The organism is Streptomyces sp. NPDC046862 (genome assembly GCF_040704615.1).
Lineage (GTDB): Bacteria > Actinomycetota > Actinomycetes > Streptomycetales > Streptomycetaceae > Streptomyces.
Map to the genome: position 1 here is coordinate 230,686 of NZ_JBEYXP010000003.1, position 111,157 is coordinate 341,842.

Annotated in this window: 96 protein-coding genes and 2 pseudogenes (1 of these 98 cut by a window edge); 58 read left to right on the top strand and 40 right to left on the bottom strand. The window is 70.9% G+C overall.

Features of this window, described 5'->3' with window-relative positions:
- The 3 genes from AB0959_RS04535 to AB0959_RS04545 all read left to right on the top strand — a co-directional run.
- Window positions 1-5: the 3' portion of a DUF4142 domain-containing protein gene (locus AB0959_RS04535; protein WP_366824773.1), read on the top strand. 700 nt of this gene lie to the left of the window's left edge; only the last 5 of its 705 coding nucleotides appear in the window; its start codon lies off the left edge, out of view; its stop codon occupies window positions 3-5.
- A 389-nt stretch (window positions 6-394) separates the two neighbouring features.
- Complete coding sequence (locus AB0959_RS04540) at window positions 395-883, top strand: Asp23/Gls24 family envelope stress response protein (RefSeq protein WP_366824774.1); 489 nt, start codon at window positions 395-397, stop codon at window positions 881-883.
- 217 nt (window positions 884-1,100) lie between these two features.
- Complete coding sequence (locus tag AB0959_RS04545) at window positions 1,101-2,486, top strand: FAD-binding oxidoreductase (protein WP_366824775.1); 1,386 nt, start codon at window positions 1,101-1,103, stop codon at window positions 2,484-2,486.
- A gap of 31 nt (window positions 2,487-2,517) precedes the next feature.
- Here the strand turns inward: AB0959_RS04545 and AB0959_RS04550 are convergent, their stop codons facing one another.
- Window positions 2,518-5,946 (bottom strand): hypothetical protein, encoded by a 3,429-nt coding sequence (locus tag AB0959_RS04550; protein WP_366824776.1) that lies wholly within the window; start codon window positions 5,944-5,946, stop codon window positions 2,518-2,520.
- A 157-nt stretch (window positions 5,947-6,103) separates the two neighbouring features.
- A complete protein-coding gene (locus AB0959_RS04555) occupies window positions 6,104-7,126 on the bottom strand; it encodes a LacI family DNA-binding transcriptional regulator (RefSeq protein ID WP_366824777.1) in 1,023 nt (340 codons plus the stop codon).
- Window positions 7,127-7,417: 291 nt separating this feature from the next.
- Between AB0959_RS04555 and AB0959_RS04560 the strand changes: the two genes are divergently transcribed.
- The 9 genes from AB0959_RS04560 to AB0959_RS04600 all read left to right on the top strand — a co-directional run bounded on the left by AB0959_RS04560 (window position 7,418) and on the right by AB0959_RS04600 (window position 19,312).
- Window positions 7,418-10,708: a discoidin domain-containing protein gene (locus AB0959_RS04560; RefSeq protein ID WP_366824778.1), complete on the top strand. Its 3,291-nt coding sequence runs from the start codon at window positions 7,418-7,420 to the stop codon at window positions 10,706-10,708.
- Window positions 10,705-12,201 carry a family 43 glycosylhydrolase gene (locus AB0959_RS04565; RefSeq protein ID WP_366824779.1) on the top strand — a complete coding sequence of 499 codons (1,497 nt, stop codon included), beginning with the start codon at window positions 10,705-10,707 and terminating at the stop codon, window positions 12,199-12,201. The genes AB0959_RS04560 and AB0959_RS04565 overlap by 4 nt, the downstream gene beginning before the upstream one ends.
- 173 nt (window positions 12,202-12,374) lie before the next feature.
- A complete protein-coding gene (ltnD, locus tag AB0959_RS04570; RefSeq protein ID WP_366824780.1) occupies window positions 12,375-13,292 on the top strand; it encodes an L-threonate dehydrogenase in 918 nt (305 codons plus the stop codon).
- A 1-nt stretch (window position 13,293) separates the two neighbouring features.
- Entirely contained in the window at window positions 13,294-14,574 is a 1,281-nt protein-coding gene (gene otnK / locus AB0959_RS04575) for a 3-oxo-tetronate kinase (RefSeq protein WP_366824781.1), read from the top strand.
- Window positions 14,571-15,263, top strand: coding sequence for an aldolase (locus AB0959_RS04580; protein ID WP_366824783.1), 693 nt, complete (start codon window positions 14,571-14,573; stop codon window positions 15,261-15,263). Before otnK ends, AB0959_RS04580 begins: the two co-directional genes overlap by 4 nt.
- Before the next feature lie 51 nt (window positions 15,264-15,314).
- A complete protein-coding gene (locus AB0959_RS04585) occupies window positions 15,315-16,622 on the top strand; it encodes an MFS transporter (RefSeq protein WP_366824784.1) in 1,308 nt (435 codons plus the stop codon).
- Between the two features lie 59 nt (window positions 16,623-16,681).
- Window positions 16,682-17,515 (top strand): 2-oxo-tetronate isomerase, encoded by an 834-nt coding sequence (gene otnI / locus AB0959_RS04590; RefSeq protein WP_366824785.1) that lies wholly within the window; start codon window positions 16,682-16,684, stop codon window positions 17,513-17,515.
- A complete protein-coding gene (gene denD, locus AB0959_RS04595; RefSeq protein WP_366824786.1) occupies window positions 17,512-18,534 on the top strand; it encodes a D-erythronate dehydrogenase in 1,023 nt (340 codons plus the stop codon). Before otnI ends, denD begins: the two co-directional genes overlap by 4 nt.
- 25 nt (window positions 18,535-18,559) lie before the next feature.
- Window positions 18,560-19,312, top strand: coding sequence for a FadR/GntR family transcriptional regulator (locus tag AB0959_RS04600; protein ID WP_366824787.1), 753 nt, complete (start codon window positions 18,560-18,562; stop codon window positions 19,310-19,312).
- Between the two features lie 8 nt (window positions 19,313-19,320).
- On the opposite strand, the gene glpK is transcribed toward AB0959_RS04600, so the two are convergent.
- Both glpK and AB0959_RS04610 read right to left on the bottom strand, forming a co-directional pair.
- Window positions 19,321-20,835: a glycerol kinase GlpK gene (gene glpK / locus AB0959_RS04605; RefSeq protein ID WP_366824788.1), complete on the bottom strand. Its 1,515-nt coding sequence runs from the start codon at window positions 20,833-20,835 to the stop codon at window positions 19,321-19,323.
- Window positions 20,836-20,875: 40 nt separating this feature from the next.
- A complete protein-coding gene (locus AB0959_RS04610; protein WP_366824789.1) occupies window positions 20,876-21,643 on the bottom strand; it encodes an IclR family transcriptional regulator in 768 nt (255 codons plus the stop codon).
- 195 nt (window positions 21,644-21,838) lie between these two features.
- Between AB0959_RS04610 and AB0959_RS04615 the strand changes: the two genes are divergently transcribed.
- The gene (locus AB0959_RS04615; RefSeq protein WP_366824790.1) at window positions 21,839-22,267 is read left to right on the top strand and encodes an ATP-binding protein; all 429 of its coding nucleotides are present in this window, start codon (window positions 21,839-21,841) and stop codon (window positions 22,265-22,267) included.
- 161 nt (window positions 22,268-22,428) lie between these two features.
- Here AB0959_RS04615 and AB0959_RS04620 read toward each other — a convergent pair whose 3' ends face one another.
- Window positions 22,429-25,836 carry a S8 family serine peptidase gene (locus tag AB0959_RS04620; RefSeq protein WP_366824791.1) on the bottom strand — a complete coding sequence of 1,136 codons (3,408 nt, stop codon included), beginning with the start codon at window positions 25,834-25,836 and terminating at the stop codon, window positions 22,429-22,431.
- Window positions 25,837-26,098: 262 nt separating this feature from the next.
- On the opposite strand from AB0959_RS04620, the gene AB0959_RS04625 reads away from it, so the two are divergent.
- Window positions 26,099-26,725, top strand: a complete 627-nt coding sequence (locus AB0959_RS04625) for a hypothetical protein (RefSeq protein ID WP_366824792.1) — start codon at window positions 26,099-26,101, stop codon at window positions 26,723-26,725.
- A gap of 65 nt (window positions 26,726-26,790) precedes the next feature.
- Here AB0959_RS04625 and AB0959_RS04630 read toward each other — a convergent pair whose 3' ends face one another.
- Entirely contained in the window at window positions 26,791-27,918 is a 1,128-nt protein-coding gene (locus AB0959_RS04630; protein ID WP_366824793.1) for a PQQ-dependent sugar dehydrogenase, read from the bottom strand.
- Between the two features lie 347 nt (window positions 27,919-28,265).
- Between AB0959_RS04630 and pqqA the strand changes: the two genes are divergently transcribed.
- From pqqA to pqqE, 5 genes are read left to right on the top strand one after another with little or no spacing between them, the layout of a single operon-like run.
- Entirely contained in the window at window positions 28,266-28,403 is a 138-nt protein-coding gene (gene pqqA, locus AB0959_RS04635) for a pyrroloquinoline quinone precursor peptide PqqA (protein WP_366824794.1), read from the top strand.
- A gap of 9 nt (window positions 28,404-28,412) precedes the next feature.
- Complete coding sequence (pqqB, locus tag AB0959_RS04640) at window positions 28,413-29,330, top strand: pyrroloquinoline quinone biosynthesis protein PqqB (protein ID WP_366824795.1); 918 nt, start codon at window positions 28,413-28,415, stop codon at window positions 29,328-29,330.
- Window positions 29,327-30,055: a pyrroloquinoline-quinone synthase PqqC gene (gene pqqC / locus AB0959_RS04645; protein ID WP_366824796.1), complete on the top strand. Its 729-nt coding sequence runs from the start codon at window positions 29,327-29,329 to the stop codon at window positions 30,053-30,055. The genes pqqB and pqqC overlap by 4 nt, the downstream gene beginning before the upstream one ends.
- A 56-nt stretch (window positions 30,056-30,111) precedes the next feature.
- Window positions 30,112-30,384, top strand: a complete 273-nt coding sequence (pqqD, locus tag AB0959_RS04650) for a pyrroloquinoline quinone biosynthesis peptide chaperone PqqD (protein WP_366824899.1) — start codon at window positions 30,112-30,114, stop codon at window positions 30,382-30,384.
- A complete protein-coding gene (pqqE, locus tag AB0959_RS04655; protein WP_366824797.1) occupies window positions 30,381-31,571 on the top strand; it encodes a pyrroloquinoline quinone biosynthesis protein PqqE in 1,191 nt (396 codons plus the stop codon). Before pqqD ends, pqqE begins: the two co-directional genes overlap by 4 nt.
- Before the next feature lie 60 nt (window positions 31,572-31,631).
- On the opposite strand, the gene AB0959_RS04660 is transcribed toward pqqE, so the two are convergent.
- Window positions 31,632-32,336, bottom strand: coding sequence for an FCD domain-containing protein (locus tag AB0959_RS04660; protein ID WP_366824798.1), 705 nt, complete (start codon window positions 32,334-32,336; stop codon window positions 31,632-31,634).
- Window positions 32,337-32,599: 263 nt separating this feature from the next.
- Between AB0959_RS04660 and AB0959_RS04665 the strand changes: the two genes are divergently transcribed.
- Genes AB0959_RS04665 through AB0959_RS04685 form a run of 5 tightly spaced genes read left to right on the top strand, consistent with a single transcriptional unit; the run spans window position 32,600 to window position 38,664 of the window.
- Window positions 32,600-33,868, top strand: a complete 1,269-nt coding sequence (locus tag AB0959_RS04665) for an aminotransferase class V-fold PLP-dependent enzyme (RefSeq protein WP_366824800.1) — start codon at window positions 32,600-32,602, stop codon at window positions 33,866-33,868.
- A gap of 47 nt (window positions 33,869-33,915) precedes the next feature.
- Window positions 33,916-35,214 (top strand): sugar ABC transporter substrate-binding protein, encoded by a 1,299-nt coding sequence (locus tag AB0959_RS04670; protein ID WP_366824801.1) that lies wholly within the window; start codon window positions 33,916-33,918, stop codon window positions 35,212-35,214.
- Window positions 35,211-36,200, top strand: a complete 990-nt coding sequence (locus tag AB0959_RS04675) for a sugar ABC transporter permease (protein WP_366824802.1) — start codon at window positions 35,211-35,213, stop codon at window positions 36,198-36,200. Before AB0959_RS04670 ends, AB0959_RS04675 begins: the two co-directional genes overlap by 4 nt.
- On the top strand, window positions 36,197-37,033 hold the full coding sequence (locus AB0959_RS04680) for a carbohydrate ABC transporter permease (protein WP_366824803.1): 837 nt from the start codon (window positions 36,197-36,199) through the stop codon (window positions 37,031-37,033). The genes AB0959_RS04675 and AB0959_RS04680 overlap by 4 nt, the downstream gene beginning before the upstream one ends.
- A gap of 5 nt (window positions 37,034-37,038) precedes the next feature.
- Window positions 37,039-38,664, top strand: a complete 1,626-nt coding sequence (locus AB0959_RS04685) for a hypothetical protein (RefSeq protein WP_366824804.1) — start codon at window positions 37,039-37,041, stop codon at window positions 38,662-38,664.
- A 19-nt stretch (window positions 38,665-38,683) separates the two neighbouring features.
- On the opposite strand, the gene AB0959_RS04690 is transcribed toward AB0959_RS04685, so the two are convergent.
- Both AB0959_RS04690 and AB0959_RS04695 read right to left on the bottom strand, forming a co-directional pair.
- Window positions 38,684-40,177, bottom strand: coding sequence for an alpha/beta hydrolase (locus AB0959_RS04690; RefSeq protein ID WP_366824805.1), 1,494 nt, complete (start codon window positions 40,175-40,177; stop codon window positions 38,684-38,686).
- 84 nt (window positions 40,178-40,261) lie between these two features.
- Window positions 40,262-41,017 carry a class I SAM-dependent methyltransferase gene (locus AB0959_RS04695; RefSeq protein ID WP_366824806.1) on the bottom strand — a complete coding sequence of 252 codons (756 nt, stop codon included), beginning with the start codon at window positions 41,015-41,017 and terminating at the stop codon, window positions 40,262-40,264.
- Between the two features lie 237 nt (window positions 41,018-41,254).
- Between AB0959_RS04695 and AB0959_RS04700 the strand changes: the two genes are divergently transcribed.
- Window positions 41,255-43,324 carry a discoidin domain-containing protein gene (locus tag AB0959_RS04700; RefSeq protein ID WP_366824900.1) on the top strand — a complete coding sequence of 690 codons (2,070 nt, stop codon included), beginning with the start codon at window positions 41,255-41,257 and terminating at the stop codon, window positions 43,322-43,324.
- Between the two features lie 28 nt (window positions 43,325-43,352).
- Window positions 43,353-43,949 carry a TetR/AcrR family transcriptional regulator gene (locus AB0959_RS04705; protein WP_366824807.1) on the top strand — a complete coding sequence of 199 codons (597 nt, stop codon included), beginning with the start codon at window positions 43,353-43,355 and terminating at the stop codon, window positions 43,947-43,949.
- A gap of 31 nt (window positions 43,950-43,980) precedes the next feature.
- Here the strand turns inward: AB0959_RS04705 and AB0959_RS04710 are convergent, their stop codons facing one another.
- From AB0959_RS04710 to AB0959_RS04740, 7 genes are all read right to left on the bottom strand, one after another.
- Window positions 43,981-44,589, bottom strand: a complete 609-nt coding sequence (locus tag AB0959_RS04710; protein ID WP_366824808.1) for an ATP/GTP-binding protein — start codon at window positions 44,587-44,589, stop codon at window positions 43,981-43,983.
- On the bottom strand, window positions 44,576-44,932 hold the full coding sequence (locus AB0959_RS04715) for a DUF742 domain-containing protein (RefSeq protein ID WP_366824809.1): 357 nt from the start codon (window positions 44,930-44,932) through the stop codon (window positions 44,576-44,578). The genes AB0959_RS04710 and AB0959_RS04715 overlap by 14 nt, the downstream gene beginning before the upstream one ends.
- A gap of 1 nt (window position 44,933) precedes the next feature.
- On the bottom strand, window positions 44,934-45,365 hold the full coding sequence (locus AB0959_RS04720) for a roadblock/LC7 domain-containing protein (protein ID WP_366824810.1): 432 nt from the start codon (window positions 45,363-45,365) through the stop codon (window positions 44,934-44,936).
- A 14-nt stretch (window positions 45,366-45,379) separates the two neighbouring features.
- Complete coding sequence (locus AB0959_RS04725) at window positions 45,380-47,896, bottom strand: nitrate- and nitrite sensing domain-containing protein (protein WP_366824811.1); 2,517 nt, start codon at window positions 47,894-47,896, stop codon at window positions 45,380-45,382.
- A gap of 218 nt (window positions 47,897-48,114) precedes the next feature.
- Window positions 48,115-49,143, bottom strand: coding sequence for a substrate-binding domain-containing protein (locus tag AB0959_RS04730; protein ID WP_366824812.1), 1,029 nt, complete (start codon window positions 49,141-49,143; stop codon window positions 48,115-48,117).
- Between the two features lie 433 nt (window positions 49,144-49,576).
- On the bottom strand, window positions 49,577-51,691 hold the full coding sequence (locus AB0959_RS04735) for a 3-hydroxybutyrate oligomer hydrolase family protein (RefSeq protein WP_366824813.1): 2,115 nt from the start codon (window positions 51,689-51,691) through the stop codon (window positions 49,577-49,579).
- 14 nt (window positions 51,692-51,705) lie between these two features.
- Window positions 51,706-53,040, bottom strand: coding sequence for a citrate:proton symporter (locus AB0959_RS04740; RefSeq protein ID WP_366824814.1), 1,335 nt, complete (start codon window positions 53,038-53,040; stop codon window positions 51,706-51,708).
- A gap of 165 nt (window positions 53,041-53,205) precedes the next feature.
- On the opposite strand from AB0959_RS04740, the gene AB0959_RS04745 reads away from it, so the two are divergent.
- From AB0959_RS04745 to AB0959_RS04780, 8 genes are all read left to right on the top strand, one after another.
- On the top strand, window positions 53,206-54,135 hold the full coding sequence (locus AB0959_RS04745; RefSeq protein WP_366824815.1) for a LysR family transcriptional regulator: 930 nt from the start codon (window positions 53,206-53,208) through the stop codon (window positions 54,133-54,135).
- 141 nt (window positions 54,136-54,276) lie between these two features.
- Window positions 54,277-55,500 (top strand): CoA transferase, encoded by a 1,224-nt coding sequence (locus AB0959_RS04750; RefSeq protein ID WP_366824816.1) that lies wholly within the window; start codon window positions 54,277-54,279, stop codon window positions 55,498-55,500.
- Entirely contained in the window at window positions 55,490-56,425 is a 936-nt protein-coding gene (locus AB0959_RS04755) for a CoA ester lyase (RefSeq protein ID WP_366824817.1), read from the top strand. Before AB0959_RS04750 ends, AB0959_RS04755 begins: the two co-directional genes overlap by 11 nt.
- Before the next feature lie 353 nt (window positions 56,426-56,778).
- Window positions 56,779-58,119: a sugar ABC transporter substrate-binding protein gene (locus AB0959_RS04760; protein WP_366824818.1), complete on the top strand. Its 1,341-nt coding sequence runs from the start codon at window positions 56,779-56,781 to the stop codon at window positions 58,117-58,119.
- Window positions 58,116-59,063 (top strand): sugar ABC transporter permease, encoded by a 948-nt coding sequence (locus AB0959_RS04765; RefSeq protein WP_366824819.1) that lies wholly within the window; start codon window positions 58,116-58,118, stop codon window positions 59,061-59,063. Before AB0959_RS04760 ends, AB0959_RS04765 begins: the two co-directional genes overlap by 4 nt.
- Complete coding sequence (locus tag AB0959_RS04770; protein ID WP_366824820.1) at window positions 59,060-59,995, top strand: carbohydrate ABC transporter permease; 936 nt, start codon at window positions 59,060-59,062, stop codon at window positions 59,993-59,995. The genes AB0959_RS04765 and AB0959_RS04770 overlap by 4 nt, the downstream gene beginning before the upstream one ends.
- 55 nt (window positions 59,996-60,050) lie before the next feature.
- The gene (locus AB0959_RS04775; protein ID WP_366824821.1) at window positions 60,051-60,959 is read left to right on the top strand and encodes a 5-dehydro-4-deoxyglucarate dehydratase; all 909 of its coding nucleotides are present in this window, start codon (window positions 60,051-60,053) and stop codon (window positions 60,957-60,959) included.
- A complete protein-coding gene (locus AB0959_RS04780) occupies window positions 60,956-62,251 on the top strand; it encodes a glucarate dehydratase family protein (RefSeq protein ID WP_366824822.1) in 1,296 nt (431 codons plus the stop codon). Before AB0959_RS04775 ends, AB0959_RS04780 begins: the two co-directional genes overlap by 4 nt.
- Here the strand turns inward: AB0959_RS04780 and AB0959_RS04785 are convergent.
- From AB0959_RS04785 to AB0959_RS04825, 9 genes are all read right to left on the bottom strand, one after another.
- Window positions 62,232-63,401: an esterase-like activity of phytase family protein gene (locus AB0959_RS04785; RefSeq protein WP_366824823.1), complete on the bottom strand. Its 1,170-nt coding sequence runs from the start codon at window positions 63,399-63,401 to the stop codon at window positions 62,232-62,234. The genes AB0959_RS04780 and AB0959_RS04785 overlap by 20 nt on opposite strands.
- An 85-nt stretch (window positions 63,402-63,486) precedes the next feature.
- On the bottom strand, window positions 63,487-64,422 hold the full coding sequence (locus tag AB0959_RS04790) for an ABC transporter permease (protein WP_366824824.1): 936 nt from the start codon (window positions 64,420-64,422) through the stop codon (window positions 63,487-63,489).
- Window positions 64,419-65,534 (bottom strand): ABC transporter permease, encoded by a 1,116-nt coding sequence (locus tag AB0959_RS04795; protein ID WP_366824825.1) that lies wholly within the window; start codon window positions 65,532-65,534, stop codon window positions 64,419-64,421. Before AB0959_RS04795 ends, AB0959_RS04790 begins: the two co-directional genes overlap by 4 nt.
- A complete protein-coding gene (locus AB0959_RS04800) occupies window positions 65,531-67,120 on the bottom strand; it encodes an ABC transporter ATP-binding protein (RefSeq protein WP_366824826.1) in 1,590 nt (529 codons plus the stop codon). Before AB0959_RS04800 ends, AB0959_RS04795 begins: the two co-directional genes overlap by 4 nt.
- Window positions 67,121-67,139: 19 nt before the next feature.
- On the bottom strand, window positions 67,140-68,234 hold the full coding sequence (locus AB0959_RS04805; RefSeq protein WP_366824827.1) for a BMP family ABC transporter substrate-binding protein: 1,095 nt from the start codon (window positions 68,232-68,234) through the stop codon (window positions 67,140-67,142).
- A 117-nt stretch (window positions 68,235-68,351) separates the two neighbouring features.
- On the bottom strand, window positions 68,352-69,182 hold the full coding sequence (gene deoD / locus AB0959_RS04810; protein WP_366824828.1) for a purine-nucleoside phosphorylase: 831 nt from the start codon (window positions 69,180-69,182) through the stop codon (window positions 68,352-68,354).
- Window positions 69,179-69,931, bottom strand: a complete 753-nt coding sequence (locus AB0959_RS04815; protein ID WP_366824829.1) for a glutamine amidotransferase — start codon at window positions 69,929-69,931, stop codon at window positions 69,179-69,181. Before AB0959_RS04815 ends, deoD begins: the two co-directional genes overlap by 4 nt.
- A gap of 108 nt (window positions 69,932-70,039) precedes the next feature.
- Window positions 70,040-71,095, bottom strand: coding sequence for a LacI family DNA-binding transcriptional regulator (locus tag AB0959_RS04820; RefSeq protein WP_366824830.1), 1,056 nt, complete (start codon window positions 71,093-71,095; stop codon window positions 70,040-70,042).
- Complete coding sequence (locus AB0959_RS04825) at window positions 71,085-72,482, bottom strand: amidohydrolase (RefSeq protein WP_366824831.1); 1,398 nt, start codon at window positions 72,480-72,482, stop codon at window positions 71,085-71,087. Before AB0959_RS04825 ends, AB0959_RS04820 begins: the two co-directional genes overlap by 11 nt.
- Before the next feature lie 209 nt (window positions 72,483-72,691).
- On the opposite strand from AB0959_RS04825, the gene AB0959_RS04830 reads away from it, so the two are divergent.
- Together AB0959_RS04830 and AB0959_RS04835 are read left to right on the top strand one after the other, a co-directional pair.
- A complete protein-coding gene (locus AB0959_RS04830; RefSeq protein ID WP_366824901.1) occupies window positions 72,692-73,024 on the top strand; it encodes a DUF779 domain-containing protein in 333 nt (110 codons plus the stop codon).
- 133 nt (window positions 73,025-73,157) lie between these two features.
- The gene (locus tag AB0959_RS04835) at window positions 73,158-74,330 is read left to right on the top strand and encodes a phosphodiester glycosidase family protein (protein WP_366824902.1); all 1,173 of its coding nucleotides are present in this window, start codon (window positions 73,158-73,160) and stop codon (window positions 74,328-74,330) included.
- Between the two features lie 36 nt (window positions 74,331-74,366).
- On the opposite strand, the gene AB0959_RS04840 is transcribed toward AB0959_RS04835, so the two are convergent.
- From AB0959_RS04840 to AB0959_RS04865, 6 genes are all read right to left on the bottom strand, one after another.
- Window positions 74,367-74,561, bottom strand: coding sequence for a hypothetical protein (locus AB0959_RS04840; RefSeq protein ID WP_366824832.1), 195 nt, complete (start codon window positions 74,559-74,561; stop codon window positions 74,367-74,369).
- Window positions 74,562-74,680: 119 nt separating this feature from the next.
- Window positions 74,681-75,544, bottom strand: coding sequence for a phosphatidylinositol-specific phospholipase C/glycerophosphodiester phosphodiesterase family protein (locus AB0959_RS04845; RefSeq protein WP_366824833.1), 864 nt, complete (start codon window positions 75,542-75,544; stop codon window positions 74,681-74,683).
- A 185-nt stretch (window positions 75,545-75,729) separates the two neighbouring features.
- A complete protein-coding gene (locus AB0959_RS04850; RefSeq protein WP_366824834.1) occupies window positions 75,730-76,869 on the bottom strand; it encodes an acyl-CoA dehydrogenase family protein in 1,140 nt (379 codons plus the stop codon).
- Window positions 76,866-78,083, bottom strand: coding sequence for an acyl-CoA dehydrogenase family protein (locus AB0959_RS04855; protein WP_366824835.1), 1,218 nt, complete (start codon window positions 78,081-78,083; stop codon window positions 76,866-76,868). Before AB0959_RS04855 ends, AB0959_RS04850 begins: the two co-directional genes overlap by 4 nt.
- Window positions 78,080-79,057, bottom strand: a complete 978-nt coding sequence (locus tag AB0959_RS04860; RefSeq protein ID WP_366824836.1) for an NADPH:quinone oxidoreductase family protein — start codon at window positions 79,055-79,057, stop codon at window positions 78,080-78,082. The genes AB0959_RS04855 and AB0959_RS04860 overlap by 4 nt, the downstream gene beginning before the upstream one ends.
- A gap of 116 nt (window positions 79,058-79,173) precedes the next feature.
- Window positions 79,174-79,770, bottom strand: a complete 597-nt coding sequence (locus AB0959_RS04865) for an XRE family transcriptional regulator (protein WP_366824837.1) — start codon at window positions 79,768-79,770, stop codon at window positions 79,174-79,176.
- Between the two features lie 77 nt (window positions 79,771-79,847).
- Here AB0959_RS04865 and AB0959_RS04870 point away from each other — a divergent pair, with 77 nt between their 5' ends.
- From AB0959_RS04870 to AB0959_RS04890, 5 genes are all read left to right on the top strand, one after another.
- Window positions 79,848-80,810, top strand: coding sequence for an NAD(P)/FAD-dependent oxidoreductase (locus AB0959_RS04870; RefSeq protein WP_366824838.1), 963 nt, complete (start codon window positions 79,848-79,850; stop codon window positions 80,808-80,810).
- Between the two features lie 66 nt (window positions 80,811-80,876).
- Window positions 80,877-82,415 (top strand): ATP-dependent DNA ligase, encoded by a 1,539-nt coding sequence (locus tag AB0959_RS04875; RefSeq protein ID WP_366824839.1) that lies wholly within the window; start codon window positions 80,877-80,879, stop codon window positions 82,413-82,415.
- Window positions 82,412-82,888 carry an NUDIX domain-containing protein gene (locus AB0959_RS04880; protein WP_366824840.1) on the top strand — a complete coding sequence of 159 codons (477 nt, stop codon included), beginning with the start codon at window positions 82,412-82,414 and terminating at the stop codon, window positions 82,886-82,888. The genes AB0959_RS04875 and AB0959_RS04880 overlap by 4 nt, the downstream gene beginning before the upstream one ends.
- A 66-nt stretch (window positions 82,889-82,954) precedes the next feature.
- On the top strand, window positions 82,955-84,340 hold the full coding sequence (locus AB0959_RS04885; protein ID WP_366824841.1) for an NADP-dependent succinic semialdehyde dehydrogenase: 1,386 nt from the start codon (window positions 82,955-82,957) through the stop codon (window positions 84,338-84,340).
- Window positions 84,341-84,365: 25 nt separating this feature from the next.
- Window positions 84,366-84,605 carry a DUF6213 family protein gene (locus AB0959_RS04890; RefSeq protein WP_366824842.1) on the top strand — a complete coding sequence of 80 codons (240 nt, stop codon included), beginning with the start codon at window positions 84,366-84,368 and terminating at the stop codon, window positions 84,603-84,605.
- 8 nt (window positions 84,606-84,613) lie between these two features.
- Here the strand turns inward: AB0959_RS04890 and AB0959_RS04895 are convergent, their stop codons facing one another.
- Both AB0959_RS04895 and AB0959_RS04900 read right to left on the bottom strand, forming a co-directional pair.
- Complete coding sequence (locus AB0959_RS04895; RefSeq protein WP_366824843.1) at window positions 84,614-85,285, bottom strand: transcriptional regulator; 672 nt, start codon at window positions 85,283-85,285, stop codon at window positions 84,614-84,616.
- Window positions 85,286-85,351: 66 nt separating this feature from the next.
- The gene (locus AB0959_RS04900; protein ID WP_366824844.1) at window positions 85,352-86,578 is read right to left on the bottom strand and encodes an acyl-CoA dehydrogenase family protein; all 1,227 of its coding nucleotides are present in this window, start codon (window positions 86,576-86,578) and stop codon (window positions 85,352-85,354) included.
- A gap of 171 nt (window positions 86,579-86,749) precedes the next feature.
- Here AB0959_RS04900 and AB0959_RS04905 point away from each other — a divergent pair, with 171 nt between their 5' ends.
- The gene (locus AB0959_RS04905) at window positions 86,750-87,391 is read left to right on the top strand and encodes a TetR family transcriptional regulator (protein ID WP_366824845.1); all 642 of its coding nucleotides are present in this window, start codon (window positions 86,750-86,752) and stop codon (window positions 87,389-87,391) included.
- 364 nt (window positions 87,392-87,755) lie between these two features.
- Here AB0959_RS04905 and def read toward each other — a convergent pair whose 3' ends face one another.
- Window positions 87,756-88,295 (bottom strand): peptide deformylase, encoded by a 540-nt coding sequence (gene def, locus AB0959_RS04910; protein ID WP_366824846.1) that lies wholly within the window; start codon window positions 88,293-88,295, stop codon window positions 87,756-87,758.
- A gap of 147 nt (window positions 88,296-88,442) precedes the next feature.
- Here def and AB0959_RS04915 point away from each other — a divergent pair, with 147 nt between their 5' ends.
- The 7 genes from AB0959_RS04915 to AB0959_RS04945 all read left to right on the top strand — a co-directional run bounded on the left by AB0959_RS04915 (window position 88,443) and on the right by AB0959_RS04945 (window position 96,690).
- Window positions 88,443-89,681, top strand: coding sequence for a MurT ligase domain-containing protein (locus AB0959_RS04915; protein WP_366824847.1), 1,239 nt, complete (start codon window positions 88,443-88,445; stop codon window positions 89,679-89,681).
- A gap of 32 nt (window positions 89,682-89,713) precedes the next feature.
- Window positions 89,714-90,442, top strand: a complete 729-nt coding sequence (locus AB0959_RS04920; RefSeq protein ID WP_366824848.1) for a glutamine amidotransferase — start codon at window positions 89,714-89,716, stop codon at window positions 90,440-90,442.
- Window positions 90,443-90,710: 268 nt separating this feature from the next.
- On the top strand, window positions 90,711-91,736 hold the full coding sequence (locus tag AB0959_RS04925; protein ID WP_366824849.1) for a 6-phosphofructokinase: 1,026 nt from the start codon (window positions 90,711-90,713) through the stop codon (window positions 91,734-91,736).
- Between the two features lie 176 nt (window positions 91,737-91,912).
- Window positions 91,913-92,857 carry a cytochrome c oxidase assembly protein gene (locus tag AB0959_RS04930; protein ID WP_366824850.1) on the top strand — a complete coding sequence of 315 codons (945 nt, stop codon included), beginning with the start codon at window positions 91,913-91,915 and terminating at the stop codon, window positions 92,855-92,857.
- Between the two features lie 189 nt (window positions 92,858-93,046).
- Window positions 93,047-94,471, top strand: coding sequence for a DUF6777 domain-containing protein (locus AB0959_RS04935; RefSeq protein ID WP_366824851.1), 1,425 nt, complete (start codon window positions 93,047-93,049; stop codon window positions 94,469-94,471).
- A gap of 49 nt (window positions 94,472-94,520) precedes the next feature.
- Window positions 94,521-96,518 carry a protein kinase gene (locus tag AB0959_RS04940; RefSeq protein ID WP_366824852.1) on the top strand — a complete coding sequence of 666 codons (1,998 nt, stop codon included), beginning with the start codon at window positions 94,521-94,523 and terminating at the stop codon, window positions 96,516-96,518.
- A gap of 13 nt (window positions 96,519-96,531) precedes the next feature.
- Complete coding sequence (locus AB0959_RS04945; protein ID WP_366824854.1) at window positions 96,532-96,690, top strand: hypothetical protein; 159 nt, start codon at window positions 96,532-96,534, stop codon at window positions 96,688-96,690.
- Between the two features lie 19 nt (window positions 96,691-96,709).
- Here the strand turns inward: AB0959_RS04945 and AB0959_RS04950 are convergent, their stop codons facing one another.
- From AB0959_RS04950 to AB0959_RS04965, 4 genes are read right to left on the bottom strand one after another with little or no spacing between them, the layout of a single operon-like run.
- Window positions 96,710-97,927 (bottom strand): histidine kinase, encoded by a 1,218-nt coding sequence (locus AB0959_RS04950; protein WP_366824903.1) that lies wholly within the window; start codon window positions 97,925-97,927, stop codon window positions 96,710-96,712.
- Between the two features lies 1 nt (window position 97,928).
- Window positions 97,929-99,707: a cation acetate symporter gene (locus tag AB0959_RS04955; protein WP_366824855.1), complete on the bottom strand. Its 1,779-nt coding sequence runs from the start codon at window positions 99,705-99,707 to the stop codon at window positions 97,929-97,931.
- Window positions 99,708-99,746: 39 nt separating this feature from the next.
- The gene (locus tag AB0959_RS04960; protein WP_366824856.1) at window positions 99,747-100,106 is read right to left on the bottom strand and encodes a hypothetical protein; all 360 of its coding nucleotides are present in this window, start codon (window positions 100,104-100,106) and stop codon (window positions 99,747-99,749) included.
- 13 nt (window positions 100,107-100,119) lie between these two features.
- Complete coding sequence (locus tag AB0959_RS04965; protein ID WP_366824857.1) at window positions 100,120-100,875, bottom strand: LytTR family DNA-binding domain-containing protein; 756 nt, start codon at window positions 100,873-100,875, stop codon at window positions 100,120-100,122.
- Window positions 100,876-100,964: 89 nt separating this feature from the next.
- On the opposite strand from AB0959_RS04965, the gene AB0959_RS04970 reads away from it, so the two are divergent.
- The 3 genes from AB0959_RS04970 to rocD all read left to right on the top strand — a co-directional run bounded on the left by AB0959_RS04970 (window position 100,965) and on the right by rocD (window position 103,735).
- The gene (locus AB0959_RS04970) at window positions 100,965-101,462 is read left to right on the top strand and encodes an Lrp/AsnC family transcriptional regulator (protein WP_366824858.1); all 498 of its coding nucleotides are present in this window, start codon (window positions 100,965-100,967) and stop codon (window positions 101,460-101,462) included.
- Between the two features lie 153 nt (window positions 101,463-101,615).
- Entirely contained in the window at window positions 101,616-102,446 is an 831-nt protein-coding gene (gene ddaH, locus AB0959_RS04975; protein ID WP_366824859.1) for a dimethylargininase, read from the top strand.
- Window positions 102,443-103,735 (top strand): ornithine--oxo-acid transaminase, encoded by a 1,293-nt coding sequence (rocD, locus tag AB0959_RS04980; RefSeq protein ID WP_366824860.1) that lies wholly within the window; start codon window positions 102,443-102,445, stop codon window positions 103,733-103,735. The genes ddaH and rocD overlap by 4 nt, the downstream gene beginning before the upstream one ends.
- 108 nt (window positions 103,736-103,843) lie before the next feature.
- On the opposite strand, the gene AB0959_RS04985 is transcribed toward rocD, so the two are convergent.
- The gene (locus tag AB0959_RS04985; protein ID WP_366824861.1) at window positions 103,844-104,350 is read right to left on the bottom strand and encodes a MarR family transcriptional regulator; all 507 of its coding nucleotides are present in this window, start codon (window positions 104,348-104,350) and stop codon (window positions 103,844-103,846) included.
- Between the two features lie 475 nt (window positions 104,351-104,825).
- On the opposite strand from AB0959_RS04985, the pseudogene AB0959_RS04990 reads away from it, so the two are divergent.
- Window positions 104,826-105,380 (top strand): annotated as a pseudogene (locus AB0959_RS04990) (SDR family oxidoreductase); the annotation flags it as partial.
- A gap of 58 nt (window positions 105,381-105,438) precedes the next feature.
- Here the strand turns inward: AB0959_RS04990 and AB0959_RS04995 are convergent.
- Window positions 105,439-105,852, bottom strand: coding sequence for a DUF6069 family protein (locus tag AB0959_RS04995; RefSeq protein ID WP_366824862.1), 414 nt, complete (start codon window positions 105,850-105,852; stop codon window positions 105,439-105,441).
- A gap of 387 nt (window positions 105,853-106,239) precedes the next feature.
- Here AB0959_RS04995 and AB0959_RS05000 point away from each other — a divergent pair.
- From AB0959_RS05000 to AB0959_RS05020, 5 genes and pseudogenes are all read left to right on the top strand, one after another.
- Window positions 106,240-106,539 (top strand): annotated as a pseudogene (locus AB0959_RS05000) (PfkB family carbohydrate kinase); the annotation flags it as partial.
- A 147-nt stretch (window positions 106,540-106,686) separates the two neighbouring features.
- Complete coding sequence (locus tag AB0959_RS05005; protein ID WP_366824863.1) at window positions 106,687-107,637, top strand: TIM barrel protein; 951 nt, start codon at window positions 106,687-106,689, stop codon at window positions 107,635-107,637.
- A 9-nt stretch (window positions 107,638-107,646) separates the two neighbouring features.
- Entirely contained in the window at window positions 107,647-109,080 is a 1,434-nt protein-coding gene (locus AB0959_RS05010; protein ID WP_366824864.1) for a sugar porter family MFS transporter, read from the top strand.
- Window positions 109,081-109,157: 77 nt separating this feature from the next.
- Complete coding sequence (locus AB0959_RS05015) at window positions 109,158-110,174, top strand: Gfo/Idh/MocA family oxidoreductase (RefSeq protein WP_366824865.1); 1,017 nt, start codon at window positions 109,158-109,160, stop codon at window positions 110,172-110,174.
- Window positions 110,171-111,037, top strand: a complete 867-nt coding sequence (locus AB0959_RS05020) for a sugar phosphate isomerase/epimerase (RefSeq protein WP_366824866.1) — start codon at window positions 110,171-110,173, stop codon at window positions 111,035-111,037. Before AB0959_RS05015 ends, AB0959_RS05020 begins: the two co-directional genes overlap by 4 nt.
- The last annotated feature ends 120 nt before the right edge of the window (window positions 111,038-111,157 follow it).

The following is a 111,157-nucleotide window of genomic DNA, read 5'->3' on the forward strand; positions in this document are numbered from 1 at the left end:
AGTAAGGGCTCCCAGCGGCCGACCGTTCAGATCGGACCCCCCAAGGGATCAGCCGCCGTCTCACCGGCGCGCTGGAACCACCGCCACTCTATTTTGCACTGTGCAATAATCGGGTTCGGGGGAAGCCGAGCTGACGGTCGGCCGCTGCCTGGCGCCCAGGAGTGACACCGGCACGGTTACGCGGCAAGGGCGGCACGCCGACCGTCAGCGAGTCTCCACCCATCACCCCGCCCCGGCGATCATCACCATCGCGGATCGGCAGCACTCATCCACCGGCGCACACCGGTCACCAGACCCCGACTGCCCGATATGCGCCTTTTACCCTTTACTTCTCATTGAGCTAGGTTGGTGGAGAGAGGCTTGTGAACTTGCCCAAGATCGCGAGGTGACTGCCATGTCGGAGACCAGGGATCGCGCCGCCAACACGCCGACGAGATCGCGGGACGGTAAGGGAACGACACTCCAGGGCCGCAAGGGGACCGACGTTCCTCCGGGGATGCGCGGAGACGTCACTGTCGCGGACAGGGTCGTAGCGAAGATCGCCGGCATGGCCGCCCGTGAGATCCCCGAGATCCACAACCTCGGCGGAGGGATGGCCAGGGCGTTCGGAGCGGTGCGCGACCGTGTGCCTGGTAGCGGCGGCGACGTCACCCAAGGGGTGAGCGTGGAGGTCGGAGAGCGTCAGACGGCGGTGGACCTGGACGTCGTGGTCGAGTACGGCGCCTCCATCGCCGACATCACCAGGGACGCGCGCGCCAATGTCGTCAACGCCGTGGAACGCATGACCGGCCTGGAAGTCGTGGAGGTGAACATCGCGGTCGACGATGTGCACCTGCCGGACGAGGAAGAGGAATCCGGGCAGGGCGAGCGGCGCGTTGCCTGATCGGGGCGCGTGTTGACGATCGCGTGTTGACAAGCATCGGATCGACCTGGGCCAGCGGGTGGCGCACAGCGCACACCCGGTGGCCCAGGTGCGCGTAACGGGCGCGCATAACACCCGGACATCCACTCCATCAGGATCGACGCGTACGGCCCTCTCAGACGCGTACGGCCCGCTCGCGGGACCACGTGGCGTCTTCGCCGGGCCCCAGGAGATCGCCATGGAAAGTGCAACGCTGGAAGCGATGCGGACCGAGCTGCGCGGGCCCGTCATCAGTGAGCAGGACACCGAGTACACCGAGGCCCGCAAGATCTACAACGCGATGATCGACAAACATCCCGCCGCCCTCGTGCCGTGCAGGGACGCCGGCGATGTCATCAGCGCGCTCGGCTTCATTCGCGACAACGGTCTGGAACTCGCCGTCCGGGGCGGCGGACACAGCGGCCCCGGCCTCTGCCTGGTGGACGGAGGCGTCACCATCGACCTGTCGCCGATGCGCTGGGTGCGTGTCGACCCCGTGGCACGGACCGCCGAGGTCGGGGGCGGCAGCCACATCAGCGACCTCGACCACGCCACTCATGCCTTCGGACTGGCCACACCCACCGGCATCATCTCGATGACGGGTGTCGGGGGTCTGACCCTCGGCGGCGGCCACGGTTACCTCACCCGCAAGTACGGCCTGACGGTGGACAACCTGCTGGCAGCCGACGTCGTGCTGGCCGACGGCAGCTTCGTCACCGCGAGCGAGACCGAACATCCGGACCTGTTCTGGGCCCTGCGGGGCGGCGGCGGCAACTTCGGCATCGTGACCTCCTTCACCTACCGGCTCCACCCGGTGGACACCGTGGGGGTCGGGATCACCGTGTGGCCGGTCGAGCGGACCCGCGAGGTGCTGACGTGGTACCGCGACTTCCTCCCTCGGACCCCCGAGGACGTCTACGGCTTCTTCATGCTCTTCACCGTCCCGCCCGGCCCGCCGTTCCCCGAAGAGCTCCACGGGCGGAAGGCATGCGGCATGGTGTGGTGTCACACGGGTGACCTGGGCCGCCTCGAGCAGGATCTCGCGGTCGCACACGAGCCCGGGCCGCCGGACTTCCACTTCACGACGCCGATGCCCTACCCCGCCCTGCAGGGCCTGTTCGACGAAGTGATCCCCACCGGGTACCAGTGGTACTGGCGCGGCGACTTCTTCGACCGCATCGACGACGCCGCCATGGACGTGCACCTCCAGTACGGCCGGAACCTCCCCACCCCGCTCTCGCTGATGCACCTCTACCCGGTCGACGGGGCGGTCCACCGGGTGGGCCGCGACGACACCGCGTGGAGCTACCGGGACGCCATGTGGTCCGGCGTGTTCGCCGGTGTCGACCCCGACCCGGCCAACGCCGCGCCCATCAAGCAGTGGTGCGTCGACTACTGGGAGGACATGCACCCCTACTCCATGGGCGGCTCCTACGTGAACTTCATGGGTGAGGGTGAGGGACAGGAGCGCGTCCGGGCCACCTATGGGGACCACTACGACCGGCTCGCACAGATCAAGCGGACGTACGACCCGCACAACCTGTTCCACGTCAACCAGAACATCAGCCCGGCCCGACAGCGTTGACGCCGGGGCACCCTCAGCCGGTCGAAGCAGCTCACTCCGACTCGGTCATCGTCTTGTACGCCTCGTGGCGCACATCGGGATGCGGGTGTCCGCGCAGCAGGCGCAGCAGCGAGCGCCACTCCTCGGGCCAGCCGAGGTGGATGCCCGCTCTCGTCACGAGACCGGTCGCCAGCAGGCCCGTGGTGGAACCGCCGTGCCGGGCCAGCCGCTCGGCCTCGGTCAGCATGGTCCCGGTGTACCGGGGCATTGCGCGGTGCGCCCAGGACGTCTGCAGCCGGCCAGTGGTGTGCAGCGTGACGGTCACCCCGGCTTCCTCCAGGGTGTCCACCAGGTCTCGCAGGCGTTCCGCGAGCGTGGCCGGCTCCGCGGTGGGGTCGACCAGCCGGGCCAGCAGGTCGGCGCGTTCGGCCACCAGCAGCGGTTCGGGCGCCAGTTGCCGGGCGACCGCTTCGAGTACGTCGGGGCGCGCGTCCTGGTGGGAGCTCAGGGTCAGCAGGGCCCGCAGGCGTTGCAGCGCCGGCAGGTCCCGGTCCTGCAGCGCGTCGCAGCCGCCGTCGGGCCGGTGCATCGCGTCCAGCAACTCGGCCACCGCCCCGTGGAACACACTGCCCGGTGCGGCGCCGCCCAGCGGATGCGGCAGCTCGGAGACGGCCAGGTCACACAGCACCCACGCCGCGAACCGCCAGTGCGCGCGGCTGTCGAGGTCGCAGGCGGTACGCGACAGCCGGACAGCCAGGTCGGGGGCGCAACGCGACCACACGCCCACGGCTCGCAAGGGGCCGTAGCTCGCGAAGCCGTCGACCGAGCCCAGGAAGCTGTCGTACGCCTCGCCGACCACAGCCGCGTACCGGCGGCGGTGGGCGTCGGCCAGCTCCCAGGGGGTGACCTCCAAGAGTGCCTCCAGTACGGGCGGCGCGTCGTCGCGGGCGGCGTCGTGGAGGAGGGGCCAGGCCTCGGGCACGCCGAGCAGCGGTGGCAGCGCACGGACGACGGCGGCTCGCACGTCCGGGTGGTGGTCGGGTGCGTGGAAGGCGCCCGCCAGCAGGGACACCGCCTGCCGCGGCGGCAGAAAGCGGGCCGCGAGCCGTGCGGCCTCCTTGCGGGAGGTCACCTTCGCGGCCGGCTCACCGGTCAGCAACGCACCCAGGGCGACGGCGAGTCGGGACGGGGCGGCGAAGCGTGCGGCACGTGACGCCGCGTACACCGCGACCCGGGCCCGATCGCTGCCCTCCTCCTTCAGCAGCACCGGCAGGGTGTCCTGGGGCCGGTCGGTCCAGGGCAGCGCGCCGAGCGCCGCCTCGGCGACGAGCACCTCCGCGTCGTCCTTGTGCTTCAGCGCCAGGGCGTACCCGAGCTCCGGGACGGCGGCTGCCTCCCGGATCAGGGCGGCCCGGTCGTCGAGCGGAAGCGTGTCGTCCGCGGCTGCCTGCCCGGCGAGTCGTGCCGCGGCGCGCTGCTGGCGGGGCAGCCAACGGGCGCTGTCACGGAGGTCCGGCAGCGGGCGCCGGGCGCCGGGTACCAGGAAGCGGCCGTACGGCGGGGAGTCGTCGAGGAGAGCGTCCAGCAGATCCGTGCGCCGTCGGGTCAGTACCCGCCGCACGGGTGGGAGGAGCACCGCCGACGGTTCGAGCTCGACGATCCTGGCGACCCGTTCGTCGCGGGTCGCCGGTGCGGCCAGCCACAGCTCGGCTGCCGCCTGGAACGTCGCATCGTCGCCGCGTTCCAGGGCCGTGGCCAGTCTGTCCTGCAGCTCGGGCATCCGGCGGGCGCGCGGTCCCAGCGCGCCGGCCAGCCCCAGCAGCAGCCGGAAGTCGGCCCGCCCGGCCCCGGCGTCGAGCCATGGGCGGAGGGCCTCGAACACCTGGTGTTCCTGGCCCCGGCGCAGGGCGCGATGCAGGGGGCCGAAGTCGGGTACGCCGACCCGGGCCGTGATCCGCTCCAGGGCGCGCAACGCCCAGGACCGCAGGGGTGTTTGGTCGTCCGTGGCATGTTCGACGTCCGTGGCGTGTTCGATGTCCGTGGCGTGTTCGACGAGCACACGCACGGCGAGCGTGCACAGCGCCGCCAGGCTGTCGGCCGATGCGTCCCGTGCCTCCAGGGCGTCGGCGGCGATCCGGTCCAGCGGCGCGGCGTCGTCGGGACCGAACAGCCGCGGATGCACTCCGGCGAGCGCGTCGAGCGCCGCGGCGCGTACCGGGTCCTGGTCGTTGCGCAGGCGCCCGGCCGTGGCCAGCAGCTCCGTGATCGCCTCGCGGCCGCCGTCCCGGGCGGCGCACGCCACGAGCAGCGGCCAGGCCAGGGCCCGGTCGTCGGCGTCGGGTCTGCGGACGGCGGCGAGCAGTTCGGAACGCGCCTCGTCGAGCGGGCCGTGGGCGAGGGTGTCCAGGTCCTCCCACCAGTTCCAGGTCTCACCGGTGAACGCGGCCGCCGCGCGCCGTACTTCGGCCCAGCGGCGCTCGCGGGGCAACAGGTGGAGAACGCCCAGAGCCGGCTCGTCGCGGGCGCTGTCCCTGGTGACGGTGTCCAGGAACTCCGGGCGCCGACCGGGGGCCATGGCCGCGAGCAGTGCGGCGAAGTGGCCGGGGCGGTGCAGCCAGTGACGGCCCAGTGCGGGCAGCGACTCGGGCGCGGCTCGTACCAGTCTGCGCATGACTCCCGGCGGCGGTACCGGCTCGTGGCGCGCTTCCTGGCGGCCGGGGGAGGTGATCCAGCGGACCAGACGCTCGGCGTCGGCGGTGACCAGGGGGCCGAGTCCGCTGGTCAGCGCGGGCGGAAGGCTGTGGGGGCCATGGCGCTCCAGCAGGGTCAGTACCCGCTCGGGGCGCAGCGACGCGAGTGCCGCGACCGTCGTGGCGTTCAGGCGCCACCACTCCTCGCCCGGCTCTCCGCCGGCCCGGTCGGCCAGGGTGGTCTCGGCGTGGTCCAGCACCGGGTCGGGGTGTCGGGTCGCGAGCCTCGTCCAGTTGTCGACGGCGTGGGCGAGGCCGGGCAGTTCCCGGGAGACGAAGGGGGTGGAGCAGGCCGGCAGCAGCCGCGCGGCCTCGGCGTCGCCCCATTCCGTGCGGAGCCGCACCAGCAGCCGCTCCGCGAGTGCGGTACGGCCGCCGGAGGCGAGCAGGCGCGCCAGCCGCTGTCGCAACGCGGCCGGTGCGTCGTCGTACGCCGCCTCCACCGCCAGGTCCGGTACGGGCAGGACGCGTGCGGCGCGCAGCGCGTACCCGGCGACGACGGGGTCGGGGTCGGCCAGCCGCTCCGCGAGGAACCCGGCCTGCCCTCCGACGAGCGCCGCCAGCGCCGCGAGCCGCCGCTCGTACGGCCCGCGTGCGTCCAGGTCGTCGAGGAGCGGAGCGAGGTGACCGTCGTCCGCCAGTCGGCGGGCGGTCCTCGCGGTCAGGGCGAGGCGTGCGGGGAACGGCAGCGGTTCAAGTGCGGAGAGCAGGTGCTCCGCGGTGGTCGGCATCCGGCGATTGTGCCCGGGAGGATCCGCGGGTGCGATCGATTATTTGTGCGGACCGCGCGTCGGCAACTGCCGTGACGAAAGGCATCACTGACGCGTCGTCACCGAGAACGCCGTGCAGAGGGCATCGCCACTGAGTACGTCACCACTGAGGGCACCGTCACTGAGGCATCGTCGAGTCACGGATCGTCAGGCTGCAGGGCATCCGGTGCACTCCCGAGGCGGCCCGGCCGTCGATGGCGGCGAACAGATGCTGGGCGGCCGTGCGGCCGAGGACTTCGAGGTTCATGTCGACGGTGGTCAGCGGTGGCCTGGTCTCGGCGGACAGGACCTCCCAGTTGTCGTATCCGACGACCGCCACGTCGTCGGGCACCCGGCGGCCTCGCTCACGGACCGCCTCGACGAAGCCCGCGGCGATCTGATCGCTTCCGCAGAACACGGCGTCGGTCTCCGGGTCGCCGGCGAGCACGATCTCGGCCGCCTGCCGCCCCCAGCGCCGCGACCACGCGCCGAAGAGAGCCTGGCCGCCGCAGAGGCCGAGTCCCGCTTCCTCCAGGGCCTCGACGGTGCCGACCGCCCTGTCCTGGGCGGCCCGGTAGTGGGTGGGCCCGGTGATGTGGGCGATGCGCCGTCTGCCGACGGTCAGCAGGTGCTGGACCGCGAGGCGGGCCCCGCCCACGTCGTCGGGCACGAACGAGACGTCCTGCGGGTCGTCGGAGGGCGCGTAGGCGTAGACGACGGGCACGGGCAGGTCGAGGCTGATGGACGGTCGTGGATCGGTGCTCTCGCCGACCACGATGATCCCGTCGACGCGTCGGGCCAGCAGGGTGCGGAGGTAGTGCCGCTCCCGGATGGCGTCCCCGCGGGCGTCGCAGAGCAGGACGGCCATCTCCCCCGCGCCGAAGGCGTCTTCCGCGCCGAGCAGCACGGGGATGCCGAAACGGCCGACGCTGTCGCTGGTGAGCAGCCCGACGGTGCGGGTCTGACCCGAGATCAGGCTCTGGGCGAGCGCGTTCGGCTGGTAGCCGAGTTCCTCGGCCGCCCGCAGGACGCGCTGCAGGGTCTCGGCGCGGACCTGGCTCCGGCCGTTGAGCGCCTTGGACGCGGTCGCGATCGACACCCCCGCGTGTGTGGCCACGTCGGTGATCGTGGTCGCGCGTCGTCGCCGGGAGTCCATCGTCATCGCCGCGGGAAGTCCATCGTCACGAAAACCTTTTCTGCCAGGGACACCGATTCGTCTCAGGCGCTGCCTGCCCTGCTGCGCCTCGACTCCACCTCACCGTAGGCCGGAAAGCCCTTGCCTCGTAAGGGGCTGCGAGGGCCGGTGAGGGCCAGTGAGGGCCTGTTAAGAGATGCGGCGTGCCCTCGTGTCTATTGACAGTGCTGAAGCCCGCCTCTACGTTGCGAAAACCTTTCAGGTCAGCCTCATTAGCTCATGCATGTCAGGGACACGACATAGCAAGGGGAGCCTTCGATGAGAAGACCGCACCTCCTCCTGGTACGACGCCGGCGCACGAGGTGCCTCCTCGTCGCCCTGGTGCTCAGCGCCTGTTCCCTCGTCACCGCGACCCCGGCGGCCGCCGCGCAGACCATCGGTTTCCCCACCTTCAGCGGCCCCGCGATCCCGGCTCCGCCCGCCGCGTACACACCGGGCGACATGATGCGGACCATCTACGACGCGGAGAGTTCGGGAACCGACTTCTGGATGGACCGCCTGCTGGCCCGCTCCGGCAACGACCCCGCCGGTTCCTGGCTGATGAGCCGGGGCCGGGCGCTCTTCATGAAGGAACACGATCCCTCCAAGCTCGGGTTCGGCGGCAAGGTCGCCTACTGGGAGAGCATCAACGACAGCAGCGCCTACACGGTCGCGATCAGCCCGGGCACCTTCACGGAGCAGGTCTCCCAGCGCTGGCAGGCGCCCAGCCACTGGAAGAGCGTGCACACCAGCGGCTCGGTCACGGTCAGCCAGACGAAGTTCATCACGGACAACAACGTCGCGGTGACCAACCTGTCGATCAAGAACAACGGGTCCGGTTCCACCACGCTCCAGTTACGGGCGACCTCCCCGTACGCCACCACGGGCACCGGCAGCGAGCTGACCGGTCAGGTGAACGCGTACAACAACCTCACCACCATCCGCCCTCGCCTGACCGGCGACGGATTCACCGTCTCCAGCGGCGGACTCAACCGGTCCGTGACGATCGCGGCCGGCGCCACGGTGACCGCCAAGGTGGTGATGGGCTTCGTCACGGACGAGATCCCGGAGTCGCTGACCGAGTACAACGCCTACGCGGGCTACTCGAACGCCACCGCCTTCGCCACCCACGTGCGGGCCTACAACCGGTGGTGGGCGCAGAACGTGCCCTACATCGACGTGCCCGAGCCGGCCATCAAGAAGAGCATCTACTACCGCTGGTGGCTGATGCGCTTCAACAACCTCGACGCCGACATCCCCGGGCAGACCTTCCAGTTCCCGACGTCCACCGAGGGCGTCCTCGGCTACAACAACGCGATCGCGCTCACCCAGCCCATGCACATCGACGACCTCAAGTACCTGCGCAACCCGGCCTACGCGTACGGGGACTGGCTGAGCGTCGGCCAGACCTCCAAGGGCGGCCGGTTCCTCGACAACCCGGGTGACCCGGAGAACTGGTCCAACAGCTACACGCAGTACATCGCCGAGGCGGCCTGGAAGAGCTACCAGATCCACGGCGGCCAGCCGGGCATCGCCGCCAACCTGGCCCGCTACGCGGAGGGCGACGTCAAGGGCCAACTCGCTTATTACGACCACGACAACAACAAGCTCATCGAGTACGACTGGGGCGCCCTGACCGGCAACGACGCCGACGCGGTCTCCTTCCACTGGAAGCCCGGCAACATGGACCGCGCCGAGTCCGCCTACCAGTACAGCGGCGCCCTCGCCGCCGCGCAGGCCTACGAGGCGACCGGCAACACGGCCAAGGCCACCGAGATGCGCACGCTCGCGAACCAGATCAAGGACGCGATCGTCAACGTGCTCTGGAACCCGAACCGGCAGTTGTTCGAGCACCGGCTGAAGTCGACCAACGAGTGGGTGCCCTGGAAGGAGATCAACAACTACTACCCGTTCTCGGTCGGAGCCGTCCCCAACACCGCGACGTACAAGCAGGCCCTGCGCCTGTACGACGACCCGGCCCAGTACCCGGTGTTCCCCTTCTACACGGCCAACCAGGCCGACAAGAAGGCGGCGGCCGACGCCGGGAACCCGGGCTCCAACAACTTCTCCACCATCAACTCCACCGTCCAGTTCCGGCTCTACTCCTCGGTGCTGCGCAACTACCCCAACTCCTGGATGAGCGCGACCGACTACAAGAAGCTCCTGTACTGGAACGCCTGGGCACAGTACATCGGCGGCAACACCCAGTGGCCCGACGCCAACGAGTTCTGGGCCGACTGGAACGGCAGCAGCATCAACTACCGTTCCTGGATCCACCACAACATCCTCGGCAGCAGCAACTGGACCGTGATCGAGGACGTCGCCGGGCTGCGGCCCCGCAACGACGCGAAGGTCGAGCTCTCCCCCATCGACATCGGCTGGAGTCACTTCACCGTCAACAACCTCCGCTACCGGGGCGCCGACCTGACCATCGTCTGGGACGACCCGGCCGACGGCGTGGTGCGCTACCCCGGCGTCCCGGAAGGGTACTCGATCTACGTCAACGGCACCCGGGCCGCCACCGTCAACTCGCTGGTGCCCTTCACCTGGGACCCCGCCACCGGTGACGTCACCACGAACGGTACGGTCACCCACCACACGGCCATCGCCGGGCTGAAGGCACCCAACCAGGTCGTCCAGGACAGTCCCCAGATGGTCGACATGCTCGCCAAGGCGGGCGTCGACCTGACCGCCGACCTCACCAACCTCGCCTCCGGGGCGACCGTGTCCGCGTCCCACACCGGATCCGGCAGCGCCGTCTCCGGCGCCGTCGACGGATACCCCACCAACGAACCCTTCTGGGGCGCCGGAGGCTCCGCCAACAGCCAGGACTGGTACGAGCTGAACTTCGGCACCACCCGCACGCTCAACGAGGTGCGCCTGTACTTCAAGGACAGCCGGCCGGCCAGTTCCACCTACCGGGCGCCGGCCACGTACACCATCCAGTACCACAACGGCAGTTCATGGGTGGACGCACTCAGCCAGACGAAGAGTCCGGCCGCGCCACGTGCCAACTACAACCTGGTGCGGTTCCCCGCGATCAGCGCCCAGCGCGTCAGGGTCCTGGCCACCAACGCCTCCGGAGCCAAGACGGGCCTCACCGAGGTCAAGGTGTACAACCGGGGCGGCGCCCAGCCACCGGCCAACCTGGCGACGTCCGCGACGGCCTCCGCCTCGTACACCTCCTCCTGGGAGAGCGTCACCGCCGTCAACGACGGGATCGACCCGCCGTCGTCGAACGACACCGTGAACCCGCGCTGGGGCACCTGGCCGGAGACCGGGCAGCAGTGGGCCGAGCTGACGTGGCCGTCGGCGAAGACCGTCGACAAGGCGGACGTCTACTTCTTCGACGACGACCAGGGCATCGACATGCCCGCCTCGTGGAAGCTGCAGTACTGGAACGGCAGCGCCTACGTCGACGTGCCCGGTGCGAGTGGCTACCCGCTGGCCAAGAACCAGTACAACACCGTCACGTTCAGCGCGACGAACACCACGCGCCTGCGTGTGCTTCTCACCAGCAACGGCACCAACTCCGTCGGCCTCCTCGAAGCAAAGGTGTACGGCCCGTGACTCGTTCCAGATGCCTGTCCGCGATGCTCGGCGTCCTCACCATGGTGGTCGCCTTCCTGGCGGCGCCGCCCCCCGCTGCCGCCGCCGTCACGTTCACCTCGACGGGGGTGAACCAGAACGGCGGCAACTGCCTTGACCTGCCTGGCGGTTCGTCGGCCGACGGAACGCAGCTGCGTGCGTTCTCGTGCGGTTCCGGAGCCAACCAGAACTTCGGCTTCGCTCCTGTCTCCGGGGCGAGCGACACGTACACGATCACCACTCAGTCCGGTCGGTGTGTCGACGTGTACGGGGCGTCCGCGGCGGACGACGCGGTCGTCATCCAGTGGCCCTGCCACGGCGGGACGAACCAGCAGTGGCGACTCACGCCGGTGTCGGTGAGCGGAACGGACAAGACCTTCAACCTGGTCTCCGTCAGCTCCGGCAAGTGCGTGACGCCGAGCGGCGGTTCGTCGGCCTCGAACACCAACCTGGTGCAGCTGCCGTGCGGTACCGCGAACGGCAGGGTCTGGCGGCTGCCCGGCTTCACCGGCGGCGGCACGGGGGCGAAGACCTTCACCAACCCGCTCTCCCAGCGCGGGCCCGACCCCTGGCTCACGTACTACGACGGGTACTACTACCTCGCCACCACGACCTGGAACTCGACGATCACCATGCGCAAGGCGAGCACACTGGCGGGGCTCGCCACGGCCACCGACCAGGTGATCTTCAATCTCACCCGGCCCAACGGGGCGGGCACGATGTGGGCTCCGGAGTTCCACCTGCTCGACGGTCCCAACGGCAAGCGCTGGTACTTCTACTACACGGCCGGGCGCGAGCCGTACGACCTGGGTACGCAGCGGATCCATGTGCTGGAGAGCGCCGGGCTGGACCCGATGGGCCCGTACAGCTTCAAGGCCGACCTGCTCGACCCGACCCAGGACAACACCTGGGAGCTGGACCCGAGCATCCTCCAACTGAACGGCAAGCTCTACCTGTTGGGCACCTACTACAACGGCTCGCAGCCCATGTTCATCCGGCCGCTGTCGAACCCGTGGACCGCGAGCGGAACCCGCCGGGTACTGTCCACCCCGACCTACAGCTGGGAGACGGTGGGCGGCGCGGTCAACGAGGGCGCCGAGGTCCTCCAGCGGGGCGGCAAGACGTTCATCATCTACTCCGCCAGCCACTGTTCCACGCCCGACTACAAGCTGGGGATGCTCACCTACAACGGTGGCGACCCGCTGAGCTCCTCCTCCTGGGTCAAGTCACCGAACCCGGTCTTCCAGAGGTCCAACGCCAACGGCGTGTACGGGCCCGGCCACAACGGCTTCTTCAAGTCGCCGGACGGTACCGAGGACTGGATGGTCTACCACGCCAACAGCTCCGCGAGCGGCGGCTGTGACATGAACCGGTCCACCAGAGCGCAGAAGTTCACCTGGAACGCCGACGGCACACCGAACTTCGGCACACCGGTGGCTCTCGGTGTCTCGCTGCCGTCTCCGTCCGGGGAGTAGCGGGGGTAGCGGGAGTAGCGGGGGTAGCGGGGAGTAGAGCAGACGTGGGCGGGGCATCGGCGCGACGCCCCGCCCACGCCGATGTGACGCACATCACAGCACACCTTTCCACATCCTCAGGTCATCATATGACCTGATCTCCACGACGCCAGCAGGGCAGGACGAGGATGGGCATGAACGATCAGGACAGGACCGCACGGCCGCGTGTGGGTGTGGTGGGACTGGGAGCCATGGGTCTCGGCATGGCCCGCAGCCTGCGGAACGCGGGCTATGACGTGGGGGTCCACGACCTGCGGCCGGAGGTGGCCGCCGACTTCGCGCGGGAGGGCGGGAGGGCCTTCGCCTCCTGCGGAGAGCTGGCGGCCACGGTCGACGTCCTGGTCGGCGTGGTGGTCAACGCGGCGCAGGTCGAGTCCGTGCTGTTCGGCGCCGACGGGGCAGCCGACCGGCTCCGTGAGGGCGCCGTCTTCGTGATGTGCTCCACGGTCGACCCCCACTGGTCCGCCGCGTGCGAGGAACGCCTGGCCGAGAAGGGTGTGCGCTACCTCGACGCCCCCATCTCCGGTGGCGCCGTGCGTGCCGCAACCGGCGAGCTCACCATGATGACGTCGGGCTCCGCCGCGGCGTACTCACTCGCCGACCCGGTGCTCGACGCCATGAGCGGCACCGTCTACCGCCTGGGAGACCGGGCCGGACTCGGCTCGAAGGTCAAGATCGTGAACCAGCTGCTCGCGGGGGTGCACATCGCCGCGGCCGCCGAGGCGATGGCCCTCGGCATCAAGGCCGGGGTTCCCGCCGAGGCGCTCTACGAGGTCATCACGCACAGCGCCGGGAACTCATGGATGTTCGAGAACCGCATGGCCCACGTGCTCGCCGGTGACTACACGCCGCTGTCCGCGGTCGACATCTTCGTCAAGGACCTCGGGCTCGTGCTGGACTCCGCCAGGCCGGAGCGCTTCCCGCTGCCGCTCGCCGCCACCGCGCACCAGATGTTCCTCCAGGCGTCGGCGTCCGGACTGGGGGCCGAGGACGACAGCGCGGTCATCAAGATCTTCCCGGGGGTCGACCTGCCCAAGCCGGTGGAGGCCTGACATGACCATCCGACTCGGGTGCGTCGCCGACGACTTCACCGGCGCCACGGATCTCGCCAACAACCTGGTACGCGCGGGCATGCGCGTGGTCCAGCTGATCGACGTACCGCCGGCCGGGGCAGAGCGGGACATGGACGCGGATGCGGTGGTCATCGCCCTCAAATCACGTACTGCCCCGGCCGCCGACGCCGTCGAGGCGTCCCTCCAGGCACTCGCCTGGCTGCGCTCCATGGGCGCCGAGCAGATCTACTTCAAGTACTGCTCGACCTTCGACTCGACACCGGCGGGCAACATCGGTCCGGTCACCGACGCGCTGATGGACGCGTTGGGCACCGACTTCACGGTGGCGACGCCCGCGTTCCCCGACAACGGGCGCACGGTCTTCAAGGGCCATCTCTTCGTCGGCGACGTGCTGCTCAGCGACAGCGGCATGCGCCACCACCCGCTCACCCCGATGACCGACTCGAACCTCGTCAACGTCCTCGGCGCGCAGACCGCGCGACCGGTCGGTCTGATCGACCACACGGTCGTCGCCGGCGGCGCGGAGGCGATCAGGGCCCGCATCGCGTCCCTGCGCGAGGACGGCGTCGGGATGGCCGTCGTCGACGCGGTCTCCAACGACGACCTCGTGCGCCTGGGTGCGGCGGTCCGGGAACTCCCCCTGGTGACCGCCGGTTCGGGCCTGGCGATCGGCCTGCCCGCGAACTGGGGGTTCAAGCCGTCCCGCGCCGCCGCCCAGCTGCCGCCGCCCGGGGGCCACCGGGCCGTCGTCTCGGGATCGGTCTCCGTCGCCACCAACCGTCAGGTTCTTGAGTTCCTGCGCGGTGGCCGACCCGCCTTCAGCGTGGACCCGTTGCGTGTCGCGGCAGGAGAGGACGTGGTCGGCCAGGCCCTGGCCTTCTCCGAGTCGCATCTCGCCGACGGTCCGGTCCTCATCTACTCCACCGAGTCGCCCGACACCGTCCGGACCGTCCAGGGCCGCCTCGGCGCCGCCGAGGCCGGTGAGCTCGTGGAGCGGACGCTCGCCCGCATCGCGCGGGGGCTCGTGGACCGTGGCGTGCGGCAACTCGTCGTGGCGGGCGGCGAGACCTCGGGGGCGGTCGTCCAGGCGCTCGGCGTCACCGGGCTCCGGATCGGACCGCAGATCGACCCCGGTGTGCCGTGGTGCGCCGCGGCCCTGCCCGGCGGAGACACGCTCCACATCACGCTCAAGTCCGGCAACTTCGGCGGACCCGACTTCTTCACCGCCGCGTTCGCCCTCCTGGACGAGGAGACCTCATGACCCGGGACACCACCACTGAGGAACCCCATGGCGAGGCCGTCGACGAGGCACGTCGCGAGATCGTCCGCGTGGGCACGAGTCTGTTCGCCCGGGGCTACGTCCACGCCAGCGCCGGCAACATCAGCGCCAAGGTCGGCGACTCCCATCTGATCACGCCCACCGACGCCGCCCTGGGGTTCCTCGAACCCGACCGCCTCGCGCTGGTCGACGCCGGTGGCGAGCAGATCGCGGGCGACCGCGCCAGCAAGACCCTCACGCTCCACCGGCGTATCTACGCGGCCGACCCCGCCGCACGATTCGTCGTCCACACCCACTCCACGCACCTCGTCGGGCTCACCCTGGCCGGCGTGTGGAGCGAGGACGACGTGCTCCCGCCCATCACGCCGTACTACGTGATGAAGGTCGGGCACGTCCCGCTCATCCCCTACCACCGGCCCGGCGACCCGCGCGTGGCCGACCTGGTGACCGCCCGCATCGCCGAACACGCGGCGAGCCGTACGCCGATCAGGGCCGTGCTGCTCGACCGGCTGGGCCCCGTGGTGTGGGGCCCCGACGCGGCCACCGCTCTCGCCGTCCTCGAAGAACTCGAGGAGACGGCACGTCTCTGGCTCCTGACAGACCGTCGCCCCGAGCCGCTCCCCTCCCCCGCGCTCGACGAACTGAGGTCGGTGTTCGGCGCCGCGTGGTGACCCGCTCCCCACCCGTCAGAGAAGTCCCCAGAGCCGCACAGAAGGATCGCCATGCCCATGCCCGTTACGGCGTCCGACGTCCCCGCCCTCGACCAGGAGAACGCCGTCTTCCGCAAGGTCGTACGACGTATCGTCCCCTTCCTCATCCTCTGTTACGTCGTCTCGTACCTCGACCGCGTCAACGTCGGCTTCGCGAAGCTGCAGATGTCCGACGACCTCGGGTTCAGCGAGGCGGCGTACGGCCTCGGCGCCGGTCTGTTCTTCATCGGCTACTTCCTCTTCGAGGTCCCCTCGAACCTGATGCTGCAGCGCGTCGGGGCCCGCGCCTGGATCGCCCGGATCATGATCAGCTGGGGTCTGGTCTCGGCGTCGTTCGTGTTCGTCACCAACGAGGCGATGTTCTACGTCCTCAGGTTCCTCCTCGGTGCCGCGGAGGCGGGGTTCTACCCGGGCGTGATCCTGTACTGCACCTACTGGTTCCCGTCCCACCGCCGTGCCCGGGTGATCGCGATGTTCATGTCCGCGATTCCGGTGGCCGGCATCTTCGGCAACCCGCTCTCCGGCTGGATCATGGACACGTTCCAGGGGGTGCGCGGCTGGGAGGGCTGGCAGTGGATGTTCCTGCTGGAGGCGATACCCGCCCTCGTCATCGGTGTGGTCACCCTGTTCTACCTCGACAACAGCGTGCGCGCCGCGAAGTGGCTCACCGACGAGGAGAAGGCCGTCGTCGAACGGGCGATCGCCGAGGACTCCGCCCACCAGACCGTGCACGGCCGGGTCTGGGACGCCTTCCGTGAGCCCAAGGTGTGGCTGATGTGCCTCATCTACTTCTGCTTCGTCATGGGGCAGTACGCCCTGACCTTCTGGATGCCCACGTTCGTCGAGTCCACCGGCATCGAGGGCAACCTCGCGATCGGGGTGCTCAGTGCCGTGCCGTTCCTGGCCGCGCTCGTCGCGATGAACCTCTTCGGGCGGTCGGCGGACAGGCGCCGTGAGCGCCGCTGGCACCTGATCGTGCCCAGCCTCATGGGCGCCGTCGGCTTCTCCCTGGCGGCGGGCTGGACCGGCTCGACCGTGCTGTCCCTGACCGCGCTCTCCTTCGCCGCGGCGGGCGTGCTGACGTGCGCGCCGCTGTTCTGGTCGCTTCCCACCGCGTTCCTCGGGGGCACCGCCGCGGCGGTCGGTCTCGCGGCGATCAACTCGGTGGGCAACCTCGCCGGCTTCGTCGGCCCCTACATGATCGGCGCGCTCAAGGACTCCACCGGCTCGACCTCGATCCCGATGTACGTCCTCGCGCTCAGCCTCGTCGTGGGCGCCGCCGCCGTGCTCACCACCGACAAGAATGTCGTCAACCGCTGACCGAACCGCCCAGTCCACCGACACAGTCCACTGACCGGGAACATCCTTCAGGAGCCAGCATGCCGAGGTTCGCCGCGAACCTGTCCATGATGTACACCGAGCACGACTTCCTCGACCGCTTCGCGGCGGCCTCGGCGGACGGCTTCTCGGCCGTCGAGTACCTCTTCCCCTACGCGTACGACGCCACCGAGCTCCGCCGCCGGCTCGACGACCACGGCCTGAGGCAGGTGCTCTTCAACGCGCCTCCCGGACTGTGGGACTCCGGGGAGCGCGGGATCGCGGCGCTGCCCGGCCGTGAGGCGGAGGTGCGCTCCGGGATCGCCCGGGCCCTGGAGTACGCGGCCGTGCTGGACTGCCCGCGCGTGCATGTGATGGCCGGGCTCGTATCGCCGGACGCGAGCCCGAAGGAGCGTGCCGAGCACCGCGACACCTACCTGGCCAACCTCGCCCGGGCCGCCGAGCAGGCCGCCGCGGCGGGCGTCGACATCCTCATCGAGCCGATCAACGGCCGCGACATGCCGGGCTACTTCGTGAACCGGCAGGCGGAGGCGCACGACGTCGTGCGGGAGGTGGGCGCCGCGAACCTCAAGGTGCAGCTCGACCTCTACCACTGCCAGATCGTCGAGGGCGACCTGACCACGACCCTGCGCCGTGACCTGCCGACCGGGCGGGTCGGGCATCTCCAGATCGCGGGGGTGCCCGACCGTCACGAGCCCGACCTGGGTGAGCTCAACGTGGGCCATCTGTTCGGCGTCGTCGACGAGTTGGGCTTCGACGGCTGGATCGGCTGCGAGTACCGCCCCCGTGCCGGTACGAGCGAGGGGCTCGGCTGGCTGAACGACTACCGAGGAAACGACCACCGAGGGAACGACCACCGAGGAGACAACGCATGAGGATCGTCATCACGGGTGGCTTCGGCTTCCTGGGACGACAGGTCGCCGGCGCACTGCTCAGGACGCGGACGTTCCGTGGTGCGCCGATCGACCGCCTGGTGCTCGCCGACCGGATCGTGCCGGCCGACGCGCGGGCGGTGGCCGACCCGCTCGTGGAGGTCGTGCGGGGCGACCTGGTCGACCGGCTCGACGAGCTGTTCGCGGAGCCGGTGGACGTACTGATCCATCTCGCCGCCGCGGTCTCGGCCGAGTGCGAGGCCGACTTCGACCTCGGTATGAGCGCCAACCTGGACACCACCCGCGCGCTCCTCGAAGCGGCCCGGGCCCAGTCGGCGGCCGGTGGACCGATGCCACGCGTGGTGTTCTCCAGCAGCGTGGCGGTCTACGGTTCCGACCCGGCGCTCCCGCTGCCGCCCGTGGTCAGCGAGTCGACGCTGCCCACGCCGCGATCGAGTTACGGGATCCAGAAACTGGTCTGCGAGCAGCTGATCGCGGACTACACCCGCCGTGGTTTCGTGGACGGGCGCGTCGCCCGCCTGATGACGGTGTCGGTGCGGCCTGGCAGGCCGAACGCGGCCGCCTCCGGCTTCCTGTCCGGCATCGTCCGCGAGCCGCTCGCGGGCCTGCCGGCCCTCTGCCCCGTGCGTCCCGACCTGCGGGTGGCCCTGGCCTCGCCACGACGAACGGTCGCAGGGATCCTGCGCGTCGCGGAAGCCGAGCGCGGCGCCGGGAAGGGGCGGCTCGACGGCGGACTGCCGGTCAACCTTCCGGCCCTCACGGTCTCGGTCGCCGAGATGCTCTCCACGCTGCGGCAGGTGGCCGGCGACAGCGTCGCCGACCTGGTGACGATCACGCCCGATCCCGGCGTCGAGGCCATCGTGGGCTCCTGGCCCTCCGTCTTCGACAACACGCGCGCCGCCGCGCTCGGCCTGGAGCCCGATCCGAGCTTCGCATCGGTGGTACGGGAGTACATCGACGACCACCCCGACGCCGTCCTGGCCGGCACACCAGGCCTCTAGGAAGCAGGTCTATAGACTGACAACCATGTTTTCCAAGGTGAGCGGTCCCGTCCGGCTCGCGGACCAGGTCGCCGCGCTGCTCTCGGAGGAGATCGAGTCGGGGCGGCTGGCCGAGGGCGACCAACTGCCCACCGAGGTGGCGCTGGTCAAGCAGCTGGGTGTCAGCCGCACGGTGGTCCGCGAGGCCCTGTCGCGGCTCCGCAACGCGGGGCTGGTCGAACCGCGCCAGGGTCTCGGCGTGTTCGTCCTGCCACGCCGCACCCGCCCGCTCGACCTGGAGGCCGAGGCCGCCGACACCAAGGCCAAGGTGCTGCAGATCGTGGAGGTCCGCCGCGGCATGGAGGGCGAGGCGGCCTATCTCGCCGCCACCCGCGCCACACCCCACGACCTGACCCATATGCGTCAGGCCCTGGACACGATCGACTCGGCGGTCGGGTCCGGCGGCGACGGCGTGGACGAGGATCTCGCCTTCCACCGGTCCATCGCCGAGTCGACCGGGAACACGGTGATGGTCGCGACGGTGCGCTATCTGGGCGAGGTGCTGCGCGGGGGCATCCGGGTCACGCGGGCGAACGAGGCACGACGGGACGACTTCATCGAGGCGGTCCGGCAGGAGCACCACGCCATCCTGGCCGCCATCGAAGCGGGGGACGCCGAGGAGGCCCGCGCCGCCGCTCGCCGTCATCTGCGGCATGCGGCCTCCCGGCTCCAGGACGCGGACGACGGGTTCTGGACGCGGACCGAGGACGTCGACGTGGACCTCGACGCCGCCCCCTGATCCTTGGCTCAGGGGGGTTTCGGTGAGGTGACCCACCCCAGTGACCTCTCGACGGCTCGCTGCCAGTTGTCGTACTCCGACTCCCGCCGCCCGGGGTCCATGTCGGGCAGCCACTGGGCGGCCCGGTGCCAGTTGCGGCGCAGGACCTCCAGGTCGGGCCAGTAGCCGGCAGCGAGCCCGGCGGCGTAGGCGGCTCCCAGGGAGACCGTCTCGGCGACCATGGGCCGCACCACGGGCACGTCGAGCACGTCGGCCACGAACTGCATGAGCAGGTTGTCCGCCGTCATGCCGCCGTCCACCTTGAGCTGCCTCAGCGGGACCGAGGAGTCGGCGTTCATGGCGTCGACGACCTCGCGCGTCTGCCAGCCGGTGGCCTCCAGGACGGCCCGGGCCAGATGCCCCTTGGTGATGTAGGAGGTGAGGCCGACGACGACACCGCGTGCGTCGCTGCGCCAGCGGGGCGCGAACAGTCCGGAGAAGGCGGGGACGATGTAGCAGCCGCCGTTGTCCTCGACGGTCAGCGCGAGGGTCTCGATCTCCGGCGCGCTGCTGATCAGTCCCAGACGGTCACGGAACCACTGGACCAGCGAGCCCGTGACGGCTATAGAACCCTCCAGGGCGTAGACCGGGGGCTGGTCCCCGATCTTGTACCCGACGGTCGTGAGGAGGCCGTGCCGGGAGGGCACGGCGTCGGTGCCGGTGTTGAGGAGCAGGAAGCTGCCGGTGCCGTACGTGCACTTCGCCTCGCCCGGGGAGAAGCAGGTCTGGCCGAACAGAGCGGCCTGCTGGTCGCCGAGGGCTGCCGTGATGCGCACACCGGGGACGACCGAGCGGGCCTCGCCGTACCGCTCGGCGGACGACCGGATCCCGGGCAGCATGGCGCGGGGCACCCCGAAGAACGACAGGAGCTCCTCGTCCCAGGTGAGCGTACGGATGTTCATCAGCATGGTGCGGCTCGCGTTGGTGACGTCGGTGATGTGCAGGCCGCCGTCCACGCCCCCGGTGAGGTTCCAGATCAGCCAGCTCTCCATCGTGCCGAACAGCACCTCACCGTCCCTGGCACGCTGTTCCAGCCCGTTGACATGGTCGAACAGCCAGCGGATCCGCAGCGCCGAGAAGTAGGTCGAGGGGGGAATGCCGCACCGTTCGAGGAAGAACTCCTCTCCGGGGCGCTTCTTGAGTTCCTCGACGAGCGGTGCCGTGCGGGTGTCCTGCCAGACGATCGCCCGTCCCAGCGGTACGCCCGTCCGCCGGTCCCAGAGCACCGTCGTCTCGCGCTGGTTTGCGAGACCCACGCCTGCCACGTCGTCCACTCCGGCACCGGCGTCGGACAGGGCCTCGGGCACGATGCGCCGCAGGTTGCGCCAGATCTCGACGGCGTCGTGCTCGACCCATCCGGGCCTGGGGAAGTGCTGCTGGTGCGCCCGCTGGACGACGGACACCATCCGCCCGTGGTGGTCGAACAGGATGCATCGGGTGGAGTTGGTGCCCTGGTCGATGGACAGTACGTACCGTTCAACCATGATCGGGTCTGCCTTCCGAGGTGTCGGGGAGGCGGTGGGACTACCAGCGAGTCGCTCCCAGGTCTCTGGAGATCGCCCGCGCGGCCTCGCGGAGCAAGGTGATCAGATGGGGCCGGGGCCGGCCCTGGCCGTGGCAGACCCTCTCGATCGGGCCGGACAGTCCGATGGCGCCCACCACGAGGCCGCCGTGTCCCCGGATGGGCGCGGCGACGGCGGCCTCCCCCATGCTCATCTCCTGGACCTCGGCGGCCCATCCGACGTCGCGGATCTCGGCGAGTGCCCGGTTCAGCTGCTCCGGGGTGGCCAGGGTGTGCCGCGTGTAGGCCTCCAGCCCGGACTCCAGGGCCGAATCGAGGGGCGCGGTCCCGAAGGCCAGCAGGATCTTGCCGAGCGAGGAGGCGTGGAGCGGCAGCAGCGAGCCGACGTCCAGGGTCTGCAGGGTGTCGTCGGGGCGGAACACGTGGTGGACGACGAGGACCCTGCCCTCCAGGGGTGTGCCCAGGCGGACGGCCTCCCCGCTGCGGGCGGCGAGGGCGTCGGCCCAGTTGATGGAGCGCGACCTCAGCTCGTTGACGTCGAGGTAGCTGGTTCCGAGGTGCAGCAGGGCGGCCCCGAGCTGGTACTTTCCGGTCGCGGCGTCCTGTTCCACGAAGTCCACGTGCTGGAGTGTGCGCAGAATGCCGTGGGTGGTGCCCTTCGCGAGTCCGAGTGAGGCCGCCACCTCGCCGAGTCCGAGCCGACGCGGTCCCCCGGCGAGCAGACGCAGGATCGCCGCCGCCCGTTCGATCGACTGGACCGGTCCGGCCATGAGGCGAGCCTATTACCGCCATGGCGGTAACGCGTGACGGACAGGTGGGGCCGGGGCCGAGGGAGGAACGCGACGTTCGGCAATGGCGACCGACGTTCATTGACCCGGCCCCGCGGTGCTGCCTAGCGTGCGATGTGGCCCGGCACAGCGCGCTGAGGCCCGCGACCGGCGGACAGCGCTCACCCGGAGGAGGGCATGATGGCGGTACAGCTCAATACGAGGCTGGGGGACAGGGTCGAGCACGTCTGTACCCTGCCGCCCGCCCCTGGGGCCGTCTCGGCCGTGCGCCGGCGGGCCGGAGCGGTGCTCGCCCACTGGAACGTGTGCCCGCAGATCGTCGAGGACTCGCTCCTGGTGGTCTCGGAGCTGCTGACCAACGCAATCGTCCACGCCCTGCCCCCGGCGGTACTGCGGCTGGCCTGGGCACGGAGCGAAGGGCTCGGCACCCTGCGCGTCGAGGTCACCGACGCGGGACCCGTCCGCCCGAGGGGGCAGGCGCCGGAGGGGATCGACCCGGACGAGCACGGCCGGGGCGAGGAGATCGTCCACGCACTGGCCACCCGGCACGGCATTCACGTCCACGCCGGCGGGGTGACCCGCTGGGCCGACCTCGTCACGGCATGAGCGTGCGCCGGGCACGCGGCGCGGACAAGGACCAGGACTAGAGACCAGGGCCAGGGCCAGGGCACCAAGAGGGGACAGCTCTTCACCGCCGGGAGGCGCGGGACCCCGCTTGCCCACCCCGACAGTCAGGGGGCGGACAAGCGGGCTGTGCGGTCTGGTGCTCAGCGCAGGCGATAGGCGCGCGTCACCGTGTACTCGGCGGTGTTGCCGTCCGTGTCGGTCAGCTTCGCCCGCAGGGTGGCGAAGCCGTCGCCGCGTGGGTTCAGCACCTCGGCCCGCCAGCGGGCGGGATTTTTGGTCCTGCGTACGTCCACGTCGGTCCAGGTGGCGCCGTCGTCGTACGACACCTCGACCGTGAGGCCGCGCACCCGGGACTCGGGCGCGCCGGGTTGCCGTTGCAGGACGACGGGCAGGAGCATCCGGTGACCGGCCCGCGCCGAGTTGTCCAGGCGCAGCTCGGGCGTGAACCGGATGGCCGTCACCGGTAGCGAGGTCCAGTCGTCGCCGCTGGTGTGAGCCGACCGGAAGGTCCACGCCGCCCGAACGGATGTCGAGGTGGTGTACCCCTGACCGCCGCGGTCCACGGAGGTCTCCAGGCGGTAGGAGTCCTCCGCTGCGGGCACGGGGCCCTGCGCGTCGTAGAACGGGTAGGGCACGTCGGCGAGCAGCCTGCCGTCGCGGTAGAGCCGGGTGTGGCCGGAGTCACCGAGGGAGAAACCCGTGTGGCCCGGATCCTGGTCGGCGAACGGCGGCGTGTGGAACATCAGCGTGTCCCCTCGGCGCCGCACACTGGCGTAGGTCCGTGACCGCTGGTCGGCGAAGCTCGGGCCGAGCGGGCCGTTGCCCCAGCGGAGCTCGTCCTTGCCGCCCGCCTTCAGGGTCAGGGGCGCTCCCCACTGCTGGAACTCGCTCTGACCCAGCGAGTTGAGCCGGTTGAAGACCAGGTGCCACTCGACCCCGCGCGCCGAGTAGTACACGGTGCGCCTGCCGGTCGCGCGGAACTTGATGTTGGGGCTCGCGGCGCTGCCTCCCTCGGGCGGGAACGCGTAGGTCCACAGGGCGCCCGTGTGCTCGTCGGCCCGGTCGTTGTGGAAGACGTGCGTGACCTTCGTCAGGTCGCCGCGCCCGGCCCGCGCGCGGAAGTCGGTGAGGAAGCGGCCGCGCACCACCCAGGCCAGCTCGTAGTCGTACGGGGTGTCGGTGAAGGTGCCGTCGGCTGCCTGTCGCGCCCAGGAACTGCGCACCACGGAGGTGAGGGTGCCGGCGTCCGCGGGCAGGGGACCCGCGTCCCTGCCCAGGTCCGCGGTCTGGAGCCGTGCGAAGGAGCCCGCCGACACCAGGGACGAGACGCTCGCGCCCGAAGGGGCGGTCCGCACGGTGCCGACACTGGCCAGGGCGCTGGTCGCCCCCTTGCGGGGGGAGGCCACGGTGACGGGGGTTCCCTTGCGGGCGTCGAGCACGACCGTGTCCGCGCCGGTGACCCTGCTCAGGGGCTGGACCACCATGGTGTGGTCGTAACTCCCGTCCGCGGCGGCGGTCGCCACGTGGACGTCCAGGTGGTAGCGGCCGGGGCGCACGTCGATCGTCCCGGTGCCGCTCGGGACGTAGAGGTTGCGCCCCTCACCGCGGTCGATGTCGAGGAGCGTCACGAAGCTGCCGGCGGCGGGAGCACCATTACGGTCCAGGACCTTGACGGTCAGCGGGTGGGACTCGTGTGCCCTGGTGACCGCGAAGACGCTGCGCACGGTCGTGTCGGCCGCCTGGGCGAGGACGGCACCCGAGAAGAGACCGGTGGCGCTGTCCACGCGGGTGTCGGCGGTGAGTACGGCCTCGGCCCGGCCTCCGGCGGGGACGGTGAGCCGGGCCGGGCTGACCGTGAACAGGCCGTCGGGCGCCGCCTCGCCGTCCGGTCCCGTGGCGGTCGCGGTGAGGTCGAGGGTGACGTCCGAGGTACCGGAGTTGCGGTAGGTCAGGGTCCTGGTGAGCGGCTGGTCGTCGTCGTGCGGCCAGGACGTGGTGCCCAGCGACAGGCTCGGCGGGGTGACGGTGACGCCCTGGCCGACGGCGCGGCCCACGTCCACGCGGCCGGCGCCCTGGGCGTACGGGCTCACGGTGGGATGGGGTTTCGCCGAACCCATCAGCGCGTCCTTGAGGCGTTCCCCGGTCCAGTCGGGGTGCTGCTGGGCGAGGAGCGCGGCGGCGCCCGCGACGTGCGGGGTGGCCATGGAGGTGCCGGACAGCGACGCGTACGCCTTGTCGCCGTCAAGGGGTTCGAGGTCGCTGTCCTTGGAGCGCGCGGCCACGATCGCCGAGCCGGGCGCGGTGATGTCCGGCTTGATCGCCCCGTCCCCGACGCGCGGCCCGCGGCTGGAGAAGTCCGCGAGTGCGTCGTCGGCGTCGACCGCGCCGACGGCGAGTGCGGCGTCGGCGCTGGCGGGGGTGCCGACGTCCTGCTCTCGGCCGGTGTTGCCCGCGGCGACGGCGAAGAGCGTCCCGTACGTGGCGCTGAGCGTGTTGACGGCCTCCTCCAGCGGGTCGATGCCCGGGGAGTCGGTGCCGCCCAGGCTCATGTTGACCACGCGGGCGCGCGGGGCGGCCCATTCCATGCCGGCCAGGATGGCCGACTCCTCGCAGTCGCGGTCCACGCAGACCTTGCCGACGAGGAGGGAGGCGCCGGGGGCGACGCCGGTGTACCTGCCGCCGGAGGCGGCACCGTCGCCCGCGATGATCGACGCCACGTGGGTGCCGTGACCGACGAGGTCGGTGGTGTCGGGCGCGGTGGTGAAGTTCTCCTTCTCGGCGACGCGTGGCGCGACGTCCTGGTGGGTGTCGTCGATGCCGGTGTCGAGGACGGCGACCTTGACGCCGGTGCCGGTGTACCCGGCCTGCCAGGCGGTGGGGGCGCCGATCTGCGGCACGCTGACGTCGTCGCTGACCCTCAGCTTCGCGTCCAGCCAGACGCGGGAGACACCGGTGGTGAGCCGCCGCTCGCCGCTGTCCGCGGCGCGCTCGGTCAGCTGTGACCAGAGCGGGGCGGCGGCGCCTCGGGCGGGCCGTACGGCTGCCATGCGCAGCCCGGGGACGGTACGGGTCAGGTGGGCTCCCGCCTTGCGCACGTCGTCCCGTAATCGCTGCGAACTGCCTTGCCGGGCCCGGTACTTGACGATGAGTGGTGCGCCCTGAGCGCTGTCGTAGCCGGCCTCGGCCAGCGCGGTCACGTCGAACAGACGGCGGTCGAGGGCGCCCGAGGCGACGAGGGCGAGGGCGTCGTCGGGGACGACGTACTGGTGCCCGGAGTCCTCGTAGCGCGTGAAGGCGAGGCGGTCGCGGCCCTCGCCCGGGGTGACGGAGACGGTGTCACCGGCGAGGGCGACCTGGTCGCCGGTCAGCAGGGTGACGGTGCGGGAGGTCGTGGCGGCGCGGGACGGGTCGGTGCCGGACTTCCACGAGGAGCCATTGGCAGGGGCGGCGGGTGCGGATGCTGCTGCGGACGGGGCCGGTCCGGGTTGCACGCTCAGGGCGAGCGTGAGCAGGACAAGGCAACCCGCCGCGCGTCTTCTGCGGGGCAAGCATTCCTCCTGGTGGGGCCGGAGCGAACTCACATTTTTGTCGTGCGCATGAAAAGTACCAACGGTAACTCCCGTGCCGCCACAGCGCCTTCACGAGCGAGGCGAGCGGGTGTGGGCGCGTACGGGCGCCTGTTGCGGCGTGGTGACACAGGGGACGCAGCTGTGACACGGGCGGGCACAACGGGTGCGGGGGGTGGCGGGTCGTAGAAGGCGTGAGTGTGACCGACCGTCACACACGACCGATGACCACCATGGGGGAATCATGAACATCCGTGCTCGAGGTACCCGACGTGCCGTGGCCGCCGCGGCTGCCGTGGCGGCCGGAGTCGCCGTCGCCGTGTCCGCCGTCCCGGCGTCCGCCGCGTCGGCTTCCGACACCTCTCGATGGCTGGAACCGGGTGAGCTGCCGCCGCACCCGACGTCGCCCTGGTACGCCGGTCCCGTCACGGCCACGCAGCCCAACCCGCTGCCGGCCTGCGGGGGCGCCCCGCTGCCGTCGATCGCGAGCCACCGCAGGTACTGGACCGAGTACGACACCAACGCCCTGCAGGTGACGGTGGAGGAGAGCACCGTGCAACGCGCCAAGGACTTCGCCGCCCTGCTGCGCAAGGACCTCGCCGGCTGCGCGGAGAAGCTGATGCAGAGCGACCCCGAGGTCACCGCTACCGAGAAGTACTACGGCAAGCTGAACGTGGAGGAGGGCGCGTACGTCTACGGGATCCACACCACGCACGCCTGGGTGGGGACGTCCGACATCAGCCTGTACTCGGTCGGCCGGGACGGCAGGACCGTGACACTCGTCAGGTGGGCACAGATGGGCAACTTCCAGCACGCCCAGGTCGACGACTTCAAGAACACCACCGTCACGGCCGTGAACAAGCTCAACTGAGCAGCTGATCAACGCCGGCGCTGCGGCCAGGCACCATGCCCGCAGCGCCGGCACCAGTTGGGCCGCTACCCCAGGTCGACCTGGAACACCTTGTCCGCGCCGTCCGGCTCGCCCCCGTTGTTGTCGGCGTTGGTGGTGGACAGCCACAGGGCGTTCTTGCCGGGGAGCTGTTCCACCGTGCGGAGCCGGCCGTACTGGCTGGTGTAGTACGCGACGGGGGTGCCCGCGCTGGTGCCGCTGACCGGGATGCGCCACAGCCGCTCGCCGCGCAGTGCCGCCATGTAGAGGGCGCCGTCGGCGTAGGCGACCGCGCTCGGGGAGGCCTCGCTGACGGTCCACTGGCGTTTGGGGCTGGTCATGCCGGAGGTCGAGCAACTGCCCTCACAGACCGGCCAGCCGTAGTTCTTTCCGGACTCGATCAGATTGAGTTCGTCGTACTTGCTGTTGCCGAACTCGGCCTCCCACAGCCTGCCTTGAGCGTCCCAGGTGATGCCCTGGGGATTGCGGTGGCCCAGGGAGTAGACGAGGGTGCCGAACGGGTTGCCGGGCGCGGCCTTGCCGTCCGTCGTCATCCGCAGGATCTTGCCGTTGAGGGAGTTCTTGTCCTGGGCGAGGTCACTGTTCTGCGCGTCGCCCGTGGTGGCGTAGAGGTAACCGTCCGGGCCGAACTTCACGCGTCCGCCGTTGTGGTACTTGTTCTTGGCGATGCCGGTCACGAGGACCTTGTAGCCGCTGAGCGAGGAACCGTCGTACGTCATGCGGACGATGCGGTTGTCGTTCGCCGCCGAGTGCATGAGGTAGACGTAGTGGTCGCTGTTCCAGTTCGGCGAGACGGCTATGCCGAGGAGGCCGCCCTCGCCGTTGGTGGTCACGACGTTGGGCACCGTGCCGACCTGGGTCCTGGTGCCGGACTGGGTGAGCTTGAAGACCTTGAACGAGTCCCGTTCGGTGAGGAGCGCCGACCCGTCGGGCAGCCAGCTCAGGCCCCAGGGCACGGTCCAGCCGGACGAGACGGTGCGGATGGCCGAGGGGACGGAGTCGATGCCGCTGCCGGTTCCTCTCTCGCCGCGTGCCGTGGCGTTTCCGGTGCCGGCCGCCGCGCCGAGCAGACCGGCGGCCAGCGCCACAGCGGTCGCCGCCGCGGTCAGGGCAGGGGACAGACGTCTTGCGGTGTTGTGGGGATGACTTGCCATGCGAACGGCTCCTCGTGTGGGGGAACAGGCGCCTTGACGGGTAGTTGACGAGACGTCAGCTGACCGAGAAGGTAGGAGGTGTGCGACGACGGGTCAAGGAGAGATAGAGCCAAAGGTCCGTACCACCCATGCGATCCGAGAGACCATCACCACTTCATCAGGCGCTTTGCCGACACGTTCGGCGACATGTCCGGCGACGGTGGATCCTGGCTCGCCATTTCACACCCGGATAGATCGGAGCACCTTCTGGCTGCCCCATTGACCCGTCAGGCCTCGCTCGCGATGCTGCAACAGAGCGCGAGTCGACCAGGAGCGCCTGTCCCCCACACAGAAAGGCAGCTCTGCTCATGACCGAATCCGTACAGCAGGCAGTGGAACACCAGGCCCAGGCCGGCGACGAGGAGTCGCCGGTGTGGCAGACCCCCGACTACGTGGTCGTCGATACCGCACTGGAAGTCACCGCCTACGCCCTGAGCAACCGTTAGCCCGCCGCCGTGCTGCTGCAGGTGCTCGGCACCGCGGCGGGCGGCGGAGTTCCCCAGTGGAACTGCGCGTGCCCCGGCTGCTCCGGGGCACGCGCCCACCCGCACTGGCGCCGCCGCCACGCCTCGCTCGCCGTACAGGCGTCCCAGGACCGCTGGTACCTCGTCAACGCCACCCCGGACATCGGGGACCAGATCGAGGACTGCCCGGCACTCCACCCCGGCCCCGGATCGCGGCGCACGCCGATCGCCGGGCTGGTCCTGACCGACGCGGAACTCGACCACACCCTCGGCATCGCCCGGCTGCGCGAAGCCGGTGCCGGCGGCCTGGAGCTGCTCTCCACGGGCCCCGTGCGCGAGGCGTTGCTCACCCGGCTGCGGCTGGAAGCCGTCATCGGGCCGTACACCCCGCTCAGCTGGCGCGAGCTGCCCCGCGAGCGCCCCGAACCCCTCACCGCGGACTCGGCGGACTCGGCGGTCTCGATCAGCGCGATACCCGTCTCGGGCAAACGCCCACGGTACGCGGCGGACTCACCGGGTTCCGGCGAGGATCCCTGGGTCGTCGCCCTGCGCCTGACGGACCGCGCCACCGGAACCACCGCGATCTACGCCCCGGCACTGGCGGCCTGGCCGGAGGCCCTGCGGTCGGCCGTCGCGGAGGCCGACTGCGTGATCGTCGACGGTACGTTCTGGGACGACGAGGAGCCTCGGCGCACGGGCATCTCCACCCGCACCGCGACCGGCATGGGGCATCTCCCGATCGACGGACCGGGCGGCACCGCGGAGCTCCTGGAACCGCTGAACGCCCGCTGCCTCTACACCCACCTGAACAACACCAACCCCCTCGTCGACCCCGGCGCGCCGCAGCACAAGCGGCTGGCCGACCGGGGTATCGAGGTGGCCGCCGACGGAATGGTGATCGATCTGTGAGCACCGGCACGGAAACCCCCACGGCATCGGCAACGGCAACCGCCACGGCCTTCGAGGACCGGCTGAGGGCCGTGGCCCGGGACCGCTACCACGACCGCCACCCCTTCAACGTACGGATGCACCAGGGCGAGCTGACCCCGGACGAACTGCGCCGCTGGATCCTCAACCGCTTCCACTACCAGCGCCACATCCCCGTCAAGGACGCTTTCGTCCTCGCCAAGCTGGAGACCCCGCGGCTGCGCCGCATGTGGCTGCGGCGGATCGAGGAGCACGACGGCCGGGCCGAGGGCGAGGGCGGCATCGAGCGGTGGCTGAGACTGGGTGAGGCCGCGGGACTCGACCGTGCCCGGCTGCTGTCCGGCGAGGAGGTGCTGCCCGGCGTACGGCTGGCGGTGGACGGATACGTCAACTTCTGCCGGCTCCGCTCCCCGCTGGAAGCCGTCGCCGCGTCCCTCACCGAGCTGTCCGCCCCGGGCATCATGCGCACCCGTATCGCCGCCTTCGAACGCCACTACCGCTGGATCGACGCCGACGGGCTCGCGTACTTCCGTTCCCGCGAGAGCCAGGGCCGCCAGGACAGCGGGGAGGCACTGGGTCTCGTCCTGGAGTGGGCGCGCATCGAGGCCGAACAGGAGCGTGCCGTGGCGGCCCTCGCCTTCAAGTGCGACGTGCTGTGGTCGCTGCTCGACGCGATCGACCGCTACGACGGAAAGGAGCGGCTGTGAGCGGGCGGGCGGTGAGCGGGCGTGCGGTGAGCGGGCGTGCGGTGAACGAGCCGGCCGTGAACGAGCCGATCGCCGCAGAATGGCGGCCGGCCCTGGCCCGCTCGGTCGTGCTCCGTCACGACCGGGTGCGCGGGGCGGACCTGCTGGTGCTGCCCGAACGCGTGGTGGTCCTCAGCGGACGGGCGGTGGAGGTCCTCCGGCTGTGCGACGGCCACCGGCGGGTCGGCGAGATCGTCGACGAGCTGGCGGCCCGCTTCCCCGGCGCGCCCGTGGCGGACGAGGTACCCCGGTTCCTCGGCCGCGTACGCGAGGAGGGCTGGCTGCGATGACGAGCCCACCGAACCCACCGAGCCCGTCCGCGCCCTGGGCCCTGCTGGCCGAACTCACCCACGGCTGCCCACTCCACTGTCCCTACTGCTCCAACCCGCTCGAACTCGCCGGGCGTTCCCGTGAACTCTCCACCGAGGAGTGGGAGGACGTGCTGCGGCAGGCCGCGGAGCTCGGCGTCGTCCATACTCATCTCTCCGGTGGTGAGCCCCTGCTCCGCCGCGATCTCGCGGCCATCGTCGCGGCGGCCGAGTCGGCCGGGATCTACACCCAGCTGGTCACCAGCGGGAGCGGGCTGAGCGCGTCGAGACTGTCGGCGCTCGTGTCCGCCGGGCTGCGCAGCGTCCAGTTGTCGGTGCAGCACGCGGATCCGGCGGCGTCCGACCGGATCGCCGGGAGGCGGTCCTTCGCGGCGAAGGAGCGGGCCGCCGCTGTCGTACGTGACGCGGAGCTGCCGCTGGGCCTCAATGTCGTCCTGCACCGCGACAACCTCGACGCCGTCGACGCCATCGTGGACCTCGGCGTGGCGTGGGGCGCCGAGCGGATCGAGCTGGCCAACGTCCAGTTCTACGGGTGGGCCCTGCGCAACCGCACCACCCTGCTGCCCACGCGCGACCAGCTTTCGCGCGCCCGGGAGGTGGTCGAGCGCCGGCGGAGGCAACTGGCGGGCACCACCGAACTGGTGTGGGTGGTTCCGGACTACTTCGACGGCGTGCCGAAGCCCTGCATGGGCGGCTGGGGGGCGGTGTCGCTGACCGTCGCCCCCGACGGCGGCGTCCTGCCGTGCCCCGCGGCGGGGACTCTGCCGGACCTGGAGACACCGAACGTACGCGACCGGTCCCTGGAGTGGATCTGGCACAGTTCACCGGCCTTCAACCTGTATCGCGGCACCGAGTGGATGAGCGGGCCGTGCACGGGCTGCCCCCGTCGCGAGACGGACTTCGGCGGCTGTCGCTGTCAGGCCCACGCGCTCACCGGGGACGCCGCCCGCACCGACCCCGCGTGCGCGCTGTCCCCGGACCACGCCCTCGTACGCGCCCTGGCGGAGACCCCGCCTCCCGACGAGCCCTCGTCCGCCGGCGCTCCGCGTTACGTCTATCGCGGCCTCCGAACGGCACGCCGCGAACCAACCACGGACGGAACGGACCAGCCACTGAACGAGCCAGGGACCGCACGGACCAGGAACTGAACGGGCCAGGAACTGAACGGACCGGCCGTGCCCGTCACGTGGCGCCCGCCCCACGCACCGTCAGTCCGTGTCGTCGTCCTCCTCCTCCACGGGAGGCGTGAAGGCGCGCAGCCACCGCTCGGTCTGGGCGACATGGGCCTGGGCCGCGCCGGCCGCGGCGACGGGGTCGTGGTCGGCTATGGCGGTGGCCAGCACCCGGTGGTCCTCGTCGCTCTTGCGGCGCAGTTCGGGGCCCTCGGGGAGGGTGAAGACCTGGTACTTGCGGGAGCGGGCGCGGAACACCGACAGCAGTGAGGCCAGGGTGGGGTTGCCGCCGATCCGGGCGATCTCCGAGTGGAACCGGTGGTCGAGTTCGGAGGCCTTGGTGGGATCGCCGGTGGCCTCCATGGCCTCGATGAGCGAGAAGAGCGTCCCCACCTCCTCCGGGGTGCAGCGGGCCGCGGCCTGGGCGGCGACATGGGCCTCCAGCACCCGCCGGATCTCGTAGACCTCCAGCAGGCCGGACAGCGGCAGGAGTTCCAGGGTCAGCGAGAGGCTGCCGATGACGTCCTCCGGCCTGAGCTGGGAGACGTACGTGCCGGAGCCGTGCCGCGGCTCGATCACTCCCAGGGCGGCGAGCATCCGCACGGCCTCGCGCAACGAGCCTCGCGACACGCCGAGTTCCTCGCAGAGGTCGCCCTCGGGCGGGATGCGTTCCCCCGCGGCGAGGCGACCCGTGGCGATCATGTGCCGTAGGCCGTGGAACGCCTTGTCGACTGCGGACATCGATCTCCTCCCCTGGCGGGCCCGTGGCACGGCCAGGACCCTTCCCGGTGCACTGTACCGAGGTCCGGTCATCAGATGTCTCCCCCGTATCGAACGCGAGTCATCTGATGACTTTTCCTTGCAGGGCTCTTGTAGGCCTGAAAACGACGTGCCAGCATCCAAGTCATCATACGTCTCCCGGCGCAGGATCTGATGTCCGACTGATGTCCTGACTGATGTCCTGATACGCGCCGGGGCGCCCCGTGCGGCAGAAGTGGAGTCTTGTGAGCGAGACCGAGGTCACCACCGCGCCCAGCCCCCTGCTGCTGGCGAACGGACGGCCCGCCGACCGGGCCTGGTCCCTGGACCCCGCCCTGCGGCACCTGAACCACGGTTCGTTCGGGGCGGTCCCCCTGGTGGCACAGGAGCGGCAGAACCAGCTGCGCGCGGAGATGGAACGCTCCCCCGTGGTGTGGTTCCCGGCGCTGCCGCCACGGCTCGCCGCCACCCGGGTCGACCTCGCGGCCTTCCTCGGGGCCGCCCCCGACGATCTCGCCCTGGTGCCGAACGCGAGCGCCGGCGCCAGCGTCGTGTACGCCTCCCTCACCCGCCGTCGCGGCGGGGAGATCCTCGTCACCGACCACGGATACGGGGCCGTGACCATGGGCGCCGAGCGCCTGGCCCGGCGCTGGGGCGGCCGGGTCCGTACGGCCGAGGTACCGCTGGACGCGGACGAGCGGCAGGCGTACGAGGCCGTGATCGCCGAGGTGAGCGACGCCACCGACCTCGTCGTCGTCGACCAGATCACCTCACCCACGGCGCGCCTGATGCCGGTCGAGCTGATCGGCGCGGAGCTGCGCCGGCGTGGCATCCCGTTCCTCGTGGACGCCGCTCACGCCCCCGGTCTCCTCGACGCCCCGCTCGCCGGTGCGACGGGCGGCACGTGCGACTTCTGGGTCGGCAACCTCCACAAGTGGGGCTGCGCACCGCGCGGCACCGCGGCGCTGGTCGCCGGCGGCCCCTGGCGGGATCAGCTCTATCCGCTGATCGACTCGTGGGGCGCCCCCGATCCGTACCCCGACCGCTTCGACCAGCAGGGCACGCTGGACGCCACCTCCTATCTGGCGGCGCCGACGGCACTCGACTTCATCGAGCGCGCCTGGGGCTGGGACACCGCCCGCCGCTACATGGACGACCTGGCCGGCTACGCCGAGCACGTCATCGGCGCCGCGTTCGCCGAGAAGACCGATGCCGGCGAGATGACCGATGGCGGCGGCCGGGTGGACGTCGGCATGCCCGTGCCCGGCATGCGGCTGGTGCGGCTGCCCCCGGGCCTCGGGGCCACCCGCGTCGAGGCCGACGCGCTGCGCGACCGGGTGGCCCTGGAGCTGGGCGTGGAGGCGGCCTTCACCAGCTTCGGCGGCGTCGGCTATCTGCGGGTGTCCGCCCACGTCTACAACACCGCCGCCGACTATGAGTACTTCGCCGAGGCCTGCGTCCCCGTCCTCGGCGACTGGGCCCGCGCGGCCCGCGAGCAGCACGGCACGCCGTAGCCGCTCACCACAGCACGCCCCTCCCCTCCACCGAAGAGGTCAGCACGATGAGAAGAAGGACGGCAGCCCTCGCCACAGCAGCCGCGCTGGTCCTGACCGGCTGTTCCACCATGAGTCCCGGCGGCAGTGCCGGCGGCGCGGTCACCCTGACCATGGTCGAAAGCCTCACCAACCCCGCTCGCACCGATCTGCTCAAGGGCCTGATAGGCGACTTCGAGAAGCAGAACCCCAAGATAAAGGTCAATCTGATCTCGCCGCCCACCGAGCAGGCCGACCAGAAGATCCAGCAGATGCTCCAGTCCGGCACCGGCGTGGACACCCTGGAGGTACGCGACACCACCGTCGGCCCCTGGTCGAACAACGGCTGGCTCTACGACATGAAGAAGGACCTGACGGGCTGGAAGGGCTGGCAGGCCATGACGGAGAACGCCGTCAAGGCCTCGAAGGACGCCGACGGCAAGACCTACTTCATCCCGTACGGCTTCTACGGGCTGAGCCTCTTCTACCGCACCGACCTGATCAAGAAGGCCGGCTTCAGCGAGCCCCCGGCCACCTGGGAGGACCTGCTGAAGCAGGCCACCGCCATCCAGGACCCGGCCAAGCGCCAGTACGGCTACGCCTTCCGGGGCGGGGCCAACGCCAACGGCAACGCCTCCGCGATCATCGAGGCCTACGTCGCCGACGACGTCGACCCCGCCAACGGGTTCAAGCTCAAGGACGGGAAGACGATCTTCTCCGCTCCGGGGGCACTCGACGCGATGGAGACCTACCTCAAGCTGTTCAAGAAGGCCTCGCCCAAGTCGTCGGTCTCCTGGGGCTATCCGGAGATGGTCGAGGGCTTCTCCAACGGCTCCACGGCCTTCCTGCTCCAGGACCCCGAGGTGATCGCCACGGTCTCGGAGTCCAAGTCGATCACGAAGAGCCAGTGGAACACCGCCCCGCTGGTGGCCGGTCCCTCCGGCAAGACCGTGCAGCCGCTGGCCACCGCCGGGTGGGGCGTCGCCAAGGGCAGCAAGCACAAGGCCGAGGCGGTCAAGCTGGTCGAGTTCCTGTCCCAGGGCGAGGCGTCCACGAACTTCACCAAGAAGAACAGCCTGGTGCCGATCCTCAAGTCGGCGACCGAGGACCCCTTCTACAAGACGGGCCCCTGGTCCAGCTACGTCACCATGACGCAGCACCCGGAGAAGTACCTCGTCGTCACCCAGCCGCGCGGTGTCTCCTGGTGGACCGAGTGGCAGCAGAAGGCAGACGCCGACGTGCAGAAGATGATCCTCGGCAAGCTGACGCCCAAGGAGCTGCTGGCCGACTGGGACGGGTACTGGACGGCGAAGTGGAAGCAGGCATGACCGCCTCGTCCACCACGACGACGCGACCGGAGCCGGGGCGCCCTTCCCGCAAGGGGGGTGCCCCGCCCGGCCACGGGGGCGGAACGGGCCGCCGCAGGCGGGAGTTCACCACCCGGCGCGGGTTGCTCATCGCCGCCTTCATGGCGCCGGCCGCGGTCTTCGTGGCGGTCTTCACCTACTACCCCATGATCGCGGGAAGCCAGATGGCGTTCCGCAACTGGAAGCTGACCGACCTGACCGACACCTCCTGGGTGGGCTTCAAGAACTTCCGCGAGGTGTTCGCCGATCCGGCCTGGGGCACGGTGCTGGCCAACACCGCTCTGTGGGTGGTGGGTTCGATCGTCCCGCAGCTGGTGATCGGCTTCGCGCTCGCCCTGTGGCTGCGCCGGCACTTCCGGTTCCGCGGCCTCTACCAGGCGCTGATCTTCTTCCCCTGGGCGATCTCCGGGTTCCTCATCGGCATCCTGTTCCGCTGGATGTTCAACAGCGAGTTCGGTGTCGTCAACGACCTGCTGCAGAAGGCCGGGCTGATCGACCAGCCGATCGCCTGGCTCGCCGATCCGGACAAGGCGATGATCGCCGTGCTCGTCGCCAACACCTGGTACGGCGTCACCTTCTTCGCGATCATGATCCTGGCCGCGTTGCAGTCCATCCCCGACGAGCTGTACGAGGCGGCGGCGCTGGACGGCGCGGGCAAGGTGCGCACGCTGTTGCAGATCACCATCCCGTACATCCGCACCACGCTCGCCCTCACCGTGCTGCTGCGGGTCATCTGGATCTTCAACTTCCCCGATCTGATCTTCGGGATGACCGGCGGCGGCCCCAACAACGAGACACAGATCGTGACCACCTGGATGATCCGGATCACTCAGCAGGGCGACTACGGCCAGGCCTCGGCCCTCGGCCTCCTGGTGGTCGCCGGGCTGCTGCTGTTCGCCACGTTCTTCCTGCTGGCCACGCGCGAGAAGCGAGGGGTGAGGTCGTGATCGGCAAGGAGAGCGCGGCCGGACGGGCCGCGCGGTTCACCTTCCTGGGGATGTGGCTGGTCTTCACGGTCTTCCCGCTGTACTGGATCGCCGTCACCTCGCTGAAGGCACCGGGCGACATCTTCCGCTTCCCGATCGCCTACTGGCCCGAGCACTTCTCGCTGGAGAACTACACCGACCTGTTCTCCAAGGCCGACTTCGGTGTCTACCTCACCAACAGCCTCCTCGTCTCGACCGTCGCGGGCGCGGTGGCCACGGCGATCTCGATGCTGTCGGCGTACGTACTGGCGCGGTTCGAGTTCCGTACCAAGTCCGCGCTGCTGATGGCCGCGCTGGTCACCCAGATGATCCCCTCGTTCATCGCGCTGGGGCCGCTGTACCTGCTCATGACCGACCTCCGGCTGGTCGACAACCGCCTCGGGCTCATGCTCGTCTACATCGCCGTGTGCATCCCGTTCTGCACGGTGATGCTGCGCGGCTTCTTCGAGAACATCCCCGACGCGCTGGAGGAGGCCGCGATGATCGACGGACTGTCGCGGTTCGGGGCGCTGTTCCGCGTGCTGTTGCCGGTGATGCGTCCTGGGATCGTGGCCGCGTTCATCTTCAACTTCGTCAACTGCTGGAACGAGCTGTTCCTTTCGGTGACGCTGATGAACAGCGACGCCAACAAGACCGTCCCCACGGCCCTGAACGGATTCATCTCCAGCTTCAACATCGACTGGGGCTCGATGTCCGCGGCGGCCGTGCTCACCATCCTGCCCACGATGGTCCTGTTCGCCTTCGCCAGCCGGCACATCGTCCAGGGACTCACCTCCGGTGCGGTGAAAGGCTGAAGCGGATGCACGAGACCGATGTCGCCCTTCCCGACTCCGTCCATGTGATCGCCGGGGCGGACGACCGTCCTCGCACCGCCACGCCCTCGGGCAGCGGTCGCTGGACCACACCCGACACCGAGGTGACACTCCGTCAACAGCCGGACGGCGCACTGTCGGTGACCCTCGCGGCCCCCGGACCCCAAGGCCTGTCGAAGGTGGCGCTGCGCTGGCGTCACCACCCCGGGGGCGGGCGGCCCACCCTGGTGCTCGGCGACGCCTGGGAGCGCTCGTACGGCGACCTGCAGTGGCGCGGCATCCAGCCGGAGCGGCCGCTGCCCTGGTACTGGCTGGGCACCGACCCCGCCACCGGCACCACCGCCGGTCTCGGCGTACGCACCCGGGCCGGCGCCCTGTGCTGCTGGACGGTGGACGAGGACGGCACCACCCTGTGGCTGGACGTGCGCTCCGGCGGGCTGCCGGTGCTGCCGGGTGAGCGCGAGCTGGACGCCGCCACGGTGGTCGGCGTGGCGGCCGACGGTACCGTCACCCCGTACACGGCGCTGCAGGACCTGTGCTCCGCCATGTCCCCCGACCCTCTGCTGCCCACGCGACCGGTGGTCGGCTGCAACAACTGGTACTACGCCTACGGCAGGGACTTCGGCCCTGAGGCCGTGCTGCGCGACGCCGACACCATCGCCGAGTACGCCGGCGACCATCCGGTGCGGCCCTTCTGCGTCGTCGACGACGGCTGGACGGAGGGCGGCGGCAGCGCGCCGGGCGGACCGTGGGACACCGGTCTGCCGGGGGTGTTCGACGACATGGCGGGCCTGGCCGCCGGTATCGCGGACCGGGGAGCCCGGCCGGGGCTGTGGTTCCGGCCGCTGCTGTCCCGCACCGAGGTCAAGGGGATGCGTACGGACGTCGGCCGCCCCGGCCGGGTACCGCTCGATCCCTCACTGGACGACACGCTGGCCGCCGTCGCCGACGACGTCTCCCGCTTCCGCGCCTGGGGCTTCGAGCTGATCAAGCACGACTTCAGCACGTACGACGTCTTCGGCCGCTTCCACCCGGACACGCCCCACGAGATGGCCGGCCCCGACTGGCGGCTGGCCGACCGTACCCGTACCACCGCCGAGGTGCTGGTGGCCCTCTACCGTTCCGTCGCCGAGGCCGCCGGCGACGCGCTGGTGATCGGCTGCAACACCGTCGGGCACCTGGCGGCCGGCCTGGTGGAGGTGCAGCGCACGGGTGACGACACCTCGGGGCGGCACTGGGAGCGGACCCGCCGTATGGGGATCAACACCCTCGCCTTCCGGCTGGCCCAGCACAACCGCTTCTACGCGCTGGACGCCGACTGCGTACCGTGCACGCCGGTGACGGAGTGGACGCTGAACCGTCAGTTCCTCGACCTGGTGGCCCGATCGGGAACCGCGCTGTTCGTCTCCGTCGACCCCGCCGCCCGCACCGCGCGGGCCGACGCCGACCTCACCGCGGCCGTCCGGCTCGCCCTGGACGGCGGGGCTCCGGGCGGCGTGGAACCGCTGGACTGGCTCTCCACCACGGCCCCTCGCCGCTGGCGGACCGGTGAAGGGGAGCTCACCTACTCCTGGTCGCAGCCCTGGGGGGCGTGGCCGCCACTTCCTGGCTGAACTCGCCAGTCGCGACTCGTCACTCGCAGACGATGTCGCGCGCCGGTCGCTCCCCCGTCGCCAGGAAGTGGGACACCGTCCGGTCGCCGCAGGCGTTGCCGTTGCCGAGGTAGGCGTCGTGGCCGGTGGAATTCACGGTCACCATGACGGCGCGCCGGCCGAGGGCCGCGCGCATTTTGAGGGCGCCGCTGAGCGGGGTGGCCACGTCCCGCCGGTTCTGGACGAGGAGAACGGTGGAGGGGCCGCGGTCGGTGATCCGTACGGCGGGCTCCTTGGGCGTCCACGGCCAGGCGGCGCACGTCATCGCGTTCCTCGGCATCCCGGCGGTCAGCGGGTACTTGGCGCGGCTCTCGGCGACGCCCTTCTCGTACACGCCTGCCGACCTGGGCCAGGCTGCGTCGTTGCAGATGGTGGCGGCGCCGACCGCGGTGGCGTTCTGCAGGACCGGCTCGGGCGGCCCCTGAGGCGCGGGCGGCACCGTGTCCTTCTGGGCGGCCAGGATCAGCTTGGCCAGGGTGGGGTAGTCGTCGGGGTCATAGAGGGAGTCCAGCATGGTCTGACGGAGCACGTTTCCGTTGAGCTCCTCCGGGTTGGCCCCGGGCCAGGGGATGGGCTTGCGGTCGAGGCGTGCGGCGAGACGGAGGAAGACGCGGCGCACCTCAGCCGGGGTCTTGGCCACTCGGTCGCGGTTGCCCGGCTCGGATGCCCACTTGGCGAACTCGGGGAAGTTGTCCTCGACTCCCACCTCGAACGCTTCGAGCCAGGCCCGCTGCACCCGGACGTGGTCGGGGTTGCCGTTGCTGTCCAGCACGAAGCGGTCGGTGCGGTGCGGGAACAGCTCGTTGTACACGGCGCCGACATAGGTGCCGTACGAGACTCCCCAGGCGGAGATCTTCTTCTCGCCGAGGGCCGCCCGGACTCGGTCGAGGTCGCGGGCTTCGTTGGCGGTGCTGATGTGCTGTACCAGCTCGCCGCCGTTGCGTGCGCACGCCTCCGACACGCGCCGCGCGGTGGCCATGGTCTCCGTGACAGAACCGTCGGAGGCGGGCCAGGGAAGGAGTTTCGTCCGGGCGAGGTCACCTCGTTCCAGGTCGCAGCTGGCCGGAGTGGACCGGCCGTACCCCCGGGGGTCGAAGCCGATCAGGTCATAGGCGTCCCGTACCTCCTGCGGCAGCTTCTGCCCCTTGTCGGAGGGCTGGTCGAGGCTGCCGCCGCCGGGCCCGCCAGGGATCAGGAACAGCGCACCGCGGCGCTTCTGCGGGTTCTCGGCCGGGATCCGGGAGAAGGCCACGGTGATCTTCTTGCCGTGCGGGGCGGCGTAGTCCATCGGCACCTCGACGGTCGCGCACTCCTGCCGCGGATCGAGCCCTGTCCCCTCGCACTTCGTCCAGTCGAGGGGCGGCGCCTTGGGGGCGGCGGCCGTCGAAGGGGACGCCGCGGTGAGAGGTAAGGCGAGGCTCAGGACGGCGGTGGAGGCGGCCAGCAGGGCGGTGTTTCGCTTGGTTCTCGTCATGGGGACGAGCTTCGCCCGTCCCATCCGTCACTGACATCCGACCAACTGGCCTCTGTACACGGGGGTTTACCCCCCAGGGTTCCCCTACTCCGCCGACTCCGCGACCTTCTCCCAGACCGAGACGTGCCGGCGGCTCTCGCCCGTGAACGGCTCGCGCCGCCACCCCTCCCACCGGTCGCGCAGCCGCATCCCGGCGAGCCGCGCCATCAGGTCCAGTTCGGCCGGCCAGACGTACCGGAACGGGAGGGACCAGTACGAGGGGCGTCCGTCGACGATCGTGATGTGGTGCGAGCTCATCGCCTGCGTGGCGACGTCGTACGTGTCGAATCCCAGCCGGGTGGGGCTGATCGTGAACGGGACGGCGCTCTGTCCCGGCGGCAGCCTGCGCAGGTCCGGCACGCCGACCTCGATGACGAAGCGGCCGCCGGGTCTCAGGTGGGCGGCCGCGTTGCGGAAGCAGTCGACCTGGGCGTCCTGGGTCGTCAGGTTGTTGATCGTGTTGAAGACGAGGTACGCGACCGCGAACGTGCCCGGCACGCGCGTCGTCGCGAAGTCTCCGATCGTGACGTCGATCGCCTCGCCGCCGGGCTTGGAGCGCAGTTGGGACACCATCGCCCGGGACATGTCGATGCCGTGCACCGGAATCCCGCGACGGCTCAGCGGCAGCGCGATCCGGCCGGTGCCGATGCCCAGTTCGAGCGCCTGTCCGTCGTCGGCGAGTTCGGCGAGCAGGTCCACCGCCGGTTCCACCGCCTCGGGCCGGAACATGTCCGCCGACGACTCGTCGTACGTCGCCGCGATGTCTTCTCCGAAGTAGCCGTCCTCATCGAGCTCGGTCATGCCGGGGACCGTAGCGTCCGCGAAGCGGTCCGCGCACGCCGTTTTCCGGCCGCCGGAACGGTCATACGGTCATCAGGTCAAGTGTCCCGGACTCTTGACTCAGTACCCGCCAGTAGCGATTCTCGTCACATCGCTTGTGCGAGTCATGACAACCACGTCGCGGGCTGGTAGCGCCCCGTCCCGGACGGTCTGGCTCACCACCGCGCCACCCGCCGACCGAGGACGTGACCAATGACCATGGTTCGCCGCCCCCACCCCCGGAGCCCGCACCGCAAACGCAGGCGTCTCGCGCTGCTGTCCCTGCTCGTCGTCGTGCTGTCCATGACGCTGGGCCCGACGCCGAGTTCGGCGGCCGGCACCGACTGGTGGACACCGAGCGCACGGCCCTCGCCGGACTCGCAGATCAACGTCACCGGTGAGCCCTTCAAGGGGACGAACGCGGCGGGCGAGGTGCGCGGGTTCGTCGACGCGCACAACCACATCATGGCCAACGAGGGGTTCGGAGGCCGGCTCATCTGCGGCAGGCCGTTCTCGGAGTCGGGCGTCGCGGACGCGCTCAAGGACTGTCCGGAGCACTACCCGGACGGTTCGCTCGCGATCTTCGACTACATCACCAAGGGCGGTGACGGCAAGCACGACCCGGTCGGCTGGCCGACGTTCAAGGACTGGCCCGCGTACGACTCGATGACCCACCAGCAGAACTACTACGCGTGGATCGAGCGCGCCTGGCGCGGCGGTCAGCGGGTGCTCGTCAACGACCTCGTCACCAACGGCGTGATCTGCTCGGTCTACTTCTTCAAGGACCGGAGTTGTGACGAGATGACGTCCATCCGGCTCCAGGCCAAGCTGACGTACGACATGCAGGACTACATCGACAAGATGTACGGCGGCACGGGCAAGGGCTGGTTCCGCATCGTCACCGACAGCGCGCAGGCCCGTGAGGTCGTCAAGCAGGGCAAGCTCGCCGTCGTCCTCGGTGTCGAGACCTCCGAACCGTTCGGCTGCAAGCAGGTCCTGGACATCGCGCAGTGCGACAAGGAGGACATCGACAAGGGGCTGGACGAGCTGTACGACCTGGGCGTGCGCAGCATGTTCCTGTGCCACAAGTTCGACAACGCCCTGTGCGGGGTGCGCTTCGACGAGGGCGGCCTCGGCACGGCCATCAACGTCGGCCAGTTCCTGTCGACCGGCACGTTCTGGAAGACGGAGAAGTGCACTGGCCCGCAGCACGACAACCCCATCGGCGGTGCGTCGTCCGACGCCGAGAAGGACCTGCCGGCGGGCACCGAGGTGCCGGAGTACGACGAGAACGCCCAGTGCAACGTCAGAGGGCTCACCGGCCTCGGTGAGTACGCCGTGCGCGGCATGATGAAACGCAAGATGATGCTCGAGGTCGACCACATGAGCGTCAAGGCCACCGGCCGGGCGCTCGACATCTTCGAGGCCGAGCAGTACCCCGGCGTCATCTCGTCGCACAGCTGGATGGACCTCAACTGGACCGAGCGGGTCTACTCCCTCGGCGGTTTCGTCGCCCAGTACATGCACGGCTCGGAGGAGTTCGCCAAGGAGGCGAAGCGCACGGACGCGCTGCGCGACAAGTACAAGGTGGGCTACGGCTACGGCACCGACATGAACGGCGTCGGCGGCTGGCCCGCGCCCCGCGGCGCGGACACCTCGAACCCGGTGAAGTACCCCTTCACCAGCGTCGACGGCGGCTCCGTCATCGACAAGCAGACCACGGGTCAGCGCACTTGGAACCTCAACACCGACGGCGCCGCCCACTACGGGCTGGTCCCGGACTGGATCGAGGACATCCGGCTCGTCGGCGGCCAGGACGTCGTGAACGACCTGTTCCGGGGCGCCGAGTCCTACCTCGACACCTGGGGCGCGTCCGAGAGCCACAAGGCGGGCGTCAACCTCGCCAAGGGCCGTTCGGCGACGGCCAGTTCGTCGGAGTCCAACCCGTTCACCAGCTACGCGCCCGGCCGGGCAGTGGACGGCGACACCGGTACCCGCTGGGCCAGCGACTGGAGCGACGACCAGTGGCTGCGGATCGACCTCGGGTCCACGCAGACCGTCAGGCGCGTCACGCTCGACTGGGAGAAGGCGTACGGGAAGTCGTACCGCGTCGAGCTGTCCACCGATGGCACGAACTGGAAGACCGCCTGGTCCACGACCTCCGGTGACGGCGGCCTGGACACGGCACAGTTCGGCGCGACCCCGGCCCGTTACGTCCGCGTCCACGGGCTGGACCGCGGCACCGACTGGGGGTACTCGCTGGGCGAGGTGGGCATATACAGCGGCTGACGACGCTACGAACACGAAGGGCACGCACATGGCACGGATGCCGTCGGCCGAGCGGCGCCGGCAGCTGACCGGGGCGGCGATCAGGGCGATGACCCGGGACGGCGTGGCCAGGACGACGACCCGGTCCATCGCCGCCGAGGCCGGCGTGTCCTTGAGCGTCTTCCACTACTGCTTCGACTCCAAGCAGGCCCTGGTCGAGTCCGTGATCAGGGCGATCACCGACGACTACGTCACGGTCGTGAAGGAGGCGATCAAGCCCAGGGCCACGCTCCAGGAGACCGTACGGGCCGGCTTCCAGGCCTACTGGGACCATGTCTCCGCCCGTCCCGGCGAGCACATGCTGACGTACGAGCTGACGCAGTACGCCCTGCGCGAGCCGGGTTTCGAGCATCTCGCGCGCCGGCAGTACGAGCTGTACCGCGACACCTACGCCGAGCTCATCGGGCAGCTCCAGAAGGACATGGGCTTCGAGCTCGGCGTGCCCGTCGCCGTACTCGCGCGCTATCTGGCCGCGATGACGGACGGGCTGACGCTGAACTACCTCGTGCTCGGCGACGACACGTCGGCGGCGGACGTGCTGGACATGATCGCCGAACACGTCGCCGGGCTCGTCGTCACCCCGTAGTCGTCACGCCGTGGCCGTCGCCCCATGGTCGTCACCCCGTAGGGGCGGTGCGGCCGTTGGCGTGGGTCGTGGTGGCGATCAGCTGGTCGATCAGCGCGATCAGCACGTCCCGGCACGATCCGCGCTCGCGGGCGTCGCACAGCAGCACCTGCGCGTTCTCCGGCAGCGCGAGGGACTCCCTGATCTCCTCGGGCGCGTAGGGGTGCTCTCCGTAGAAGCCGTTGACGCCGACGACGAACGGGATCTTGCGGCGCTCGAAGAAGTCGATGGCGGCGAAGCTGGACTCCGGCCGGCGCACGTCGACGAGGACCACCGCGCCGAGGGCGCCGATGGCGAGGTCGTTCCACATGAACCAGAAGCGCTGCTGCCCGGGCGTACCGAACAGGTACAGCACGAGTTCCTGGCTGATGGTGATACGGCCGAAGTCCAGGGCCACCGTGGTGGCCTTCTTCTCCTCGATGCCGTTGAGGTCGTCGACGCCGAGGCCCGCCGTGGTCAGGGGTTCCTCGGTGCGCAGCGGGACGATCTCGCTGACCGATCCGACCATGGTCGTCTTGCCGACGCCGAAGCCCCCGGCGATCAGGATCTTGACCGTGTCGGGTGCCGCGACCTTCTGGACGGTGGCGTCAGAGCCGGTCAAGGCCTTCCCTCACTTTCTGCAGCAGTTCCAGGTCCAAGGTGCGCGATACGGGACGCGGCGGCTGGACGACGATCCGTTCCGCCTGCAGCAGGTCGCAGAGCATGATGCTGACCACGCTCACGGGGAGGTCGAGCAGCGTGGCGAGCTCCGCCACCACGATCGGCTCCGCGCACAGCCGCAGGATCCGTGTGTGCTCGGGCTGCAGCCGGGGCCCGCCGTCGGACGGCGGGGGCGCCGCGATCACCATCGTGATGAGGGTGAAGTCGCCTCGGTCGGGCTGGGTCCGGCCGCCGGTCAGGGTGAACGGCCGGACCAGTCGGCCGGCCGTATCGCCTCCGTTCACCTCACTCGCCGCTGTCCGCCGTGACGACGACGCCGGCCCGCGGAGCGGCACTGAGGTGCTCGCCGATCTTCTTCACCAGCATGTTCATCTGGTACGCCACCACGCCGACGTCCGCGCCCTGGTTGGTCAGCACCGCGAGGCTGGCGCCCGGGCCCGCGTTGGTGAGGATCAGATAGGAGTTGCCCATCTCGATGAGCAACTGGCGCACCGGACCGCCCCGGAAGTCCATGCTGACGCCCTTGCTGAGGCTCATCAGGCCGGACGCGGTGGCCGCGAGCCGCTCGGCGTCGTCCCGTACGAACGCCGTGGACTTGCTGACGACGAGTCCGTCCTCGGAGAGCACGACAGCGTGGTTCACCTCGGCGACCCGTTCCACCAGTCCGGTGAGCAGCTGGTCGAGCTGGCTGTGCGTGGCGGGGATGGGGCGTGTCATTTCTGTGTCCTTCATCAGCGGTCGGCGGGCGAGGTGGAGGCGATGGGCCCTGAGGCGGTGACCTTGTCGTCGGTGACTTTGTCGCCGGTGACCTTGTCGTCGGTGTCCTCGGGTGCGGTGTCTTCCTTCTCTTCCTTCCGGTCGTGCTCGGTCTCCGCACCGTCGTCACGGGCCTGCAGGGTGCCGCGTTGGAAGCCGGCCAGGGAAGAGGCCGCGCGCTCCGCGGTGAAGTCGTCGAAGCCGAAGGAGTCGTCGTCCTGGTCGAGTGGGGTGTCCTCCCGCAACTCGGCGGCCAGGCTGGTCTGCGGTACCCGGCGGGGCAGCGGGGTGAGACCGTCGCGCCGGGTGACGCCCGGGGCCGGCTTGGGCGTGCGGGGCGTGGGCCGTGCGGTGGCCGCGGCCGGGGTGGCGCCGTTGGTCCCCGCGTGGGCCGCGGCGGGCCGCGTCTCGCTCCCGCGTTCGTGGCTCTCTTCGCTGTCGCCTGAGGTGCCGTCGGAGGACGGTCCGTCCGCGACGCGCACAGGCGCCTTGACCGGCCCCGCGGGCCGGGCGTCCGTGGTCGCGGAGCCCTCGGTGTCCACGACGGGCTCGTCGGCGGGATCACTCACCACGATGTCGCGCGGGATCAGCACGATCGCCGTGGTGCCGCCGTACGGCGAGGAGCGCAGCGTGACGGCGATGCCGTGCCGTGTGGCGAGACGGGCGACCACGAACATGCCGAGCCGGAGGTCGTCGGCCAGCGCGACCACGTCGAACTGCGGAGCCACCGCCAGCTGTTCGTTGAACGCGGCGTAGTCCTCCTCCGACATGCCGAGGCCGCGGTCCTCGATCTCCACGGCGAGCCCCTTGGCCACCATCGCGGCCCGCACATGCACCGGGCTGGGGGCGGGCGAGTAGGCGGTCGCGTTGTCGATGAGCTCGGCCAGCAGGTGGATGACGTCCGCGACCGCGGGCGGGGCGACGGACACCTCCTCCTCGGTGTGCACCTCCACGCGCTGGTACTGGGCGACCTCGCCGACGGAGCTGCGCAGGATGTCGATCAGCGCGACCGGTCGGGTCCAGGTACGGCCGGGCCGCTCACCGCTGATGATGACGAGGTTCTCCTCGTAGCGGCGCAACTGGCTGGCGGTGGAGTCGAGTTCGTACAGGCCCTGGAGGATGTTCGGGTCCTGGTGCTCGCGCTCCAGCTTGTCGAGCTTGCTGAGCTGGAGGTTGACCAGGTTCTGGCTCTGCCGGGCGATGCCCAGGATGACCTTCTGGAAGCCGCGGCGCGTGTCGGCGAGTTCCACCGCGGTGTGCACGGCGGTGCGCTGCGCGGTGTTGAACGCCTTGGCGACCTGGCCGAGTTCGTCCCTGCCGTAGTCGAGCGGCGGGGTGGCGGAGTCCACGTCGACCGTCTCGCCCCGGTCGAGGCGCTCGACCACGTCGGGCAGACGTTCCTGCGCCAGGCTGAGCGTGGCCTCGCGCAGACCGCGCAGACGCCGGGACAGGGAGCCGGTGATGCGCCACGACATCAAGGCGCACACCAGCAGGGCGACGAGTCCGCCGGCGCTCAGGATGCCGGCCTTGACCAGGAGCGAGCGGGATTCGTCACCGCTGCGATCCAGAAGAGAGCGGGTCTGCTGCTGGATCAGCTTCGTGTACTCGACCGACATGGTGTCGAACCCGGCGGTCCAGCGCTTCTGCATCTCGTCGGGCAGCATCGTCCTGCGCTGGTCGGCGCTGCCGGTCGTCCGGGCCGTGAGGACCTGGTCCTCCATGGACTCCTGGGCCTGCCACGCGGAGCTCTGCAGGATCTGCTCGGTCTGGGTCTTCAGGCTGCCGTTCAGGGAGGGGACGATCTGGTCCTCGAGGAGCCAGCGCCGGGCGCTGACCAGTTCCGAGAACTTGACGCGCGCCTCCTCGTCCAGGTACCCGGACCGCCACGCGAGGGTGAGCAGCGCGTCCTCCTGGGAGACCATCTCCCCCGCCTGTTCCAGCGCGACGAGGGGGTCGGCCTGTGAGGTCAGGTCGCCGTCGTCGACCTGGGAGAGCTCGTGGAAGGCGGTGATCTGGGTCTCGATGATGGAGGTGAACTGGTCCAGCGTCTGCTGCGGGGTGATGTCGACGGGCTTGTCCACCTGGTCCCGGTAGTACTCCAGGCTGGCCGCGGCGCCGATGACGGAGTCCAGCCGGTCGCTGATGCGGGAGGGGGCGTCGTGGATCGCGTCCGTCTGGCGGACCAGTTTCTGGATCGCCGCGTCCGTCTCCTCGCGCTGCGCGTCGAGGGCGGTCCGGTCGCCGTGGGGGTTCGCGAGCCACGCGGCCGACAACCGCCGCTCTCCCTGGAGGGCGAGCGTCGCGTCGGTGCCCATGGCGCCGGTCGACTTGCTCAACCCGGTCTGCTCGCGCAGTCGCAAACCCTCGGAGAACATCTGAATCGTCGTCACGCTCCACATGGCGGCGAGGGTGACGCTGGGGATGAGGGCGAGGAGGATCAGCGAGAGACGTATGGAGCCGAGACGGCGCCGGGCACCTGTCCGTGAGGGCATCGTCGTCCTTGGGCGATTGACGTGTTCGGGGATGATCGGGGTGATCGGGGTGATCCGGGGAGAGCGGTAGGAGAGGGAGAGGGCTCAGGGGGACGCGTGCGGTGGGTGGCCGCGTGTCCGATTACGCACAGGGGATGGCCAGGATGCTATCCGTACAAGTGATCGTACGCATCGTGAGGGACCCAACCTTGTCGCCCCCGTTACCTGGCGGAACAGGATCAACGGGTCCCGTTCGCCGCGAACTTCGCGATCTTCTCGACGTTCTGCTTCGTGACGAACGCTGGGCCGGTGAGTACCGGGGCCTCGCCGCCGCCGCTGATGTTGCCGTTGGACTTGTAGAGCCAGATCGCGTCGACCGCGAGGTAGCCCTGCAGATAGGGCTGCTGATCGACCGCGAACTGCACCTTGCCGTCCTGGACGGCGTTCACGATGTCGTTGTTGAGGTCGAACGTGGCGATCTTCGCCTTGCTGCCGGCCTGCTTCACCGAGTCGACCGCGGCCAGCGCGAACTGGGCGCCGTTGAGGACGATCTCGTCGATTCCGGGGTCCTGCCTGAGCTTCCCGGCGATGACGGAGGTGACCGCCTTCATGTCCGTGCCGTCGAGGTAGAGGTTCTCGGTCTGCCCGGCGAAGGTCTTCCGCACTCCGGCGCAGCGGGCCTCCAGGGCCACGTTGCCGCGCTCGTGGACGACGCACAGGGCGTGCTGAGCCTTCAGTGTGTCCAGCTTGTCGCCGAGGGCGCGCCCCGCGACGCTCTCGTCTTGGCCGAAATACTCCAGCAGGCCCTGCGACTGCCAGGCGTTGATACCGGAGTTGAGGCCGACCACGGGTATGCCGGCCGCCCTGGCCCGGGCGACGGCGGCCTTCATGGCGTCCGGCCTGGCGAGGGTCACCGCTATGCCGTCGACCCGGTCGCTGATCGCGTCGCGCACCAGCCCGGCCTGCCCCGCCGGGTCGGCGTCGCTGGCGTACGTCAGCTCGATGTTGCCCTTGGCGGCCGCTGCCTCCGCCCCCTTCCTCACGAGCTCCCAGAACTGGTCTCCCTCGGCCCCGTGGGTGATCATCGCCACCTTGATCCGGCCCGTGCCCGCCTTGCCCGTCGTGCCGGCGGCGTCGGCGGCGTCGGCGTCCGTCCCGCCGGAACCGGAGCAGCCGGCCGCGAGGAGGGAGACGACGGCCACGGCGGACGCAAGGGTCGTGGCGCGGACAAGTCTGGATGGAGCGTGGGGTCCGGGGGGCGTGTTCATGAGGGTGCGGCACCTCGCTGTGCACAGGAGCGGGGGGGTAGGGAGCGCTGAGCCGACGCACGCACTGCGTGACACGCGTCGGCTTTCAGACTTTCGCTGGCCGTGAGCCAACCGTGTGTGACACCCGGTAGTCAAGTGACCAACCAACTCAGACGACGTACCCCGGCCAGCGGCCCTGGCCTCGTGGGATTCCCCCTGGCACGTGCCACTTTCGCCTTCCGTGACATTCCCGGCGCGGGGTGCTGCGATGGTTCGTTCCTCACCCCCGCCGCCCCTACCCGTCCCATCCCCAGGAGCTCCGCCCCTTCGACCCCGGCCAAGGGGGCTGCGCCCCCTGGAACCTCCCGCCCTTTCGGGGCTCCGCCCCTGACCCCGTTTCGGGGGCCGGCCCCCGGACCCCCGCTCCTCAAACGCCGGAGGGGCTAGATCTCCATCACCCCCTGTCCGGAATCCCCACCGTTCCGCCGCTCACCCTGATCCGGTCCCCGGCCGACGGAGTGGCCGCGAGGGGCGGGACGTTGGCCGCTGTCAGGGCCGGAGCACGGCCGGGCTCGCCGCCCCTGGGGGTGGTGCGCACGACCTGGCTGGGCGGCAGGGGCGTGCCGTCGCGCAGCCGTTGCCACATCAGGTCCAGGGACTGCTGGTAGTACAACCCGAGGGGGACGTACCGGTTGTCGTAACCGGGTGCGGTCGAGTCGGCGTGGTGGGCGTGGGTGACCTCCACATAGCTCACCGTTCCGTGGCCGTTCCCGGCGCGGGAGTTGAGTCCCAGGTACGGGCGGGAGCTGTGGTTGACGGGGACGCGGGCGTCGTCGCGGCCGTGGACGATCAACGTGGGCTTGCCGTGCAGGTCGCCGGTGCGGCGGGTGGCGTCCAGTCCTTCGGCGACCCGGCGCGCCCACTCCCGCTCCTCGCGCGGGGCGTTCGCACGCGGGAAGGCCAGGCGGAGGACGCAGCGCTCGCCGCGCAGGTTGTACTCGTGCGCGCCGTCCGGGCCGAGGGACCTGGCGTCGGCGACGGGACCGCCCGGCGAGTTCTCGTCGATCAGCACGCCGGGAGCCGGGGCCCGGCCCGGGCTGGTGGCGAACGCGGCGGCGAGTTCTGCCCTGTCGTACGGGACGGGACGGCCCGATGAGTCGGTGCGGGCCCATCCGTACCCGCACAGCGAGTCGGTGACCGAGGCGCGGGCGAAGCTCATGGCGTACGAGACGGGGGTCTGCGGATCGTAGTGGGCCACCTGCAGGTAGGACGATTGCGGTGGGAAACCGATGCGGACGAGCGCCTGCTGAGCGAGCCGGGGCAACCCGGCCTCGCCCACCCGGGCGGCGTCGCGACGCGTGATCAGGCGGGGATCGTCGCCGACCAGCGCGGTGCAGCGGCGCCGTGCGGCGGCCTGGTCGAGGTTCCCGTACCCGGGAGCCGTCGGCTCCGTGAGGGCGGCGCACGGCTGGAGCAGCGACGCGACGGAGGCGTACTGGAGCAGGGGCAGGCCCGCCGCGGGTACGAGCCGTGAACCCTCACGCACCTCGACACCCTTCAGCGGGGCGAGGTTCATCTGCGGCTCGGAGGCGACGACCGCGTCGACGAGGCCGCGCCGGTCGTCCTCGCCCGCGGCGATCGCGGCGCCGCCGCCGTTGGAGATCCCGGTGGTGAGGACGGTGGTGGTGGCCGGGGTGTAGCCGGCCGCCGGTGCTCCGCGACCGTGGTCGCGGTTCAGCAGGGCGAGCGTCAGTTCCACGGAGCGCAGCACGTCACGGCCCCAGCCGGCCTGCGGGTCGGTGCCGCTGTGCGCCATCTTGTACGCCACCCGGTAGGGGCGCCCGGCGTCGAACCGCTCCCGTTCCTCGTCACCGATCCGCGCGTCGAAGGCGGCTCGCCCGCCGACGTCCGCCCGGGGCCCGGTCGTGCCGTCGTACGCCATCACGGTCCCGGAGTGCAGGTCGTCGAAGGCGGGCCCCATGCCCTTGTCGGTGTAGGCGACCGCGCAGCGCCGGTGCAGGGCCCACGCCCCGGCCGTACCCACCATGTTGTAGACGCCGCCCAGTCCGGACGCGGGCGCGGCGACCACGCACGGGCGGGACCGGTCGAAGTCGTCCGGCACCTGGACGACGAAGTTCACGCTGCCCGCGCCCCGGTCCGCCACCGCGCGGTACTCGGTGCCCGCGACCTTGCCGTCCCCGGGCACGGGCCGCCCCCGGTCGACGTTCGCGCCGTACAGCCGCCCGAGGCCGCCGCTGTCCCCCGCCGACAGTCCGGCGGAGGACCACAGGGCGCGGCGGCGCAGTTCGGCGGGGGTGGGGTTGTCGGGGTCGGCGAAGCCGGGAGGTGTGGTGTCACGGAGCCCCGCGAAGCCGAGGCCGCCGGTGAGGAGGTCGTCAGTACGGCCGTCGTACCGTACCGATTTCAACTCCGTTACGTACGACGGCAGTTGAGAGGAAGGCGGGCGTTGGGCGCTCGGGGCTGCGGCCGCGGCCGGCGGGGCCGGGGCGATCGGGGCGGCGGTGACCGCCAGGGCGCAGGCGAGCAGCAGCGGGAGTCGGCGGGGCATGGGCGGGATCCTCCTCACAGCGGCAGCGCACCCGTGGCGAGTGCCACCGCCGTCATCACGAGCGTCGTGCCGAACGCCCAGCGGAAGATGAAGCGCTGGTGTTCGCCGAGTTGTACGCCGGTCATGCCGACGAGGATGAACGTGGCCGCGGTGAGCGGGCTGAGCGGGAAGCCGGTGGTCATCTGGCCGAGGACGGCGGCGCGGGCGATCTCGGCGCTGTCGGTGCCGAAGGCGCCGGCGGTTCCGGCGAGCACGGGCAGGATGCCGAAGTAGTAGGCGTCGGGAGTGAAGACGAGGCTGAGCGGCATGCCGGTGACGGCGACGAGGACCGGCAGGTGCCCGCCGAGCCCGTCGGGGATGACGTCGACCATCGCCTCTGCCATCTCACCGATCATCCCGGTGCCACTGAGGACGCCGGTGAACACGCCCGCCGCGAAGATCATGGCGGTGACGAGGACGACGCTCTTGCTGTGCTTCTCCAGCAGGGTCTGTTGGTCCTCCCAGCGCGGGTGGTTGACGAACAGCGCGATGACGAAGGCCAGCACGAACAGCACGGGCAGCGGCATGGTTTCGAGGACCAGCAGGACCAGCAGGGTGAGGGTCAGTACCAGGTTGAAGACCATCAGCGCGGGGTGCCGCGGGGCCGTCACACGCGGTGTCCCGGGACCGTCACCCACCGGCTCGGGAACGTCGCCCACAGGCTCGGGGACCTCCGCACGCTCCTCGGGCCGCAGTCCGCCGAGCCGGCGGCGCTCCCGCCGCCCGATGAGGTACGCGGCGAACAGCACCCAGGCGATGCCGGCGCCCAGGGCGGGCAGCAGGGGCGTGATGATGTCGGACGTGTCGAGCTTCAGAGCCGCGGCCGCGCGTGCCGTCGGACCGCCCCACGGCACCAGGTTCATCAGGCCGGCGCCGAGGCAGACGATGCCGGCGAGCACCAGGCGGCTCATCCCGAGGCGCCGGTAGACGGGCAGCAGGGCCGAGACGGTGATGAGGAAGGTCGAGGCGCCGTCCCCGTCGAGCGCGACGCAGATGGTGAGCACGGCTGTGCCGACCGCGATGCGGACCGGATCTCCCTGGGCCGCCTTGAGGATGGCGCGGATCAGGGGTTCGAAGAGCCCTGCGTCGATCATCAGGCTGAAGTAGAGGACCGCGAAGGCGATCATGATGCCGGTGGGCGCGACCTGGGTCAGTCCCTCCAACGCCATCGGCCCGATCTCGCCGGCGTGTCCGCTCACCAGCGCGGCGACCACCGGCAGGAGCACCAGGGCCACCAGGACCGACACCCGTTTCGTCATGGTCAGGAGCAGAAAACCGCCGATGGTGCAGAACCCCAGTGCCGCCAGCATGATCCGCCCACTTCCTCGTCGTCCGGCCGTTGTTGCCGAGTCCGGCCGGTGTTGCCGACGAGTTTCGGAGCGCTGAAAGATCCGCGTCCAGCATTGAACACAGATCTGTCCATGCGTTTCACGCATCAGTTCCCTGGGGCGGCCGACGCGCCTACGCTCCCCGCCATGGACGTCACCCTGCGCCAACTCGCCGCCTACGCCGCCGTGGCCCGGGCCGTGAGCTTCACCGCGGCCGCCGCCGAGATGCACGTGTCCCAGTCCTCGCTCAGCAGGGCGGTGGCCGACCTGGAACGCACCCTCGGCATGCGGCTGCTGGAGCGCGACACCCGCAACGTGCAGCTCACTCCGGCGGGCGCGGAGGCGCTCCGCGTGGCCGACCAGATCCTCGCCACCCACCGCGCCGGGCTCGCCCAACTCGGCCGGTACGTGGCGGGCGAACGGGGCACGGTGGCGCTGGCCACGCTGCCCTCCCCCGCCGCCGTGCTGCTGCCCCCGGTGATATCGGCCTTCCGGGACCGCCGCCCGGAGGTGACCGTACGCATCCTGGACGGCCTCGAACGCTTCGTCCTGGAACGGGTCGTCGACGGGGACGCCGACTTCGCGGTCACGACGGTGGCCCGCCCCCGCACCCCCGGTATCGAACTGCGGCCTCTGGTCCGGGACCGCTTCGACGCGGTCCTGCCCGAAGGGCATCCGCTGGCCGAGCGGAACGAGGTGACCTGGCAGGAGCTGGGGGGTGAACCGTTCCTGGCGGTGGGCACCGACTCCAGCGTGCGCCGCATCACCGACGCGGCGTTCGCACAGGCCGGCATCGAGGCGCGGCCCGCCGCCGAGGCCGGGAGCGTGGCCACGGTCGGCGGTCTGGTCGCCGCCGGGCTCGGCGTCTCGGCCATGCCCGCGCTCGTGCACCCGCTGGTGGCGCCCGGCAAGTGGGTACGGCGTCCGCTGGTGGACCCGGTGGTAGAGCGCCAGTTGTACGTCGTCCTTCCTCTGCGCCGGAGCCTGCCGCCCGGGGCGCGGGCCTTCCTGGAGCAGTTGGACGAGTTCCGGGCGTCGGGGCACGCGTTGCCGGAGGGGGTGTCGTGGGAGGAGTAGGGGGTCGTCGCCCCGTCGGCTGCGGGAACACCCCTTCGCCGACCGCCAGGACAACCTCCCGCCAACTGATGCGGTATCCGCATGAATTGATCCCGCTTCCTTGCTGGACTCGCATACGACCCACCCCGCAGCCTGAGGTGCATGGACGACCGCAACGACGACCGCGGCAGCGCGCGGCAGGGGCAGTTGACGGGCCTGAAGGTGGTGGAGTTCGCCCACGTCGTGGCCGGACCGCTCGCCGGGGCGATGCTCGCCGACCAGGGAGCGGACGTGGTGCACGTGGAGCCGCCCGGGGCGGGGGACGCGGCGCGGGCGATGGGGCCGAAGCGGGACGGAGTCCCTCTCTGGTTCAAGGTCGCGGGCCGCAACAAGCGGTCGGTGACGCTCGACCTGCACCGCGAGGAGGGCCGCGAGGTCGCCCGGGAGTTGGTGCGATGGGCCGATGTGGTCATCGTGACCCTGCGGGCCGGGCGGCTGCGCACGTGGGGCCTGGACTGGGAGGCGGTCCACGCGCTCAACCCGAAGGCCGTGCTGCTGCAGATCTCCGGCTTCGGTGCCACCTCGTCGCGGGCGGACGCCCCCGGCTTCGGCAAGATGGGTGAGGCCCGCAGCGGGGTGGTGCACCTGACCGGCTTCCCGGACGGGCCGCCGGTGCACACCGGCTTCTCCCACGGGGACGCCGTGACCGGGCTGATGGGCGCGTACGCGATCCTGGCCGCCCTGCACCGCCGCGCCACGGACCCGGAGTTCGACGGCGAGTGGATCGACCTGGCGCTCTTCGAGCCGCTGTTCCGGCTGGTGGAGTGGCAGGTGATCGCCCACGACCAGCTCGGCGAGGCCCCGATGCGCGCGGGCAACCAGCTGGCCGTGGCCCCGGCCGCCGTCATCAACACCTACCGCAGCCGTGACGGCGACTGGCTCACCGTCACCTCGGCGACGCTGCGGTCGGTGCGCAACGTGGCCCGGTTGCTGGGCCTGCCGGAGGAGGAGTTCGCGACGGCGGAGCAGCAGCACGCCGGGCGGGCACGGCTCGACGAGGGACTGCGCGCGTGGATCGCCGGGCGTTCCGCCGACGAGTGCCTCGCGGAGTTCGAGCGTACGGAGGTGGTGGCCTCCCGCGTCTTCGACGCCGCGGACATCGCCGCCGACCCCGTGTACGCCGAACGCGAGGACATCATCACCGTCGAGGACCCCGACCTCGGTCCCGTCCGTATGCAGGCCGTGATCCCGCACTTCCGGCAGGCGCCCGGCGCGGTGTGGCGCACCGGCCCCGCGCTCGGCACGGACAACGACCTCGTGTACGGCGAGTGGCTCGGCATCGACGGCGACCGGCGGGCGAAGCTGGAGGAGTCGGGTGTCATCTGAGGTGAGGGTGCCCGCCCGGGTTCCGCTGCGCTCGCTGCTCTTCGTCCCCGGCAACCGCACGGAGTGGCTCCCCAAGGCCGAGGCGGCGGGGGCCGACGCGGTGATCCTGGACCTGGAGGACGCGGTACCGGACGATGCGAAGCCGGCGGCGCGGGCCGGGGTGGCGGAGGCCGTGTCCGTGTCCCAGGCGGGCGGTGGGGAGATGCGGCTGCTGGTCCGGGTCAACCCGCTGAACGCGGCGGCCGGTTGGGCGAGCGCCGAGGAACTGCGCGCGGTGGCCCGGCCCGGCCTGTACGGCATCGTGCTGCCCAAGGTGTCGTGCGCCGACGACGTCCGTCTCGCCGACCGCCTCCTGTCCTGGTGCGAGCGCGAACACGGCCTGACCGAGGGGTACTTCGCGCTCGTCCCGCTCCTGGAGACGGCGCGTGCGCTGCGGGAGGCGTACGACATCGGCCGGGCCGCCGCCCGCGTGGCCCACCTCGGCGCGTTGACCGCGCCGGGGGGTGACGTCGAGCGTGCCGTCGGCTACTGGTGGAGTCCCGAGGGGACGGAGACTCATGACCTGCGCGCCCGCGTCCTCCTCGACGCCCGCGCGGCCGGCTCGCCGCATCCGGTGTCCGGTCTGTGGGCCGACGTGGCCGACCTGGCGGGTCTGCGGCGCTTCGCCGAGCAGAACCGTGCGATCGGCTACGAGGGGATGATGGTGATCCACCCTTCGCACGCCGCCGTCGTCAACGACGTGTTCTCCCCGGGCGAGGACGAACTCGCCCGTCACGAACGGCTGATCGCCGCGGTGGAGACGGCTCGGGGCGAGGGGGCCGGTGCGGTGCGTTTCGAGGGCCGCATGATCGACGAGGCCATGGCGGCGACGTCCCGGGCTGTGCTCGCCCGACACGGCGGTGCCTCCGGCAGGGCGGGGATGTAGGGCGGCCGCCGGCCACCCAGGCGCTGCCCCGCCACCCCGAACGACCTGTTCCTCGCCCCCGCCGCCCCTACCCGTCCCTCCCCAGGGGCTCCGCCCCTTCGCCCCCGCACAGGGCTCCGCCCCGGGCCCCGTTTCGGGGGCCGGCCCCCGGACCCCCGCTCCTCAAACGCCGGAGGGGCTGGAGGGTGCGGGCGGCGCTCACCCCTCACAACCCACATCCCCGCTCACATTTCCAGGGCCCGGTGAAAACTTTCGGACACACCTTGACACGTGACTGAAACCAAGTCTTAGCTTGCCTCCATTCATTTAGATTCATGAAGCGAGTTCATGTACGTGAACGGAGGTACTCGCTCATGGGTGCTCGCCAACGACGCCGACGGCGCCGACACCTGGCCGCCGCGCTCACCACCACAGGGCTCCTGTTCGCAACGGCCGCCTGCGGCGGCTCCGGATCCGACTCGGCCGACAGCAGCGACCCGAACACACTGGAGGTCTGGACCCGGAGTGATCCGAACTCGGCGGCCACCTATGAGCGGGTGTTCGCCGCCTTCACCAAGAAGACCGGCATAAAGATCGACTACCAGCCGGTCATCAACTTCGACCAGCAGCTCCAGAGCCGGGCCTCCACCAAGGACCTGCCCGACGTGATGATCAACGACATGGCGCTGATGGGCAGTTACCAGCGCCAGGGTCTGCTGAAGCAGATCGCCCCCGACTCGATCGCCGGTCACGGACAGATCACCGACAAGACCTGGTCCTCCACGGTCGGCCTCGACGGCAAGCACTACGGCATCCCGTACTCCCGCCAGGCCTTCACCCTCATGGTCCGCGAGGACTGGCGCGAGAAGCTGGGCCTCCCGCAGCCGAAGACCTGGCAGGACATGCTGACCCTCGCCAAGGCCTTCGCCACCCGCGACCCGGACGGCGACGGCAAGAAGGACACCTACGGCATGGTCGTCCCCGGCAGCGCCCAGAACGGCTACGTCGCCTGGTGGAGCGCCAGCTACCTGTGGCAGGGCGGCGCGCAGATCATCCAGCCGGACGGCAACGGCGGCTACAAGCCGGCCATGGACTCGGCGGCGGCCGTCCGCACCGTCACCTGGCTGAAGAAGAACCTCTTCTGCGGTGACAACGGTGTCATCCAACCCGGCGCGCTCACCGCCATCACCGGCACCGCCACCAACTTCCAGGACGGCAACGCCGGTATGTACCTCACCGGCCCGTACAACATCGCCACCTTCGACGGGACGCTCGGCAAGGACAAGTTCGAGGTCGTCCCCGCGCCCGCGGGCCCGGCGGGCTCCACCGCGCTGGCCGAAGGAGAGAACGTCTACTTCGGCGCCAGGACCGGGAAGGCGAAGCAGGAGAAGGCGCTCGCCGCCTTCCTCATCTCCCCGGAGGGACAGCGGCTCGCCATGACCGGCAAGAACCAGCCCGTCGTCCGCATCCCCGTCAACTCCACGCTCGACGCGGCGACGGTCCACGACGACTCCCGCTGGAGCGTGGTGCAGAAGGCGTACGAGAACGCCTCCCAGCAGTTCCCCAACGCCCTGGACTTCGCCCCGATCAAGCAGGACACGGCCGACAGCCTCAACGCGCTGTTCACGTACTGCGGCAGCGACGTCCGCTCCGGTCTCAAAGAGCTGAACGACACCCTCGCAGGTGACCTCAAGGACCAGGACCTGTTGAAATGACCGCTACCGTGACCACGCCGGGCGCCCCGACCCGGCAGCGCAGAGCGCTTTCCCCGCGGGCCCTCGGCCGGAGGGCTCTCAACAGGAAAGCCGTACTCCCCTGGCTGTTCCTCGCGCCGGGCCTGCTGCTCGCCCTCGTCTTCAAGTTCGTCCCCATGGGCAAGGGCATCTGGCTCAGCCTCTTCGAGGTGCGCCCGTTCCTGGGTGACAAGTGGGTCGGCCTCGACAACTACACCCGGGTCCTGACCGACCACCGCTTCCAGGACGCGGTCGGCCACACCCTGGTCCTCGGCATCGGCCAGTCGCTCGGCGCCATAGTCGTCGGCTTCGTCCTCGCCCTGCTGCTGGAGGGCCAGGCCCGCTCGCTGAGGATCGTACGCACCGCCGTCTTCCTGCCCGTCGTCACCGCGACCGCCGTGGTGGGCGAGCTGTGGCGGCTGATGTACTACCCGACCTCCGACGGTCTCATCAACAGCGGCCTCGGGTTCCTGGGTCTCGGACCCGTGCCCTTCCTCGACAACCCGAACACCGCCCTGTGGGCCACCATGGCCATGGGCATCTGGATCTGGGCGCCCTACAACATGGTGATCCTCCTCGCCGGACTGGCCGGCGTGGACCGCCACCTCTACGAGGCCGCCGCGATGGACGGCGTGTCCCTCTGGCAGCGCCTGCGCTACGTCACGCTGCCCGCGATCCGCCCCGCCCTCGGCATCGTCCTCGTCCTCGCCGCCATCCGCGGGCTGCGCGTCTTCACCGAGGTCTACGTCCTCACCGGCGGCGGCCCCGCCGGCTCCACCGAGGTGTGGATGACCCGCGCCTACACCCTCGGCTTCACCCGCAACGACATCGGCGGCGCCTCGGCGGCCTCCGTGGTACTGCTCTGTGTGACGCTGCTGCTCACCGTCACGGTCAACTACTTCCGCAAGAGGGGAGACGTGCGATGAGCGCCCCCGCATTCTCCGGGAAGTTCTCGGTCTCCCTCACCAAGCGGGGCCGCACGCAAGTCCGTACCACCCCGGCCCGTTTCGACACCGCCCTCGGCTGGAGCGACCGGCCCGGCCCCGCCTGGGCCCTGCGGATCCTGCTGTGCGCGATCGCCCTGGCGATCTTCGCGGTGCCGTTCCTGACGATCGTCTCCGGCGCCCTCAGCACCCACCCCAGCGGCTCGTCGCTGTCCTTCCTGCCGCACAACGCCACCTTGACGAACCTGCGGGTGGCGGGCGAGCGCGGCATCTGGGACTACTTCTCCAACTCCCTCGTGATCGCCGGTGGCGGACTGCTCCTCCAGCTCGTCGTCTGCACGCTCGCCGCGTACGCGCTGGCCCGGCACAGGTTCCGCGGGCAGGCCCTCGTCCTGACGCTGTTCATGCTGACGATGATGCTTCCCGAGGAGGTCATCGCCATTCCCCTGTCCCTGGTCCTCGGCCACGTACCGGTCATCGGCCTCGACCTCAAGGGCACCGTCTGGGGCGTGATCCTGCCGCTCGGCGCCTGGGGCTTCTCGGTGATGCTGCTGACCGAGTTCATGAAGGACATCCCCGACGAGATCGAGGAGGCCGCCCGCCTCGACGGCGTCGGCGAGCTGCGGATGCTGTGGCAGGTCGTCCTGCCGCTGTGCAAGCCCGCGCTCGGCGTGGCCGGCGTGCTCGGTTTCATCATGATCTGGGACCAGTACCTGCTGCCCCTGATCGCCGCGAAGGACCCCACCGACTACACGGTCACCGTCGCCCTGTCCGTCCTGCGCACCGACCCCGAGGTCGGCTCGGGGGTGGTGCTGGCCGGTGCGGTCATCGCGCTCGTCCCCAGTCTCGTCGTCTATCTGCTCCTCCAGCGCTCGCTGGTCACCGGCATCGCCGCCGGTGCCACGAAGGGCTGACCTCCCCCTGCCCCCGATCCCGTACGCCCCCCACCGACCCCCGTATGAGGGAGACATGAAGTTCCAAGGAGTGCTGTTCTTCCCGGTCACGCCGTTCGCTCCGGACGGTTCGCTGGACGAGGAGCGGCTCGCCCAGCACATCGAGTCCGGTGTCGTGGCCGGTGCGGGAGGCGTCTTCGTCGCCTGCGGCACCGGTGAGTTCCACGCGCTCACGGCCGACGAGATCGAGCGGGCCACGCGCGTCGCGGTCACCACGACCGCGGGGCGCGTGCCCGTACTCGCCGCCGCGGGCGGCCCCGTACCGGTCGCGCGCGACCAGGCCGCCCGTATCGAACGCGCGGGCGCCGACGGCATCCTGCTGCTGCCGCCGTACCTGGTGAGCGCACCGCACAAGGGTCTGATCCGGTACGTGAGAGAGGTGGCGGCGGCCACGAGCCTGCCCGTCGTCTTCTACCAGCGCGGCACGGCCCGGCTCACCGAGGCCACGGCCGCCGAGATCGCCGCGCTGCCGTCGGTCGTCGGCCTCAAGGACGGTCTCGGTGACATCGAGCGCATGCACCGCATCGTGCGGTCGGTGCGTGCCGTGCCGGGCACCGAGGACTTCCAGTTCTTCAACGGCCTGCCCACGGCCGAGATGACCGCGCCCGCCTATCGCGGGATCGGCGTCGAGCTGTACTCCTCGGCGGTGTTCGCCTTCGCCCCGGAGATCGCGACGGCGTTCCACCGAGCCCTGACCGAGGGCGACGACGCGCTGGTCGCCACGCTCCTCGACGAGTTCTACGAGCCGCTCGTCGAGCTCCGCGACGAGGTCCCCGGATACTCCGTCTCGCTGATCAAGGCCGGAGTGACCCTCCGCGGCCTGGACGTGGGCGGCGTACGGGCACCCCTGCTCGACCCCGCGCCGGAGCACGTGGCCCGGCTGACGAAACTGATCGACCGTGGACTGGAGGCAATCCGCGTATGAGCAGCACGGCAGGCACCCCCGGCACGCCCGTCAGCCCGGGCACCCCTGGGACCCGCATCCGCGAGCTGATCGTCACCCCGATCGCCTTCCGCGACCCGCCCCTGCTCAACTCCAACGGCGTCCACGAGCCGCTCGCGCTCCGTATCGTCCTCCAACTCGTCCTGGAGGACGGCACGGTGGGCCTCGGTGAGTCGACGGGCGGAGAGGTGCGCCTGGAACGGCTCCTGACCGCCGCGAAGGCGGTCGTCGGCAGGGACGTCTTCGACACGACCGCCGTGGCGGCCACGATCGACGCCGCCCTCCTGCCCACCGTGCCCAGCTCCCACGAGCGCGGCTGGACCACCTCGGCCGTCGAGGTGGCCTGCCTCGACGCGCAGGGCAAGCTGCTCGGTCGCCCGGTCAGCGATCTGCTGGGCGGCAGGGTCCGCGACGCCGTGCCGTTCGCCGCCTACCTGTTCTACAAGTGGGCCGAGCACCCCGCGCTGGACGGCCGCCCGGCCGTGGGCGACGACTGGGGCGAGGCCCTCGACCCGGCGGGCGTCGTCGAGCAGGCCCGCCTGATGCAACAGCGGTACGGCTTCACCTCGTTCAAGCTGAAGGGCGGGGTCTTCCCGCCGGACGAGGAGATCGCGGCCATGCGGGCCCTCGCCGAGGCGTTCCCCGGACAGCCGCTGCGCCTGGACCCGAACACCGCGTGGACGGTGGAGACGTCGAAGTACGTCGCCCGCGAACTCGCCGACGTCCTCGAGTACCTGGAGGACCCGACCCCGACGATCCCCGGCATGGCGGAGCTGGCCAAGGAGTCCCCGCTCCCCCTGGCCACCAACATGTGCGTGGTCGCGTGGGAGCACCTGAAGCCCGGGATCGAGCGACACGCGATCCAGGTGCTCCTCACCGACCACCACTACTGGGGCGGGCTGCGCCGTACCCGCGAACTGGCCGCGGTGTGCGAGGCGTTCGGTATCGCGTTGTCGATGCACTCCAACTCGCACCTGGGCATCAGCCTCGCCGCCATGACCCATGTCGCCGCGGCCATCCCCAACCTCGACCACTCCTGCGACACGCACTACCCGTGGAACTCGGCGGACGACGTGATCGTCCCGGGCGCCCTGGAACTGCGCGACGGGGAGGTCAAGGTGCCCACGGGCCCCGGTCTGGGCGTCGAACTCGACCACGACGCCCTCGACCGCCTCCACCGCCTCTACCTGGACTCCGGGATGCGGGGCCGCGACGACACCGGCTATATGCGCCGGTTCCAGCCGGACTACGAGCTCAGGCTCCCCCGCTGGTGACCCACGGCCGCACCGCCAGCAGGTGGAACTTCGTGGTGCCGCCGTTGAAGCCGAAGTTGTCGTCGGAGACGAGGACGAGGGAACGGGAGCCGTCGGGCAGGACGGGTCCCCACGTGACGCCCTCGACGTTGTCGGTGTCGGTACCGGACGTGGTGAAGTCGAAGAGCAGCTTCTTCCGCATGGGCGTCTCGGTGCCGGTCAGGGCCTGCTCGCCGCTCACCTCGGTGGCGCCGCGCGTGGTCGTCCAGTACAGGCGGATGGCGAAGCCGACGCCGGAGGCGAAGGACCGCTCGACGGTGAGGTAGTCGGTGCCGCTGATCGCGAGGATCTCGGAGACGCCCCGGTCGGAGGAGAAGGTGTTGACCGGCGGGGGCAGCGGGGCGGTGGGCGCGTCCGAGACCGGGTCGACCTCGTAGACGTACTGGTTCTCGGGCCGTCCTGTCCGGCGGTCCGAGACCAGCAGCCGCGAGGGGCTCCCGCTCGTCAGGCTCGCGGCGGGGCCGTCCTGGACTAGGGCGTTCTCGGTGACGGTGACGGCCTTCCTGCCGTCCGGGGTGAGGGTGAGGCCCTCCAGCGCCTGGTTGTTGCGGACGCCGGCGACGAGCTTGCCGGCGTCGTCGCGGACCGGGGCGTAGGCCTCGGGCAGCGGCAGTTCGCGGACGTACCCGCCGTCGGGGGTGGCCTCGCGCAGGAACGCCGGTTGGCCGGAGCCGGAAGCACCCTCGCTCGTCCACAGCAGGCTCCGGCCGCCCGGTGTCCAGCGGATCGCCTCGGGATCGACGGCTTTGGGGGCGAAGGGCCCGCCGGTGGTGTCCGCCAGCACGGTCAGGGAGTCGACCTCGGGCTCGTCCCCGGCGAACGCGGCACCGTGCAGGGGCAGGCGCAGGGAGTAGAAGCGGGCCTTGCCGTTCTCCGAGCGGTCGTCGCTGATCGCCACGTAGCTGCCGGACCGCCGGTCGTAGTCGATGCCGGAGAGGCCGCCGAACGGCATGCCGTACTCGGTGGTTCCCGCCGGAACGGTGATCGTGTCCAGGAGCCGTACCGCCGGGGGCCGTTCGTCCGGCGCGGCCATCGCGCTCGCGGGGAGGACCGTGGTGAGGAAGGCGGCCGCCGCGAGGCCGCCGAGGAGGGCGCGATGTCCGTGTCGCATGGTTCTTCTTTCCGAGAAGGGTGGGCAGGACGGAACCACCGCGTGGCGGCACGGTGCGAAGGATCGAAAGGGTCAGGAGTCGGCGTCACATGGACGCGGCCGTGACCTCCGCGGCCCCTCGGCGCTTGCGGCGCCACGCGTACGCGGCGAGCGCCACGAGCGTCAGCGCGTAGGGAATCGTCGAGACCAGCTGCGGCGGCACGTCCAGCGTGCCGAGCTGTACGGCCAGTGCCTCCGCCGCGCCGAAGCCGAGCGCAGCCAGGAAGACGCCCCAGGGCCTGAGGCCGCCGAGGAAGACCGCGGCGAGCGCGATGAAGCCGCGTCCCGCGGTCATGTCCCGTACGAAGAAGGACACGTAGCCCATGCTGAGGAAGACACCGGCGAGTCCGGCGAGCGCGCCGCTCAGCGCGAGACCCGCGTACTGGACGCGCCGTACCGCGATGCCGACGGAGGCGGCGGCGTCGGGCATCTCGCCGACGGCGCGCAGGTGGAACCCGAAGCGGGTGCGGTAGAACAGCCAGGCGACGGCCGGGGCGGTCAGGAAGGCCAGCCAGGTGATGAGGTTCTGGCCGCTCAGTACGTCTCCGAGCACGGGGACACTCTCGATGCCGGGCAGGGTGACCGTCGGCAGGGTGCCGCTCTTCAGGCGGGACGTGCCGCCCTTGTCGTCGAGGAGGGTGAAGACCGTGTAGGCGGTGGCCCCCGAGGCGAGCAGGTTGAGGCCGATGCCCGCGATGATCGCGTCGGCGCCCAGTTCCAGGCGCAGCGCGGCGAGCAGCAGACCGAGGAGCGCGGCGACCGCGATGCCGCACACCGCGCCGGCCGTCACCGACCCGCTGTACCCGGCGACCAGTGCCCCGGTGCAGGCGGCGGAGAGCATCTGGCCCTCCAGGGCGATGTTGCTGATCCCGGCGCGCTCGGCGACGAGTCCGCCGCACGCGGCGAGCAGGTACGGGGTGGCGACCCGCAGCACCGCCGCTAGGAAGGCGCTGCTGAGGACGACGTCGAGGACGGAGCTCATCGGGCACCACCCGCCTGCCTGCGCGCGATGCGGCGCTTGAGGAGGTCCGGCAGGGCCTGTGCGGTGACCAGCAGGACGATGACCGCCTGGATGATCACCACGATCTCGGTGCCGACGTCCGTCTGCTGTTCCATGATGTCTCCGCCGGAGCGCAGGTACGAGTAGAAGAGTCCGGCGACCACGACGACCAGCGGGTTGTTGCGGGCCAGCAGCGCCACCACGATCCCCTCGAAGGCGAGGCTGCCGGCGAGTCCCGGTTCGAGGCGCCCGTACACGCCCTGGACGAGGTGCGCTCCGGCGAGGCCCGCGACGGCGCCGCCGATGACGAAGCTCCACTCGATGGCGCGGGGCACGCGGATGCCGCCGTACTCGGCGAAGCCGGGGTTGGAGCCGGTCATGCGGATGCGGTAGCCGAGCGGGGTGCGGGTGATCAGCAGCCAGAGCGCGACGGCCGTGAGAAGCATCAGGACGAAGCCCGTGTTGGCGCGGCCCAGGGGGACGCCGAACCACTCCTGGAGCGGGGTGAGCGCGGAGTCGGGCCGGATCGGCTCCGAGTGCACGGCGCTGCTGCCGGGCTGCTTGAGCGGGCCGTTGACCAGGTAGTCGTAGACGCGTACGGCGATGGCGTTGAGCATCAGCGTGGCCACGATCTCGTTGGCGCCGAGGCGTGCCTTCATCGCGCCCGGAACCAGGCCCATTCCGGCGCCCGCGGCGGCCGCGGCGACCAGCGGGACGATCACGGCGGCGACGGGCGGCAGCGGCACGAAGACCGCCACCATGGCCGCGGCCAGCGCCCCGGCGTACAGCTGGCTCTCGGCACCGAGGCTGATCTGCCGGGCCCGGAACGGGATGGCCACCGACAGCCCGAGGAGCGTGAGCGTGGTCGCGTCCTCCAGCCAGCGGCCCACCCGGAAGGAGCGCTCCAGCGGCCCGGTGAGCATCGCCTCGTACGCCGCCACCGGGTCCTTGCCGGTGGCGAGCATGACGACGAAGCCGATGGCGAGGGCGGCCAGGATGGTGGCCAGGGTCATGCTGAGGTCGACGGCCAGGCCTCGGCGCCGGGTGGCACGGTACTCGCGGCGATCCTCGGTCTCGACGAGGGTGGCGGTCATACGGCGGACTCCTCTCCGGAGTCGTCCAGACCGGCCGCCAACTGCTCCCGGCCGTGCTGCTCGACGCCGAGCATGTACAGCCCGACCCGCTTCTCGGTGAGCCCGGTGGTGTCGTCGAAGCGGGCGACCAGGCGGCCGTCCTTGAGGACGAGCAACCGGTCGGACAGGGCGAGCAGTTCGGTGAGGTCGGCGGAGATCAGCAGCACGGCGGCGCCCTCGTCACGGGCCGCGACCAGTCGCTCGTACATGAACCGCATGGCGCCGACGTCCACCCCGCGTGTGATCTGCGAGGCGATCAACAGGCTCGGCCCGGCGGAGAGTTCGCGGGCGACGATCACCTTCTGCAGGTTGCCGCCGGACAACGCGCGCACGGGCACGGACGGGTCGGGGGTGCGGATCGCGTAGTCGGAGATGAGGCGTTCGGCCTGGGCGCGCACGGCCTTGGGCCGGAGGACACCGCGGCGGGCGAGGGGCGGGCGGCTGTGCCGGTCGACCACGAAATTGTCGGCTATGGACTCGTCGAGGGCGGCGCCGTTGTGAAGCCGGTCCTCGGGGACGTAGCCGACGCCCGCCCGGCGGTGCCCGGCGACGTCGAGACCGGCGGTGTCGGTGCCGCCGACGTGGACCGTGCCCGCGGTGGGGCGGCGCAACCCGGCGAGGATCTCGGCGAGTTCGGTCTGTCCGTTGCCCTCGATGCCGGCCACGCCGACGATCTCCCCGGAGGCCACGTCGAAGTCGAGGCCGTGCAGGGACTGACCGGCCGGGGCCTTGTACTCCAGGCCCCGTACGCGCAGGGTCGTGCCGCCGGGGCGGCCGGGAGCGCGTTCGACGGCCGGCGACAGGTCACGCCCGACCATCATCGCGGCCAGCGAACGCTCGGTGGCGTCGGCGGTCACGACGGTCCCGACCAGTGACCCGGCCCGCATCACGCTGACCTTGTCGCTGATCTCCCGTACCTCGCGCAGCTTGTGCGAGATGAACAGCACCGTCATGCCGCCGTCACGCAGCCGGCGCACCGCCGCGAACAGGTCCTCGGTCTCCTGCGGGGTGAGCACGGCGGTCGGCTCGTCGAGGATGAGGACGCGGGCCCTGCGGTGCAACGCCTTGAGGATCTCGCTGCGTTGCCGCATGCCCACGGACACCTCGTCGACGCGCGCCCTGGGGTCGACGGCGAGGCCGGACTCCTGGGCGAGCCGTGCGGTGGTCTCGACGGCCGCCTTGGCGTCGACGAGGCCGCGGCGGCCGGGTTCGACGCCGAGGACGACGTTCTGGGCGACGGTGAAGGACGGCACCAGCATGAGGTTCTGGTGGACCATGCCCACGCCCAGGGCTATCGCCGAGCCGGGACCACGCAGCACGCGCGCCCTGCCGCCGATCAGGATCTCACCGGAACTGGGCTGTTCCAGGCCGTAGAACAGCTTCATCAGCGTGGACTTGCCGGCGCCGTTCTCACCGACGATCGCGCGGATCTCGCCCGGCGGGACCTGGAGGCCCACACCGCGCACGGCGCGCACGCCGTTGCCGTAGGTCTTGGTGACCGCGCGGGCGGCGACGGCCGGTCCGGCGTCGTCCCATGACTCGTTCATCTCGCGGGGCCGCTTCCGGCTAGAGGGCGCTGGGGACCGTGACGGAACCGGACTTCACCTTGTCGGCGGCTTCCTGGAGTGCGGTACGGGTCTTCTGAGGGACCAGCTCCTTGAAGTGGGCGTCGTCCACGTAGCCCACGGCGTCGTCGGCGAGTCCTACGGTGTCGACGGCGCCGTACTTCAGGGCGTCCTTCTTGTCGGCCCGCGAAGCCTGGTAGAGGGCGTTGCCGACGTTCTTGAGGATGGAGGTGACGACGGTGTCCTTCTGGGCCTGGTCGGTGAGGGTCTGGTACTGGTCGGAGTCCACGCCGAAGGTGTAGCGCCCGGCGCTGACGGCCGACTCGAAGGTGCCGAGTCCGGAGAGCCCCGCGACCGGCCACACCAGCGCGGCGCCCTGGCCGTACATGGCGGTGGATATCTCCTTGCCCTTGGCGGGGTCGCCGAACGGCTTGTCGCCGCCGACGTATTGCACGAGCACGTCGGAGTTCTTTCCGCCGGCGTCCTTGAACCCCGCCTTGAAACCGGCGACGAAGTCGTCGATGACGGGGATCTTCACGCCCGGCATGACGCCGACCTTCTTCAGGGATTCCGCTCCCTTGAGGGCTTTATCGGCCACGAGTTTCTCGGCGAGGAATCCGGCGAGATAGCCGCCCTCGTTCTGCTTGAAGGTCACGGAGTAGACGTTCTCGCACTTGTTGGAGCACGTGCCGTTCTTGCCGGTGTAGTCGACCGGGGCGTCGAAGAGCCAGAACTTCTTGTCCGGGTATTGCGGGGCGAGTTCGCCTATGTAGTCGGTGACCTCGAAGGTGCCCGCGGCCAGGATGTCGTAGTCGTCGGCTGCTGCGGCGTCCTCGAATCCGGGCTCCCACTTGGTGCGGTCGGAGCCCAGCTCGACCACCTTGAGCTCGTAGCCGAGATCCTTCTCGGCCCTCTTCAGTCCCTCGTAGGCGGAGTCGAAGAAGGACTTGTCGCCCAGCCCTCCATTGATCACGAGTTTGATGCGCGGCTTTCCGGACGCCGCCGCTCCGGAGTTGTCGCCCCCTCCTGAACCTCCGCACGCGGTGAGCGCGAGTGCCCCCGCCACCACGAGGGCGGCGCTTCTTCCGTGTCGCATCATCGTTCTCCCGATCAGTGAGTGGCCGATCATTGTTGCTCGCCTTGGTATGCGTTGCGTTGACAGTAGGAAGTGCAAAACGTTTTGGCTATGGCGTCGGGTTTCGTTCTGATTACCTCAAGGAGGAATTCGGACATCGCCGAGGACACCGCCAAGGACATCACCGAGCAGGGCTGCCGCGGCGATGCGCACGGCCCGGTCGAAGCAGGTCTCGCGCTCGGCGGCGGAGAGGGCCTCCTCGGTCCGCAGGTGGTCGGAGGCGGTCAGCACGGCGAGCGCCTCACCGCCCTCGGCGGCGGCTGCCGCGTACAGGCCCGCCGCCTCCATCTCCACGGCGAGCGTGCCCCTGCGCTCCAGCGCGTCGAAGAGGGCGGGCCGGTCGAGGTAGAAGTGGTCGCTGGTGAACACCGGGCCGATGTGCACGGCGTCCTCGCCCTGGTGCTCCGCCGCGTCCGCCGCCGCGCGCAGCAGTCCGTAGGAAGGCGTGTGCGAGAGGGTCACGCCGTCCACGAGGACGCGGCTGACGCTGGAGTCGGTGTGCGCGGCCGAGGCGATCACCACGTCCCGCACGGCCACCGAGAGCGGGAGTGCCCCGGCCGTGCCGACGCGGACGATCCTGCGCACGCCGTAGTACCGGAAGAGTTCCGTCGCGTAGATCGACACGGACGGGATGCCCATGCCGGAGGCGAGGACCGACATCGGTTCGCCGCGGTGGGTGCCGGTGTAGCCGAGGACGCCGCGGACGTCGGTCACCAGCCGCGCGTCCGAGAGGAACGTTTCGGCGATCCGCCGGGCCCGGCGCGGGTCCCCGGGCATGAGGACGAGCGGGGCGAAGTCGCCGGGCGCGGCCGCGATGTGGGGCGTGCCGACACCGGGACCGGAGCCGGAGCCGGAGCCGGGGCCGGGATCGGGATCGGGATCGGCCACACCGATCTCCCCGGCCGTCACAGCTCCTCCCCCGCCAGCCAGCACACCAGCCGGTCCCACAGTTCCGTGTACCCGTCCCAGGCCAGGAACGGAGGCGGCGCCCAGTGCGGTGCCACATCGGAGGTGAACGCGGCGGACCTGCCCGCTCCGTGGCCGCCGACCGCGAGCAGCGGATGCCCCGCGCACTCGGCCAGCAGGGCGGCCTCCGGGCGTACGGCGACCTCGTTGAGACCGAGCAGCGCCGGCCAGGCGGCCCGCTCCAGGCCCCGTACGACCGCGTGCTCGCCCACCACCCGGGGCACGGCACCGGACGGCAGCTCCACCCGGTCGTCGCGGTCGAGCATCACCACGGGCAGCGCGGCGGCCAGCGGCGTCCGGCCCCAGCGGGCGCGGGCGTCGATGCCACTGAAGCTGAGGTAGCCGCCGATCATCAGCGCCCCGCCGCCCCGCTCCACGAAGTCCCGCACCAGCTCGGAGCGGTCGGGGGCGGGAATGGAAGCGCTGAAGGTCTCGGGCGGGAGCTGGAAGCTGTTGGCGCCGACGTCGCTGATGACCACGACGTCGTACGCGTCGAATCCGTCCGCGGAGTCCGGCACCCGCGTGGAGATCTCGTGCGAGGGCACGTACGTCACGTCGTGGCCGCGTGAGCGCAGCGCGTCGAGGAAGACGCCGCCGCCCTCGGTGTACTCCGCCGTGTGGAAGGCGTCGAAGCCCTTCTGGTGGACCGTGTACGTGAACCAGGACTCGCCGACGACGAGGACTCTGGGCATGGCGAACCGCCTTTCGAACAGGGCAGGGCAGGGCGGGAGGGCAGGGCAGGTCGGGCCGGCGTGGGCGTCCTCGGCGGTCGGAGACAGCCGGAACGGAGTGCCGGGCGGTCAGCGAGCGGCGGCCACGGTGACCGGGGCCGTGCTGCCCCGCACCTTCAGCTCGACGGGAAGCGTGTGCCGGGACGCGGGCGGGACCTCGCCCCGGGAGACGTACTGGAGGAGTTGCGCGGTGGCGGTGCGGCCCACGTCGTAGGCGGGCTGGTGGACGGTGGTCAGGGGCGGGTGGGCCAGTGAGGCGGCGCGGATGTCGTCGAAGCCGACCACCGAGATGTCGTCCGGCACCGACAGCCCGGCTTCCCGCAGGGCGGTGAGGGCGCCGAAGGCCATCAGGTCGTTGGCCGCGAACACGGCGGTGCGGTCAAGGCCGCCCTGTGCCAGAAGGTCCGCGACGAGACGGTGGCCGGAGCCCTCCTTGAAGTCGCCGACGCGCTCCACCACATCGCCCTTGAACGCCTGGACGAAGCCGTTCGCCCGGGCGACACCGCTCCTCAGGGCGCGCGGGCCGGTGAGCATCAGGGCCCGCCGGTGACCGAGCGCCCGCAGGTGCTCGCCGACCAGCCGTCCGCCCGCCTCGTGGTCGGCGGTCGCGATGAGCGCGCCCTGGAGCCCCTCGACCTCCTCGTCGGCGAGGGCGATGGGGAACTTGCCCATCAGGGCCTCCAGCCGGCGCCGGGACGGCGGTGACCCCGACGCGTACACCATGCCGTCGATGAACCGGCTGCGGATCATGCCGAGATAGCGGTCCTCGCGGTCGGCGTCGAACTCGGTGTTGCACAGGATCAGTCCGTAGCCGAGGTCGTGGGCGGCGTCCTCGGCGCCCTTGGCGAGCTCGGCGAAGAAGGTGTTGCTGATGTCGGGGATCAGCAGGCCGATCACCGAGGTGGAGCCCGCCTGGAGGCTGCGGGCCAGCGAGGCCGGGACGTAGCCCAGGCGGTTGACGACGCTGCGGACACGGGCCGCCGTGTCCTCGTTGACCGGCCGGTTGCCGCTCAGGACGTGGGAGACGGTCGTGGGGCTGACACCCGCGGCGGCTGCCACGTCCTTGATCGAGGCGGGCCGGCGGACGGGCGACTGACGGCCCACGGTGTACGACTCAGGGGGCATAGTGCTGGACCGCCGTCCCGTGGGAGGTGTCGAGGATCCGCGCCACCACCGCGTCGGCCCCGGCCAGCAGTTCGCCCTCGTCGACGGTCAGCAACTCGCCGTCCCGCATCAGGACCCGGCCGTCGACGATCACCGTGCGCACGTCGGAGGCCCGGGCGCTGTAGACCAGTGCGGCGCGCGGGTCGTGCAGCGGACGGCAGTGCGTACCGGACAGGTCGGTGAGGACGATGTCGGCCCGCATGCCCGGCTCCAGCGCGCCGATCCGGTCCTGCAGACCGAGGGCGCGGGCGCCGCCGCGCAGGGCCAGCCTCAGTGTGTCGGAGACCGTCATCCACGTGGCGTCCCGCACGGCCTGCTTCTGGGTGAGGGCGACGAGCCGGAGCGCCTCCCACATGTCGAGGGTGTTGTGACCGGCGGCGCCGTCCGTGCCGGCCGCCACGGTGACCCCGGCGGCGAGCAGTTCGCGGACCGGGGTCAGCGGGGACAGGGCGTGCTTGAGGTACACCTTGGGGCAGCAGGCCACGGCGGTGGTGTCCGCGTGCTCGGCGAGCAGCGGGAGGTCCTGCTCGACGATCCCGCAGCCGTGCGCGATGAGGGCGCCGGCGTCCAGCACGCCTGTCTCGTGCAGGACCCGGATCGGGGTGATGCCACGCCGCTCCAGGCTGGAGTGCGTCTGCTCCAGGTGCTCGGCGGCGTGGACGTGCACGCGCACCCCGAGCCGTCGGGCGTGCCCGGCCAGGGTCCGCAGGTCGGCGTCGTCGACGGTGTACGGCGCGTGCGGCCCGAGCGAGACGGTCACCCGTCCCCCGGCCGCGCCGTGCCACTCCTCGGCGAACCGCACGGTGTCCTCCAGCGCCTCCTGGCCCCGGCTGCTGAAGTGCGTGGGCGCGATGTCGGCCCGAAGCCCCGTCCCGGCGACCGCCTCGGCGATCTGCTCGGGGAAGAAGTAGTGGTCGGCGAAGGTGGTGACCCCGGAGCGGATCATCTCGGCGCAGGCGAGCCGGGCGCCGAGCCGTACGTCGGCGGGGGTGAGGTTGCTCTCCATCGGCCAGACCCGGTCGTTGAACCAGCCCTCGACCGTGACGTCCTCGGCGGCGCCGCGCATCAGCACCATCGGGCTGTGCGTGTGCGCGTTGACCAGGCCGGGGACGGCGAGCATGCCTCGCCCGTCGATCACGTCGACATCGACATCAGCGTCCGCGTCCGCATCCGCGTCCGGCTGAGCGTGGGCGGCGGCGCCGGACGGCCGTATCGCCTCGATGACGCCGTCCGCCACCACGATGTCCCGCGCCCGCAGGACCTCGCACTCACCCGTCGGCGGGACGCGCAGCACATCGCAGCCGCGCACCAGGAGGCGGCCCGCCGACGGGGTGGTTCTGTCACTCATGCGGCACAAGCTAGGCATCCAAAACGTTTTGCACAACCATCGTTTTTCGTGCGTACGGAACGGTACGGAGCCGCAACCTCGGTGCAACGTGCCAGGTGCTTGGCTGGGACCGCCGACCCGAGGAGTGATGCCCCGTGACCGACCCGGAGACCGCCCAGGAGACCTCCCCGTACACCGCCCCCGAGACCGACGCCGTCCCCCGCGTCGAGCTGACCCACGCGGCCGCCGACCTCCTGAGGTGGCTGCGTGCCGCTCACGGGCCGCTCATGTTCCACCAGTCGGGCGGCTGCTGCGACGGCAGCGCGCCCATGTGCTATCCGGAGGGCGAGTTCCGTACGGGCGGCTCGGACGTGCTGCTGGCCGAACTCGAGGTCGAGGGCGTGGACGAGCCCGTGTCGTTCTGGATGTCGCGGAACCAGTACGAGGTGTGGAGCCACACGCGGCTCATCGTCGATGTCGTCGAGGGCCGGGGCAGCGGTTTCTCCCTGGAAGCACCCGAAGGAGTGCGTTTTCTGATCCGTTCCCGAGTCGTCGGCGCATAGCCACCGTCACGGCGCCCGCGATCTGGTCCACTGCCCCTGAGTCCTGGGACAGTTGACGAGACATCAGGGGGTCGTCGTGACACGTCGGTTCGGACGGTTCAGAACAGTACTGACGGTTCTCGCGGTCTGGAACGTGCTGGTCGGTGCCGCCCTCGTGGGCGCGGCGCCGGCCAGTGCCGCGCCGGACGCCGTCACCATCGCGCCGGGAGTCGAGTACAGGGATTTCGACATCGATGCGGCGAACGGCGTGGCACACGCCCATGTGCTGAGCGTCGATCTGCGCGACCCGCACGTACAGGTGGGTCTGCTGTATCCCGGAGCGGTGGCGGCGCGGGCGACGGTCTCACGGCTCGCCACCACGGCGGGCGCCGTCGCGGGGGTCAACGGCGACTTCTTCAACATCACCGAGACCCAGCACCCGGGCGTCGAGGCCACGGGGGCGTCCGTCGGCCCGGCGATCGCTGCCGGGCACCGCCTCAAGGCCGCGGTCCCGGACGGTCAGCGCTTCGGCCCGGCCCTGCCGCCCGGCACGAACACCGAACACGTCTTCGGCGTCGGCACCGACCGCACGGCCCGCCTGGACCGGCTCGCGCTCTCCGGCTCGGCCAGCACGAAGGAGAAGGCCCTGCCCCTGCGCGGCCTCAACCAGTACGCGCTGCCCGAGGACTCCATCGGCGCGTTCACCTCGGACTGGGGCGGGGTCTCCCGGCAACGGGCCGTCTGCGGCACGGACACCGACCGTGCGGCGCCGTGCAGCACGGACACGTACGAGGTGACGGTCACCGACGGCCGTGTGGTGTCGGCGGCCGACTCGCCGGGCCGGGGGGCCATCGCGTCCGGCACGACCGTCCTGGTCGGCCGGGAGGCGGGCGCCCAGCAGTTGCGCAAGCTGTCGGTGGGCGAGCGGGTCACGGTACGGCACCGGCTCGTGGCCGCGAAGGCGCGCGTCCCGTACGCCTTCGCGATCGGCGGCTACCCGGTCCTCACCGGCGGCCGGCCGCTGCCGGGCCTCGACGCCAGGGTCTCGGCCGTGCGCACCGCCGCCGGCATCGCGAACGGCGGTCGCCGGATGCTGCTGCTCGCCCTGGACGGGGCGCCCGAGTTCCGCACGGGACTCACCATCGCCGAAGTGGCCGACATCATGCGGTACTTGGGCGCGACGGACGCTTTCAGTCTGGACGGCGGCGGTTCGACCACGCTGGTCGCGCGCGAACCGGGTGCGGCCGGCGTGTCCGTGTGGAACCACCCCAGTGGCGGCGCCGAACGCCCCGTCCCGAACGGCATCGGGGTGTTCTCCCGCCCCTGACGCACCCCGTCGACCCGGCGGGCATCACGGCCGGCGTCACGGTTTGAGGCTGCTCACGATGTCCGCCGTGGCCGTGAGCCCGTTGTGGATGGTCGGGGCCATGCTCGAACTGGCCATGCAGAAACCGAGCAGCATGCAGACCAGGGCATGCGACAGCTTCAGCGCGCCGTTGCGCAGGAACACCACCGCCAGGATCAGGAGCAGCAGTACCACCGAGATGGACACGATCATCGTCAACCTCCTCCGCCACGTCCGCTTCGCGGCGTTCGGCCGCAAGTGTGGCGTAGCGGAGGGTTCGTCCGTGCGGCTGACGTGTCCGCCGAACGTGTGGTGTCCTGCGCCCGTTTGTCCTACGGCCGCTCGTGCGCGTCCAGGAACGCTTCGAGTCCGGCGAGGTCGTCGGTGTTGAGATGGTCGACGCCGGCGGCGAGGAGTTCGCCCCACAGTGCGTCACGGGCGGCGCCCGGCGCGTCGGGAGTCGCCCAGAAGCGGACCCGCTGGCCCCGCGCGTGCGCCGTGGAGACGATTCCGCGCAGCTTCGCCCGCTCGGCGTCCGGGAACGCGCCCACACCCAGCCACGTGAAGTTCAGCGTCCAGTTGTCGCTGATGAGCGGGACGAAGGACGCGGGGGCGGAGGTGCCGAGGTCGGTGAGCCGCCCGTCGTAGAAGGCGCGGCGTACGGTCTGCGCCTCCATGGGGGTGCGGGCGGCTCGGTCGCCGGAGATGACGGCCGTGACCGGGCCCGGGTACACGCGGCCGTGCGCGTACGTCGTGAACAGGTGCCGGTAGCGCCGCAGATGACGATCGAGTTCGAGGTACGTGGACGAGCCCTCGGTCTTGATGTCGATGAGGAGCTGCAGGGGCCTCCGGTAACCCCGGTACACGGACCCCCCGTTGGCCTTCACCCGGGCCGCGAGGGGGTCGAGGTAGAGGGATTCGAGGGTGCGGGACGGGTCGAGGTCGACCGGGTCGTGGGCGACGAGGAGCTGGTCGCCGACGAGGTAGATGTCGGCCTCGACGCTTCCGAAGCGGTGGTCGAGGGCGTCGAAGAGGGGGCGCGGGTGCTCGTAGTCGTTGTGCGCGTGGGCACGCCACAGCGGTCGCGGGCCGTGCTTCCCGTCGCCCGCCCACGCGTGGGTGACGGGGAGGGCGACGGAGCCCGCGAGGGCGGCGCCGAGGGTGGTGAGGGCTCTGCGACGGGTGGTGAGGGCCATGCTCTGCCTCCCTGGTAGTGCCGTATGGGGCTCCAGCGAGTATGGAGTCCCGTACGACCCAAAGAGCAGTGCTGTGCGGGGAGTTGGCCGGACTGCCGCTGCCCGTTCACTTCGCCCGTGTGGTGCACACGAAAAAGCCCGCCCCGGGTGGGGCGGGCTTTTCTCGGGCTTCTCCCGGGTGTACGTCAGGGGGCGCGCAGGTCGACCAGTTCGGCCAGCGCCTCGCGGTGGCCGCCCGCTGTGCCGTACGCGATCGAGTCGGCCTTGGCACGCTTGAGGTACAGGTGGACGGGGTGCTCCCACGTCATGCCGATCCCGCCGTGCAACTGGAGGGCCTCCTCGGCGGCGTGGACCGCGACGGGCGCGGCGTAGGCCTGGGCGACGGCCACCGCCACGTCGGTGTCGTCGCTGCCCACGGCGAGGGCGCCTGCGGCGTTGCGTGCCGCCGCCCGCAGGCCCGCGACCTCCAGCCACAGCTGGGCGAGCCGGTGCTTGAGTGCCTGGAAGCCGCCGACGGGCCGGTTGAACTGCTTGCGCTCCTTCAGGTAGCGGACCGTCTCGGTCAGCGTCCAGTCGGCGAGGCCGAGTTGCTCGGAGGCCAGCAGTCCGGCTCCGGCGCGCAGGGCGCGTTGCACGGCGGGTTCGGCGTCGCCGAGCAGACGTCCCGGCGCCCCGTCGAGGACGACCTTCGCCAGCGGGCGGGTCAGGTCCAGGGACACCTGCGGGGTGACGGTGGCGGCGGAGGCGTCGACCGCGTACAGCCCGCCGTCGTCCGCGGGCACGAGCAGCACGCCGGCGACGGCCGCGTCCGCGATGCCGGTCAACTCCCCGTGCAGGGCGCCGTTGTCATGCCGGACGACCTTGTAGGTCCCGCCCGGCGCGACGTTCAGCGCGACGGCGAGGGCGCCGATGGTCCGTCCCGACGCCAGCTCGGCGAGCAGGTCGTCGGTCATGGGGGTCCCCCCGCTCGAGCGGAGCCGAGAGTGGGGGAAGGCCAGCAGGGCCTCGGTGGCCACGACAGCGCTCGTCAGGTACGGCACGGGGGCGACCGCTCGACCCAGTTCCTCCAGGACGACGGCGGCCTCGCGGTGCGTGGCTCCCTGGCCGCCCTGTGCCTCGGGCACCAGGAGTCCCGCGAGACCCATGCCGTCGGAGAGCGCCTTCCACAGCTCCAGGTCGTGCGGGGCGTCCGACTCGGTGCGCACGATCACGCCCGCCGCGTCGCAGTGGTCGGTGAGCAGGTCGCGGACAGCGGCGCGCAGCGCCTCCTCCTCCTCCGTGTACAGCAGATCGGGCTGCGTGCTCACAGGGCTCTCGGGGCTCATCGGGCCAGGTCCTTCCACGCGACGTCCTTGTCGGTGCGCGGCTCCGCGGGCAGGCCCAGGACGCGCTCGGCGACGATGTTCAGCAGGACCTCGCTGGTCCCGCCCTCGATGCTGTTGCCCTTGGACCGCAGATAGCGGTAGCCGGCGTCGCGGCCGGTGAAGTCCACGAGTTCGGGGCGCCGCATCGTCCAGTCGTCGTACGACAGGCCCTCCTCGCCGAGGAGTTCGACCTCCAGACCGCTGATCTCCTGGTTGAGGCGGGCGAAGGCGAGTTTCATACCGGCGCCCTCGGGGCCGGGCTGGCCCGCGACGAGCTGCTGGCGCAGGCGCTCGGCGGTGAGGCGGGAGACCTCGGCGTCGACCCAGAACTTGAGCAGCCGCTGGTGCAGGTCGTGGGTGCGCAGTTCGGGGCGTTCGCGCCAGGTCTTCGCGACCGGGCCGATCATGCCGCCCTCGCGCGGGAGCCGCATACCGCCGATGGCGACGCGTTCGTTGTTCAGCGTGGTCTGCGCGACCCGCCAGCCGTCGCCGGTCTCACCGAGGCGGCGGGAGTCCGGGATCCGTACGTCGGTGAGGAACACCTCGTTGAACTCGGCCTCGCCCGTGATCTGCCTCAGCGGCCGGACCTCGACGCCCGGGTCGGTCATGTCGCAGATGAAATAGGTGATCCCCCGGTGCTTGGGCAGGTCCGGGTCGGTGCGGGCGATGAGGATCGCCCAGCGGGCGAGGTGGGCGCTGGACGTCCACACCTTCTGGCCGTTGACGACCCAGCCTCCCCCACTCTCGGCTTCGCTCGAGCGGGAGGTGCCCCCATCCTCGCGCACGGCGCGGGTGCCGAGCGCGGCCAGGTCCGATCCGGCGCCCGGCTCGCTGAAGAGCTGGCACCAGACCTCCTCGCCGGTCCACAGGGGCCGCAGGTAGGTCCGCTTCTGCTCCTCCGTGCCGAAGCCGAGGACGGTGGGCGCGGCCATGCCGAGGCCGATGCCGATGCGGCGCGGGTCGTTGTCGGGGGCGCCCGCCGCCTCCAGCTCGGCGTCCACGACGGCCTGGAGGGAGCGCGGCGCGCCGAGGCCGCCCAGTCCCTCCGGGTAGTGCACCCAGGCCAGCCCCGCGTCGAAGCGGGCCCGCAGGAAGTCCAGGCGCTCGGTGGTGGCAGGGGGATGCGCGGCCAGCAACTCCTGGGTGCGGCGGCGCAGTTCGGCTGCGTCGGTCATGCCGCTGCCTCCTCGGTCAGGCCCGGGACCACGACGACCCGGCCGGTGGTGACTCCGTCGGCGACCCGCTGCACGGCGGCGGCCGCCCCGCCGAACGGCACGCGCTCGCTGACCAGCGGCTTGATCGCGCCCCGTGCGGCCAGCTCGGTGAGCTGCTCGTGGCAGCGCAGGACCAGCTTCGGGTTCTTGGTGTTGTACAGGCCCCAGTGCAGGCCCAGGATCGAGTAGTTCTTCACCAGGGCGTGGTTGAGCGCCGGGCTGGGGATCGAGCCGCTCGCGAAGCCGACGACCACGATCCGGCCCTCGAAGGCGACCACCTTGGTGGACTGCGTGTACGCCTCCCCGCCGACCGGGTCGTAGATCACGTCGGCGCCGCGTCCGCCGGTGGCCTCCTTCACGGCGGCGATGACGTCCTCGCTGCGGCGGTCGACGACGACGTCGCAGCCCAGCTCCCGCGCCACGGCCGCCTTGTCGGCCCCGCCGACGACACCGATGACGGTGGCGCCCGCGGCCTTGCCGAGCTGCACGGCCGCGCTGCCGACCCCTCCTGCGGCAGCGTGGACGAGCAGTGTCTCCCCGGCCTGAAGACCGGCCCGCCGGTGCAGACCGAACCAGCCCGTCTGGTAGCCGATGTGCAGGGCGGCGGCCTCGGCGTCGTCGAGCGCCTCGGGCGCGGGCAGCAAGGCAGCCGCGTCCGCGACGGCGTACTCGGCGAGTCCGCCGTACGGCAGGGCGGGGTTGGCGATGACCCGGCGCCCGTCCTCGGTCTCGCCGCAGATCTCCACGCCGGGCGTGAACGGCAGCGGAGGCCTGACCTGGTACTGCCCTCGGCACAGCAGCGCGTCCGGGAAGTTGATGTTCGCCGCGCGCACCTTCAGCAGGACCTGGCCGTCGCCGGGCGTGGGCCGCTCGACGTCCACGAGCCGCATCACCTCGCTCGGCTCGCCGTTCTCGTGCACGTGCCATGCCTGCATGGGGGGCCTCCACGGGACTGCTCTGTCTTGCCGGGGTCCTTACCGGGCTCGCATCGCATACTAAGCGGTCGCTTGCCCATCAGGGAACAGTCCGCCCATGAAGAGTCACACATCCGTCATGACCTCTTCGGCCGTGCCCGTACATGCATCCGCTCCCCCTGCGCCCCGAACAGGCTGAGGAACTCCACCGGCCCCTCCCCCGTCGACCCGAACCAGTGCGGCACCCGGGTGTCGAACTCGGCGGCCTCCCCGGCCGTGAGCACCACGTCGTGCTCGCCCAGCACGAGGCGCAGTTTCCCGGACAGTACATACAGCCACTCGTAACCCTCGTGGACCCGCGGGTCCGGTTCGAGCGTCCGCTGGGGTTCGAGCACCTTGTACGCCTGCAGCCCGCCGGGCTGGCGGGTCAGCGGCCAGTGGGTGCGGCCGTGCATCACGAGTGGCTTGGCCCGGATCCGGGGGTCCCCCACCGGTGGGGCGCCGACCAGCTCGTCCAGCGGCACCTGGTGGGCCCGGGCGATGGGCAGCAGCAGCTCCAGGCTGGGCTTGCGCAGCCCGGACTCCAGCCGGGAGAGGGTACTCACGGAGATACCGGTGACTTGGGACAGGCCGGCGAGCGTCGCACCTCGTTCCTTGCGGACGCGCCGCAGCCGGGGGCCGACCTCCGCGAGAACCTCGTCCGTGTCGTCACTCGTTCGGCTGTCGTCACTCATACGGCTATTGCAGTTTCGGCAAACGCGTTTGTCAATACCGCAGCGCTCGGGCGACTGTCTGCGTGGAGGTGGTCACCATGACCGCAAAGACGGAACGAACCGAAGAGATCGCTTACGAAGTGATCGTCATCGGCGGCGGCGCGGCCGGGCTGTCCGCCGGGCTGATCCTGGGCCGGGCCCGGCGCCGGACGCTCGTCGTCGACGCGGGCGAGCCGCGCAACGCGCCCGCCGCGCACATGCAGGGCTATCTGTCACGGGACGGCGTGCCTCCGGCGGAGTTCCTCGCCGTGGGCCGCGAGGAGGTGGCGTCGTACGGTGTCGAGCTGGTCGACGACGTGGTGCTGGACGTGACGCGCGGTGAGGACGCCGAGGGCTTCGCCGTGGAACTGGCGAGCGGCCGGACCGTACGCGCCCGGCGGCTGATCGTCGCCACCGGGCTGGCCGACGAGCTGCCGGACATCCCCGGGGTCACCGAGCGGTTCGGGCACGACGTGCTGCACTGCCCGTACTGCCACGGCTGGGAGGTCCGCGACCAGCCCTTCGGAGTGATCGCCTGCTCACCGATGAGCATCCACCAGACGCTGCTGGTCACCCAGTGGTCGAAGGACGTGACTCTGTTCCTGCACACCACGGAGGAGGCCGACGTCCCGGACGAGGACCTGCGCAGGCTGGCCGCCGCCGGTGTGGACGTGGTGCCCGGCGAGGTCGCGGAGATCGTGGTGAAGGACGACCGGCTGACCGGGGTACGGCTCGCCGACGGCAGCGTCCACGCGCGGTCGGCCGTCTTCCTCGCGCCCCGCTTCGTTCCGCGCACGGCGCTGCTGGAGCGGCTGGGTGCGGAGATGCAGGAGACCCCGTTCGGCATGGCCCCGGCGGTCGACGAGACGGGGCGCACCACGGTGCCGGGCGTGTGGGCGGCGGGCAACGCGACGCTCATGACCCAGCAGGTCGTGCACGCGGCCGGGGACGGCTACAAGGCGGCGGCCACGATCAACAACGAGCTGATCATGGAGGACATCGAGGCGTCCGTCCGGGTGTAGGGCTGCGGGACATCGGGGCCCGCCGTCCGGGTGTAGAGCGGGCGCCTCCGTTGCACCATGGAGGGCATGCTGTTCGCCCGGCTCGCCCGTGTGTCCCAGGAGGTCGCCGCCACCTCGGCGCGGTCCCGGAAGACGGCTCTGCTCGCCGAGCTGTTCCGGGACGCGGAGGCGGACGACGTGCCGATCGTCATCCCGTATCTGGCGGGCCGCCTGCCGCAGGGGCGGCTCGGCATCGGCTGGAAGCTGCTGAACCAGCACCTCGCGCCCGCCGGGACGCCCACGCTCACCGTGCGCGAGGTGGACGCCCGGCTGACGGAGATCGGTTCCGTCACCGGCACCGGCTCGCAAGGAGAACGCAAGCGCCTCGTGGGCGAGTTGCTGGCGGCGGCCACCGACGACGAGCAGCGGTTCCTGTTCGGGCTCCTCACCGGCGAGGTCCGGCAGGGCGCCCTGGACGCGGTGGCCGTCGAAGGGCTCGCGGCGGCGACCGGGGCGCCCGCCGCCGACGTACGCCGTGCCGTGATGCTCGCGGGATCGCTGCAGGCGGTGGCGCGGGCGCTGCTCGCGGAGGGCGCACCGGCCCTGGACCGGTTCCGGCTCACCGTGGGCCGTCCGGTCCTGCCGATGCTGGCGCACACCGCGTCCTCGGTGGCCGAGGGCATCGGGAAGCTCGGGCCCTGCGCGGTCGAGGAGAAGCTGGACGGCATCCGCGTCCAGGTCCACCGCGACGGCGACGCCGTACGGCTCTACACCCGCACTCTCGACGACATCACCGACCGTCTGCCTGAGCTCACCTCCGCCGCCCTGGAGCTGAAGGGCGAGCGGTTCATCCTCGACGGGGAGGTCATCGCGTTCGACGAGGCGGGGCGACCGCGTTCCTTCCAGGAGACCGCGGGGCGCGTGGGTTCCCGTATGGACGTGGCGACGGCGGCCCGCGAGGTGCCCGTCTCGCCGGTCTTCTTCGACGCGCTGTCCGTCGACGGCCAGGACCTGCTCGACCTGCCGTTCGCCGAGCGGCACGCGGAGCTGGCCCGGCTGGTGCCCGAGCCGATGCGGGTACGGCGCACGCTCGCACGGGGCCCGGACGACCTGGCCGTGGCGGAGGAGTTCCTCGCCGAGACGCTGCGGCGTGGCCACGAGGGTGTCGTGCTCAAGGCCCTCGACGCCCCCTACAGCGCGGGGCGGCGCGGTGCCTCCTGGCTGAAGGTGAAGCCGGTGCACACCCTCGACCTGGTGGTCCTGGCCGCCGAGTGGGGGCACGGCCGCCGCACGGGCAAGCTCTCCAACCTGCACCTGGGCGCCCGCAGCGCGGACGGCTCGTTCACGATGCTGGGCAAGACCTTCAAGGGCATGACCGACGCGATGCTCACCTGGCAGACCGGGCGGCTGAGGGAGCTGGCCGTCGAGGACAACGGCTGGGTCGTCACCGTACGCCCCGAACTCGTCGTGGAGATCGCCTACGACGGCCTCCAGCGCTCCACCCGCTACCCGGCCGGCGTCACGCTCCGCTTCGCCCGGGTCGTGCGCTACCGGGAGGACAAGTCCCCCGCCGAGGCCGACACCGTCGAGGCGCTGCTCGCCGCACACCCGGAGGTGACCCGGTGACGACGGCCAGGCGGAGCGCGGGCCTGCTGCTGTACCGCCGCACGGCGGACGGCCTGGAAGTGCTGCTCGGCCACATGGGCGGCCCGTTCTTCGCCCGGCGGAACAGCGGGGCGTGGACCGTGCCGAAGGGCGAGTACGAGCCCGACGAGCCGGCCTGGGACGCGGCGCGCCGCGAGTTCGAGGAGGAGCTGGGTCTTCCGCCGCCGGACGGGGAGGCCGTGGCGCTGGGTGAGGTGCGGCAGTCGGGCGGCAAGACCGTCACCGCCTGGGCCGTCGAGGCCGACCTCGATCCGGCGACGGTCGTTCCCGGGACCTTCCGGATGGAGTGGCCGCCGAAGTCGGGGCGGGTCCAGGAGTTCCCCGAGCTGGACCGGGTGGAGTGGCTCGGCCTCGACCGGGCGCGTGAGGTCATCGTCACGGCACAGACGGCGTTTCTGGACCGGCTGGCGGAGCACTCGGACAGCCCGGACTGAACCCGCGTTGCGCGACCCCCCGCCGCGCGGGAAGGTCGAAGCACAGCCAAGGTTTCAGGAGGGGCCATGCCCATCGCGACGGTGAACCCGGCGACCGGTGAGACGATCAAGACATACGACGCCCTCGGCGAGGAGGAGATAGAGCGCCGGCTCGCGACCGCCGAGAGCACCTTCCGCACGTACCGGACCACCTCCCTCGACGAGCGCGCCCGCCTTCTGCGCCGGGCCGCCGATCTCCTCGACGAGGACGCGGAGGACGTCGCCTACGCGATGACGACGGAGATGGGCAAGCCGATCAAGCAGGCCCGCGCCGAGGCCGCCAAGTGCGCGAAGGCGATGCGCTGGTACGCCGACCACGCCCCGGAGCTGCTCGCCGACGAGGAGCCCGACGCGTCCGACGTGAAGGAGTCGGGCGCCTCCCGCGTCCTGGTGCGCTACCGGCCGCTCGGCCCGGTGCTCGCGGTGATGCCGTGGAACTTCCCGCTCTGGCAGGTGATCCGGTTCGCGGCCCCCGCGCTGATGGCGGGCAACGTGGGCCTGCTCAAGCACGCCTCGAACGTGCCGCAGACCGCGCTGTACCTGGAGGACCTGTTCCGCCGGGCGGGCTTCCCGGAAGGCTGCTTCCAGACGCTGCTGATCGGCTCGCGCGAGGTCGAGCACATTCTGCGCGACCCGCGGGTGAAGGCCGCCACGCTCACCGGCAGCGAGCCGGCCGGCCGCTCGGTGGCCTCGGTCGCCGGGGACGAGGTGAAGAAGACGGTCCTGGAGCTGGGCGGCAGCGACCCGTTCGTCGTGATGACGTCGGCGGACATCGACCGGGCGGCGAAGACCGCGGTGACCGCGCGGGTCCAGAACACCGGGCAGTCCTGCATCGCCGCCAAGCGGTTCATCGTGCACACGGACGTGTTCGACGCCTTCGCCGAGCGCTTCACCGAGGGCATGAACGCGCTGAAGGTCGGCGACCCGCTGGAGGAGGACACCGACGTCGGGCCGCTCGCCGGCAAGCAGGGCCGCCACGACCTGGAGGAGCTGGTGGTGGACGCGGTGGAGAGCGGCGCCACGGTCCTGTGCGGCGGCGCGCGCGACGACGGGCCCGGCTGGTACTACCCGCCGACCGTCCTCACCGACGTGACCCCCGAGATGCGCATCCACCACGAGGAGGCCTTCGGTCCGGTCGCCACGCTGTACCGGGTCGCCGACCTGGACGAGGCGATCGCGGTCGCGAACGACTCGCCCTTCGGACTGAGCTCGAACGTGTGGACCCGTGACGAGGCCGAGGTCGACCGGTTCGTCCGCGACCTGGAGGCCGGCGGCGTGTACGTCAACGGGATGACCGTGTCCCACCCGGCCTTCCCGTTCGGCGGCGCGAAGCGGTCCGGATACGGACGTGAGCTGTCGGGACACGGGATCCGCGAGTTCTGCAACATCACCACGGTGTGGCACGGGGCGTGAGCGTTCCGCGGTTACGATCCCCTCTGTGAACCGCGAAGTGACTCTGCCTCTGATCGTCGACGACCGCGGCACGTTGCAGGTGGCGGCCGCCGACGTCAGCAAGCTGCTGCGCACGGTGGGCGGCCGGTGGCTGCACCTGGTGGAGGCCGGTGACGAAGGGCTCGACGAGGAGACGGTGGCGACCCTCACCATCGAACTCGCCAAGCTGGCCGACCGCATCGACGTGGCGTGCATCGCGCACAGCAGCGGGGGCGCGTCCGGCTAGGGCCCCGGTCAGCGTTGCTCCAGCTCCCACAGCGTGTGCCAGAACATCGTCTCGTAGGCCTGGAGCAGGCGGCCGTAGCGGTGCACCAGATCCTCGTCGATCCGTCCCGCGTCCAGTGCCGCCTGCACGGCCTCCCGCGCCCTCTGGTCCAGTTCCGGTGCGGGCTCGGCGAAGAAGTCGAAGAAGCCGCAGGCCTCGTCGGTGAAGCCGTAGTGGCGTCGCAGGGCCTCCGCGATCGTCGCGCAGTAGCCGCCCCACGCCGAGAAGTTGGCGCTCAGCGCGAGCACCACGTCGGCCGGCGCGCCGCCCAGCGCCAGCCAGGCCACGTACGCCGGATAGGCCTGGCAGCCCGGCAGCGGCTCGTACGCCGAGGCCCGTGCCTCGTCCACGCCGCATGCCTCGGCGAACGCGCCGAGCCGCTGGGCCGCCACCGCCTCGCCCTCGGCGAGCATCTCGAAGAAGGCCGCGCTCGCGGGCTCGTCCGGGGCCGACCGATCGGCCAGCTGGCGGAACGAGCGCCGGTCGGCGGCGATCACATGGCGCTGTTCGAGGGCGAGCGCGGCGAGCGTGTCACGTCCCGCCGCGCCCCGCGCGATCAGTGGCAGCAGCCGGTTGGTGCCCGGGTCCGGGGCGAGTTTTCCGGTGGTGGTGTCCAGAAGTTCCCTGGCCGTCAGCGTCATCGCGCACTCCCTCGTGGGTAGTCGGGCGACCCGTGGCCGGGGCGCGATACAGACACCCCGGCGGCGCTACCGGATGGGCATCCCCGACAGGGTCCTGGCGATCACGAGCCGCTGGATCTCACTAGTACCCTCAAAAATGGTGTAAATGGCGGCGTCCCGGTGCATTCGCTCCACCGGGTACTCCCGCGTGTACCCGTTGCCGCCCAGGATCTGAACGGCCTGCGCGGTCACCTTCTTGGCCGTCTCGCTGGCGAACAGCTTCGACATCGACCCTTCGGCCGCGGTGAAGGGCTTGCCGTTGACCGCCATCCACGACGCCCGCCACACCAGCAGCCGGGCCGCGTCGACGGCGGTCCGCATGTCCGCGAGCTGGAAGGCGACGCCCTGGTTGTCGATGATCGGCCGCCCGAACTGCTCACGGGTCTTCGCGTAGTCGAGAGCGACCTCGTAGGCGGCGCGGGCCGTGCCCACGGCCATGGCTCCCACGGCGGGGCGGGACGCCTCGAACGTGGCCATCGCCGCGTTCTTCACTCGCTCACCGCCCGCCTTGGCCCTCTCGCGGGCACGGGCCAGGCGCTCGTCGAGCTTCTCCTTGCCGCCGAGGAGGCAGGAGCCGGGGACGCGGACGTCCTCCAGGACGACCTCGGCGGTGTGCGAGGCGCGTATGCCGTGCTTCTTGAACTTCTGGCCCTGGGACAGGCCGGGCGTGTTCGGCGGGATGATGAAGGAGGCGTGGCCCTTGGAGCCGAGCTCGGAGTCGACGACCGCGACGACGACGTGGACGTTGGCGATGCCGCCGTTGGTCGCCCAGGTCTTGGTGCCGTTGAGCACCCACTCGTCCTTGGCCTCGTCGTACACGGCACGCGTACGCATCGACGCCACGTCGGAGCCGGCGTCGGGCTCGGAGGAGCAGAACGCGGCGACCTTGACGTCGTTGGCATCCCCGTACATCTGCGGGATCCAGGTGCCGATCTGCTCCTCGGTGCCGTTGGCGAGGACGCCCACCGCGGCGAGGCCGGTGCCGACGATGGACAGGGCGATGCCCGCGTCACCCCAGAACAGTTCCTCCATGGCCATGGGGATGCCGAGGCCGGTGGGGTCGAAGTACTGCTGGGCGTAGAAGTCCAGGGAGTAGATGCCGACCTTGGCGGCCTCCTGGATGACCGGCCACGGGGTCTCCTCGCGCTCGTCCCACTCGGCGGCCGCGGGGCGGATCACATCGGCGGCGAACCCGTGGAGCCAGTCCCGGACTTCCTTCTGTTCCTCATTGAGCTCCATGGTGAACTCGGCCATGACCCCTCCAGCGCTGCACTGATGTGTTACCTGCGGTAACGGTAGCCTGTTACCGACCGGTAGGAAAAGTCAACTCCCACAGCATGCTCGGCAACCCGTTCGATGTGCACGTGCCAATGAGTGTTAGTTTGCGCAGGCGTCACCAAATCAGCACGGGGTGGGGAGAAGCACATGGAGACCACACAGCGGACGGATCAGGAACGGTCCGCCGACCGTCGTCGGCGCGAGCTCCTCGAGGCCGCCGACAGAGTGGTGCTCCGCGACGGCCCGGGCGCCTCGATGAACGCCATCGCCGCGGAGGCGGGCATCACCAAGCCGATCCTGTACCGGCACTTCGGCGACAAGGGAGGACTTTACGCGGCCCTCGCCACACGCCACACGGACGCCCTCCTCGACTCGCTGCGGGCGGCGCTGGACGCCCCCGCGGAGCGCCGTGAACGGGTCGAGCAGACGCTCGACACCTATCTGGCCGCCATAGAGGCACGTCCTCAGGTGTACCGCTTCCTGATGCATCCGGCCGAGGGCGGTCAGCAGGGCGAGGGCTTCGACGTGGGCAAGCACTCCGCTCCCCTGCTGCGCCGCATGGGTGAGGAACTCGCCCAGGTCATCGGGGACCGCCTCGACCTCGGGCCCGGCGGCGAGCAGCTCGCGCGCGTGTGGGGCCACGGGATCGTCGGCATGATGCACGCGGCCGGCGACTGGTGGCTCGGCGAACGCCCCTGCTCCCGCGCCGAGTTGGTCCGCAGCCTGGCCGACCTCCTCTGGGGCCGCCTGGCAGCGGCGGGAGACAAGGTCGGCGGCCCCGGCTTCTGACCCTCGCGCACATCCCACGCCCCTGGCAACGGCCCGCCTCGCAGAGGCACGAGCGACGGCCTGTTCGCCGGGGGCGCGGGGAACCGCACGTTCGCCAAGGGCGCGGGGAACTGCGAGTTCGCCAGGGGCGCGGGGAACCGCGAGTTCGCCAGGGGCGCGGGGAACCGCGCAATCATTTTGGGCGCGGGCACGAACGCGCGCTCCAGTGGCGCGGTGAGCGGCGCGGGCTTTTAGGGGCGCGGGGAACTGCGCGACCAGCCACAACCGACCCGCAGCCCGAAACGAACAGGCACCCAACGGCGCTACCGAACCCGGACACGAACCCGCACCCGCACCCGCACCCGCACCCGCACCCGCCACACCGTCACCGCCCCCACGGTGCCCGCGCAGCCCGCCGCACCACCCTCCACCGACGCCACCCCGTGAGCCGATCCACATACACCCGGCCCTCCAGGTGATCGCACTCGTGCTGCAGACACCGCGCGAAGAAGCCGGTGCCCCGCACCCGTACGGGCTCACCGTCCACCGTGAACCCCTCGACCACGGCCTCGTCGTACCGCTCGGTCCCCGCCTCCAGCCCCGGCAACGACAGACACCCCTCGGGCCCGCGCAGCACGACCCCACCCGCCTCGACGAGCCGTGGGTTGACCACGTGCCCCACATGCCGCACCTCCTCGTCGTCCGGGCAGTCGTACACGAACACCCGCAACCGCTCGCCCACCTGATTCGCGGCGAGACCCACACCCTGCGCCGCGTACATCGTGGCGAACATGTCTTCCACGAGACTCGCCAGTTCAGGGCCGAAATCCGTGACTTCTTCACACGGTGCGTGCAGAACGGGGCCCCCGAACAGAGTCATGGGGCGCACACGCCCTCGGGCGCCGGGGATCGAGCCGTTTCGCATGGCCGCAAGGGTACGGTCCTCAACATCACACGGGCGCCGAGGTGGTGCCGCGATTCGGGCGCGCGAGTGGATCTCGATAGGCTGAGGTCCACACCATGGTGCCGAGAGGCTCGGGCGAGGCGCGCTCGCAAGGAGGATCGAGAACTGATGGCAGGCAACTCGGACCCGCTCACTCCGCGGGCCAAGATCGCCGTGACCGCGGGCAAGGCGGTCGCGGCGGCATCACGCGCCGCGGGGCGCGGGAGCGGTTCGGTGATCGGCGGCCGGGTGGCCCTCAAGCTCGACCCCGACCTCCTCGCCCGGCTCGCCCAGAACCTGGACGTGGTCCTCGTCTCGGCGACCAACGGCAAGACCACGACCACCCGCCTGATCGCGGAGGCGCTCCGCGCCGCGGGCCCGGTCGTCTCGAACGCGCTCGGCGCCAACATGCCCGCGGGCATCACCTCGGCACTGGCCGGCGGCTCCGAGGCCAGATACGGCGTCATCGAGGTGGACGAGAAGTACCTCGCGGGTGTGGCCCGCGACACCGCCCCGAAGTGCATCGCGCTGCTGAACCTCTCCCGCGACCAGCTCGACCGCGCCGCCGAGACCCGCATGCTGGCGGAGAACTGGCGTGAGGGACTGTCCGGTTCGAAGGCGGTCGTGGTCGCCAACTGCGACGACCCGCTGGTGGTCTGGGCCGCGTCCTCCTCCCCCAACGTGATCTGGGTCGCCGCCGGGCAGATGTGGAAGGACGATGCCTGGTCCTGCCCGTCCTGCGGCGGTGTGATGCAACGCCCCGGCGACGACTGGTTCTGCGGCGAGTGCGGCTTCCGCCGGCCCACGCCGAGCTGGGCGCTGTCCGGCGACCACGTCCTTGACCCGCACGGCTCCGCCTGGCCGATCCACCTCCAGCTGCCGGGCCGCGCCAACAAGGCCAACGCCGCGTCCTCGGCCGCCGTCGCCGCCGTCTTCGGCGTGCCGCCGCAGGTCGCCCTGGAGCGCATGTACCAGGTGCAGGCGGTGGCCGGACGCTACGACGTCGTGCAGTTCATGCAGCGCGACCTGCGGCTGCTGCTCGCCAAGAACCCGGCGGGCTGGCTGGAGACGTTCTCGCTGATCGACCCGCCGCCGGCCCCGGTGATCCTCTCGGTGAACGCGCGCGGCGCCGACGGCACCGACACCTCCTGGCTCTGGGACGTCGACTACACGCGCCTGACCGGGCACCCGATCTTCGTCATCGGTGACCGCAAGCTGGACCTGGCGGTGCGTCTGGAGGTCGCGAACCAGCACTTCCAGGTCTGCGAGAACCTCGACCAGGCCGTGCAGATGTGCCCGCCGGGCCGGATCGAGGTCATCGCGAACTACACCGCGTTCCAGGACCTGCGCCGCCACGTGGGCAACTGACGTACCCGCACGCATCCGTAAGGAGTGACTTCATGAGCGACAACAGCCTGCGGGTCGTCTGGGTCTACCCGGACCTGCTCAGCACGTACGGCGACCAGGGCAACGTCCTCGTCGTGGAACGCCGGGCACGCCAGCGCGGCCTCGACGTGGCCCGGCTCGACGTGCGCAGCGACCAGCCGATCCCGACCTCGGGTGACATCTACCTGATCGGCGGCGGCGAGGACCGTCCGCAGCGGCTCGCGGCCGAGCGGCTGCGGCGCGACGGCCACCTGTACCAGGCCGTGCAGAACGGGGCGATCGTCTTCTCCGTGTGCGCCGGCTACCAGATCCTCGGCCACGAGTTCATCAACGACCTCGGCCAGCGCGAGCCCGGCCTCGGCCTGCTCGACGTGACGTCGACGCGCGGCACGGGCGAGCGGTGCGTCGGTGACGTGCTCGGCGACATCGACCCGCGCCTCGGCCTGCCGCCGCTGACCGGCTTCGAGAACCACCAGGGCATCACGCACCTCGGCCCCACCGCCCGTCCGTTGGCACAGGTGCGCATCGGCAAGGGCAACGGCACCGGGGACGGCACGGAGGGCGCGTACAACGACACGGTCTTCGGCACGTACATGCACGGTCCCGTGCTCGCCCGCAATCCGCAGATCGCCGACCTGCTGCTGAAGCTGGCGCTGGACGTCAACGCGCTGCCGCCGACCGACGACCGCTGGTACGAGGCGCTGCGCAACGAGCGCATCGAGACCGCGCAGCAGCCTGCCTAGCCCGCCGCACGGCCACTCGTCCGAGGGGTCCGGGGAGTCCGAGAAACGGTTCCGCGGGCCCCTCCGTGCCGCATACGACCACCCGTGCGACCACCCGTACGACAACCCGCACGGCAGCCCGTATGACAAGGCCCGCGCTCACCTGTGCGGCCGCGTCCAGCAGGCGGACGCCCGGTACGGACCAGCCCCCTCCCGCCGGTAGGGTGGCCGCGATCCTGCCGGACAGCGCGGTCCGGTCCCGGTCCATGTGGAGAAGGTATTTCGGGCTATGCGCATTGGTGTGCTCACGTCCGGCGGCGACTGCCCCGGGCTGAACGCAGTCATCCGGTCCGTCGTCCACCGTGCCGTCGTCGACCACGGTGACGAGGTCATCGGCTTCCGGGACGGCTGGAAGGGTCTCCTGGAGTGCGACTACCTCAAGCTCGACCTCGACGCGGTGGGCGGCATCCTCGCTCGCGGCGGCACGATCCTCGGCTCCTCCCGGGTCCGGCCCGAACACCTGCGTGACGGGGTGGAGCGGGCCAAGGGCCATGTCGAGGAGCTCGGCCTCGACGCGATCATCCCGATCGGCGGCGAGGGCACCCTCAAGGCGGCACGCCTGCTGTCCGACAACGGCCTGCCGATCGTCGGCGTGCCGAAGACCATCGACAACGACATCGCCGTCACGGACGTCACCTTCGGCTTCGACACCGCCGTGGGCGTGGCGACCGAAGCTCTGGACCGGCTGAAGACCACCGCCGAGTCCCACCAGCGCGTGCTGATCGTGGAGGTCATGGGCCGCCACACCGGCTGGATCGCGCTCCACTCCGGCATGGCGGCCGGCGCCCACGCCATCGTCGTTCCCGAGCGTCCCTTCGACATCGACGAGTTGACCGCGAAGGTCGCCGAGCGGTTCTCGGCGGGCAAGCGGTTCGCCATTGTCGTGGCGGCGGAGGGGGCCAAGCCGAAGGCCGGCTCCATGGAGTTCGACGAGGGCGGCAAGGACGTCTACGGGCACGAGCGGTTCGCCGGGGTCGCCCGGCAGCTCTCGGTCGAGCTGGAGGAGCGGCTCGGCAAGGAGGCGCGGCCGGTGATTCTCGGGCATGTCCAGCGTGGGGGTACTCCCACGGCGTACGACCGTGTGCTCGCGACGCGGTTCGGGTGGCATGCGGTGGAGGCCGTGCACCGGGGGGAGTTCGGGCGGATGACCGCGTTGCGGGGGACCGACATCGTGATGGTGTCACTGGCGGAGGCCGTGGAGACGTTGAAGACGGTGCCGGATGAGCGGTACGCGGAGGCGGAGTGTGTTCTGTGAGTGCCGCTGAGAGCTCGGTCCATGAGGTCTGTCGCGGACTGCGGGTCGTGTGTGGTTGATCGCGCAGTTCCCCGCGCCCCTTACTGGAACCGCCCCCGGCGACTTGCGTCGCCGGGGGCGGTTCTAGTCTGGTGCGGACAGACTGCGCTCAACCCCCACGAAACAGGAGCCGGCGGATGGATCACAGCGGGCACGGCACGGAGCTCTTGCCCTTCACGCTGGGGCGGGGGCTCGGGTGGTCGGCTGACCCGTTCTTCCTCGTCGGCTGCCTCGTGGCGCTGGGGCTGTACGGCTGGGGAGTCGTGCGGCTGGTGCGGCGCGGGGACAAGTGGCCGGTGGGGCGGACGGTCGCGTTCGTCCTCGGTGTGCTGCTCGTGATGCTGATGATGTGCACCAAGCTGAACGACTACGGGATGGTCATGTTCAGCGTGCACATGGTGCAGCACATGGTGATCAGCATGCTGGCGCCGATCCTGCTGCTGCTCGGGGCGCCGATCACGCTGGCGCTCAGGTCCCTGCCGGTCGCGGGGAAGGGGCGCAAGGGGCCGCGCGAGGTGCTGCTGATGCTGCTGCACAGCCGCTATCTGCGGATCGTGACGCACCCCGCGTTCACCATCCCCCTGTTCATCGCGAGTCTGTACGCGCTGTACTTCACGTCGCTGTTCGACTTCCTCATGGGGTCCAAGCCGGGGCACATCGCGATGATGGTGCACTTCCTCGCGGTCGGCCTGGTGTTCTTCTGGCCGATCATGGGCGTCGACCCCGGCCCGCACCGCCCCGGCTACCTGATGCGGATGCTGGAACTCTTCGCGGGCATGCCGTTCCACGCGTTCTTCGGCATCGCGCTGATGATGGCGTCGGAGCCCATGGTCGAGGCGTACCGGAACCCGCCGGCCTCGCTCGGCATCGACGCGCTCGCCGACCAGAACGCCGCGGGCGGCATCGCCTGGGCGTTCAGCGAGATCCCCTCCGTGCTCGTGCTGCTCGCGCTGCTCTTCCAGTGGCACGGCTCCGAGCAGCGGCAGGCCAGGCGCCTGGACCGCGCGGCCGACCGCGACGGTGACAAGGAACTCGAGGCGTACAACGCCTATCTGGCCTCACTCAACGCGCGCGGTCGCTGAGTCCCGTTCTCTTCAACCGAACCCCCCTTCTCCTTTCGGTAACTCGCTCCTCTCTCATATTTCACCTTGACTGAAAGGCTTTTCCATTCAGTAGCATGGTGACGGGGGAAACCACCGCCGGGGGGAGCGGTCATGACCGTGCGCGCATGCTTGCGAAGGGCCGGAAAATCAGCTGTTCGAAGGACCGCCGTGCTGCTGGCGGGAGTTCTGATCGCCAGCGGATGCGACTCCGGGCCACCCGAGTTCGCGGTGAAGGCCGTCGCAGCCGGAATACCGTCTCTCGCACCTTTTTTCGAAGAGGACGGACAGCTGGGCGAGGACGCCACCATCGCGTCGCAGCCGCCGCACAGCGGCCTGCAGCAGGGCAACGCACCGGGGTTGTACGGGGGCAGCGGGAAACCCAGGATCTGTGATGTCGAGCGCCTCAAGGAATTCCTCACCAACCCCAAGAACGACCAAAAGGCCCGTGAATGGGCGCGCATCGTCGGCATCAAGCCGGCCCGCAAGGACCGGATCGAGGAATACCTCGACGGCCTCACACCGGTTTTCCTGCGTCACGACACCCTTGTGGTGAACCACGACTACAAGAAAGGCAGGGCCGTCGCCTTCGACGCGTTGCTGGAGGCGGGGATCGCGGTTCTGGTGGACGACAAGGGCATGCCCGCGGTGAAGTGCTCATGCGGAAACCCTTTGCGGCCCTTCGACAAGAACCCCGAACACATCGCTGTCGAGTTCGACGACGGCAACACGAAGTGGGACGGATTCGACGAGTCCGACGTGGTGACGGTCCGGCCGGCCCCGCAGACACTCGACCGGGTCGTGCTCGTCGACGTCCACGACCCCGACCGGGGCATCACCCGGCCCGTCGGCAGCGACGGTGAGCAGGACAGTTCCTTCGACGCGACGGAGGAGCACAAGGTCCCCAGCGTGACCGGGATGTCGTTCGGCGCGGCCGGCCAGAAGCTCGCGGGACTCGGCCTGGCGGTGGCGTACTCCGGTGACGAGCTGCCCCCCGCCGACGCGCGGGTGACCGGCTCCGAGCCCGGCCCCGGCACGGAGCTGAGGTTCGGGGAGGCCGTGACGCTGGAGGTGAGGTCTGTCGGAGACGGGAAGCCGAGCAGGGGTTCGAGGACGGGGCCGTCGCCGTCCGAGGACAGCCCGGCCGGCAGCCCGACCGACAGCCCGACGGGTGAACCGACGACGCGCGAACCGACAACGCGCGAACCGACGACGAGTGAGCCCACGACCGACGAGCCCACCACCAGCGAGCCCACGAGCCAGGAGCCCACCACCAGCGAGCCCACCACGAACCGGCCGACGACCACCGAGCCCACGACCGACGAGCCGACGTCCGCCGCCCCCAGCACGACCGAGCCCAGCACCACCAAGCCCACCACGACCGAACCCACCACAACAGAGCCCAGCACCACCAAGCCCGGCACCACCGAACCCACCACGACCGAGCCCGTCACCAGGGAACCGCCACCCGGCGAACCCGCGTCGAGTGCCCCCGTCACCAAGGAACCGCCACCCAGCGAACCCGCGTCGAGTGCCCCCGGCTCGTCCGGTGATCCACCTCCCGAGGAAGCCGTCCAAAGCCCGAGCCCGGCCTAGCCACGCACCCCACCGCACCGCACCGCACCGCACCCCGGAGAGTGACCGGATGGAAGAAGGAGCACCCGACGCCGGAGTCGGCCGGACCATCGCCGGCCGGTATCTCCTGCTGAAGCGGCTGGGCAGTGGCGGCATGGGCCACGTGTGGCTCGCCCACGACCAGCAGCTGGCCTGTGAGGTCGCCCTCAAGGAGATCGTGTTCCGCGACCCTGCCGAGGCCGACCGTGACCGTTCGGCACGGATCGCCCGCGCCCGCGTGGAGGCCCGGCACGCGGCCTGGCTGCGCGACCACCAGAACGTGGTGACCGTGCACGACGTCCTGGAGCACGAAGGTCTGCCCTGGATCGTGATGGAGTACGTGCCGGGCGCGATCGACCTGCGCGCCCTGGTCGCCCTGCGCGGCCCCCTGGCACCGGCGGAGTGCGCGCGCATCGGCCTGGCCGTACTGGACGCACTGACCGCCGGACACGAGCGGGGCATCATGCACCGGGATGTGAAACCGGCCAACATTCTGCTGGCGCCGGACCGCACCGGTTCGCCGTACGCACGGGTCCTGCTCACCGACTACGGCATCTCCGTGCGGCCCGACGGCACAGACACCCGGCTCACGGGCACGAACGTCCTGGTCGGCACCGCCGGGTACCTGGCTCCCGAACGGGCCGACGGCGGACAGCCCACCCCGGCGGCGGACCTGTTCTCGCTCGGCTGCACGCTCTACTACGGCGTCGAGGGGTACGGCCCCTTCGAACGTGACTCGGACCTCGCGGCGGTCGCCGCCGCCGTGCTGGAGGAACCGCGTCCGCCCCTGCGGGCCGGAGCGCTGGAACCGGTGCTGGCCGCCATGCTCGCCAAGAACGCCGCTCACCGGATCACCGCCCGGGAGGCCGAGGCCGGGCTCTCCGCCATCGTCACTCCCCAGTCGCCCGTGCGTACGGAGCCGGCCCCGGGCTCGGAGCCGCCGTGGGCGAGCGGGTCGACCGAGACCGCGGTCTCCCGGGCCGCGCGGGTCCAGGGGGCGGGTACGCCCTGGCACGCCCCGGCGGCTCCAGCGAAGTCCTCCGCCGCGCCGCCCGGCCAGGAGACACCACTCGGCCGGCAGCCCGAGAGCCCGTTCTCCCCGCCCGCGGCCCACCTGGGGGCCTTCGCGGAGGTCCTGGCCTCGGAGCCGGGTCCCTGGGCCACGGGCAGCGGTGGTCCCGTCCCCCCGGTGCGCGCCGGTCACCCCCGCGGCGGGCGCCGTCGCGTCCTGTCGGCGCTCCTGGGCGGCCTCCTCGGGCTCGCTCTCGTCGGCAGCGGGAGCTGGTTCTTCATGGCTATCAAGGCGAGGGCCGACGGCGAGAAGCCGTACGGTGACGCCGTCGGGCTGAGCAAGCCGCTGAAGGACGGTGACTGTGTGAACGCCGTCTGGCCGGACGTTCCCTTCACCGGCAGGCCCCGGCTCTCGGTCGTGGAGTGCGTCGTCGGCACCGCCCCGGACGGACAGGTGATGACGGTGTACGAAGCCGGGTCCGCGGACGAGGCGCGCGCGGCCGGCACCGCCCAGTGCGAGCAGCGCACCGAGGAAACCCGGGAGAAGCTGGCGGCCGTCCGCACCTATGCCGTCGTCCCGACCGGCGACGGCTTCGACACCGCTCGGCACCGTGTCGCCTGTCTGCTGCTGGGCTCCACCGGGCCGGTTTTCGGCCCTCTCGGGCACCATCGCCGGATGGGGACGACGATTCCCGACACGGCCACCCTGCAGAAACAGGACTGTCTCGAGGTCCTCTCCAAGAAGGGGGCGAAGCTCGTCCCGTGCGACGGCCCCCATGACGAGCGTGTGCTCGGGTTCGCCTCGCTGAAGTCGAGGACGACGTACAAGCAGGCCACGGAGGGCAGGGCTGCCGAGGCCTGCCGGGAGAACCTGCCTCCGCAGGACTACGGCTATGACCCGAACAGTTACGAATCCGACTACTGGGCGAGCGAAAGTGCCTGGAACACGTCCTCGCATTACGTCGTCTGCACCGTTCAGTTGCAAAACGGAGGCACCATGGAGGGGGATCAAGTCTGAGGAGGGTGTTGCGATGCCCGGTTCTACGAAGGCGATGGGGGTGCTCACCATGGGTGGGCTCGTCGTGGTGACGGCCTACACCGTGGCCCTCGGTTCCAACGGCTGGCTCTGGTTCGGCTGGGTCGTCCTCGGTTTGATCACGCTGGGCATGGTGGCCTCCCGCAACCCCTGAGGCCCCCGGCACCCGCGGCTCACTCCCGGGGCAGTCGTCCCCCCGAGTGCACGCCCGGCTGGTACTTGGGCAGCCGGGCGGTGATCTTCATACCCGCGCCCACCGCGGTCTCGATGACGAGGCCGTGGTCGTCGCCGTACACCTGGCGCAGCCGCTCGTCGACGTTCGACAGGCCGATGCCGCCCGAGGGGCTGACCTCTCCGGCGAGGATGCGGCGCAGGACGTCGGGGTCCATGCCGACGCCGTCGTCCTCGATGACCACCAGCGCCTCGGCTCCCGCGTCCTGGGCGGTGATGCTGATGTGACTCGTGCCTCCGGCCGACGCGCCGCCGCCCTCCAGGCCGTGCTTGACGGCGTTCTCCACGAGGGGTTGGAGGCAGAGGAACGGCAGCGCGACCGGGAGGACTTCGGGGGCGATCTGGAGGGTGACCGAGAGGCGGTCGCCGAAGCGGGCCCGGACGAGCGCCAAGTAGTGGTCGATGGCGTGGAGTTCGTCGGCGAGGGTGGTGAAGTCGCCATGCCTGCGGAACGAGTAGCGGGTGAAGTCGGCGAATTCCAGGAGGAGTTCGCGGGCCCGTTCGGGGTCGGTGCGGACGAACGAGGCGATCACCGCGAGCGAGTTGAAGATGAAGTGCGGGGAGATCTGGGCGCGCAGTGCCTTGATCTCGGCCTCGATGAGGCGGGTGCGGGACTGGTCGAGGTCGGCGAGTTCCAGTTGGACGGAGACCCAGCGGGCGACCTCGCCCGCCGCCCGGACGAGGACGGCGGATTCTCCGGGCGCGCAGGCGACGAGGGTGCCGTGGACGCGGTCGTCGACGGTGAGGGGGGCGACGACGGCCCAGCGCAGCGCGCAGTCGGGCTCGTCGCACTTCAGGCGGAACGCCTCGCCGCGGCCGGTCTCCAGCGGGCCGGCGAGCCGTTCCATGATCTCGGTGCGGTGGTGCTCCCCCACGCCGTCCCAGACGAGGACCGCCTCGTGGTCGGTGAGGCAGAGCGCGTCCGTGCCGAGCAGGGTGCGCAGCCGCCGGGCGGACCTGCGGGCCGTCTCCTCGGTGAGTCCGGCGCGCAGCGGGGGCGCCGCGAGCGAGGCGGTGTGCAGGGTCTCGAAGGTGGCGTGCTCGACGGGCGTGCCGAGCCCGCCGAGGCTGCGTCGGCGGGCGGTGCGGCGGCCGAGCCAGAACCCGGCGGCCAGCATCGGGAGCACGGCCACGCACACTCCGGCGAGGAATCCGGTGATCTCACCCGCCCCCACGCGTTCTCACCCTCCTCCACGAGTCGGCGCCCGCCTCGGTCTCCTTGGCAGGGCCGGGGCTCTGGCCTGCGGCGAGCGCCTCCGGCAGGTGGAAACGCGCCAGGATCGCCGGGGTCCCGGCCGGGACCCTCCCGGGCGTCGCCAGCGACACGAGCACCATCGTCAGGAACCCGAGCGGCACGGACCAGAGCGCGGGCCAGGCCAGCAGCGCGTGCAGAGGCCCGCCGCGGGGGTAGCCCGCCATGGTCGCGGCGACCGCGACGAGTGCCGCTCCCCCGCCGACCAGCATCCCGGCCGCCGCGCCCGGCGGGGTGAGCCGCCGCCACCAGATGCCCAGCACGAGCAGCGGGCAGAACGACGAGGCGGACACGGCGAAGGCGAGGCCCACCGCGTCGGCCACCGGCAGTCCGCCCACCAGCGCGCTCGCGGCGAGCGGCACGGCCATCGCGAGTCCCGTGGCGAGCCGGAAGTGCCGTACCCCGCGTGAGGGCAGCACGTCCTGGGTGAGCACGCCCGCCACGGCGATGGTCAGCCCCGACGCGGTGGACAGGAAGGCGGCGAACGCCCCGCCCGCGACCAGCGCGCCCAGCAGGTCGCCGCCCAGCCCGCCGATCATGCGGTCGGGCAGCAGCAGCACGGCCGCGTCGGCGTCACCGGTGAGGGTGAGTTCGGGGGCGTAGAGGCGGCCCAGCGCGCCGTAGAGGGGCGGGAGGAGGTAGAAGGCGCCGATCAGGCCGAGGACGACGACCGTGGTGCGGCGGGCGGCGACCCCGTGGGGGCTCGTGTAGAAGCGGACGACGACGTGGGGCAGGCCCATGGTGCCGAGGAAGGTGGCGAGGATCAGTCCGTACGTGGCGTACAGCGGGCGTTCCTCTCGGCCCTCGGCGAGGGAGGTCGACATGCCGCCGTTGGTGCCGCGGTCCGCCACGGGGACGGGATCGCCCTCGGTGAAGGTCAGCCGGGTGCCGGCCTCGATGCGGTGGGTGCCTGCGGGGAGGTCGACGCGCTCGTCCTCGTGGCGGCGGCCGTCGATCGTGCCGGTCGCGGTGACGTCGAGCGGACGGTCGAGCTTGAGGTCGAGGCCGGCGTCGACGCGGACGACCCGTTGCTCGCGGAAGCGCGCGGGTTCGTCGAAGGCGTGGCGCGGGGCTCCGTCGCCCTGCCAGGCGAGGACGAGGAAGAGGGCGGGGACGAGCAGCGCGGTGAGCTTGAGCCAGTACTGGAAGGCCTGCACGAAGGTGATGCTGCGCATGCCTCCGGCGGCGACGGTCGCGACCACGACGGCCGCGACGATCACCCCGCCGAGCCAGTCGGGTGCGCCGGTGAGCACGGTGAGCGTCAGCCCGGCGCCCTGGAGTTGGGGCAGCAGGTACAGCCAGCCGACGCCGACGACGAAGGCCCCGGCCAGGCGTCGTACGGCCTGTGAGGCGAGCCGGGCCTCGGCGAAGTCCGGCAGGGTGTACGCACCCGAGCGGCGCAGCGGGGCCGCGACGAACAGCAGCAGCACGAGGTAGCCCGCCGTGTAGCCGACCGGGTACCAGAGCATGTCGGGGCCCTGGACCAGGACGAGGCCCGCGATGCCGAGGAAGGAGGCGGCGGACAGGTACTCACCGCTGATCGCGGCCGCGTTGAGGCGCGGGCCGACGGTGCGGGAGGCCACGTAGAAGTCGGAGGTCGTCCGTGAGATGCGCAGGCCGAACGCGCCGACGAGGACGGTCGCCACGACGACGAGCGCGACCGCGGGTACGGCGTAGTTCTCGTTCACTGTGCTGAACCCCTCGTTGAACCTCTCGTGCCCCGGCCCTCAGCGGTCCTCGACGAGCCGCGCGAAGTCCCGCTCGTTCCGCTCGGCGCGGCGCACGTGCCACAGGGCGAGCAGGACGAGCGGCGGGTAGATGCCGAAGCCGAGGACGGCCCATACGAGGCCGGCGCTGTCGGGCATCGCCGCGAACACCAGGGGCAGCGGCCCGACGAGCAGGACCAGCACCGCGAACCCCAGCAGTGCGGTGCGGAGTTGACTGCGCATGAGGGAGCGGACGTAGGTGTGGCCGAGGGTGGTCTGTTCGTCGATCTCGGTGCGGGGGCGGTAGTAGCCGAAGGTGCGGCGCCGGCGCCGGGGCACTCCGGTGACGACGACGCGGCGCTCGGTCGGGTCCTGGGGCATGTGCGAGGCCCCTTCAGCCCGTGGTCCGGCGCATCAGCAGGTCGCGCAGCTCGCGGGCATGGCGGCGGCTGACCTGGAGCTCGATATCGCCGACGAGGACGCTCACGGTGCCCGCGTCGAGGCGGAGTTCGGCGATGTGGCGGAGGGCGACGAGGTGGCGGCGGTGGATGCGGACGAAGCCGCGGGCGCGCCAGCGCTCCTCCAGGGTGGAGAGCGGGATGCGGACGAGGTGGCTGGCCCGGTCGGTGTGCAGCCGGGCGTAGTCGCCCTGAGCCTCGACGTGGGTGATGTCGTCGACGGCCACGAAGCGGGTCACGCCGCCGAGCTCGACGGGTATGTGGTCCGGGTCGGGCTCGTGCACGGGTATGGGCGGCGCGGTGTCGAGGAGTTCGGCGGCCCGGCGCACGGCCTCGGCGAGCCGTTCCCGGCGGACGGGCTTGAGTACGTAGTCGACGGCCTTGAGGTCGAAGGCCTGGACGGCGAAGCCCTCGTGGGCGGTGACGAACACGACGAGCGGCGGGCGGGCGAAGCCGGTGAGCAGGCGGGCCATGTCGAGCCCGTCGAGGCCGGGCATGTGGATGTCAAGGAAGACGACGTCGATCGCCTCGGGTCCGCCCGGACCCGACTCCAGTGCCCGGTTGATGCGGCGCAGCGCCTCGGTGGCATCGCTCGCGCCCTCGGCACTGCCGACCCGTGGGTCGGCCCTGAGCAGGTACAGAAGTTCCTCGAGGGACGGGTTCTCGTCATCGACGGCGAGCGCGCGCAGCATGACCCCGGAGTCTAGGAGTAATCCGTACGCCTGCACACGTGCCGGGCGTGGACGTACGCGCTGGATATCAGCCGGATACAGTGCCGACCATGAACAGCAGGCCGGCGCCGTTCGACGAGCTCGACCGGAAGATCATCACCGCGCTGATGGCGAACGCCAGGACCAGCTTCGCCGAGATCGGCGCGGCGATCGGGCTGTCGGCGACCGCGGTCAAGCGGCGCGTGGACCGGCTGCGGGACACCGGAGTGATCACCGGGTTCTCCGCCACCGTGGAGCCCTCGGCGCTCGGATGGCGCACGGAGGCGTACGTGGAGGTGTACTGCGAGGGCGCGGCGCCGCCCCGGCGGCTGGCGGAGGTGGTGCGCAACCATCCGGAGATCGTGGCCGCGATGACGGTGACGGGGGGCGCGGACGCGCTGCTGCACGTACGGGCGCGGGACGTGGAGCACTTCGAGGAGGTGCTGGAGCGGATCCGGATCGAGCCGTTCATCCGGAAGACGATCAGCTACATGGTGCTGTCCCACCTCCTCCCGGAAAGCCCGGAAGCGGGCGCCAGCCAGCCCGCGCCTCCAGGACCGGTGACGTAACGCCGCCAAACGCACCAGACGTGCGTCGTTCCCTCTGAGAACGCAGCATTCCTGCACCGACACGCAGTCTTCTGCTCTTGTCGCTCGCCGTAGCCGCTTCCTACCTTGGAGTCACCCCCAAACCCGCACCGCAGGAAGCGGAGGAACCCCTCTGTGCCTGAGAACCGTGTGCCGCGCCGGCGGCGCTTCCTCGTCTGCGAACCCAGACACTTCGCCGTGCAGTACGCGATCAACCCGTGGATGCACCCGGACCGACCCGTCGACGTCGATCTGGCCCGCGGCCAGTGGGCGGAGCTGATCCGCGCCTATCGCGACCACGGCCACACCGTGGACACCGTCGAGCCCGTCGCGGACCTCCCGGACATGGTGTTCGCGGCGAACTCCGCGCTCGTCCTCCAGGGCCGTGTCTTCGGCTCCCTCTTCCACGCGCCCGAGCGGCGCCCCGAGTCCACCGCCTACGAGACCTGGTTCCGGGCCGCCGGCTACGACGTGTGCCGACCGGACTCGGTGTGCGAGGGCGAGGGTGACCTGGTTCCGGCCGGCCGCTGGATCCTGGCCGGGACCGGCTTCCGTACGACCCGCGAGGCGCACCACGAAGTGCAGGAGTTCTTCGGGGCCCCCGTGATCAGTCTCCAGCTGGTGGACCCGTACTTCTACCACCTGGACACCGCGCTGTTCGTCCTCGACGAAGGGGACGACGGGTCGGACGGGAACATCGTCTACTACCCGGAGGCGTTCTCGCCCGGCAGCCGCGGGGTGCTGGCACGGCTGTACCCGGACGCGGTGCTCGCCACCCGTCAGGACGCCATGGCGTTCGGGCTGAACTCGGTGTCCGACGGCCGCCACGTCTTCATCGCCCCACGCGCCAAGGAGCTGGCCGACCAGTTGGCGCGCCAGGGCTACGTTCCCGTCCCCGTCGACCTGTCGGAGTTCCACAAGGCCGGCGGCGGCATCAAGTGCTGCACTCAGGAGATCCGCTCATGACCGCTCCCGTCCGTACGCAGTCCGCCGACGACGTCGCGCAGTCGGCCGCCGACACCCGCGTGCAGTCCTCCGGCCACGCTCCCCGTTCGTCCGCCGAACTGATCCGCGCCGAGGAACCGGTCCTCGCGCACAACTACCACCCGCTGCCCGTGGTCGTCGCCCGCGCGGAGGGCACCTGGGTGGAGGACGTCGAGGGCCGTCGCTACCTGGACATGCTGGCGGGCTACTCGGCGCTCAACTTCGGCCACCGCCATCCGGCACTGATCGAGGCCGCCCACCGACAGCTCGACCGGCTGACCCTCACCTCACGGGCTTTCCACAACGACCGGCTCGCCGAGTTCGCCGAGGGTGTGGCCGCGCTGACGGGCCTGGACATGGTGCTGCCCATGAACACGGGCGCCGAGGCCGTGGAGAGCGCGGTGAAGGTGGCCCGGAAGTGGGCGTACGACGTGAAGGGCGTGCCGGCCGACCGGGCGACGATCGTCGTGGCGGCCGACAACTTCCACGGCCGTACGACGACGATCGTCAGCTTCTCGACGGACCCGACGGCCCGTACGGGCTTCGGCCCGTTCACCCCCGGCTTCCGGATCGTCCCGTACAACGACCTCGCCGCGCTGGAGGCGGCCGTCGACGAGACGACCGCGGCCGTGCTGATCGAGCCCGTCCAGGGCGAGGCGGGCGTGATCATCCCGGACGAGGGCTATCTGGCCGGCGTCCGCGAACTGACCGCCCGCGCCGGCTGCCTGTTCGTCGCTGACGAGATCCAGTCGGGCCTGGGCCGCACGGGGCGCACCCTGGCCGTCGAACACGAGGGGGTCCTGCCCGACCTCGTGCTGCTCGGCAAGGCGCTGGGCGGTGGCATCGTGCCCGTATCGGCCGTGGTCGGGCGCCGGGACGTCCTCGGTGTCCTGCGTCCGGGCGAGCACGGGTCCACGTTCGGCGGCAACCCGCTCGCCGCGGCGGTCGGCTCGGCGGTCGTCGAACTGCTGGCGACGGGTGAGTTCCAGCGCCGGGCGGCCGAGCTGGGCACGGTACTGACGGACGGACTGACCGCGTTGCTGGGCCGGGGCGTTGTCGGTTTCCGGGCGCGCGGGCTGTGGGCGGGCGTCGACATCGATCCCGTGTTCGGCACGGGCCGGGAGATCAGCGAGCGTCTGATGGCCGAGGGAATTCTGGTCAAGGACACCCACGGCTCGACGATCCGCCTCGCTCCACCGCTCACGATCACGGCGGAGGAGCTGCGGTCGGCGCTGGGTTCCCTGGAGGCGGTACTGACGCACAGGGCGTGAGGTTCGTGGTGACCGCCGGTCTGCGGCTGCCCTGACGACGGCACCTCACTGGTACGGACGCCGCCGCCCCACCGGCGGCGCGGCCGCCCTACCGGCGGCGCGGCCGCCCTACCGGCGGCGCCAGGGCAGTACCTCCTGAGCGTCCCCGGCGGCTTCGGCGCGCTGCAGTGCGGCGTTGATCGCCTCGCCGATCTCCGCGAACTGGCGTACCTGCTCCGGGGTCAGCGCGTCGAAGACGGCGCGGCGCACGGCCTCGACGTGCCCCGGCGCCGCCCGCTCCAGCAGCTGCTGCCCCTGCGGGGTCAGGACCGCGAGCTGGTTGCGGCGGTTGCCGGGGGCCTCCTGCCGGTCCACGTAACCGGCCTCCTGGAGGCGGGTCACGGCATGGGTGAGCCGGCTCCGGGTGATCTTCAGACGCTCGGCCAGCTCGGACATGGTCAGCGTGCGGTCGGGGGCGGTGGAGAGGTGGGCCAGGAGGCTGTAGTCCGCGTGAGTCACCCCTGCGTCCCGGCGCAGCTGCCGGTTGAGATGGTCGGACAGCAGCGTGGAGAAGTCGATGTAGGCCAGCCAGGCCCGCCGCTCCTCGCTGTCGAGCCAGCGTGGCGAAGAGGTCATGGCCGCAGCCTATCGATTCACGATTGAAGCTTCAAACGATTGCGCTGAGGAGATCGATCGGTGGGCTGCAACCTCGCGCCACAGCGCCGTGGGCCGCGGGTTGTGGGTCATAGGCCGCGGGCGGGGGGTTATGGGTCGTAGGCCGTGGGTCGCGGGTCTTGGCTCGTGGGTCTTGGCTCGTGGGTCCGGGCCATCCACGCCATGGATGGCCCGGACACGGGATTCGGATCGCGCGGAGGATGGCGGCACTTCCCGGGGCGGCCCATAGTCGTGCATACCCGCACGCAGCTGTCCGGACCAGCCGCCACCGTGCGGCAGTCCCCAGCATGCCGTGCGCCGTCGGCGCCCGTGAAAGGCATGCCCGCTCCGTACCACGTTCCCTGCAGTCGCCATACCCGGTTCCGCCCCACCGCCTCCCACCGCGGTCGATGACGCCTCTCCGGCGTCCGTCGCCGTCTCGGGCCCGGCCCACCGCGACCTGCACGAGGCGTACGGCCAGGTGCACGGCCTGGTCAACAACGCGGGTGTCACCTGGCGGGCCCGGATCGACCACGTGCGCCCCGAGGACATGGCCCAGGTCCACGAGGTCAACGTCACCGGGCCGCTCCTCGGCATCCAGCACCTGGTGCCGCTGATGCGCCCTGGGGCGTCGATCGTGAACGTCGGTTCGTCCGCGGCGTTGACCGCCCACTACCCGGTCGCGTACACGGCCAGCAAGTGGGCACTGCGCGGTCCGTCGAGAACCGCGGCCATGGAACTGGGGCCCCGGGGCATCCGCGTGAACATCGTTCATCCCGGTTTCATCGAGACCGACATGACGGCCTCGGCGGCACCCGCGTTCTGCGAGGCGAACCTCCGCGAGACGCCGCTCGGCCGCACCGGAACCGTCGACGACGTCACCCCGCTCGTCGTCTTCCTCCTCTCCGACGACTCCGCCTTCGTCACCGGCGCCGAGATCCCGGTCGACGGCGGCCTCACCGCGCACGGCGGCACCAAGTCGATCTCGGACGCCCTGCGCCGAGGTGCCTGAGCCGACAACGATGCCGACATCGAGCAGCCGGGCGCGGGCGGGGACAGCGGCAGGTGCTTTAGGACAGCGGCATGACCTTGCGGTACGCGAACACCGCGACCGCCGCGACCACCACGTGCATCAGGAGCACCGCCCCGACTCCGACCACACCGCCGTCGCCGAAGAGCAGGAAGTCGGGACCGAAGGACACCACGACGGCGGTCGGCACCAGCCAGCGCACCAGCGCCTCGGGGGCCTTGGCCACCTTGCGGATGATGGCCCAGCCCACGGCTCCGGCCACCACTCCGACCGCCGTCAGGAAGATGTACGAGCCGGGCTTCAGTGGCTGGAAGTCGTCGGGCGCACCCGCGGCCAGGGCAACGAGAGCGAGCACCGCGTCGGCCAGCGAGGCCACCACGATCGCGGCAAGCACACCTCCCGCCACGACGAGCGGACCACGGCGGGCAGCGACGGCGTCAGAGGCAACAGACATGGGAACTCCAGGGGGGACGGCGAGACGAGCACCGAAACCTGATACTTGAATGCTCAAGCGAGAGTCTCACCCAATACGTTTGAAACTTCAACCCCGCCCGCAAGCCGCACGGGATCCGCGCGTGGCAGCCTTCGCGCGGAATCTCGACACCCGCCCTCGCGGCGACGTCCGCCATCGTGGGCCGCCACCTGCCCGATGCGCCCGCTCGCGACCGCCCGTCACCGCGCCCGACTGACGGGCGGTCCCGAAATCTCCCGGCAACAAGCTATTGACATGACATTTGGACAGGGGCCATCGTACTCGCACTAGAGCGCGCTAGTAGAGCGCGGCAGTGACGTCCTCCCACGACACTCCCCGGAGCCTGTCGGAGCGAAGGGATATGCAGCGATGCCGTTCGAAGTGCTGACCATGGGCCGTGTCGGAGTGGATGTGTATCCGCTCCAGACCGGGGTGGGACTGGCGGAGGTCACCTCGTTCGGCAAGTACCTGGGCGGCAGTCCGACGAACGTCGCCGTGGCCGCGGCCCGGTACGGGCGTTCCGCGGCTGTGATCACCAAGACGGGCCGGGACCCGTTCGGCGAGTTCGTCCGGCAGGCACTGGACGGCTACGGCGTCGACAGTCGGTACGTGGGGGTGTCGGACATCGCGCCGACGCCGGTGACGTTCTGCGAGATCTTCCCGCCGGACCGCTTGCCCCAGCCCTCACACCACATCGCCGCCGGGTTCGACTTCCCCACCTCCAGCTGACACCGCGACGCGGCACTGCCTCGTCCGGCACATCTCCCTGTCCTTTTTCCCTGTCCCCTTTGCCCCCCTCCTTGAAGGACGTACACCATGGCAACGACGCCATCCCCCCTCCGCACCGTCGTGGGCAACCTCTGTCTCGGCTCCGCCCCCGACTCCTGGGGCGTCTGGTTCCCCGAGGACGAGCACCAGGTCCCGTACACCCGCTTCCTCGACGAGCTGGTCGCGGCGGGCTACCAGTGGCTGGAGCTCGGGCCGTACGGCTATCTCCCCACCGGCCCCCAGCGCCTCAAGGACGAGTTGGACGCCCGGGGGCTCCAGGTCTCCGGCGGCACCGCGTTCGGCGCGCTGCACCGGCCCGAGGCCTGGGACGACATGCTCGCCCACGTGCGTCAGGTGGCCGCCCTGACCGCCGCCGCGGGCGCCCACCACCTGGTGTTCATTCCGCCCATGTACCGGGACGAGAAGACCGGCGACTTCACCGAGCCGCCCGAGCTGACCGCCGAGCAGTGGGCGGGCTTCGGCAAGGCCGCCGACCGGCTCGGCAGGCTGCTGCTCGACGAGTACGACGTACGGCTCGTCATCCACCCCCACGCCGACAGCCACATCCAGACCCAGCCGGAGATCGAGCGACTGCTCAACGAGTCCGACTCCCGCTACACGAACCTGTGCCTGGACACCGGGCACGTGGCCTACGGCGGCGGCGACAACCTCGACCTGATCCGCCGCTTCGGCGAGCGCGTCGGCTACGTCCACATCAAGCAGATGGACCCCGAGATCCTCGCCCAGGTCACCGCAGAGAACCTCTCCTTCGGCGAGGCCGTCAAGCGCGGGGTGTGCGTGTCGCCTCCGGCGGGCGTGCCCAAGCCCGCCGACGTGGTGGCCGAACTCTCCCTGCTGGAAGCCGAGTTGTTCGTCATCGTCGAGCAGGACCTGTACCCGTGCGCTCCCGAGGTGCCACTGCCCATCGCGGTCAGCACGCGTGAGCACCTGGCCGGCTGCGGCCTGACCGGTACCCGACGCTCCACCGTCAACCAGTAGGAGGTGGCCATGGACGTCAGCAACGACACATCCCAGGCCCCCGCACCCGCCACCGCCGTCCCCGACGACGCCCCTCCGGCTGTCTCCCGGCGGCTGCGGATCATCACCCTCGTCGCCACCTTCGGCGGACTGCTCTTCGGCTACGACACCGGAGTCATCAACGGCGCGCTGCCGTACATGACCGACGACCTGGGCCTGACCCCGGTCACCGAGGGCATGGTCACCAGCTCGCTCCTCCTGGGGGCCGCCCTGGGCGCCGTCACCGGCGGACGGCTGTCGGACGCGCGCGGACGGCGCCGGACCATCCTCGTCCTCGCCGTGCTGTTCTTCGTCGGCGCGCTCGGCTGCACCCTCGCCCCCACGACCGCGGTCATGATCGTGGCACGCTTCGTGCTCGGCCTCGCGGTCGGCGGCGCGTCGGTGACCGTGCCGGTCTACCTCGCCGAGGTCTCGCCCGCCGAACGGCGTGGCGCGCTGGTCACCCGTAACGAACTCATGATCGTCACCGGGCAGTTGCTCGCCTTCACCTCCAACGCGATCATCGCCCGGGTGGGCGGCGAGTCCGGCGGCGTCTGGCGCTGGATGCTGGTCGTGGCCACGCTTCCGGCGGTCGTGCTGTGGTTCGGCATGCTGGTCATGCCGGAGAGCCCGCGCTGGCTGGCCTCCCAGAGCCGCTTCAACGACGCCCTGGACGTGCTCAAGCAGGTTCGCTCCCAGCAGCGGGCCGAGGCCGAGCTGAGCGAGGTGTCCGCGCTCGCCGTGAAGGACGAGCAGGAGAAGCTCGGCGGCTGGGCGGACCTCAAGAGCACGCCGTGGGTGCGCAAGCTGATGTTCGTCGGTTTCGGCATCGCGATCGTGCAGCAGATCACCGGCGTCAACACGATCATGTACTACGGCACGCAGATCCTCACCGACGCCGGATTCGCCGCCGACAGCGCGCTCACCGCGAACATCGCCAACGGCGTCATCTCGGTACTCGCCACCTTCGTCGGCATCTGGCTGCTGGGTCGCGTGAACCGTCGCCCGATGCTGATGGCCGGTCAGATGGGTACGACGGCGGCGCTGTTGCTGATCGGCGTCTTCTCCCTGGTGCTGCCCTCCGGTGACGGCCGTGCCTTCGCCGTGCTGGCGATGACGGTCACGTTCCTCGCCTTCCAGCAGGGCGCGATCTCGCCGGTGACCTGGCTGATGCTGTCGGAGATCTTCCCGATGCGCATGCGCGGATTCGGGATGGGTGTCGCGGCCGTGGTGCTGTGGCTGACCAACTTCGTGATCGGCCTGGTCTTCCCTTCCCTGGTCTCCGGGATCGGGATCTCGAACACGTTCTTCCTCTTCGTGGTGGCGGGTCTGTTCTCTCTCGCCTTCGTGAAGCTGTACGTCCCCGAGACCAAGGGCCGCACGCTCGAAAACCTCGAAGCGGAGCTCAAGGCCCGCTTCTCCTGACCTCTCCCCCCATGGGCCGGGAGCGCAAGGACTCCCGGGCACTCCCGGCCCTCGCAAGCCCTTCGAAGGGAACTGCCATGACCGTACGTGTAGGTGTCATCGGCGCCGGCTGGATCGGCAAGGAGCACATCCGGCGACTCACCGACACCGTCACCGGCGCCCGCGTCACCGCGGTGACCGACATCGACGCCGCCCGCGCCGAGGAGGCGGCGTCGCCGGTCGGCGCCCGTGTGCTGCCCGACGGCGCGGCCGTGGTCGCGGCGGACGATGTCGACGCGGTGCTCGTGACGTCCTGGGGCCCGACCCATGCCGAGCACGTGCTGAACGCGATCGCCGCCGGGAAGCCGGTGTTCTGCGAGAAGCCGCTGGCCACGACCGCCGAGGACTGTCTGAGGATCATCGAGGCCGAGACGGCGCGTGGCCGCCGCCTGGTCCAGGTCGGCTTCATGCGCCGCTACGACGCCGGCTACCGGCAGATGAAACAGGTCATCGACTCCGGCCGCATCGGTGAGCCGCTGATCGTGCACTGCGCCCACCGCAACCCGACCGTCCCGGAGTCGTACACCTCCTCGATGGCCGCCCTGGACACCGCCGTGCACGAGGTGGACGTACTGCGCTGGCTGCTGGACGACGAGATCGTCTCCACCCAGGTCATCACCCCGAGGACCACCAGCAAGCGGTTCGCGCACCTCAAGGACCCGCAGATCATGCTCTTCGAGACCGCGAAGGGCGTCCGCATCGATCTGGAGGTCTTCGTCAACTGCCAGTACGGCTACGACATCCAGTGCGAGGCGGTCGGCGAGGAGGGGCTCGTCCGGCTGCCCGACCCGGCCGCCGTCGGTGTCCGCACCGCCGCTCGGCACAGCACCGAGGTGCTCGCGGACTGGGTGGGCCGCTTCCGCGACGCCTTCGACACCGAGTTCCGCGAGTGGATCGCGGGCGTCGCCGCCGGCGACGAGCCCACCGGCCCCTCGGCATGGGACGGCTACGCCGCCACCGTCATCACCAGCGCGACCGTGGAGGCCCTGGAGTCGGGCCGCGTCGTCGCCACGGACCTCAAGCCCCGGCCCGCACTCTACGGAGGTGTCGCGTGAAGATCGCCCTCGACCCGTACATGTTCCGCGCCCTGTCCATCGACGACATGGTGCGCACGGTCGCCGAACTCGGCTACGACTACATCGAGTTGTCCCCGCGCGACGACTTCATGCCGTTCTTCCTGCATCCGCGGGCGGACGACGATCGCGTGGCGGCGTTCAAGAAGTCCCTGCGTACGCACGGCGTCCAGCTGTCCTCGGTGCTGCCGCTGTACAAGTGGTCCTCGCCCGACGAGACCGAACGGCAGGCCGCGGTCCGCTACTGGAAACGGATGATCCAGATCACCGCCGACCTCGAATGCCCGCTGATGAACTCGGAGTTCAACGGCCGCCCCGAGCGCGCCGCCGAGAGTGAGGCCGCGTTCTGGCGCTCACTGGAGGAACTGCTGCCCCTGTTCGAGCGTGAGGGCATCGCGCTCAACCTGGAGGCCCACCCGGACGACTTCTGCGAGGAGAACACCCCCGCCGTCGACCTCGTCCGCGCGATCAACAAACCGTGGGTGAACTACCTCTACTGCGCCCCGCACACCTTCCACCTCTCCGGCGCCGATCCGGTGGCGGACATCGCGGCGATGATGCGCTACGCCGGCGACAAACTCCAGCACGTCCACATCGCCGATTCCTTCAACCACAAGGGTTCCTCGGGCCTGCGCTACATCCTCAACCCGCCCGGCACCCCCGCCCGCATCCACCAGCACCTCGACATCGGCCAGGGCGAGGTCGACTGGGACACCTTCTTCGGCACCCTGCGCGAACTGAACTTCGACGGCGTGGCCACCGCCTGCGTGTTCGCCTGGGAGGAGCGGGCCAAGGATTCCTCCGCGTTCATGCTCGACCGCATCACCAAGGAACTCGCCGCCTGAAACCCGGCTCCATAAATTCCGTGGATTCCGTGGATTCCGTGGATTCCGTGGATTCCGTGGATTCCGTGGATTCCGTGGATTCCGTGGATTCCGTGGATTCCGTGGATTCCGTGGATTCCC

Coding starts and splice junctions, on each gene's coding strand:
- AB0959_RS04945 (WP_366824854.1), top strand. CDS start 96,532: ATGCCCGGTTCTACGAAGGCGATGGGGGTGCTCACCATGGGTGGGCTC.
- def (WP_366824846.1), bottom strand. CDS start 88,295: ATGCGAAACGGCTCGATCCCCGGCGCCCGAGGGCGTGTGCGCCCCATG.
- AB0959_RS04855 (WP_366824835.1), bottom strand. CDS start 78,083: ATGACCGACGCAGCCGAACTGCGCCGCCGCACCCAGGAGTTGCTGGCC.
- AB0959_RS04770 (WP_366824820.1), top strand. CDS start 59,060: ATGAGCGCCCCCGCATTCTCCGGGAAGTTCTCGGTCTCCCTCACCAAG.
- AB0959_RS04730 (WP_366824812.1), bottom strand. CDS start 49,143: ATGAACACGCCCCCCGGACCCCACGCTCCATCCAGACTTGTCCGCGCC.
- AB0959_RS04925 (WP_366824849.1), top strand. CDS start 90,711: ATGCGCATTGGTGTGCTCACGTCCGGCGGCGACTGCCCCGGGCTGAAC.
- AB0959_RS04885 (WP_366824841.1), top strand. CDS start 82,955: ATGCCCATCGCGACGGTGAACCCGGCGACCGGTGAGACGATCAAGACA.
- AB0959_RS04700 (WP_366824900.1), top strand. CDS start 41,255: ATGGTTCGCCGCCCCCACCCCCGGAGCCCGCACCGCAAACGCAGGCGT.
- AB0959_RS04850 (WP_366824834.1), bottom strand. CDS start 76,869: ATGAGCCCCGAGAGCCCTGTGAGCACGCAGCCCGATCTGCTGTACACG.
- ltnD (WP_366824780.1), top strand. CDS start 12,375: ATGAACGATCAGGACAGGACCGCACGGCCGCGTGTGGGTGTGGTGGGA.
- AB0959_RS04805 (WP_366824827.1), bottom strand. CDS start 68,234: ATGCGACACGGAAGAAGCGCCGCCCTCGTGGTGGCGGGGGCACTCGCG.
- AB0959_RS04840 (WP_366824832.1), bottom strand. CDS start 74,561: ATGATCGTGTCCATCTCGGTGGTACTGCTGCTCCTGATCCTGGCGGTG.
- glpK (WP_366824788.1), bottom strand. CDS start 20,835: ATGGTTGAACGGTACGTACTGTCCATCGACCAGGGCACCAACTCCACC.
- AB0959_RS05005 (WP_366824863.1), top strand. CDS start 106,687: ATGGCAACGACGCCATCCCCCCTCCGCACCGTCGTGGGCAACCTCTGT.
- AB0959_RS04550 (WP_366824776.1), bottom strand. CDS start 5,946: ATGCCGACCACCGCGGAGCACCTGCTCTCCGCACTTGAACCGCTGCCG.
- AB0959_RS04845 (WP_366824833.1), bottom strand. CDS start 75,544: ATGGCCCTCACCACCCGTCGCAGAGCCCTCACCACCCTCGGCGCCGCC.
- AB0959_RS04705 (WP_366824807.1), top strand. CDS start 43,353: ATGGCACGGATGCCGTCGGCCGAGCGGCGCCGGCAGCTGACCGGGGCG.
- AB0959_RS04865 (WP_366824837.1), bottom strand. CDS start 79,770: ATGAGTGACGACAGCCGAACGAGTGACGACACGGACGAGGTTCTCGCG.
- otnI (WP_366824785.1), top strand. CDS start 16,682: ATGCCGAGGTTCGCCGCGAACCTGTCCATGATGTACACCGAGCACGAC.
- AB0959_RS04660 (WP_366824798.1), bottom strand. CDS start 32,336: ATGTCCGCAGTCGACAAGGCGTTCCACGGCCTACGGCACATGATCGCC.
- AB0959_RS04610 (WP_366824789.1), bottom strand. CDS start 21,643: ATGGCCGGACCGGTCCAGTCGATCGAACGGGCGGCGGCGATCCTGCGT.
- AB0959_RS04600 (WP_366824787.1), top strand. CDS start 18,560: ATGTTTTCCAAGGTGAGCGGTCCCGTCCGGCTCGCGGACCAGGTCGCC.
- AB0959_RS04995 (WP_366824862.1), bottom strand. CDS start 105,852: ATGTCTGTTGCCTCTGACGCCGTCGCTGCCCGCCGTGGTCCGCTCGTC.
- AB0959_RS04685 (WP_366824804.1), top strand. CDS start 37,039: ATGCACGAGACCGATGTCGCCCTTCCCGACTCCGTCCATGTGATCGCC.
- denD (WP_366824786.1), top strand. CDS start 17,512: ATGAGGATCGTCATCACGGGTGGCTTCGGCTTCCTGGGACGACAGGTC.
- AB0959_RS04560 (WP_366824778.1), top strand. CDS start 7,418: ATGAGAAGACCGCACCTCCTCCTGGTACGACGCCGGCGCACGAGGTGC.
- AB0959_RS04825 (WP_366824831.1), bottom strand. CDS start 72,482: ATGAGTGACAGAACCACCCCGTCGGCGGGCCGCCTCCTGGTGCGCGGC.
- AB0959_RS04775 (WP_366824821.1), top strand. CDS start 60,051: ATGAAGTTCCAAGGAGTGCTGTTCTTCCCGGTCACGCCGTTCGCTCCG.
- AB0959_RS04765 (WP_366824819.1), top strand. CDS start 58,116: ATGACCGCTACCGTGACCACGCCGGGCGCCCCGACCCGGCAGCGCAGA.
- AB0959_RS04960 (WP_366824856.1), bottom strand. CDS start 100,106: ATGCCCCAGGACCCGACCGAGCGCCGCGTCGTCGTCACCGGAGTGCCC.
- AB0959_RS04760 (WP_366824818.1), top strand. CDS start 56,779: ATGGGTGCTCGCCAACGACGCCGACGGCGCCGACACCTGGCCGCCGCG.
- AB0959_RS04675 (WP_366824802.1), top strand. CDS start 35,211: ATGACCGCCTCGTCCACCACGACGACGCGACCGGAGCCGGGGCGCCCT.
- AB0959_RS04735 (WP_366824813.1), bottom strand. CDS start 51,691: ATGCCCCGCCGACTCCCGCTGCTGCTCGCCTGCGCCCTGGCGGTCACC.
- AB0959_RS04820 (WP_366824830.1), bottom strand. CDS start 71,095: ATGCCCCCTGAGTCGTACACCGTGGGCCGTCAGTCGCCCGTCCGCCGG.
- pqqA (WP_366824794.1), top strand. CDS start 28,266: ATGACCGAATCCGTACAGCAGGCAGTGGAACACCAGGCCCAGGCCGGC.
- AB0959_RS04915 (WP_366824847.1), top strand. CDS start 88,443: ATGGCAGGCAACTCGGACCCGCTCACTCCGCGGGCCAAGATCGCCGTG.
- AB0959_RS05015 (WP_366824865.1), top strand. CDS start 109,158: ATGACCGTACGTGTAGGTGTCATCGGCGCCGGCTGGATCGGCAAGGAG.
- AB0959_RS04745 (WP_366824815.1), top strand. CDS start 53,206: ATGGACGTCACCCTGCGCCAACTCGCCGCCTACGCCGCCGTGGCCCGG.
- AB0959_RS05010 (WP_366824864.1), top strand. CDS start 107,647: ATGGACGTCAGCAACGACACATCCCAGGCCCCCGCACCCGCCACCGCC.
- AB0959_RS04545 (WP_366824775.1), top strand. CDS start 1,101: ATGGAAAGTGCAACGCTGGAAGCGATGCGGACCGAGCTGCGCGGGCCC.
- AB0959_RS04555 (WP_366824777.1), bottom strand. CDS start 7,126: ATGACGATGGACTCCCGGCGACGACGCGCGACCACGATCACCGACGTG.
- AB0959_RS04795 (WP_366824825.1), bottom strand. CDS start 65,534: ATGACCGCCACCCTCGTCGAGACCGAGGATCGCCGCGAGTACCGTGCC.
- AB0959_RS04580 (WP_366824783.1), top strand. CDS start 14,571: ATGACCCGGGACACCACCACTGAGGAACCCCATGGCGAGGCCGTCGAC.
- AB0959_RS04860 (WP_366824836.1), bottom strand. CDS start 79,057: ATGCAGGCATGGCACGTGCACGAGAACGGCGAGCCGAGCGAGGTGATG.
- AB0959_RS04690 (WP_366824805.1), bottom strand. CDS start 40,177: ATGACGAGAACCAAGCGAAACACCGCCCTGCTGGCCGCCTCCACCGCC.
- AB0959_RS04740 (WP_366824814.1), bottom strand. CDS start 53,040: ATGCTGGCGGCACTGGGGTTCTGCACCATCGGCGGTTTTCTGCTCCTG.
- AB0959_RS04695 (WP_366824806.1), bottom strand. CDS start 41,017: ATGACCGAGCTCGATGAGGACGGCTACTTCGGAGAAGACATCGCGGCG.
- otnK (WP_366824781.1), top strand. CDS start 13,294: ATGACCATCCGACTCGGGTGCGTCGCCGACGACTTCACCGGCGCCACG.
- AB0959_RS04670 (WP_366824801.1), top strand. CDS start 33,916: ATGAGAAGAAGGACGGCAGCCCTCGCCACAGCAGCCGCGCTGGTCCTG.
- AB0959_RS04965 (WP_366824857.1), bottom strand. CDS start 100,875: ATGCTGCGCGCGCTCGCCGTCGATGACGAGAACCCGTCCCTCGAGGAA.
- AB0959_RS04780 (WP_366824822.1), top strand. CDS start 60,956: ATGAGCAGCACGGCAGGCACCCCCGGCACGCCCGTCAGCCCGGGCACC.
- AB0959_RS04720 (WP_366824810.1), bottom strand. CDS start 45,365: ATGACACGCCCCATCCCCGCCACGCACAGCCAGCTCGACCAGCTGCTC.
- AB0959_RS04900 (WP_366824844.1), bottom strand. CDS start 86,578: ATGGCCGAGTTCACCATGGAGCTCAATGAGGAACAGAAGGAAGTCCGG.
- AB0959_RS04790 (WP_366824824.1), bottom strand. CDS start 64,422: ATGAGCTCCGTCCTCGACGTCGTCCTCAGCAGCGCCTTCCTAGCGGCG.
- AB0959_RS04785 (WP_366824823.1), bottom strand. CDS start 63,401: ATGCGACACGGACATCGCGCCCTCCTCGGCGGCCTCGCGGCGGCCGCC.
- AB0959_RS04870 (WP_366824838.1), top strand. CDS start 79,848: ATGACCGCAAAGACGGAACGAACCGAAGAGATCGCTTACGAAGTGATC.
- AB0959_RS04930 (WP_366824850.1), top strand. CDS start 91,913: ATGGATCACAGCGGGCACGGCACGGAGCTCTTGCCCTTCACGCTGGGG.
- pqqE (WP_366824797.1), top strand. CDS start 30,381: ATGACGAGCCCACCGAACCCACCGAGCCCGTCCGCGCCCTGGGCCCTG.
- AB0959_RS04615 (WP_366824790.1), top strand. CDS start 21,839: ATGATGGCGGTACAGCTCAATACGAGGCTGGGGGACAGGGTCGAGCAC.
- rocD (WP_366824860.1), top strand. CDS start 102,443: ATGACCGCTCCCGTCCGTACGCAGTCCGCCGACGACGTCGCGCAGTCG.
- AB0959_RS04940 (WP_366824852.1), top strand. CDS start 94,521: ATGGAAGAAGGAGCACCCGACGCCGGAGTCGGCCGGACCATCGCCGGC.
- AB0959_RS04750 (WP_366824816.1), top strand. CDS start 54,277: ATGGACGACCGCAACGACGACCGCGGCAGCGCGCGGCAGGGGCAGTTG.
- AB0959_RS04985 (WP_366824861.1), bottom strand. CDS start 104,350: ATGACCTCTTCGCCACGCTGGCTCGACAGCGAGGAGCGGCGGGCCTGG.
- AB0959_RS04815 (WP_366824829.1), bottom strand. CDS start 69,931: ATGCCCAGAGTCCTCGTCGTCGGCGAGTCCTGGTTCACGTACACGGTC.
- AB0959_RS04875 (WP_366824839.1), top strand. CDS start 80,877: ATGCTGTTCGCCCGGCTCGCCCGTGTGTCCCAGGAGGTCGCCGCCACC.
- AB0959_RS04585 (WP_366824784.1), top strand. CDS start 15,315: ATGCCCATGCCCGTTACGGCGTCCGACGTCCCCGCCCTCGACCAGGAG.
- AB0959_RS04970 (WP_366824858.1), top strand. CDS start 100,965: ATGAACAGCAGGCCGGCGCCGTTCGACGAGCTCGACCGGAAGATCATC.
- AB0959_RS04630 (WP_366824793.1), bottom strand. CDS start 27,918: ATGGCAAGTCATCCCCACAACACCGCAAGACGTCTGTCCCCTGCCCTG.
- AB0959_RS04540 (WP_366824774.1), top strand. CDS start 395: ATGTCGGAGACCAGGGATCGCGCCGCCAACACGCCGACGAGATCGCGG.
- AB0959_RS04625 (WP_366824792.1), top strand. CDS start 26,099: ATGAACATCCGTGCTCGAGGTACCCGACGTGCCGTGGCCGCCGCGGCT.
- AB0959_RS04725 (WP_366824811.1), bottom strand. CDS start 47,896: ATGCCCTCACGGACAGGTGCCCGGCGCCGTCTCGGCTCCATACGTCTC.
- AB0959_RS04905 (WP_366824845.1), top strand. CDS start 86,750: ATGGAGACCACACAGCGGACGGATCAGGAACGGTCCGCCGACCGTCGT.
- AB0959_RS04800 (WP_366824826.1), bottom strand. CDS start 67,120: ATGAACGAGTCATGGGACGACGCCGGACCGGCCGTCGCCGCCCGCGCG.
- AB0959_RS04895 (WP_366824843.1), bottom strand. CDS start 85,285: ATGACGCTGACGGCCAGGGAACTTCTGGACACCACCACCGGAAAACTC.
- AB0959_RS04920 (WP_366824848.1), top strand. CDS start 89,714: ATGAGCGACAACAGCCTGCGGGTCGTCTGGGTCTACCCGGACCTGCTC.